103 protein-coding genes, 10 pseudogenes and 1 riboswitch (2 of these 114 only partly in view) are annotated in these 115,343 nt (G+C 33.8%); of the genes and pseudogenes, 87 read left to right on the top strand and 26 right to left on the bottom strand.

The features are described from left to right. Together MNO09_RS14200 and MNO09_RS14205 are read left to right on the top strand one after the other, a co-directional pair. Positions 1-663, top strand: partial view of a sensor histidine kinase gene (locus MNO09_RS14200; protein WP_000839529.1) — the 3' end only. Its footprint begins 714 nt before the window's first position; the window shows 663 of its 1,377 coding nt (coding positions 715-1,377); its start codon lies off the left edge, out of view; it ends in the stop codon at positions 661-663. Positions 664-864: 201 nt separating this feature from the next. Continuing rightward, positions 865-1,335, top strand: a complete 471-nt coding sequence (locus MNO09_RS14205; protein WP_000821004.1) for a DinB family protein — start codon at positions 865-867, stop codon at positions 1,333-1,335. A 116-nt stretch (positions 1,336-1,451) separates the two neighbouring features. Here MNO09_RS14205 and MNO09_RS14210 read toward each other — a convergent pair whose 3' ends face one another. Together MNO09_RS14210 and MNO09_RS14215 are read right to left on the bottom strand one after the other, a co-directional pair. Then, positions 1,452-2,711 carry an MFS transporter gene (locus MNO09_RS14210; RefSeq protein ID WP_000353370.1) on the bottom strand — a complete coding sequence of 420 codons (1,260 nt, stop codon included), beginning with the start codon at positions 2,709-2,711 and terminating at the stop codon, positions 1,452-1,454. Between the two features lie 69 nt (positions 2,712-2,780). Further along, positions 2,781-3,404 (bottom strand): ArsR/SmtB family transcription factor, encoded by a 624-nt coding sequence (locus tag MNO09_RS14215; protein WP_241950178.1) that lies wholly within the window; start codon positions 3,402-3,404, stop codon positions 2,781-2,783. A gap of 185 nt (positions 3,405-3,589) precedes the next feature. On the opposite strand from MNO09_RS14215, the gene MNO09_RS14220 reads away from it, so the two are divergent. After that, on the top strand, positions 3,590-4,654 hold the full coding sequence (locus MNO09_RS14220) for an ABC transporter permease (protein ID WP_000477784.1): 1,065 nt from the start codon (positions 3,590-3,592) through the stop codon (positions 4,652-4,654). Then, entirely contained in the window at positions 4,654-5,325 is a 672-nt protein-coding gene (locus MNO09_RS14225; protein WP_000202602.1) for an ABC transporter ATP-binding protein, read from the top strand. Before MNO09_RS14220 ends, MNO09_RS14225 begins: the two co-directional genes overlap by 1 nt. Positions 5,326-5,389: 64 nt before the next feature. On the opposite strand, the gene MNO09_RS14230 is transcribed toward MNO09_RS14225, so the two are convergent. Continuing rightward, positions 5,390-6,508, bottom strand: coding sequence for an LPXTG cell wall anchor domain-containing protein (locus MNO09_RS14230; protein WP_000851025.1), 1,119 nt, complete (start codon positions 6,506-6,508; stop codon positions 5,390-5,392). A gap of 150 nt (positions 6,509-6,658) precedes the next feature. Next, complete coding sequence (locus MNO09_RS14235) at positions 6,659-7,252, bottom strand: ATP-binding protein (RefSeq protein WP_170956730.1); 594 nt, start codon at positions 7,250-7,252, stop codon at positions 6,659-6,661. 202 nt (positions 7,253-7,454) lie between these two features. On the opposite strand from MNO09_RS14235, the gene MNO09_RS14240 reads away from it, so the two are divergent. From MNO09_RS14240 to cuyA, 14 genes are all read left to right on the top strand, one after another. Beyond that, positions 7,455-8,375 carry a class I SAM-dependent methyltransferase gene (locus MNO09_RS14240; RefSeq protein ID WP_078183082.1) on the top strand — a complete coding sequence of 307 codons (921 nt, stop codon included), beginning with the start codon at positions 7,455-7,457 and terminating at the stop codon, positions 8,373-8,375. Positions 8,376-8,521: 146 nt separating this feature from the next. Beyond that, the gene (locus MNO09_RS14245) at positions 8,522-9,316 is read left to right on the top strand and encodes a MerR family transcriptional regulator (protein WP_000288012.1); all 795 of its coding nucleotides are present in this window, start codon (positions 8,522-8,524) and stop codon (positions 9,314-9,316) included. Positions 9,317-9,425: 109 nt separating this feature from the next. Continuing rightward, positions 9,426-10,259 (top strand): CPBP family intramembrane glutamic endopeptidase, encoded by an 834-nt coding sequence (locus MNO09_RS14250; RefSeq protein ID WP_001078406.1) that lies wholly within the window; start codon positions 9,426-9,428, stop codon positions 10,257-10,259. 501 nt (positions 10,260-10,760) lie between these two features. Then, positions 10,761-11,750 carry a beta-ketoacyl-ACP synthase III gene (locus MNO09_RS14255; RefSeq protein WP_000833207.1) on the top strand — a complete coding sequence of 330 codons (990 nt, stop codon included), beginning with the start codon at positions 10,761-10,763 and terminating at the stop codon, positions 11,748-11,750. Then, positions 11,740-12,903 (top strand): ATP-grasp domain-containing protein, encoded by a 1,164-nt coding sequence (locus MNO09_RS14260; protein WP_140399224.1) that lies wholly within the window; start codon positions 11,740-11,742, stop codon positions 12,901-12,903. The genes MNO09_RS14255 and MNO09_RS14260 overlap by 11 nt, the downstream gene beginning before the upstream one ends. Next, on the top strand, positions 12,900-13,886 hold the full coding sequence (locus tag MNO09_RS14265; RefSeq protein ID WP_088107088.1) for an NAD-dependent epimerase/dehydratase family protein: 987 nt from the start codon (positions 12,900-12,902) through the stop codon (positions 13,884-13,886). Before MNO09_RS14260 ends, MNO09_RS14265 begins: the two co-directional genes overlap by 4 nt. Beyond that, positions 13,883-14,734: an MBL fold metallo-hydrolase gene (locus tag MNO09_RS14270; protein ID WP_000695250.1), complete on the top strand. Its 852-nt coding sequence runs from the start codon at positions 13,883-13,885 to the stop codon at positions 14,732-14,734. Before MNO09_RS14265 ends, MNO09_RS14270 begins: the two co-directional genes overlap by 4 nt. Beyond that, positions 14,727-16,064, top strand: a complete 1,338-nt coding sequence (locus MNO09_RS14275) for a F390 synthetase-related protein (RefSeq protein WP_001038135.1) — start codon at positions 14,727-14,729, stop codon at positions 16,062-16,064. The genes MNO09_RS14270 and MNO09_RS14275 overlap by 8 nt, the downstream gene beginning before the upstream one ends. Next, a complete protein-coding gene (locus tag MNO09_RS14280) occupies positions 16,061-17,206 on the top strand; it encodes a hypothetical protein (protein WP_000615357.1) in 1,146 nt (381 codons plus the stop codon). The genes MNO09_RS14275 and MNO09_RS14280 overlap by 4 nt, the downstream gene beginning before the upstream one ends. A 337-nt stretch (positions 17,207-17,543) precedes the next feature. Next, on the top strand, positions 17,544-17,744 hold the full coding sequence (locus MNO09_RS14285; protein WP_000903049.1) for a helix-turn-helix transcriptional regulator: 201 nt from the start codon (positions 17,544-17,546) through the stop codon (positions 17,742-17,744). Positions 17,745-17,749: 5 nt separating this feature from the next. Next, positions 17,750-18,043 carry a hypothetical protein gene (locus MNO09_RS14290; protein WP_000925448.1) on the top strand — a complete coding sequence of 98 codons (294 nt, stop codon included), beginning with the start codon at positions 17,750-17,752 and terminating at the stop codon, positions 18,041-18,043. A gap of 412 nt (positions 18,044-18,455) precedes the next feature. Further along, positions 18,456-19,997: a serine hydrolase domain-containing protein gene (locus MNO09_RS14295; protein ID WP_088107089.1), complete on the top strand. Its 1,542-nt coding sequence runs from the start codon at positions 18,456-18,458 to the stop codon at positions 19,995-19,997. A gap of 198 nt (positions 19,998-20,195) precedes the next feature. Continuing rightward, a complete protein-coding gene (locus MNO09_RS14300; RefSeq protein WP_088107090.1) occupies positions 20,196-21,428 on the top strand; it encodes a DUF4073 domain-containing protein in 1,233 nt (410 codons plus the stop codon). 311 nt (positions 21,429-21,739) lie between these two features. Further along, positions 21,740-22,735 (top strand): D-cysteate sulfo-lyase, encoded by a 996-nt coding sequence (cuyA, locus tag MNO09_RS14305; protein ID WP_001046599.1) that lies wholly within the window; start codon positions 21,740-21,742, stop codon positions 22,733-22,735. A 166-nt stretch (positions 22,736-22,901) separates the two neighbouring features. Here the strand turns inward: cuyA and MNO09_RS14310 are convergent, their stop codons facing one another. Beyond that, positions 22,902-23,192 (bottom strand): hypothetical protein, encoded by a 291-nt coding sequence (locus MNO09_RS14310; RefSeq protein WP_001176312.1) that lies wholly within the window; start codon positions 23,190-23,192, stop codon positions 22,902-22,904. Positions 23,193-23,293: 101 nt separating this feature from the next. Here MNO09_RS14310 and MNO09_RS14315 point away from each other — a divergent pair, with 101 nt between their 5' ends. From MNO09_RS14315 to MNO09_RS14325, 3 genes are all read left to right on the top strand, one after another. Next, on the top strand, positions 23,294-23,716 hold the full coding sequence (locus tag MNO09_RS14315; protein ID WP_001214240.1) for a YhfM domain-containing protein: 423 nt from the start codon (positions 23,294-23,296) through the stop codon (positions 23,714-23,716). Between the two features lie 911 nt (positions 23,717-24,627). Continuing rightward, positions 24,628-26,073, top strand: a complete 1,446-nt coding sequence (locus MNO09_RS14320) for a L,D-transpeptidase family protein (RefSeq protein ID WP_001064110.1) — start codon at positions 24,628-24,630, stop codon at positions 26,071-26,073. Positions 26,074-26,391: 318 nt separating this feature from the next. Beyond that, positions 26,392-26,607 (top strand): hypothetical protein, encoded by a 216-nt coding sequence (locus tag MNO09_RS14325; protein WP_001104091.1) that lies wholly within the window; start codon positions 26,392-26,394, stop codon positions 26,605-26,607. 176 nt (positions 26,608-26,783) lie between these two features. On the opposite strand, the gene MNO09_RS14330 is transcribed toward MNO09_RS14325, so the two are convergent. Continuing rightward, positions 26,784-28,157, bottom strand: coding sequence for a sensor histidine kinase (locus MNO09_RS14330; RefSeq protein WP_002096469.1), 1,374 nt, complete (start codon positions 28,155-28,157; stop codon positions 26,784-26,786). Beyond that, entirely contained in the window at positions 28,154-28,828 is a 675-nt protein-coding gene (locus MNO09_RS14335; protein ID WP_001264526.1) for a response regulator transcription factor, read from the bottom strand. The genes MNO09_RS14330 and MNO09_RS14335 overlap by 4 nt, the downstream gene beginning before the upstream one ends. Positions 28,829-29,004: 176 nt before the next feature. On the opposite strand from MNO09_RS14335, the gene MNO09_RS14340 reads away from it, so the two are divergent. Beyond that, positions 29,005-29,475 carry a hypothetical protein gene (locus MNO09_RS14340; RefSeq protein WP_001233665.1) on the top strand — a complete coding sequence of 157 codons (471 nt, stop codon included), beginning with the start codon at positions 29,005-29,007 and terminating at the stop codon, positions 29,473-29,475. A gap of 20 nt (positions 29,476-29,495) precedes the next feature. Next, a complete protein-coding gene (locus MNO09_RS14345; RefSeq protein ID WP_000912142.1) occupies positions 29,496-29,819 on the top strand; it encodes a PepSY domain-containing protein in 324 nt (107 codons plus the stop codon). A 265-nt stretch (positions 29,820-30,084) separates the two neighbouring features. Here MNO09_RS14345 and MNO09_RS14350 read toward each other — a convergent pair whose 3' ends face one another. After that, a complete protein-coding gene (locus MNO09_RS14350) occupies positions 30,085-30,417 on the bottom strand; it encodes a DUF1904 family protein (protein ID WP_001120973.1) in 333 nt (110 codons plus the stop codon). Positions 30,418-31,097: 680 nt separating this feature from the next. Between MNO09_RS14350 and MNO09_RS14355 the strand changes: the two are divergent. The 8 genes and pseudogenes from MNO09_RS14355 to MNO09_RS14385 all read left to right on the top strand — a co-directional run. Further along, positions 31,098-31,636: pseudogene (locus MNO09_RS14355) on the top strand (GrpB family protein). Between the two features lie 318 nt (positions 31,637-31,954). Then, complete coding sequence (locus MNO09_RS14360; RefSeq protein ID WP_000023748.1) at positions 31,955-32,440, top strand: hypothetical protein; 486 nt, start codon at positions 31,955-31,957, stop codon at positions 32,438-32,440. 120 nt (positions 32,441-32,560) lie between these two features. Then, the gene (locus MNO09_RS14365; protein WP_088107091.1) at positions 32,561-32,797 is read left to right on the top strand and encodes a hypothetical protein; all 237 of its coding nucleotides are present in this window, start codon (positions 32,561-32,563) and stop codon (positions 32,795-32,797) included. Between the two features lie 520 nt (positions 32,798-33,317). Further along, complete coding sequence (locus tag MNO09_RS14370) at positions 33,318-33,503, top strand: hypothetical protein (RefSeq protein WP_000665244.1); 186 nt, start codon at positions 33,318-33,320, stop codon at positions 33,501-33,503. A gap of 879 nt (positions 33,504-34,382) precedes the next feature. Beyond that, positions 34,383-34,466 (top strand): annotated as a pseudogene (locus tag MNO09_RS31025) (Holliday junction resolvase RecU); the annotation flags it as partial. 355 nt (positions 34,467-34,821) lie between these two features. Continuing rightward, positions 34,822-35,256, top strand: a complete 435-nt coding sequence (locus MNO09_RS14375) for a hypothetical protein (protein ID WP_002096472.1) — start codon at positions 34,822-34,824, stop codon at positions 35,254-35,256. Between the two features lie 238 nt (positions 35,257-35,494). Next, the gene (locus tag MNO09_RS14380; RefSeq protein ID WP_000438682.1) at positions 35,495-36,196 is read left to right on the top strand and encodes a YrrS family protein; all 702 of its coding nucleotides are present in this window, start codon (positions 35,495-35,497) and stop codon (positions 36,194-36,196) included. Between the two features lie 144 nt (positions 36,197-36,340). After that, positions 36,341-36,948 (top strand): annotated as a pseudogene (locus MNO09_RS14385) (transposase); the annotation flags it as partial. Between the two features lie 187 nt (positions 36,949-37,135). Here MNO09_RS14385 and MNO09_RS14390 read toward each other — a convergent pair. After that, positions 37,136-37,591 (bottom strand): annotated as a pseudogene (locus tag MNO09_RS14390) (discoidin domain-containing protein); the annotation flags it as partial. Between the two features lie 367 nt (positions 37,592-37,958). On the opposite strand from MNO09_RS14390, the gene MNO09_RS14395 reads away from it, so the two are divergent. Continuing rightward, positions 37,959-38,663, top strand: coding sequence for an SAM-dependent methyltransferase (locus MNO09_RS14395; protein WP_088107093.1), 705 nt, complete (start codon positions 37,959-37,961; stop codon positions 38,661-38,663). Between the two features lie 522 nt (positions 38,664-39,185). Next, positions 39,186-39,845: a protein kinase family protein gene (locus MNO09_RS14400; protein WP_000026519.1), complete on the top strand. Its 660-nt coding sequence runs from the start codon at positions 39,186-39,188 to the stop codon at positions 39,843-39,845. 451 nt (positions 39,846-40,296) lie between these two features. Here the strand turns inward: MNO09_RS14400 and MNO09_RS14405 are convergent, their stop codons facing one another. Beyond that, positions 40,297-40,674 carry a hypothetical protein gene (locus MNO09_RS14405; protein WP_088107094.1) on the bottom strand — a complete coding sequence of 126 codons (378 nt, stop codon included), beginning with the start codon at positions 40,672-40,674 and terminating at the stop codon, positions 40,297-40,299. A gap of 372 nt (positions 40,675-41,046) precedes the next feature. Here MNO09_RS14405 and MNO09_RS14410 point away from each other — a divergent pair, with 372 nt between their 5' ends. The 3 genes from MNO09_RS14410 to MNO09_RS14420 all read left to right on the top strand — a co-directional run bounded on the left by MNO09_RS14410 (position 41,047) and on the right by MNO09_RS14420 (position 42,750). Then, positions 41,047-41,208, top strand: coding sequence for a hypothetical protein (locus tag MNO09_RS14410; protein WP_000441003.1), 162 nt, complete (start codon positions 41,047-41,049; stop codon positions 41,206-41,208). Positions 41,209-41,504: 296 nt separating this feature from the next. Beyond that, on the top strand, positions 41,505-41,891 hold the full coding sequence (locus MNO09_RS14415) for a DUF1259 domain-containing protein (RefSeq protein ID WP_002096475.1): 387 nt from the start codon (positions 41,505-41,507) through the stop codon (positions 41,889-41,891). Positions 41,892-42,177: 286 nt separating this feature from the next. Further along, a complete protein-coding gene (locus MNO09_RS14420) occupies positions 42,178-42,750 on the top strand; it encodes a YwbE family protein (RefSeq protein WP_000914304.1) in 573 nt (190 codons plus the stop codon). Between the two features lie 275 nt (positions 42,751-43,025). Here MNO09_RS14420 and MNO09_RS14425 read toward each other — a convergent pair whose 3' ends face one another. Continuing rightward, positions 43,026-43,619: a hypothetical protein gene (locus tag MNO09_RS14425; protein ID WP_000285410.1), complete on the bottom strand. Its 594-nt coding sequence runs from the start codon at positions 43,617-43,619 to the stop codon at positions 43,026-43,028. Positions 43,620-44,090: 471 nt separating this feature from the next. Between MNO09_RS14425 and MNO09_RS14430 the strand changes: the two genes are divergently transcribed. The 9 genes from MNO09_RS14430 (at position 44,091) to MNO09_RS14470 (ending at position 58,640) form a co-directional block, all read left to right on the top strand. After that, the gene (locus tag MNO09_RS14430) at positions 44,091-45,569 is read left to right on the top strand and encodes a DHA2 family efflux MFS transporter permease subunit (RefSeq protein WP_000005092.1); all 1,479 of its coding nucleotides are present in this window, start codon (positions 44,091-44,093) and stop codon (positions 45,567-45,569) included. Between the two features lie 505 nt (positions 45,570-46,074). Next, positions 46,075-49,272 carry a bifunctional P-450/NADPH--P450 reductase gene (gene cypD / locus MNO09_RS14435; protein WP_000412207.1) on the top strand — a complete coding sequence of 1,066 codons (3,198 nt, stop codon included), beginning with the start codon at positions 46,075-46,077 and terminating at the stop codon, positions 49,270-49,272. A 706-nt stretch (positions 49,273-49,978) separates the two neighbouring features. Continuing rightward, complete coding sequence (gene bla / locus MNO09_RS14440; RefSeq protein WP_060486487.1) at positions 49,979-50,929, top strand: class A beta-lactamase; 951 nt, start codon at positions 49,979-49,981, stop codon at positions 50,927-50,929. Between the two features lie 191 nt (positions 50,930-51,120). Continuing rightward, positions 51,121-51,807 carry a response regulator transcription factor gene (locus tag MNO09_RS14445; protein ID WP_000444078.1) on the top strand — a complete coding sequence of 229 codons (687 nt, stop codon included), beginning with the start codon at positions 51,121-51,123 and terminating at the stop codon, positions 51,805-51,807. Continuing rightward, positions 51,804-52,880 carry a HAMP domain-containing sensor histidine kinase gene (locus MNO09_RS14450; protein WP_000800287.1) on the top strand — a complete coding sequence of 359 codons (1,077 nt, stop codon included), beginning with the start codon at positions 51,804-51,806 and terminating at the stop codon, positions 52,878-52,880. The genes MNO09_RS14445 and MNO09_RS14450 overlap by 4 nt, the downstream gene beginning before the upstream one ends. A 255-nt stretch (positions 52,881-53,135) precedes the next feature. After that, entirely contained in the window at positions 53,136-53,897 is a 762-nt protein-coding gene (locus MNO09_RS14455; protein WP_000595164.1) for an ABC transporter ATP-binding protein, read from the top strand. A 16-nt stretch (positions 53,898-53,913) separates the two neighbouring features. Continuing rightward, positions 53,914-55,743 (top strand): FtsX-like permease family protein, encoded by a 1,830-nt coding sequence (locus MNO09_RS14460; RefSeq protein WP_000897826.1) that lies wholly within the window; start codon positions 53,914-53,916, stop codon positions 55,741-55,743. Between the two features lie 573 nt (positions 55,744-56,316). Then, positions 56,317-56,718 carry a BlaI/MecI/CopY family transcriptional regulator gene (locus MNO09_RS14465; RefSeq protein ID WP_000661426.1) on the top strand — a complete coding sequence of 134 codons (402 nt, stop codon included), beginning with the start codon at positions 56,317-56,319 and terminating at the stop codon, positions 56,716-56,718. Then, positions 56,718-58,640, top strand: coding sequence for a M56 family metallopeptidase (locus MNO09_RS14470; RefSeq protein ID WP_000570335.1), 1,923 nt, complete (start codon positions 56,718-56,720; stop codon positions 58,638-58,640). The genes MNO09_RS14465 and MNO09_RS14470 overlap by 1 nt, the downstream gene beginning before the upstream one ends. A gap of 594 nt (positions 58,641-59,234) precedes the next feature. On the opposite strand, the gene MNO09_RS14475 is transcribed toward MNO09_RS14470, so the two are convergent. Beyond that, a complete protein-coding gene (locus MNO09_RS14475; protein ID WP_140399251.1) occupies positions 59,235-59,591 on the bottom strand; it encodes a hypothetical protein in 357 nt (118 codons plus the stop codon). 69 nt (positions 59,592-59,660) lie between these two features. Then, entirely contained in the window at positions 59,661-60,053 is a 393-nt protein-coding gene (locus MNO09_RS14480) for a VOC family protein (protein WP_001145279.1), read from the bottom strand. A 111-nt stretch (positions 60,054-60,164) separates the two neighbouring features. Between MNO09_RS14480 and MNO09_RS14485 the strand changes: the two genes are divergently transcribed. Both MNO09_RS14485 and MNO09_RS14490 read left to right on the top strand, forming a co-directional pair. After that, complete coding sequence (locus tag MNO09_RS14485) at positions 60,165-62,474, top strand: AAA domain-containing protein (RefSeq protein WP_002096477.1); 2,310 nt, start codon at positions 60,165-60,167, stop codon at positions 62,472-62,474. A 75-nt stretch (positions 62,475-62,549) separates the two neighbouring features. Continuing rightward, positions 62,550-62,651, top strand: a riboswitch (SAM riboswitch). Positions 62,652-62,739: 88 nt separating this feature from the next. Further along, positions 62,740-63,945, top strand: coding sequence for a M20 family metallopeptidase (locus MNO09_RS14490; RefSeq protein ID WP_000501373.1), 1,206 nt, complete (start codon positions 62,740-62,742; stop codon positions 63,943-63,945). Between the two features lie 135 nt (positions 63,946-64,080). On the opposite strand, the gene MNO09_RS14495 is transcribed toward MNO09_RS14490, so the two are convergent. Next, complete coding sequence (locus tag MNO09_RS14495) at positions 64,081-64,521, bottom strand: Lrp/AsnC family transcriptional regulator (protein WP_001181720.1); 441 nt, start codon at positions 64,519-64,521, stop codon at positions 64,081-64,083. Between the two features lie 320 nt (positions 64,522-64,841). Between MNO09_RS14495 and MNO09_RS14500 the strand changes: the two genes are divergently transcribed. The 12 genes and pseudogenes from MNO09_RS14500 to MNO09_RS14555 all read left to right on the top strand — a co-directional run bounded on the left by MNO09_RS14500 (position 64,842) and on the right by MNO09_RS14555 (position 76,456). Further along, positions 64,842-65,606, top strand: coding sequence for an SDR family oxidoreductase (locus MNO09_RS14500; protein WP_117616473.1), 765 nt, complete (start codon positions 64,842-64,844; stop codon positions 65,604-65,606). Between the two features lie 334 nt (positions 65,607-65,940). Next, entirely contained in the window at positions 65,941-66,507 is a 567-nt protein-coding gene (locus tag MNO09_RS14505) for a TetR/AcrR family transcriptional regulator (RefSeq protein ID WP_001072319.1), read from the top strand. A 57-nt stretch (positions 66,508-66,564) separates the two neighbouring features. Further along, the gene (locus tag MNO09_RS14510) at positions 66,565-68,421 is read left to right on the top strand and encodes an alpha/beta fold hydrolase (RefSeq protein ID WP_088107335.1); all 1,857 of its coding nucleotides are present in this window, start codon (positions 66,565-66,567) and stop codon (positions 68,419-68,421) included. Between the two features lie 622 nt (positions 68,422-69,043). Beyond that, positions 69,044-70,312 carry a helix-turn-helix domain-containing protein gene (locus MNO09_RS14515; protein WP_001020458.1) on the top strand — a complete coding sequence of 423 codons (1,269 nt, stop codon included), beginning with the start codon at positions 69,044-69,046 and terminating at the stop codon, positions 70,310-70,312. Between the two features lie 271 nt (positions 70,313-70,583). Beyond that, the gene (locus tag MNO09_RS14520; RefSeq protein ID WP_000694268.1) at positions 70,584-70,739 is read left to right on the top strand and encodes a hypothetical protein; all 156 of its coding nucleotides are present in this window, start codon (positions 70,584-70,586) and stop codon (positions 70,737-70,739) included. 341 nt (positions 70,740-71,080) lie between these two features. After that, positions 71,081-71,713 (top strand): hypothetical protein, encoded by a 633-nt coding sequence (locus MNO09_RS14525; protein WP_000894484.1) that lies wholly within the window; start codon positions 71,081-71,083, stop codon positions 71,711-71,713. Between the two features lie 139 nt (positions 71,714-71,852). Further along, positions 71,853-71,978 (top strand): annotated as a pseudogene (locus tag MNO09_RS14530) (class II lanthipeptide, LchA2/BrtA2 family); the annotation flags it as partial. Between the two features lie 37 nt (positions 71,979-72,015). Further along, positions 72,016-72,942: an ABC transporter ATP-binding protein gene (locus tag MNO09_RS14535; protein ID WP_002096481.1), complete on the top strand. Its 927-nt coding sequence runs from the start codon at positions 72,016-72,018 to the stop codon at positions 72,940-72,942. Beyond that, positions 72,939-73,682, top strand: a complete 744-nt coding sequence (locus MNO09_RS14540) for an ABC transporter permease (protein WP_001246721.1) — start codon at positions 72,939-72,941, stop codon at positions 73,680-73,682. Before MNO09_RS14535 ends, MNO09_RS14540 begins: the two co-directional genes overlap by 4 nt. Positions 73,683-73,697: 15 nt before the next feature. Continuing rightward, positions 73,698-74,435 carry an ABC transporter permease gene (locus tag MNO09_RS14545; RefSeq protein WP_000609080.1) on the top strand — a complete coding sequence of 246 codons (738 nt, stop codon included), beginning with the start codon at positions 73,698-73,700 and terminating at the stop codon, positions 74,433-74,435. Positions 74,436-75,032: 597 nt separating this feature from the next. Beyond that, positions 75,033-75,479 carry a MarR family winged helix-turn-helix transcriptional regulator gene (locus tag MNO09_RS14550; RefSeq protein WP_000817661.1) on the top strand — a complete coding sequence of 149 codons (447 nt, stop codon included), beginning with the start codon at positions 75,033-75,035 and terminating at the stop codon, positions 75,477-75,479. 32 nt (positions 75,480-75,511) lie between these two features. Next, positions 75,512-76,456: an acetyl-CoA carboxylase carboxyltransferase subunit alpha gene (locus MNO09_RS14555; RefSeq protein WP_000052085.1), complete on the top strand. Its 945-nt coding sequence runs from the start codon at positions 75,512-75,514 to the stop codon at positions 76,454-76,456. 568 nt (positions 76,457-77,024) lie between these two features. Here the strand turns inward: MNO09_RS14555 and MNO09_RS14560 are convergent. Both MNO09_RS14560 and MNO09_RS31030 read right to left on the bottom strand, forming a co-directional pair. Further along, positions 77,025-77,327 (bottom strand): hypothetical protein, encoded by a 303-nt coding sequence (locus MNO09_RS14560; protein WP_000717613.1) that lies wholly within the window; start codon positions 77,325-77,327, stop codon positions 77,025-77,027. A gap of 155 nt (positions 77,328-77,482) precedes the next feature. Then, positions 77,483-77,680 carry a hypothetical protein gene (locus MNO09_RS31030; RefSeq protein WP_002096482.1) on the bottom strand — a complete coding sequence of 66 codons (198 nt, stop codon included), beginning with the start codon at positions 77,678-77,680 and terminating at the stop codon, positions 77,483-77,485. 564 nt (positions 77,681-78,244) lie between these two features. On the opposite strand from MNO09_RS31030, the gene MNO09_RS14565 reads away from it, so the two are divergent. The 11 genes from MNO09_RS14565 (at position 78,245) to mntA (ending at position 87,111) form a co-directional block, all read left to right on the top strand. Next, on the top strand, positions 78,245-78,754 hold the full coding sequence (locus tag MNO09_RS14565) for a DinB family protein (protein WP_001076294.1): 510 nt from the start codon (positions 78,245-78,247) through the stop codon (positions 78,752-78,754). Positions 78,755-79,223: 469 nt separating this feature from the next. Next, entirely contained in the window at positions 79,224-79,529 is a 306-nt protein-coding gene (gene arsR, locus MNO09_RS14570; RefSeq protein ID WP_000046014.1) for an arsenical resistance operon transcriptional regulator ArsR, read from the top strand. 60 nt (positions 79,530-79,589) lie between these two features. Beyond that, positions 79,590-80,027, top strand: coding sequence for an ArsI/CadI family heavy metal resistance metalloenzyme (locus MNO09_RS14575; RefSeq protein ID WP_001270993.1), 438 nt, complete (start codon positions 79,590-79,592; stop codon positions 80,025-80,027). Positions 80,028-80,045: 18 nt separating this feature from the next. Then, positions 80,046-81,086, top strand: coding sequence for an ACR3 family arsenite efflux transporter (arsB, locus tag MNO09_RS14580; RefSeq protein WP_000826555.1), 1,041 nt, complete (start codon positions 80,046-80,048; stop codon positions 81,084-81,086). Between the two features lie 25 nt (positions 81,087-81,111). Beyond that, entirely contained in the window at positions 81,112-81,516 is a 405-nt protein-coding gene (gene arsC, locus MNO09_RS14585; RefSeq protein WP_000428320.1) for an arsenate reductase (thioredoxin), read from the top strand. A gap of 136 nt (positions 81,517-81,652) precedes the next feature. Further along, positions 81,653-82,483 carry a GNAT family N-acetyltransferase gene (locus MNO09_RS14590; RefSeq protein ID WP_098828918.1) on the top strand — a complete coding sequence of 277 codons (831 nt, stop codon included), beginning with the start codon at positions 81,653-81,655 and terminating at the stop codon, positions 82,481-82,483. Positions 82,484-82,539: 56 nt separating this feature from the next. Then, a complete protein-coding gene (locus MNO09_RS14595) occupies positions 82,540-83,523 on the top strand; it encodes a phosphotransferase enzyme family protein (RefSeq protein ID WP_098828919.1) in 984 nt (327 codons plus the stop codon). A 55-nt stretch (positions 83,524-83,578) separates the two neighbouring features. After that, entirely contained in the window at positions 83,579-84,178 is a 600-nt protein-coding gene (locus MNO09_RS14600) for a DJ-1/PfpI family protein (protein ID WP_088107334.1), read from the top strand. Positions 84,179-84,545: 367 nt separating this feature from the next. Next, entirely contained in the window at positions 84,546-85,295 is a 750-nt protein-coding gene (locus tag MNO09_RS14605) for a metal ABC transporter ATP-binding protein (RefSeq protein WP_000343004.1), read from the top strand. Further along, positions 85,292-86,158 (top strand): metal ABC transporter permease, encoded by an 867-nt coding sequence (locus tag MNO09_RS14610; RefSeq protein WP_000706177.1) that lies wholly within the window; start codon positions 85,292-85,294, stop codon positions 86,156-86,158. Before MNO09_RS14605 ends, MNO09_RS14610 begins: the two co-directional genes overlap by 4 nt. A 17-nt stretch (positions 86,159-86,175) precedes the next feature. Beyond that, positions 86,176-87,111, top strand: a complete 936-nt coding sequence (mntA, locus tag MNO09_RS14615) for a manganese ABC transporter substrate-binding protein/adhesin MntA (RefSeq protein ID WP_000669575.1) — start codon at positions 86,176-86,178, stop codon at positions 87,109-87,111. 88 nt (positions 87,112-87,199) lie between these two features. Here the strand turns inward: mntA and MNO09_RS14620 are convergent, their stop codons facing one another. From MNO09_RS14620 to MNO09_RS14635, 4 genes are all read right to left on the bottom strand, one after another. Then, positions 87,200-87,814 carry a response regulator transcription factor gene (locus MNO09_RS14620; protein ID WP_088107333.1) on the bottom strand — a complete coding sequence of 205 codons (615 nt, stop codon included), beginning with the start codon at positions 87,812-87,814 and terminating at the stop codon, positions 87,200-87,202. After that, complete coding sequence (locus tag MNO09_RS14625; protein ID WP_000801104.1) at positions 87,783-89,372, bottom strand: ATP-binding protein; 1,590 nt, start codon at positions 89,370-89,372, stop codon at positions 87,783-87,785. The genes MNO09_RS14620 and MNO09_RS14625 overlap by 32 nt, the downstream gene beginning before the upstream one ends. A 78-nt stretch (positions 89,373-89,450) precedes the next feature. Continuing rightward, a complete protein-coding gene (locus MNO09_RS14630; RefSeq protein ID WP_000522535.1) occupies positions 89,451-91,421 on the bottom strand; it encodes an FtsX-like permease family protein in 1,971 nt (656 codons plus the stop codon). A gap of 23 nt (positions 91,422-91,444) precedes the next feature. Next, positions 91,445-92,200: an ABC transporter ATP-binding protein gene (locus MNO09_RS14635; RefSeq protein WP_078183324.1), complete on the bottom strand. Its 756-nt coding sequence runs from the start codon at positions 92,198-92,200 to the stop codon at positions 91,445-91,447. Positions 92,201-92,547: 347 nt separating this feature from the next. Between MNO09_RS14635 and MNO09_RS14640 the strand changes: the two genes are divergently transcribed. After that, positions 92,548-93,555, top strand: coding sequence for a CgeB family protein (locus tag MNO09_RS14640; protein WP_000654565.1), 1,008 nt, complete (start codon positions 92,548-92,550; stop codon positions 93,553-93,555). Then, positions 93,552-93,660: pseudogene (locus tag MNO09_RS14645) on the top strand (alpha/beta hydrolase); the annotation flags it as partial. The gene MNO09_RS14640 and the pseudogene MNO09_RS14645, both read left to right, overlap by 4 nt. A 289-nt stretch (positions 93,661-93,949) precedes the next feature. Here the strand turns inward: MNO09_RS14645 and MNO09_RS14650 are convergent. Then, the gene (locus MNO09_RS14650; RefSeq protein ID WP_000101439.1) at positions 93,950-95,305 is read right to left on the bottom strand and encodes an RNA-guided endonuclease TnpB family protein; all 1,356 of its coding nucleotides are present in this window, start codon (positions 95,303-95,305) and stop codon (positions 93,950-93,952) included. Positions 95,306-95,634: 329 nt separating this feature from the next. Here MNO09_RS14650 and MNO09_RS14655 point away from each other — a divergent pair. The 3 genes and pseudogenes from MNO09_RS14655 to MNO09_RS14665 form a co-directional block, all read left to right on the top strand. Next, positions 95,635-95,844, top strand: a pseudogene (locus MNO09_RS14655) (alpha/beta fold hydrolase); the annotation flags it as partial. A 195-nt stretch (positions 95,845-96,039) separates the two neighbouring features. Then, positions 96,040-96,951 (top strand): 1,4-dihydroxy-2-naphthoate polyprenyltransferase, encoded by a 912-nt coding sequence (gene menA / locus MNO09_RS14660; RefSeq protein ID WP_000536389.1) that lies wholly within the window; start codon positions 96,040-96,042, stop codon positions 96,949-96,951. A 226-nt stretch (positions 96,952-97,177) separates the two neighbouring features. Further along, positions 97,178-97,681, top strand: a pseudogene (locus MNO09_RS14665) (FMN-binding negative transcriptional regulator). Between the two features lie 180 nt (positions 97,682-97,861). On the opposite strand, the gene MNO09_RS14670 reads toward MNO09_RS14665, so the two are convergent. Next, positions 97,862-98,812: a nucleoside hydrolase gene (locus MNO09_RS14670; RefSeq protein ID WP_001170289.1), complete on the bottom strand. Its 951-nt coding sequence runs from the start codon at positions 98,810-98,812 to the stop codon at positions 97,862-97,864. Positions 98,813-99,040: 228 nt separating this feature from the next. Between MNO09_RS14670 and MNO09_RS14675 the strand changes: the two are divergent. The 5 genes and pseudogenes from MNO09_RS14675 to MNO09_RS14695 form a co-directional block, all read left to right on the top strand. After that, positions 99,041-99,989 (top strand): annotated as a pseudogene (locus tag MNO09_RS14675) (MFS transporter); the annotation flags it as partial. A gap of 421 nt (positions 99,990-100,410) precedes the next feature. Beyond that, a complete protein-coding gene (locus tag MNO09_RS14680) occupies positions 100,411-102,003 on the top strand; it encodes a spore germination protein (protein WP_033657649.1) in 1,593 nt (530 codons plus the stop codon). Beyond that, on the top strand, positions 102,000-103,187 hold the full coding sequence (locus tag MNO09_RS14685; protein WP_000052119.1) for a Ger(x)C family spore germination protein: 1,188 nt from the start codon (positions 102,000-102,002) through the stop codon (positions 103,185-103,187). The genes MNO09_RS14680 and MNO09_RS14685 overlap by 4 nt, the downstream gene beginning before the upstream one ends. A 27-nt stretch (positions 103,188-103,214) precedes the next feature. Beyond that, positions 103,215-104,303 carry a GerAB/ArcD/ProY family transporter gene (locus MNO09_RS14690; protein ID WP_033659202.1) on the top strand — a complete coding sequence of 363 codons (1,089 nt, stop codon included), beginning with the start codon at positions 103,215-103,217 and terminating at the stop codon, positions 104,301-104,303. Positions 104,304-104,745: 442 nt separating this feature from the next. Next, entirely contained in the window at positions 104,746-105,456 is a 711-nt protein-coding gene (locus tag MNO09_RS14695) for an alpha/beta hydrolase (protein WP_000758811.1), read from the top strand. Positions 105,457-105,559: 103 nt separating this feature from the next. Here MNO09_RS14695 and MNO09_RS14700 read toward each other — a convergent pair whose 3' ends face one another. Together MNO09_RS14700 and MNO09_RS14705 are read right to left on the bottom strand one after the other, a co-directional pair. Further along, positions 105,560-105,925 (bottom strand): YxeA family protein, encoded by a 366-nt coding sequence (locus tag MNO09_RS14700; RefSeq protein WP_000714942.1) that lies wholly within the window; start codon positions 105,923-105,925, stop codon positions 105,560-105,562. A gap of 394 nt (positions 105,926-106,319) precedes the next feature. Continuing rightward, positions 106,320-106,424 (bottom strand): annotated as a pseudogene (locus tag MNO09_RS14705) (acyl dehydratase); the annotation flags it as partial. A gap of 111 nt (positions 106,425-106,535) precedes the next feature. Here MNO09_RS14705 and MNO09_RS14710 point away from each other — a divergent pair. From MNO09_RS14710 to MNO09_RS14725, 4 genes are all read left to right on the top strand, one after another. After that, positions 106,536-106,922: a YflT domain-containing protein gene (locus tag MNO09_RS14710; RefSeq protein WP_000549435.1), complete on the top strand. Its 387-nt coding sequence runs from the start codon at positions 106,536-106,538 to the stop codon at positions 106,920-106,922. 85 nt (positions 106,923-107,007) lie between these two features. Beyond that, entirely contained in the window at positions 107,008-107,409 is a 402-nt protein-coding gene (locus MNO09_RS14715) for a hypothetical protein (RefSeq protein WP_000683229.1), read from the top strand. Between the two features lie 35 nt (positions 107,410-107,444). Continuing rightward, positions 107,445-108,470 carry a ParM/StbA family protein gene (locus MNO09_RS14720; protein WP_000839473.1) on the top strand — a complete coding sequence of 342 codons (1,026 nt, stop codon included), beginning with the start codon at positions 107,445-107,447 and terminating at the stop codon, positions 108,468-108,470. 297 nt (positions 108,471-108,767) lie between these two features. After that, positions 108,768-109,718 carry a magnesium transporter CorA family protein gene (locus tag MNO09_RS14725; protein WP_088107330.1) on the top strand — a complete coding sequence of 317 codons (951 nt, stop codon included), beginning with the start codon at positions 108,768-108,770 and terminating at the stop codon, positions 109,716-109,718. A gap of 663 nt (positions 109,719-110,381) precedes the next feature. On the opposite strand, the gene MNO09_RS14730 is transcribed toward MNO09_RS14725, so the two are convergent. Next, positions 110,382-111,194 (bottom strand): MerR family transcriptional regulator, encoded by an 813-nt coding sequence (locus MNO09_RS14730; protein WP_000440177.1) that lies wholly within the window; start codon positions 111,192-111,194, stop codon positions 110,382-110,384. A gap of 84 nt (positions 111,195-111,278) precedes the next feature. Between MNO09_RS14730 and MNO09_RS14735 the strand changes: the two genes are divergently transcribed. Both MNO09_RS14735 and MNO09_RS14740 read left to right on the top strand, forming a co-directional pair. After that, positions 111,279-112,451 carry an MDR family MFS transporter gene (locus MNO09_RS14735; protein ID WP_241950179.1) on the top strand — a complete coding sequence of 391 codons (1,173 nt, stop codon included), beginning with the start codon at positions 111,279-111,281 and terminating at the stop codon, positions 112,449-112,451. A 128-nt stretch (positions 112,452-112,579) separates the two neighbouring features. Then, positions 112,580-114,010: an IS4 family transposase gene (locus tag MNO09_RS14740; protein WP_000072035.1), complete on the top strand. Its 1,431-nt coding sequence runs from the start codon at positions 112,580-112,582 to the stop codon at positions 114,008-114,010. A 313-nt stretch (positions 114,011-114,323) separates the two neighbouring features. On the opposite strand, the gene MNO09_RS14745 is transcribed toward MNO09_RS14740, so the two are convergent. Continuing rightward, positions 114,324-114,656, bottom strand: coding sequence for a DUF1904 family protein (locus tag MNO09_RS14745; protein WP_001120967.1), 333 nt, complete (start codon positions 114,654-114,656; stop codon positions 114,324-114,326). Between the two features lie 677 nt (positions 114,657-115,333). Here MNO09_RS14745 and MNO09_RS14750 point away from each other — a divergent pair. Then, positions 115,334-115,343, top strand: partial view of an antibiotic biosynthesis monooxygenase family protein gene (locus MNO09_RS14750; protein WP_000599695.1) — the 5' end (the start) only. Its footprint extends 293 nt past the window's final position; the window shows 10 of its 303 coding nt (coding positions 1-10); it begins with the start codon at positions 115,334-115,336; its stop codon lies beyond the right edge, outside the window.

Genomic DNA, 115,343 nt, shown 5'->3' on the forward strand with positions numbered 1-115,343 from the left:
AGACAAGAATTTGTTTCTAACGTTTCTCACGAATTCCAATCGCCGCTTTCTTCTATTCAAGGGTTCTCAAAAACGTTACAGTCAGAAGAGATGAGTGGGGAAGAAAGAAACCATTACTTGCAAATTATTGAGGGCGAAAGTAAGCGAATGTCTAGTTTATGTAAACAGTTACTTACGCTCGCTTCTTTAGATAAAGAAGAAAAAGTATTACAAATAAAAGAATTCAATCTACAAAAGCAAATTAAAGACGTCATTTTTATGCTCGAATGGAAATGGCGTGAAAAAGATATTGCCGTTGAATTTGATGTGCCGGATATTACAATACAAGGCGATGAAAACTTACTTCATCAAGTATGGAGTAACATCTTTACGAATAGTATTAAGTTTTCAAACGACGGCGGAACGATTGAATTTGTTGTAGAAGAATTAGAATCAAGTGTGATGATCTATATATCAGACAACGGAATTGGTATGGAAAAAGAAGAAATGGATCGTATATTTGATCGTTTTTACAAAGTAGATACAGCAAGAGCAAGAAACGTAGAAGGTAGCGGTTTAGGATTATCGATTGTACAGAAGATTGTAGAACTGCATAACGGAAACGTTTCAGTGTATAGTACGAAAGGGGAAGGGACTACTGTTCAGGTGGAGCTTCCGAAATAGATGAAAGAGGCTGCTACGGAAGGGCCTCTTCTTTTTTGGTTTCTAGTATACGTGTAAAGTGAAAAAATGTGAGTCATTTTCATTACATAATCGGACGAGTTTGTGGAGTGAGCTCAGGAGGAAGTTTATTTAAACATGTAGAATCTCTACAGAGTTATAAGGATTGTATTAAAACTTGAACCGTGTAGGGAGGAAATTACTTTGAAACGAATTGACTTGTTATTAAACGTACTAGATTCAACATTCGATAAAGAGAGTTGGTATGCACCGTTTAAACATGCTATAGAAGGACTTACAGCCGAACAGGCTACGTGGAAACCATCTGGTGAGGCAACGAATACCATTTGGGAGAGCGTTAATCATCTCATTTATTACAAAGAGAGGCTTGCTGCAAACTTAGAAGGCCGTGAATGGAAACACAATCTGGACGGTAATGACACCTTTTATCTTACTGAGCAATCCAATGATGATGAGGAATGGAAGAAAGTTGTTGAACGTTCTGAAAATGCTCAGCGTAATTTAAGACATGTATTGAGTGCAATTTCTGAAAAAGAGCTTGAACAAAATTCACTTGAGGGGAAATTACTAGATATCATGCTTCATGATGCTTATCATACAGGCCAAATTATTCAATTAAGGAAAATGCAGGGGTCTTGGCCATCAAATCGTTAATTGAACGTTTTAGTTGGTGCTATTGTTATATTTTTAGTGAAGTATTTTACATCCAAAATTAAATAACTACATTTTAACCCCGTCCCAAATCTAGAACGGGGTTATGTTTGTTCCTGCTATAAAGCTGTACCTTTCCCGCGCTCTTCCCTAAAATGAACTCCAAAAGTATCCGCTGTAATTTCATCAGCTTTCGGCAATGCTCGTAATTTCGGATGAAGCAGCCATACGAGAGAAATAAATAAAATACCGATGCTAGCGAGCGCAAAAATGAATTGGCTACTAAATACATTTGCGGTGTATCCGCCAATTAAAGAACCGAACGGCATAGCAATTGTGCCCATACTTCGCATGACTGAGTTAATGCGTCCAAGATATTGATTTGGAATTGCAATTTGACTAATTGTCGCAAATAATATGTTGGTCGCACCGATTGGTATCCAAGCTAGGCCGAATAAGAGAATAGATAGCCATTGAAACGGTACAATCGTAGAGAGAAACCAAAAGATAGAGCCAGTCGCAAAGCTAATAATGGAGACACGGCCAACATTACGTTTGCCAATCCATGAACTGAATAATGCACCGATGAGACTACCTGCTGATATAGCAGCTAAGAAGAAGCCATATGATTTCACGCCTCCTAAAGAATCAGCGTAAGAAGGGAGTATCGCCATTGTCATACCGATTGAAAAATTAGCGACAACTGAACCGATTAAGAAGGCGCCCATTAATGAACGGAAGACGATCGAAAAGCCTTCTTTTAAATCAGAGAAATATTGTTTAGTTGAAAGTGATGTATTTGTTTCTGCTTGCTTTGGCATTTTCAATGAAAAGAATAATAGGGCAGTAATCGCGAATGTTAAGGAATCGACTACATATAAAGTAATGGCACCAAGTAGTGCTACTAATATTCCAGAAAGAGTCGTACAAATTAAGTCAATGCCTTGATACGCAAATGAAAAGAGAGAGTTTCCTTTTAATAATTGTGTTTTATGCAGTAGAAGTGGTAAAGCTTTCGATTGTGCGGGATAGGCGAATTGTTCGATAAAGGCTACGATGGGCATGATGATAAGTAGTAGTTGAACAGTTAATAGGTCGAAGTAGTGTGTAATAGGAATGATTAATATAAGGATACATTGCAGAACTTGTGTGATGAAGAGGGTGTTTTTGATTGACCATCTATCAACGAATGGACCGGTAAGAAATTGAAGTGTAGAAGGTAATAACGTAAGAAAACCAGCTAATCCAGAATAAAAAGGATTACCACTCAGCTTGTATACGAGCCACATCGCGGCTACATAATACAAACTATCTCCTATGTTTGTGAAAATTCTCCCTAAAAATAATAAGAGGAAATTCCGGTTTTTTAATATGTCCACTTTATCTACTCCTTTATAATAAATTTATTCGGTAAAATAAATTTGACCGTTTATGTAAAAAAAATCGTATTACGATTTTTCTTCTTTTTTCACAAAGCACTGCATTGCTCGTTCGTCGATTTGTAGTGCAGTAGTAGAAATGTAATAAGATTTACTATTTGGACCTTTATCCGCATCTTTTGCGATATCATTTAATTCAGCCATTAATTCATGAAACTTTTTCACCCACACTTGAAATTGTTCTGGCGTGGCATCAAACTCCCAACAAGATGAAACGTAATTCCACTCAGCTGGGTCTTCACTTACTTTTCGTAATGTAAAAGCTTCTTCTGGTGCAGCGAGAATGTGGTTTTTCGTTCTTTCTGTCATTTGTAAAAAGATTTGGCGACCTGATTCGCTCAACATTTCTAAATGAGGTAATAGGTCTGCGGCAGGGGTGAAGCCTCTAGCGACAGATTGATAAAACTTTTGAATGATGCCATTCTTTTCTTCTGTATAAACAATTTCTATAAAACCATTCTTTTCTAATTCTTTTAAATGATAATGAATTTTCGCCCTTGGAATGCCGAATTTCTCAGATAGTAGTTGCCCTGTATAAGGACGTTCGCATAGTCGCATCATCATTTCGACACGTAGTGGATCGCTTATTGCTTTTAGTTGGCTATAAGTAGTGAGTGTTAACATGGGCTTCAAGATGATCAACTCCTTAAATGAAATTACTCGGTCAAGATTATTTGACTGAATTGTATCAAGGATTCTAATTATTTTCAATACTTTCTGAAAATTAAATTTTCTCCTCTGTAATCTTCTGTTCATATTCCGTTCATATTTCTTTTTTATGATAAGTGCATAGAAAGTAAGAGGAAGGAGCGAGCGAAATGTTTTTAGCTCTGCGTGAATTAAAACAATCAAAATTAAGATATGGATTAATCGGACTTATTATGGTGTTATTATCATTTTTAGTTCTTGTTATTTCAGGATTAGCAAATGGATTATCATATGATAATGCTTCATCGATTCAAAATATGGAGGCAAATAAGTTCGTCTTAGCAGATGATGCGGAAAATAAATTACTTCGTTCACAAATTAAGCAAGATGATGTAAATAACGTAGTAAATCAAGTAGGCGAGAAAGAGGCCGTTCCGTTCCGTGTGAAAGTTTCAACGTATGAAAAGAAAGACAGTTCGAAAAAAGTGGATGTTGCTATTTTCTCAAGTGAACGCGATTCATTTTTAGAACCGAAAATTGTAAAAGGTGAGAAATTAGGTACAGCAAATAATGAAATGGTTGCTGATGAATCTATTAAAGAAAAAGGAATCGATATCGGGGACACAATTATTGATCCTGTTTCAAAGAAAGAATTTACAATCGTTGGATTTACGAAAGATCAAATGTTTAGCCATACACCAGTCGTTTATGTAAATGAAGACGTATGGGGAGCTATTTCACAACCAAACCAAAAAGATTATAGTGCGATTGCGCTGAATACAGATAAAGAAATTAAAAATGCACATGTTATCGACAAAAAAGAAGTACTACAAAGTATTCCCGGATTTAAAGAGGAGCAAGGAACATTAACGATGATAATTGCATTCTTACTTGTTATCGCTGCGTTACTAATCGGTGTATTCTTCTACGTCATTACATTGCAAAAAACACAGCAATTAGGCGTATTAAAAGCAATCGGTACGAAGAATTCTTATTTAGCAAATAGTTTAGTCGTGCAGGCTTTATTCTTATCAGTCGTTGCGATGGTAATCAGTATTGTTCTTGTGCAAGGATTAGAACAAATTTTACCAGCAGGTATGCCGTTCTTATTAACAACACCGATGATTGCACAATATGGAGCAATCTTTATCGTAATTAGTATTTTAGGAACACTTATTTCGTTATACCAAGTATTAAAAGTTGATGCATTAGAAGCAATTGGAGGCGGGATGTAATGACTTCATTATTGAAATTAGATAAAGTAAGTAAAGTGTACGGAGAAGGGAATACGGAAGTAACAGCCCTTCATCCGATGTCGCTTGATGTGAAAGCTGGAGAGTTTATTGGAATCGTTGGTCCTTCTGGATCAGGGAAAAGTACATTATTATCAATCGCGGGTGCTTTATTATCACCGTCAAAAGGGGATATTTACATTCGTGAGCAAAATATTACGAAGTTATCGGAAAAGGAAATGACAGACATTCGCTTGAAAAAAATCGGCTTCATTTTCCAGTTCGCAAATCTTGTTCCATATTTAAATGTTAAAGAACAATTGCTTTACATTGCAAAGCTTAAAAAAGAAAACAAACAAGACTCAGAAAAGCGTGCGGATCATTTATTAGCGGCATTTGGATTAGGAGAAAGAAAAAGTCATTATCCAAATCAACTATCTGGCGGGGAAAAACAAAGGGTAGCAATCGCTCGCGCGTTCATGAACAACCCAGATTTAATATTAGCGGATGAACCAACTGCAAGCTTAGACTCAAAACGCGCACGTGAAGTTGTAGAAATGATGAAACGTGAAGTGAAAGAAAGTCAAAAAGCAGCAATTATGATTACGCATGATGAAAGAATGCTTGATGTATGTGATCGTATATTGACGCTTAGAGATGGGAAGTTAATATAAAGAAAAAGGACAATCGCACATAAATGTGCGATTGTCCTTTTTATAAAATATAGTTATAAGGGCCTTATTTTGAGAATAACGCTTTAATTTTATTTCGTGTTACTAATAAAACGCCGCCTAATACAGATAACATACCTAAAGCCATATTATTTGATTGCTCACTACCAGCGTTAGGAAGTTCTCTAGTGTTATTGTTTGTGTTTGTAGTACCAGTCTTTGTTTCAGTTTGTTTCGATTGAGATACTTCATTAATTTTGTTATCTACATTTTGCTTCGTTGTATGTACCTCAGCTAATTTGTCATCAATTTTTTTCTCAGTATGTTTAAAGTCGTTAATTTTAATATCTAAGTCTTGTTTTTTCTTTGTTAAATCGTCTGAAACAGTTTGTTTCGCTTGTTTCATTTCGTTAATTTTATTTAGTAAATCTTGTCTAGTTTCTTGTAATTCAGCTAGTTTGTTTTTTACATCTTGTTTAGCTAGTTCTAAGTTAGCGGAAAGACTATCTAAATTACCTTTAATTTTCTTAAGTTCCTCTAACGTGTTCCCAGTATTCGGCTTATTTTCTTTTAGTTCAGCAAGTTTGTCCTCAGCAGTTTGTTTTGCTTTCTTTAACTCAGCTAATTTTTCATCTACCTGTTTTTTAACTTCCTTAAGTTCATTAACCTTTTGATCGATATTTTCTTTATGTTGTTTAATTTCATTCACTTTTTCATCGACAGTTTGTTTATGTTCTTTAATCTCATTAACCTTATTATCGATATTTTGCTTATGTTCTTTCACTTCAGCAACTTTATCTTCTACTTGTTTTTTATGCTCTTTAATTTCAGCGATTTTATCTTCGGCGATTTGCTTGTCTTGCTGAAGTTTTGCATCTAACTCTTGTTTACGTTGTTTCATTTCGTTAATTTTTTCATCAGCAACTTGTTTACGCTCATGTAGTTCATTAACCTTCGTATCAACATTTTCCTTAACTTGGTTAAGTTCATTCAACTTTTGATCCACGTTTTCTTTGTGTTGCTGCAATTTCGCATCTAACTCTTGTCTATGTTGCTTAATTTCAGCTAATCGATCTCCCGTACTTTGCTGAGGAGTAGCATCAGTTACTTCTGCATGAGCAGAGTTTGCGCCAGCAATCATTGCTAAAGCTAGTGTAGACGCAGCAATTGTTTGTTTTGTTTTCATATTTTTGTACCTCTTTTCTTTCATATGCATGAGCTGTTTTGTGTAAAATTGAGCATATAGAAGTAGATTATCTTATCATTATATACCATGTTAAGTGGTTAGAGGAAGGATTTGCATAATAATCTATGATTATGTAATTTTTAAATTCTTTTATTTTGGAGTAGGGGGCAAATCTTTAGCTAGATGAATAATTTCTTCTATAGTAGAGTTTACATCCTTACTATTACGAATGACAAACAAATAATTAGCCTCGTTTTCTATCGGATCCACCACATCTTCATGTTGCGATTCAGCCTGTTGTCGATCGAGTACTTCTTTAAAACTAGAATAACCACCTCTAAAAATATTGGTACTTCGCGTGCTTCGAGCTATTCTTTCGTAAAGTACTTCATCAGGAATGTCAAAATGAACGAGTATGCGTACATATTTATTTTGTGGAAATAATTCGTTTAGTAAATATAATCTTCCGTTTTTACTGCGATTGGAGTTGCAAATAATAAGGTGTAGATTTGTATATTCTTGCGCATAATCAACAATGAATTTCGAAAGACCGTGCTTAAATGTATTAGTGCCTTCATCCGGCTGTAATTTTTCGTAATGTGTGTTGATAAATTCAGCTTGGTTATCTTGATCCATAACGAAAGAGTTGGGTAACTCTTTTTCTAGTTCTTTAGCAAATGTAGTTTTTCCGCTGTGTGTTTTTCCTACGGTAATAATGACTAATCGTTTCATATTGGCCTCCATATGTATTGTTATAATTTGGAATATTCTGTGTGAATCGACAATTTTCCTGCCAGAGAATATACAAATTGTTGGTTTGATAGCAGGATAGAAACTTGACAAAAAAACTTATTTATGCTATAATTTACCAACTTAAAAATAAAGTGTATAATAGGGTTCTCCTGGCCAGGGGAACCCTATTTTTGTTGTAAAAATGAAGGAGTGTATGTGCGTGAAAAAAGGTGAAGCGAGTGTAACGTCGCTAGTATCAGCTTTCGGAAGAGCGTATCATAGTGAATTTGATCATCCTAAAATCTTTGATGATTATGTAGCTAAAGATTTTATTTCACAAAAAGAACGTAACGATATTGAAACGAATATGGTTCAAGGAATACAGTTTTTTAATACAGACATTGCAGAGAAGTTTCAAGACAATCCACAAGAAATATTAAAATGGATTACACAAGTTCAATTATCACCAACACCTTTGGCACGCGCGGCATATTGTGAAAGAGTATTACTACATGAGATTACATTAGGAGCAAAACAATACGTCATACTCGGTGCGGGCTTAGACACGTTCAGTTTCAGACATCGAGAATTAGAGAATGAAATAGAAATATTTGAAGTGGATCATCCTTCTACGCAAAGGTTTAAGAAGGAGAGAATAAAAGAAGCAGAACTTGAAATTCCAAACAACCTTCATTTTATTTCGATGGATTTCACGAAAGGATTTTCCAGTGAACAGTTACGGAATGAAGGATTTGAAAATAAAAAGACTTTCTTTAGCCTATTAGGTGTTACGTACTATTTAACGAAAGAGGAGCTTTCTAGTTTAATAGAATACTTATTCGAGATGGTTCCAGAGGGGAGCTCTATCGTATTCGATTATCCGGATGAAAACTTATTTACAGAAAAGGGACTGTCCAATCGAGTGGAAAATATGGTAAAAATGGCTGCAGTAGGCGAAGAACCGATGAAATCGTGTTTTTCTTATACCGAAATGGAAGCACTATTAGAGAAGGCAGGCTTACTCATTTATGAGCATTTATCGCCAAAAGACATAAATAAATTATATTTTGAAGGACGAAATGATTATTTAGAAGCTTTTGAGACGGTGCATTATGTGCATGCGGTGAAGAAGTAGGAATTAGTAGGCATGGGGAGAAATCTCTGTGTCTTTTTTTGTGGAAAAAGGAGATGGGGAGTATTAATTGGAAGGGAAATTCGATAATTTACAGAATATGCAATATGAATGTAAAAGTTTAAGTAGCGATGTTAAAGGAGAACGTAATGTACACAATTGGACAGGTTGCAAAATTTTTAGATGTATCTAGAGATACTTTGAAGTTTTATGAGGAAAAAGGTTTGGTCAAGCCGAAGCAAAATATTGAGAATGGGTATAGAAAATATAATCATTTTGATATATATGATATAACAACGGTCAATTTCTATAGGGAAATGGATATCGAAATAAAAAAAATTCAGGAATTAAGAAAAAGTAAGAGTATAGAGGGAATAAAATCATTGTTAGAAGAGAAAGAACAAGAAGTTTTAGAGGAGATAGAATATAAAAAACTTCTTTTAAAAAATCTTCAAATTGTAAAAGAAGATTGCGAAAAAACAACGCAATTCTTAGGGGAATACGTAGTAAAAGAAATGAAGCCGTTAGAAGTAAACGGAGAAATAGAGCATTTTACTGCGTATGATGAATATGAATCTTTGAAAAAGAATACGGATAGTTTAAAAAAAGCAGTTACTTTAACATCTTTACGAAGAGTTATAAATTTCAACGAAGAAGGTATTATAGAAGATAAATTTATAATTGTAAGAAAGATAGAGGACTTTGATAAAGAATTAGAAGGGGAAATTCTATCGCATCCAAAATGTATTTATACAGTTATTGAAGATGGAAGATGGGCAACTGGTGGGAAAAGTATTGATCATAATGTGGAATCCAGTTTAAGAAAAGCAGCAATAGAACAAGGACATGAACTTTTGGGGCTAGTGTATATAAATATATTACTTACCACATATGAAGAGGGACTTGAGCGTATATTTTTAGAAATTTATGCGCCTGTAAAATAATGCTGACATGTATTGACCTGTGAGTAACCCCCAGGTTTAAGCTGAGAGTATCTGTAAATATAAATACTATTATGTTTACGAAATACTTAGTTTGAAATGGGGATTGCGCATGAATAGGGAAAAGAAACTAAAAAAACCAGTAGCGAGTTTTATTGTACTAACCAATATCATTTTTCTGCCACTTTTTTTGCTTGTAGGAGCTATAAGTATGCTAGGATTCCCAGCATGGGTTTTTGATGTAATGTTTTGTATATCGTCTTGGTCCTCAACTTTTGCTTTTGCCGTGTTATTTAAAAAAATCTATCCAGGGCAGAGCTTTATACAGTTTGTAAAAGACAAGTTCAAGAATAAACTTAAAGTTTCTATAATTCTTATTGTGAGTATGATTCAAACTTTCATATTTTTAATGATTTTGTTTGTCGTGTCTAAAAATAGTGAAGTAGATTCTATTTTTACTGTCACTTCATGGGGAATGCTAATCTATTTCTTTGCTAAAAACTTTCTTGCGGGGCCATTGGGAGAAGAACTAGGATGGAGAGGCTTTGCACAAATTGAGCTTCAAAAGAGGCATTCACCACTAAAAGCTTCGCTAATTATAGGATTTTGGTGGGGGATGTGGCATCTACCTATTTGGTTTACTACAGGATTTGTAGGCATGGACCTAATTAAATATATTCTATTTTTTATGATCTCTATCATATCTATGAAAATCGTTATGACTGCATTTTATAATTTAAATCAGAATTTAATTATCCCAATCATCATCCATCAATTTTTTAATTTCTTTATTGGTATTATAAAAGGAAACTTAATCGATCTAATTATGTATAACGCGATTTTTTATTTAGTAGTTGCAGTTTTTCTGATTGTTATAAATCCAAAGAGAGTTCTGTATGGAGCGGAAGATATAAATAGCAGGAATGGAAAGTATTATAGGGCATAGTGATGCATTTATGAAAGACAAGGAAAGCAAATTTAGTGATGGTAGATATGTTTGTTTTGTGCAGTATTACTTAAAGCTCCGCCAATTTAATTATATAAATTATTTTTTTATGGAAACAAAAAGGGAAAAGAAGATGTTGAAATGAGTTGTATGTACACTCCATATGTGTATATTTGCTGCTCAATAAACTACCATCTCACGTAAGTTTATACCACATTTTCACTTTTATTTACAAAAAATACTATTAAATATTTTCGGATAATTGTTATAATATAATTAAATTGATATAAAAGTTTTTTTCTAGAGTATGTATTTGAAGAATTCTCATGCAAAAAGAGCAAGTTCTCAAGTAGAGAGCTTGCTCTTTTTTGAAGAGAAATATGATTAGAAGTACATAAGGGGATAGCAGAATGTTATAAAAAGACTTTCTGTATGTATCCACAACAATGTTTAGATGTAAAGGATTTTTAAATTTATAAAAAGATTAAGAGGCGATAGAGAATGAAAAGATATATTAGTATAAAAGGAATTGGAACATATCTTCCGAAAAGAAAGGTAGAATCTTTTGAAATAGATCGCATGCTACATGTGCCAGAAGGCTGGACATTAAAAAAAGCTGGGGTAAAAACAAGATATTTTGTTGATGGAGAAACGTCTTCTTATATGGGTGCAGAAGCTGCAAAAAAAGCTGTAGAAGATGCGAAGTTAACTTGGGATGATATCGATTGTATTATTTGCGGAAGCGGAACGATTCAACAGGCGATCCCTTCTACTGCATCACTTATTCAAGAACAGCTCGGGCTACAGCATTCTGGTATTCCATGTTTTGATATCAATTCAACATGTTTAAGTTTCATAACAGCACTTGATACAATTTCGTACGCAATGGAATGCGGGAGATACAAAAATGTTGTTATCATTTCTTCTGAAATTTCTTCTGTTGGATTAAATTGGGGGCAAAATGAAAGCAGTATTTTATTCGGTGACGGTGCGGCAGCTGTAGTAATAACAAAAGGCGATTATACATCTTCTATTATTGCTTCCCATATGGAAACATATAGCTCTGGTGCGCATTTATCAGAAATTCGTGGCGGTGGAACGATGATTCATCCTCGCGAGTATAGTGAGGAACGAAAAGAAGACTTCTTGTTCGATATGAATGGAAGAGCCATTTTTAAACTATCTTCTAAGTATTTGTTGAAGTTTATTGACAAGCTACTTATGGATACTGGTTATACTCTAGCCGATATTGATTTAATTGTTCCTCACCAAGCAAGTGGACCAGCTATGAGACTCATTCGTAAAAAATTAGGGGTTGATGAAGAGCGCTTTATGACCATTTTTGAAGACTACGGTAATATGATTTCCGCATCTATTCCAGTCGCTCTTTTCGAAGCGATTAAGCAAAAGAAAGTGCAACGTGGAAATAAAATACTATTATTAGGTACTTCTGCGGGACTTTCTATCGGGGGCATCCTTCTTGAGTACTAAGAAAACAGTATTAATTACAGGGGCACGTGCACCAGCAACTCTGCATGTATGCAGACTGTTTCATAACGCTGGACATACCGTTATTATTGCAGATAGTATTCCTTATCCATTAAGTAAAGTTTCAAAGAGTACGGATTACTTTTATGAAATTCCTTCTCCAAAATGGAAAACAAATGAAAGTATCCGTGCGCTACTATCCATTATTCAACGTCATAATGTGGATTTACTTATTCCTACTTGTGAAGAAGTATTTTATATATCTAAATATAGAGAAGAATTAAGCGCATTTTGCCATGTATTAGTAGATGATTTTCAAAAACTTTCATTACTGCATAATAAGTGGGAATTTATTCAGTTCGTAGCGAATTTAGGGTGGCAAGTACCTGCAACATATAGAATAGATGATGAAGAAGCGATAAGTTCAATGATGCACAAAACACCAGCTCATACTCCTTTTGTACGAAAACCGATTTTTTCCCGATTTTCTGATAAAGTGGAATTTATTACAAAAGAGGATGCTCTAAAAGAAAGCATGATAGATAAGTCGAATTATATTATGCAAGAGTTTATACGAGGGACGCAGCATTGTTCCTACAGTATTGCACAATCTGGGGAAGTGTTAGCTCACTCTACGTATAAAACGGAATTTACGGCAGGCTTAGGTGCTACCATTGCGTTTCAGCATATGAATCATCCTAAAATTGATCAGTTTGTGAGACATATTGTAAAAGAGCTAAATTTCTCAGGACAAATTGCTTTTGATTTTATCGTTACAGAGGATGGAGATGCGATTCCGATTGAATGTAATCCACGTACTACAAGTGGATTACATTTATTCGATGAGGAAATATTGCCGGCCTTCTTTCATGAAAAGGTAAACAATACACTCATTCCAAGACCAAACTCTGAGTGTGCAATTCGGTTAGCGATGCTTCTTTATGGATTTCCGAATTTAAAAAGTAAACAAAAACGTAAGCGATGGTTAAAAGTTCTATGCTCTTATCCAGATATCGTTTATCGTCACAATGATTGGAAACCATTTTTTTATCAGTTTTTTAGCATGTATAAATTGTGGCGTGAAAGTTATAAACAGGAACGGACTATTTTAGAGCAAACAACATATGACATATCGTGGGATGGTGAAGATTTATGAAAATGCTAGTAACTGGTGGAACGGGCTTTCTAGGACAAAAACTCGCCTTTCGACTGAAAAATATGGGCTATGAAGTAACGGCAACGGGAAGAAATAAAACAATTGGTAAGGTATTAGAACAAAATGGAATTGAGTTTGTTTACTGTCCTCTTGAAGACAGGGATCGTGTGCTACAAGTTTGTAAAGGTAAAGATTACATCTTTCATAGCGGCGCACTTTCTTCTCCTTGGGGTAAATATGAAGATTTTTATAATGCAAATGTGTTAGGAACGAAACATATTATCGAGGGATGTCAAAAGTACGGTATAAAACGCCTGATCCACGTATCAACACCAAGTATTTATTTCTATTATGATGAACGACAAAATGTAGTAGAAAACGCGAAACTTCCTGATACATTTGTAAATCATTATGCAACAACGAAGCACATGGCTGAACAAGCTATTGATCAAGCATTCATGCATGGTTTACCAGTTATCACGATACGCCCGCGTGCTTTATTCGGACCAGGAGATAATGCGATTCTTCCGCGTCTTATTAAAGTATGTGAAAAGGGTGCTTTACCGAGAATTGGTACTGAAGATGTTCTTGTTGATATCACGTATGTTGAGAATGTAGTAGATGCTTTACTTCTTTGTATGCATTCCCCAAAACATACATTAGGGCAAAAGTACAATATAACAAATGACGAGCGTGTAAATTTATATGAGGTCATAGAAAATGTAATGAAGCGTCTTGATAAGGAAGTAAAATATAAAAAAATTTCCTACAAAACCGCTTTTTCACTAGCTGCTATACTAGAAGGAATCTCAAAAACTATTTTATTTGGAAAAGAACCTATTCTCACAAAATATACTGTTAGTGTTCTTTCAAAAAGCCAGACATTAAATATTGATAAAGCTAAAGAAGAACTAGGGTATGCTCCAAAGATCAGTATAGAAGAAGGAATTACAAAATTTGTAGACTGGTGGAAAATACAATGAAAATCAAATCTTTAAAGCTATATGATACAGGATATTGCACACATCCAGAAAAAATCGCATATTCCAAGGGCAGTTGGAAACAAATATGCTTTCCAGCTACAGTAGGGTTACTCCAGCATCCAGTATTAGGATATATTTTATTTGATACTGGATATGCGGGACATTTTAAAGAGGCGACAAAAAAATTCCCTTACTCTGTATATGCAAAACTTACGCCTGTTCATTTCACGGAAGAGCAATCTATTAAAGAGCAACTTCTTCTTGATGGTATTCAGCCAGAAGAAATTAAATATATTATTCTATCTCATTTTCATGGCGATCATACAGCTGGTTTACCCGACTTTCCAAAAGCGAAAATATTAACCTTCGCAAAAGCTTATGAGGATATTAAAAAGAGAAGTAAATTTGGTGCTCTATTAAAAGGGTGTCTAAAAGATACACTGCCGATGGATTTAGAGGAAAGAATGTCATTCATTGATCAAACTCCATCCCTTAACTTACCTTCTACATATGGAAAGTTTGAAGAGGGGTATGATGTATTTGATGATGGCTCATTATTTGCTGTTGACTTAACAGGACATGCAACGGGACAATTCGGTTTATTCGTCCATTTACAGAGTGAAAAAATTGTCTTTCTTTGTGCAGACGCAGTGTGGCTAAGTAAAACGTATCAAAACCTTGTATTTCCTAGTAAGATTGCCAACCTTTTAACTAGCGATCCAAAATCTTACCGAAAGAATATTGAGAAGTTACACCATTTATCACAAACATCACCTGAGATTGAAATTGTACCAACTCATTGTGAACATACATGGGATAAAATTAAAGCAGGGGTGTACTATGAATAAACTACGAATTCTCAAGCAATACTTGAAAACAAAATATGGCTCGAGATTTTCAAGTCGTAAACAGTTGGAACAGTTTCATAAACAACAAATAGAAAAACATCTTTTGTTCACGATAGAGGCGTCTCCTTTTTATCGCCAATTATATACGCCTTTTTTAAATGAAATTCAAAAGGGGAATTTGTCTGCGCTCCCTATTATTGATAAAGAAGTAATGATGGAACATTTTGATACATTAAATACAGCCCATATTTCAAAGGAAGAAGCGTTTCATGTAGCATTTGAAGCAGAAAAGACCCGGAATTTCTCCCCAACCATTCGTAATATAACTGTTGGTTTATCATCAGGAACTAGTGGGAATCGTGGGGTTTTTCTCGTTTCTGAGGAAGAACAAACGTTGTGGGCTGGATCGATTATTGGAAAGGTGCTTCCTTCTAGCATTTTACATAAACACACGATTGCTTTTTTCTTACGTGCAAATAGCAATTTATACGAAGCGACAAAAAATAAGCGAATCTCATTTCATTTTTTTGATTTACTAGATTCGTTTCAGCAGCATATTACGCGATTAAATGAAATACAGCCCTCTATTTTAATTGCACCTCCGTCTATGTTACGGAAAATCGCTGACTGGCAGCAAGAAGGACTGATTACGATTTGTCCCAAAAAAATTATCTCTGTAGCAGAAGTGCTTGAAGATATTGATAGAGAGTTTATTTGTGCAACTTTCAAGCAGACAGTACACCAAGTTTACCAATGTACAGAAGGTTTTCTTGCTACCACCTGCAAGGAGGGGACATTACACATTAATGAAGATCTCGTTCATATTGAAAAAGAATACTTAGATCAAGAGAAAGGGATATTCGTTCCCATTATTACTGATTTCATGAGGAAAACACAGCCGATTATACGCTATCGTCTCAATGACATATTAATTGAGAAAAAAACGCCGTGCAGCTGTGGTTCACCTTTCTTAGCATTAGAACGAATTGATGGTCGATGTGACGATATATTTATTGGAATAAGTGAATTGGATAATAAAGAAATATCTATTTTTCCAGATTTCATTAGAAGAGCAATTTTGTTTGCATCTAGTGACATTCAAGAATTTAAAGTAATACAGCATAGCGTAGACAAAATTGAAATTAAACTTAAAGCACTCCCTGAAAATCTGGAATTATGTAAATCAAATGTAATGAAAGAGTTACATATACTATGGTCTACTAAAAAGTGTGCGATACCACAGTTCTTCTTTTCACATTACGATATTCAAGTATATGATAAAAAATTAAAAAGAATAGAAAGTCTTGTAAGGCGTGGTGAACATAAATGATTCAGTTACATGATGTTCATTCCTTGTATAGTATTGATTGGGAATCAAAAAAAGATGGGGCATATGTGCGAGATAGTTTCCTGCCTCTTTTTCAAAAGGGGGTTACAGCATGTATTGAAAATGTTAACACGGAGCTCTTTCTATTAGAAATCGATGATCTCATCTTGCCAGTTACTCTTAATAACGCAGAGTTCGAAAATTCATATGTATGTTCTCCTTATACACATTACGTATCTTATGCGTTAGAAGAGCTATGGGAGTTGAAAAAACCATGGCTAGAGAAGCTATTAACCTATCCGATTCATCTTATGGGAAGTTGGCTACGACGAACGAATATTAATAAAGTAATTGTCGTAAATAATTGGATGCTTTCAACAAATCTTTATCACTCTATCAACGAACGACAAATCGAACAAATTACAAATCTATTTGTTGAGAAATTTCCAGAGCATACAATTTTATTTCGCTCTTTAAATAATGCATTATATCCTGTAACGACAGAAGCACTATCTACAGTAGGTTACAAGAAAATTATGTCTCGTTCTATATACTTATTTGATCCGAAACACTATAAAAAAATGAATCGAAAAAAACGAAAAGACTTATTAAACGATAAAAGCTTATTAGAGAAAAGCAATTATGAAATCATTACGAATGAAGAATTAACAAAGGAGGATATTTTACAAATTTCCCATTTATACAACCAACTATATATCGAAAAATATTCCGCCCATAACCCAATGTTTACACCCGCTTATTTATGGAATGCTCTTCAGCATCGTTTATTTGAGATAAAGGCCATAAAAAAAGGGGATACAATTGATGGTGTCATTGCTTATTTCATTAGGGATGGAGTTATGACAACGCCGATCCTTGGCTATAATACAAACTCTGACCAGCAACAAGGTTTATACCGTATACTTTCCCTCCTTATTACAATGGATTCTATCGAAAAAGAATTAATTTGTCATTGTAGTGCTGGGGCTGGAGAGTTCAAACGAAATCGTGGTGCAACACAGCAAATTGAATACAGTTATGTATATAACGATCATCTACCACCTAGCCAACAAAAGGTATGGAAAGTATTAATGTGGATATTAAATACATACATAGAACCGATGGCAAAAAAACATCGCTTTTAAACAAAAAAACTTTTATGATTGCTTGTTACTAGGAACTCTTTATTTAAGTGTAGCTGCAATACCCACGTTATGGAATTTATATAGTATATTTTTAATGATTTATTTTATATTTATCGTTTGGATGAAAGAGAGAAGTGCTTGAAGAGTAGTTCTCTTTTTTATTAAGTTTTTGAAACATCGCATTATATACATACGGTAAAGAAGTAGAAGATTAGTAGGCATGGGGAGAAATCTTTATGTCCTTTTTTATGAGGATTTTTAATTTTAAAAATAAATTGTAAAAAATAATTTACAATTTGTAAAAAATAAATTACAATTATCTCAAGAGGTGTTACTATTGTTGCATAATAAAATTGTAGTTTGTCGAGCAGAAAAAGGTTGGACCCAAGAAGAACTGGCAACAAGAGTGGGAGTTAGTCGTCAAACTATCGCTACTCTTGAAAAGAATAAATATAACCCTTCTCTAATTCTTGCCTTTAAAATCGCAAATGTATTTGAAAAGCCGTTAACCGACGTATTTGATTATCTAGAGGAGTGATACATATGTTGTTGTTAAAAATTTTATTATTTGGTTTAATAGTGATAAGTAAGATGTATGTAATAAAATTTCAATCAAGTGATGAAGCAAATGACGAAAGAGGAAGAGAAATTCTATATAAAACAAATAATGTTTTGTACAATATTCTATATTTAGGTATCCTTGCCATTATTGTTTTACAATTAATTGATATTATTCCTTTGAAATTTCTACCTGATTTGTTATTGTATTTTGCACTTTCATTAAGTGTGTTAGGCAGTATTTTTATATTTATCAACAGAAACAGTAAAAATTACTAATACGAGTTAAGTGTTTAATCTTGTTCTGTTAGTTAATTGAACAAAATTTTTTTTAGTAAGCTACATAAAATAATCAATCTTTTTCATAAAAATTTAAGGAAGCCAAAAGAACCCCGCACATTTTAATCAAAATGTGTGGGGTTCTTCTTTTTATAAAATAAATATTTGTAGTGTGGAATATATCCAATTGATTAACCAAACTAGTATTTTAGGGGCATTAACTGAAACCATAAATATAACCTCATGTCTATCTTGTTGATGAATTTCATTGTCCTCGGATAAAGGACAATAGTAGATCTTTGATTTTTATTACAATTTTGTAAGGTTAAGTAATAAAAATCGATAGAATGGGATATTAGAATGGAGTACTCTGATTGACGGATAGAATATTCTGAAAAAAGGGGTAGAGCAAATGAAGAATAGACAAAAAGCATCGATAATATGCAAAAGTATTTTATGTTTAATGATTTGTATATTCATTACGAATGAAGCATGGTTTACAAATGTGGTGAGGGCAGAATCGGGCACGTTGACTGATAGGAGTATAGAGGATTTCAAAAAAAAGCTGGATGAACAGGTACCAAAATGGCAGGGGAATTATGAGGTACCAGGGGTTGCAATAGGGGTTGTACATGAGGGGCGTATTGCTTATACACTAAACTACGGTTATGTAGATAAAAAGACAAAAAAAGCGGTGAGTGATGATACTTTGTTTCAAGCTGGTTCCATATCTAAAAGCCTTACAGCGTGGGGAATCCTACATCTTGTAGATGAAGGTCGTTTATCACTAGATGATCCCGTTGGAAAATATCTGACTAAATGGAAATTACCTAATTCAGAGTTTAATAATAATGAAGTCACGATAAGAAGATTGCTAAGCCATACAGCAGGGCTGTCTGCACATAAAGGATACCTCGGGGTTACACCAGGGAAACATCTTGACTCTATCGAGGAGTCTCTGTCTGGAAAAGGATGGCTTAATGAACCAGTGGAGGTTACTAATAAACCAGGTTCAGAAACAATTTATTCTGGTGGCGGATATACAATTTTACAACTTGTAATTGAAGAGGTTACCGGAATACCGTTTGATCGTTATATGGAAGAACAAATTATGAAACCTTTAGGAATGAAATCTAGTTCATTCTTACAACGTTCTGAAAATCATAACCTTTCGAAAGCTTATGGATATTTTGGAGAGGAGCTCCCTAGTTACCAATTTACCGAACAGGCTGCTGCAGGTCTCAAGACAAATGTTACGGATATGATGACATTGATACTTGCAAGTATGGATACAAATAATAAAGGGAATGGTGTCATCAAAAGTGGACGTGTTGAGGAAATGCAAAAGCCGGTATTAAGGGAGAATGGTTTAGGTATATTTGAAAAAAAATTATCTAATCAATGGAAATTACTTTATCATTCTGGTGACAATCGAGGCTGGCATTCTTTTTATGGTTTCATTCCTAATACAAAGGATGGATTGGTAATCCTCACGAATAGTGAAGGTGGTATAGACTTACGACAGGATATTTACCACGCATGGATTGAACATGAAACTGGAAAATTACCTGAAAGTTACTTCTCTCTAGCTGAGCAGAGAAAAAACAACTCTATTACATCAATTGTTATTGGAGCCACACTTGGTTTATATTTGCTGCTATTTGTAATTAGATTGTACAACGGTAGAAGAACTTTCATTTTTAAGCAAGAGAAGAAATCCCACATCGGATTAGTAGTTAGGACATTTTTACTTATTATTACTGCTATTCTCGTTTTTTGTGCTGCATACTTGTGGAGGGTTTTCAGCTTGAATTCCGGTAATACATTAAATTTTATTCTAATAATGGTATGGATTATAACATTATTAATTAGTGGATTTTTCCCGAAAATTAGAAGTAATAAAAAACAACGTATGAAACGAAAAGATTTAACATCAAAATTTACATGTATGTAATGTTAAAGGCTAGAAAGCTAGATTGGCGCGAATTTCGAATTGTGGAGTGCAATGAAAAGACAAAACCCCTTAAAAAACTCTTAATTTTTTACCCAATCAACCTTTACAATCCCTCCTTATAATGTGAATTGGACAAGCACCTAAGAGAAAGCAGAATATGTCAGTTTGTACATTTTATTTATTAGGGGGAGAATTTGTATGAAAAAGACAGTTGCTTCGTTAGCGGTTATGACGGCATTATTACCGACGTTTTCAGTACATGCGGAAGGGAAAGAGCAAGGCCGAAAATTAGCTACAACTTTTAATGTTATTAGTGATATTCAAGGGGATTTAGGGGATTTTGATCACGTATTAAAAGATATGAACAAAGTGACACCACTTTCTAGAGCGCTTATTATGAATGGGGATATAACGTCAACGGGACAACAGTCACAATATGATGATGTGAAGCGTGTGTTAAATAAAAATAAATATCCAGAGAATGTATGGTCAACTGTTGGGAATCATGAGTTTTATGCTGGTAAATGGACAGCTGCTGGGAAACTTTCTCAAAGTACATGGCCAAATGGTGTAACGGAAGAAACGCTATTCAACCGCTACTTACAATTTAGCGGGCAAGAAAAGGTATATCATAAAAAAGAATTAGACGGTTATCCGCTTTTATTTTTAGGAACTGAAAAATATATGAAATACCACGATTCAAAAATGTGGGATGAAGTATATATGAGTGATGAGCAATTAGGATGGTTAAAACAAAATTTAGAAGAGTACAGTCAAAAAGATAAAAATAAGCCGATTTTTATTTTCTCTCATCACGTGTTACCTGATACAGTATCTGGATCAAGACAATCACCGTATTTAAATGACTATTTAAACGTGGATAAATTGTACGATATATTAAAAGACTATCCGCAAGTTGTTTTCTTTACGAGTCATACGCATTGGGATTTAAACTTACCAGACTGGGCTGGTAAAAAGAAAATTGCAGGCGGAGATAAAAAAGGCTTTACAGTTGTGAATACGGGTGGTATTGAAACAGGCTGGATGTCAGCTGGACCAAATGGCGGAGAGAAAACTGCTCCAGATGGATATTCATTTAAACAAGGATTACAAGTGAAAGCATATGGTAACGATGTAATGGTAACAGCTTACGATTACAAACGTGATAAGGATATAAAAAAATTATTAATTAGTGATTCGAAAGTTGCACAAATGGCACCGAATGTAACCGCTGATGATAGTAAAAACGTAATCGTCGGTGCAACGGAATATATGGAGTACTCTGTAGAGGGAACTAGTGAGTGGAATACGTATAATCCAGGAAACCCACCAAAATTTGATGGGGACAAAATTGTACACGTACGTCATAAGGGCGAAATGAATTTAGAGCCAGGATTAACACAGCTTCTTCGATTTTCGGCAAATAAGTGATTAGTAAGGGCCTACTTTTTAATGAGTGGGCTCTTTTGTGTTGTCGTTTTTTGTCGGTAAGTCGATATATTTCAAGTTATGAACGATATATTTAAAAAAATCGTTCATATAAACTTCATGTATCGAAATAAAATGAAAGTTATTAATGTAATTTCACGTACCGTATTGGAGTTAAAATTATTAATACAATTCCATTCACAAAAACCGAATTCCAATACATTTTTCCACCAGAAAGGTGACTTCATCATTTTTACATGTAATAATAGTATCGTTACATACATTGTGAAAGAAGTACAAAAGGAGCGTTATTTATGAATTTAGCTAAATTCCCGAGAAAAAAATATACAGAGTCATATACACCAATTGAAAAATTAAACAATTTTTCTGAAGCACTTGGTGGGCCGACTATTTATTTTAAACGAGATGATTTACTTGGTTTAACAGCTGGTGGTAATAAGACGAGAAAGTTAGAGTTTCTAGTTGCGGATGCACAGGCAAAAGGTGCAAATACGTTAATTACAGCTGGTGGTATTCAGTCAAACCATTGCCGTCTAACACTTGCAGCTGCGGTAAAAGAAAAAATGAAATGTATTCTTGTATTAGAAGAAGGGCTTGAGCCAGAAGAGAAGCCAGACTTTAACGGAAACTATTTCTTATATCATTTACTAGGTGCTGAAAATGTAATTGTTGTACCAAACGGGGCAGATCTTATGGAAGAGATGCATAAAGTAGCGAAAGAAGTTAGTGAAAAAGGTAATACACCATATGTCATACCAGTTGGTGGATCAAATCCTACTGGTGCAATGGGATACGTTGCTTGTGCGCAAGAAATTATGGCACAATCATTTGACCAAGGAATTGATTTCAGTACAGTTGTTTGCGTAAGCGGTAGCGCTGGTATGCACGCTGGTTTAATTACTGGTTTTGCTGGAACACAAAGTCACATACCTGTAATTGGAATCAACGTAAGTAGAGGAAAAGCAGAACAAGAAGAGAAAGTAGCAAAACTTGTAGAGGAAACGTCAGCTCACGTTGGTATTCCGAACTTTATCCCGCGCGAAGCTGTTACATGCTTTGATGAATATGTAGGACCAGGTTACGCGTTACCAACGCCAGAAATGGTGGAAGCAGTTCAATTACTTGCGAAAACAGAAGGTATTTTACTGGATCCAGTGTATACAGGCAAAGCGGTAGCGGGATTAATCGACTTAATTAAAAAAGGTACATTTAATAAAGAAGACAACATTTTATTCGTACATTCAGGTGGTTCACCAGCTTTATATGCGAATACGTCTTTATTTGCGTAAGTGTGAAAAAGCATTGGGTATCCAATGCTTTTTGTTATATACTGGAAATGTCCGGAGGTGAGAAGGGGGGATATGAATTCAAATTAAAATGGATTATATACACGGTACTCGGCATTTCGATTCTATTAATTTTATTTGTGGCTTATGGAGTTTATTTATATTTCACTTAAGTGAAATGGTAACCGAACCAAAGGAAGAATAAAATAATTACTGTGTTAAATAGAGTAAAACATAAACCGATAATCGCTAAAATTTTCCTTTCATTTCGACTACAAAAAGATATAACCGCTAATAGAATTGCTATAACAGCGGAAGCTAGTATGAAGTAGGCGAAAGGCACGACATATTCTACTCCAATTCTGTCTAAAATGGGTGTGAAGAGAAAGAGATTAATAGTAACGAATATACTTACAATGAGAAACGTATAACTTTTCCAAGTATATGTTTTTAACTGCATGGAACGGCACTCCTTCCCCTTTATTGTTTATATTTCTAAGTTTAATGTAATTACCTTTATTTTATAATATTAGTATTTTTATTGAAATGAGGTAGATAAATATGAGGGGTAAACATTTGTCTTTCGTTTTTATTGTCATCTGTATATTTATAGTAACTGGCTGTTCAAATATACTAGGAAATGAAGATCAAACAATCGAAGCGCAAAAACATATTGGTGATAATGAATATGAAGATTTTAAGGTGGTGACAGATAATAACGAAGTGTTGCAAGTAAAGAAAATATTAGATGATACTACTTTTGAAAATAAAAAAGTGGAGATGTCTCGTCCAGCTGATTATCACTTTGTTTTTCAATTTAAAAATCCAAAAATAGAGGCGAAAGCTGTTTTGTATCAAATTTGGGTAAGCACTAATAAGGGGAAAATGGAAATCAAGGCGGGGGATAATCGGTACGCTCAATTAGAAGGGAAACATGCAGCCACTTTGTTTCAGATTGTTACAGGGGAGAAACTAGTTGAATAAGCGTATATAGTGTTATAGGAATTCAGCTCGTATTTTTCAATTTGGAGATAATTAGTTTTCAACAAAAATAGCTATTTTTTTATATTGGAATAAACATTGAGAATCGGATAAAATGTAAATTGGATATTGACTTGATGAGCATGAGGTTCTACGCTTATAAGCGGATTAATGAACCTTAAGGTGTGCATTAATCCGCCATTAAATAATAATACTAGGAAATATATTGTTTTTACAAAGATTCGATGTTATGTTTAATTTTCTCAATATAATATTTTCCTTATATAGGAGTGGCTATTTGAAGAAATTAATATTATTAGTTTTATTGGCTACATACTGTCTCGCTATTGCAGGATGTTCTAATAATAGGATTACACCAAAGAATGAGTCTAAAAATTCAACACCTGAAAAGATTAATCGTATTAATAAAGCGTGGTACAAACATATATAATAGTTTTAAAGAAACTTGAAATTGTTGATGATAAGGTCATAATGTGAAATTCGTTAGGCCGATAGTAGAGGTTGTGAAACCTGGTGAAATGTGGGAAGCATAGTTTGCATTTGAATTTATAAAAAATGCGACATTAAAATATTCACAAATAAAAGGCATTCTATGTTGCCTTCCTCTAACTTGAAACTTCTCAAAATTATTTCACTAGGTTAAAATATTTATAGAGATTATCACCTTTCAACATTAGGGAAATGCGAGGGGGCCGTAATAACTCGATTGATGTGGTCCTTTTTTCACTTTATCTACCATCTTTATATATCTTTCTATTAAAAAATCTAACTTTAAACGATTAAAGTTAGATAAAACTGGTCAAAAACAATGAAATTTCAGGAAAAATAAGGTACACTATTCAATGGTTTTGGTTTAAAATCGATTGACGTTAATGTATACGGGGGAAAGATTGATGAACAACAATACAGTAAATGAATCTGTGGAAGAAGTTGAGAAAAAACGGGTAAGATCGAGAAAACGTTTTACAAATTGGAAGCTAATCGCTGCGGGTGGCGGTGTAATTGCACTTCTTATTGGAGGAATGAGTTATTATCAGGCAACTCACTTCAATTCGAATGTTACGATTAATGATACAAAGGTCGGTGGTTTGAGCGCTGATCAGGCAATACAGAAATTAAAAACATCTGGATTAGCAAATAAAGTCTATATTGATCAACAACAAATTTTAGATGAACAAGATACAAAAACGGAGCTAACGGAAAAAGATTTGCCACAAGTTAAGAAACTATTAAAAAGCCAGTGGACATTTTTCCCTTCCGCAAAGGAAAAAGATTATTCATTGCTACCGAAAGAAGCGGATCAGTATCGTAGTGAAACGATGAAAAAACTTGTAGAAGAAAAGCTTGTTTCTATGAATGAAAAATTAAAAGCGCCTCAAGATGCTATGGCGAAGCTCGAACAAGGAAAAGTTGTAATTTCGAAGAGTGTTGATGGAAAACAGTATGACGTTACGAATCTACTAAAAGATTACGACAAGCAGAAGCATAAAAGCGAAATTCATCTAAAGTCTGCATACATACAGCCTATTAAAGAAGACGATCCGATTATCAAAAAAGAAGAGAAAGCATTACAAAATCTTCTTGGGCAGTCTGTTGATTATAAAGTGCAGGATGAAGTGTACTCATTAAAAGCGAAAGATCTAATTCAAAATGCGTCTATGTCAAAGGACATGAAAGTGACAATCGATGCGAGCGAAATTCAGAATAAGATTTCTGAAATTAATAAGGCTAAATCTACATTACATAAAGACTTCGCTTTTAAAACACATTCTGGTTCGGTTATATCAGTAAAAGGACAAGGATACGGCTGGGCACTAGATGTGGAAAAAGAAACAAAACAAGTTCAACAAGCCTTTGAGAAAGGCGAAAAATCGCTTTCTGCTTCTAATATTCACGGGAATGGTTGGGAGAAGGAAGGAATCGGCTATAAAACAACATCGAATAATGGCATCGGTGACACATATGCAGAAGTTTCAATTGCAGATCAACAAATTTGGATTTATAAAGATGGGAAATTAGTCGTCACAACAAATGTAGTAACGGGTAAACATAGCACGAGTGAAGATACATCACCAGGTGTGTGGTACGTTCTATATAAACGAACACCATACACGCTGAAAGGAAGCGCAGTAGGTAAAGCTGATTATGCAGTTAAAGTAGATTACTGGGTTCCATTCACAAATAGTGGTCAAGGATTCCATGATGCAGGCTGGCGAAAAGACTGGGGAAATAATGCTTATTTAACAGGGGGATCAGGTGGGTGTGTAAACCTTCTGCCTAACGTTGCAAAAACTGTATATGATAGTTTGAACACGTATGATCCAGTTATTGTGTACTAGAAAATAGGTACGTATCAAGAAATAAGGCAGGAAATTTTACTTGATGGTATATGAAAAAACACCTCTTGAATTCGCATGCGAATTCAAGAGGTGTTTTTTGTTTGAAAACAAGAGTTCATTGCTTATAAGAAACAAAGTAGGAAGAGGTTGAAGTGAAGAAACAGGTATTCAAACAGTCAATAAAATTGACATTGAATATCATTTTCACTTATTATGGAATCATTGCATTTAATTAGACATGACTTTTTTATTAATATAATAGATTTCTAATAAGGTGTCCCATTTAATAATTTAAACGTAGGAAAGGGTAATATAAAAATGAACTGGAAAAAAGGCGGATTATGGATTATTATTTTTTTCATTGTAAAAGGTACGATTTCTACATTGTTAATCGTTACAGGTGCTAAATATTTTGATTTATCATTTATGCAACTTTTCGTACTAATACTGGTCTTATTACTGATTTCTCTCATAAGCCGAAAATTGCTGCATAGACATAAACAAAACAAAAAGCAAAAAGAGCTAAATATATAATAAAACCCCAGAGACCTTTGGATTTCTGGGGTTTTATTTCGATATTTTTCCATATGCATATCAACTGAACAGAACAGGTTGTCAAAAATGATAAAATCGATGCTGATTAAAATGCATCGGTTACTTTTATATAAGGAATGAAGAATCTTCATTCTGGAGCTACAAATATTCATAAATTATGCTTGTTTTTCAATTGGTAGTTTAAAGGTAAAAGTACTGCCTTCTCCTAATTTACTTTCAACCGTAATTTCTCCTCCGTGTAGTTCGACAATCCATTTTACCATCGACAATCCTAAACCTGTGTTTCCGATGTTTGAAGATGTTCTTGCTGCGTCAACTCGATAGAAGCGGTCCCATATTCTCGTAATATGTTGCTCGCTGATGCCTATGCCATTATCGGAGACTTTACCTATTATGTTGGTTTCATCACGGAACAGTTGCATATGCACAGTGCCGTTCGCTTTGCTATAAGCAATCGCATTCGTTAGTAAATTCATTAATAAACGCATCATCAATGTTTGATCTGCTTTCATAAACAGGTCTTCCTCTATATGAGTTGTGATATCAATCGAAGCTTCTTGAACCATTAATGAAAGCTCTTCTACAACGATTTCCGTTAATTCACTCATATTGATACATTCAAATTGGAAAGTATTATGATTTTCTTGGTCAGCTCTTGCTAATAATAAGAGTTGTGAGATTAGCGCGGACATTTTACGTGATTGCTTTAAAATTACTTCTAAAGATTCTTCCATTTCTTTCGGATTATTCCTCAGTGATAAAGCGTATTCGCATTGCGAAATAATAACAGATGTTGGTGTTCTTAATTCATGAGATGCATCAGATGTAAATTGTTTTTCACTTTCGAATGATGTCTCCAATCGCTCAAACATTTTGTCAAAGGTTTGTGCTAAATGATACATTTCGTCTTTCGGTGAACCTTGTAAATTAATTCTCTTCGAAAGGTCTTTACCATCACCAATTTTACTGGCTGAATCACTCATTTGTTGCACAGGTCGAAACGCTCTTTGTGTAATAAAATATCCCCCCACTGCGGCAATGAGAATAAGTAATGGGAATGAGATGAGTGTTATCACAATAAGCGTATTCATCGTTGATGATAATTGGTTCATAGTCATTATTCCACGAATCCAGACTTGCTCATCGCCGCCTGCATTATGGAGAAAATCATATACAATCCATTCTTTATTACCGTCTTTAATAGTTTGTATTTCATCGGATTTAAGCGATATCTTTTTATTAAAGCTTGTTGGACTATGTCCTGCCAGCGGCTCACCTTGTTTACTATAAATGATGATATTTACTCCATCTTCAAAGGTTTCAAAATCATCGTCCATCTTTAATTGACCATGCTTATACTCGATATCTTCAATACTTTCTTTTACTGTGCTCTTCAATTGATCTTTCATATTAAAAAGCAAAACTTTATCTGAAGAAGTTAAAATAAAAGCTAACACGAGTGCCATAATAATTACAATTAGCCCCGTATACCACAGGGTCACTCTCATTTTTATTGATAGTCTTTTCATGATTCTACTCGCAATACGTAACCAGTTCCTCGTACTGTATGAATTAACTTCGTTTCAAACTGGCTATCAATTTTTTTACGAAGATAGCGGACGTAAACATCAATAATATTCGAGCCACCTTCATAGTCGTAATTCCACACATGTTGCTCAATTTTATCTCGTGTCAACACAACTTCTTTATTACGAATCATATATTCTAAAATAGCAAATTCTTTACTGGAAAGAGTGATAACCTGGTCTCCTCTTGTTACTTTATGCATATTGCAATCTACCACTAGGTCAGCGATTTCAAATACATTAGATGTATTTCCTGTTTTTCTTCGCATTAACACTCGAATTCTTGCTAATAGTTCATCAAAAGCAAACGGCTTTACTAAATAATCATCCGCACCTAAGTCGAGTCCTGTTACGCGATCATCAATTGTATCTTTAGCTGTAAGAAGCAAGACAGGAGTTGTATTATTATCCGCGCGTAACCTTTGTAATACTTGTAAACCATCTATTCCAGGAATCATAATGTCAAGCACAATCAAATCGTAGGTAGCCATGTTTATATAATCCAAGGCATCTTCGCCATTCCCACATGCATCGACACTATAATGTTCTGCATTTAATCGTTTTACTAATATATTTTGTAAGTCTTGTTCATCTTCGACAATAAGAACTCGCATTAACATTCTCCTTTTCTTCTTATTAATATGTATCAGTATAATTCCAAAACATTAAAGAAAGATTAGAAACTATTTAATTATATCATTTTATTTTTTTGTACATTAATCTTCCTTTAATGTTTGTTCAGTAATATAAAGGCAAGGATAAGGTGCACATGTAAAGGGAGGAAAACAGAATGAGAAAGTGGATGTTGATTGGAGCAATGTCTTGTTTATTCTTAACAGCTTGTTCTACTCAAGCTGATAACAATACAGAAGTACAACAACTGAAAGTGGAAAATGATACATTGCAAAAAGAAAGTGCTCAACTACAACAAGAACCAAACAAAACAGGGCCTGCTACGAATGACACGAAGCAAATACAAGATTTCAAAAACGAAGTCACATCTATCGTTGAAAAGGCAAATAACACGAAACCAGTTGGAGCAAAAGAAGAAAACTTAAATACGTACTTAGCAGCAAAAAAAGAAATTGATCAATTAGATGACAAGATAGATCTATCTGATAATCAGCTAGAAGCAGATTATCACGCTGGAACGATAACTGTTGAACAATATGAAACGCAAGAAAGAGAACACGATATATTGGAAGATCAATTAGAGCAAGCAGAAAATGCACTTGAAACAAGATTTGGAATAGATGATTAATCATGAAGGAGTGGATGAAAATGTTAAAACATAAAAAGAAAATAATGATAAGTGTAATTGCTATTTTAGTAAGTGGTATTGCTATTGTTGGTGGATATTATGGTATGGGTTACAATTATGCTAAAAAGAATGAAAACTACACAGAGAAACAAGTTCGTGAAATTTCTTTAGCTCATACAAATGGAGAAATTATTAATGTGAAAAAAGAATTCGAATTAGAAGATGACAACTTAGCACAATCTAAATTTGAATATGAAGTGGAAATTAAGACACCTGATAATCTGTTAAATAGTTTAAAAGTTAGTGCTAGAACAGGTACAATAGAAATCAATAATGAGGATTAAAAAAATATCGCATATTTGAAAAAACTCCTAACAAAATTTGTTAGGAGTTTTTTCATGGTTATATTCTACTATTTTAAAAGAGGGATCGCTACAACACCATCAAGCTAATATTTTGATGTCCCCAAAAACAAAAAGTTTATCTCTTCACAGTTAGTTGTCTATGAGAATTGAGTTCATTTTTGTGTGTTTGGATATTCGCTTTTCTTAGCATGATGGCAATGTGGTTCTACCCCTTATAAATGTTACAAAAATCTTTCGAATAGCTCTAACTTGCACAATGCTTCCCGTTAATATAATACGCTGATTCTGTGAAAACCGTAAATACAACCTCTACTTCTGGAAGTCCAAAATCCATTACATATGTAGTAATGGCCTTGGCAAATCGATCACGAATTTCCTGTCCACGCTCGAACCATTTCACTTCAATAAGAGGAAACGCTTCTATTTCTTCTCCATTGAATACAAACGTAGAACTTGGTAGTTCCAACGTAAAATTATCCGTACCACACTCACAAATCTCTGCGAGCTCTTCTACTAATGGCTTGCTTATGCTTTTTAATTGTTCAGTAGTAATTCCACGAAATACAACATGCGGCATATGAATCCCTCCGTTAGATAGCTTTATATATGCTCACATCATAACACAATTTATTTTACTGCACTAACATCTATTGGTATATTTCAATGACATTCTTAAGAATGATCATATGTTATTGAAGCAATACATGTATTGTAACTATTTAAAACATTTGAGAGCTCGGTAATTGGGTAAATAAAAAAAGCCTTATCATTCTCCCTGTAAGGAGGCATGAGGGGGAGGCCTCTGTTAGGAAAGGGATAGTGCGCTTATATATTTTAAAAAGAAAAGACACACTAAGGTGCCTTCCTCCGACTTGATAACCACTTTAATTTTAATAACATTGGATTCCCATCCGAATACTATTTTACCATGTTAAGTAATGTTGGTCATTGAGAAAGTCAAATACGTAGTGTTCATATATAGTGACATCTAGGAGCATGCAAGATTTAATACAGTTTTTTATTTATCCAACAACAAAAAAGAACCTTAAAACCGTGCCAGGATAGGAATGTATAAAAAAATGCATAGGTCGATAGAAAAAGAAAGGAGGTTCCCTTGTAAGGGGAAGATTCCTCCTTGTCCTTGCTACTGATAATGATGCGTTATGTTAACCTCGGATGAATACTATATACATCTAAAAATCTGAACAAATCGGTTCTCTCAAATGGTACAATTAGGAAGGAAGAGGTGGATGAATCATGACAAAAAGCGAAATAAAAATTGAAGATTATAACCCAGAATGGTCAATTATTTTTAAAGAGTTAAAGCATGTTATTGAAGCTGAATTAGATGACTTATTATTATCCATTGAACATGTTGGTAGCACCTCAGTCAATAATCTAAGTGCAAAACCCATTATAGATTTAGACCTTGTAATAGATAATCGTGATATGCTTCCAAAAGTCATTCAAAGGCTCGAAAAGTTAGGTTACTATCATGAAGGTGATTTAGGTATTGAAGGTCGCGAAGCTTTTGGAAGAAAAGATCACTTCACACCATGGCATGGAGAAAAAAAGTCTGGATAGACCACCACTTATATGTTTGTTGTAAAGAAAATAAAGAAATTATAAGACATTTAGCGTTCCGTGATTATCTTCGAAACCATCCAGAATCTGTTAGAGAATATGGACAATTAAAAAAGGAATTGTTAGAAACAACGAAAGATCGAGCAAGTTATACTGAAGGTAAAAGTGACTTTGTAAACAAGATTTTAGAAGAAGCAATAGAATCATTTTGAACTAACAAACTAATTTATAATTACTTCCAATAACGATAATTATGTAAATAAGCTGTCCATATGGGGAGCTTATTTTATTTTTACGTGTAGCATAGATTATATTGAAAAATACTGACGATATCCTAGGGAGCATAAAAAAGCAACAAAATACTAAACAAAAGTATATGGAGCGAGATACCATATAATTATAATAGATATTTTAAAATTGTTAGAACACTCGAAAATTATCGTAAGAATCGTTATTTTTTCATAGTCTATTTACGCAATTTATGTTATGGTTCATATGTTAATTCCTTACAATTTTTTCGAGAGGGGTATATGTCAATTAAACGTAAAATTTTATCTTTTGTAGTAGTTCCAATGTTAATGTTAACTGGGGTTGGATGTGAGACTAAGGTTAAGAAAGATGAAGCAATGGAAGCTTCTGTTAAACAGAATAAAAAAGAAGACTTCAGTAAGAACCTAGCATATTTAATGAAAGATTTCTCCGAACAATCTAAAGAAATAGACGGGATTGTAAAAAGTAGCAAGTCAATGAAGAAAAAGTCAGAAGAGTTAAAAGAAGTATCTAAACCTTATTTAGAGTTAGTGGACAAAATAAGTAAGTTAGAGTATGAAGTAAAAGATCACCCAGTACAACATAATGTAGGTTTAGCGATGATTCATGTAAAAGATGGGGTGGAAATCATACAAGAAGGTTTAGATAAGGGTAAAGAATATGAAGTTGATGGTGGGATTGAAAGATTAGAGACTGCTTCTAAGTTAATAGATAAAGCAAACAAAGAATTGAAAAAATCTAAGTAACCTAATTTTATATGAAATAAAGGGTGGTACCACATGCCCATCAAGCTAACATTTTATAGTGCTCCTAGAACAAAACTAATATAGGTATCTCGGTATTTAAAAATGATTGGAGTGAAACATATGTATTGGAAAAAGGATAGAGATTTTCCACAAATGAAATTTCAATTGGGTGAAAAAGTATCGTTTAAATTCGGAAATCAGATTCTCATTGGAACAATTGACATTAGAGATTTTGGCGGTTCGATTGAACAAGACTATCATTCTTATGATATTCTTGTCAAAGAAGAAAACATGCTATACAAACACATTCCAGAGCGTGATGTTTTCAAACTTACACATTCGGAGAATTTTCACTAGGACAAGAGATACTATAAATGAAGAACGCGAAGTTAAAGTAATTGATGAGTTTTTAAATACGTATAGGGAGTCTCATCATGGGATAGCGGCGAGTTGAAAAGAGGTGGGACTTTTAAAACGTTTTGAATTTTTCCATCTCATTATACTAAAGTTTAGTGGTGAAATTAATATGAATCAATGGCTAAGTAATAATAAAAGAGCAGATCACTATTTTGGCGGTTGCATATTAAAGTTTTTGTCTACTGTCGTGTTTTTTTAAAAGAGGTGAAAGCTATTATCCCACTTATAAAACTAGGCAGTAGGCTCCAAAAGAAGAACCCCCATCGACCAGTAACTAGGGTGACAGTTAAGAAAAGAAGTAGTACTAAAATAACCATTATTAAAGATATTCTTTGATATGGATTCATATAAAGACGCCCCTTTATGGATAAATAGTATTGTATGTATATTTACAATTGAGTAACGTTGAAAGTTCATTATTTATAATGAAAATTTCATTTTAATACAAAAGGGAATGGATATGAAAGAAACAGAACAACTCGAACAACTTAAAAAGAACATTTTGAGCTTGTCAATGTCTATGATTGATGCGCCATTACGTGGATTAAGCGGATCACAGATATGGACAGTTAATAAAACTCTGGAAAATATATTAGGGAAAACAGATATCACGATAGAAAAGTTAATGGATGAAACAAAAGAATAAGGATGGTTTAAACCAAACAATAAATAAGAGCAGCTAGCAAAAGCTAACTGCTCGGTTCTCCAAGGGGGAACAAGGAGAAAATCTAATGTCATATACAGTATTGACGGAATATTGAGTTTTATTCTATTAAAATCCAAAAAACGAATTTAATAATTACGATGCGATTAAAGATACTTAAAACACACTATTAATATTAAGTACAAAAGTAAGAACAATGTAAGTGTGATTGTAATTATACTTCTAATCGTTGTTTTTGCAGTAGTTGGCGTATTCATTCCTATAAGGCCACCAATGAATGTCCAAGCTGTTAATATTAGTAAAAAAATTATTGGGTCGGTAGAACTCCAATTCATCGCTGTATTAATAGATTCATTTTCAAAGTATAGGATAAGTAAACCAACACAAATAAATGAAAAAATAAAAGACCATAAGTTTATAGTATGCTTCATGATTGCTCCTTTATTAACATGATGTTTTTTACTAAATTTTAGCAAAGAGTAAATGGAATTAAAACAAAATAATCCTTTTATGAAGAAAGGACCTGTTGTCTCCAACAGGCCCTTTCCTAAAATGGCAAAGAGTAACTCTTACCTTACTCTTCCGCTATATAATATACAAAACAAGTATAGATGTACAGAACAAGAAATTCCAGTATGGTTATTTTAATATATAAAATTAATGTGTTATAACAGAATTAAACATCAGGAATTAAATTACAAATGTTGGTTTATTAATGAATTTCAATGATAGAATCGAAAGTGATAAATAATAAAGTAATATTATAATAATAAAATATGAAATATTGCATATTTTATTGAAGTAGAAATTTACAAGTAGGAAGCGAGGAATAACAATGGGACTAGGAAACCGTGGGATGGGATGGCATTTGAAATGCTAATGTATCAAAGAGGGGGCGTGGTGCTTATCGACAAGTGTCTGACTCCTGTGAAGGTGTTATTTTCGAATTTCCCCAAAAAAGTACGCTATTCTATGCAAATGACGTCCTACGTGAAAACACCGCATATCATTTTAAGAAAAGGTATTTAGAAAACGAAAAATCAACTCATCCGGCTGACCCGCTATTTCCCCTGTACAAGGATTCTCCCACCACAGAACGATAAAATTATCGAAGAGAATTATGAGCCTTACTTGACGAAACAAATGATAGGAAATTCATGATGAGATATACATATTCATTATTGAAATTAGTAATAATAAAATGTATTATTGAAAAGCACTATTTATAATTCAAGTAATCAAGGCTATGTATCCATAATAATTTGAACATTCGGAAATTATAATATTATCTAAAAATGAGGTGAGATTAATAGAAACAGTACATATTAAATGGTATGGATTGTATAGTTTAAATGATTTTTATAATAGAGAAGAAGCTTTTAAGAAGGGAATATTTGCAATCTCTAGAGTATATGCTAAGAATGAAACATTGATCTATATAGGAAAAACCAAAAGAAGCTTTATACAAAAGATAAGGGAACTTAATAAGGATTGGATTTTTGATGAAAGCGAATTAAAGATTACATTAGGAATAATAGAGTTTCCTAGTGGTGAAAGTTACTCTGAAAAAAAGGTAAAAGAGATAAAATCCCTTTTGATTTTACGACATACCCCAGTAGAAAACAACACATCTTTATTGTACAATAGAGGGCAGTTTAATTTGAAAATTATAAATAAGGGAAGGAGAGGCTTAATTGTTAAAAAGATTTCTACAGGAGATCTAATGTGGACGTAATTGGAATCACCTTTGAATAAAATTGAAGGTTTCTTACGAACAGAAGCTTATCAATTTTTAATGTATTAAAATATTTTTGAATAACATATGTCAGATGCTTGAAACAACACAAATTTTATTATGATATGAAATCTTGTATGGGAATTGTGATTTATTTCCATCGTTTAATAAAAATATTAAGAATTATAAGGATAATGCATAAAGATTAGAAGAGAAAATAAACTCGGGGGTTTAAAAAATGGAACAAGTAAGCAGGTTTCAAGAAAAACAACAAAATCGTCGTAAAAAGGTGGTTTTTAATATTGCATTTACTTTGGTATTAGTGACAGTTGGTATAGTGACATACCAGTTGTTTTCCCCTTCTGATACATCAAAGAAAGCAATTGCCCAAGAAAAGAAAGCAACAAAGATAGAAGAGAAGAAACGTAAAGAGAAAGAAGCAGCGCAGTTAGAAGAGAAGAAACGTGAAGAGAAAGAAGCAGTGCAGTTAGAAGAGAAGAATCGTGAGGAGAAAGAAGTAGCACTGTTAGAAGAGAAGAATCGTGAAGAGAGAGAAGCAGCACTGTTAGAAGAGAAACAAAAAGCAGAAAAATCGGCAAAAATGAACGGAAATGAAAATAAAGAGGGAGAAAAAACAGCATCTCAAGAAAAGGGTTCTCAAACTAATCCTTCTTGGAAGCCAATTGGTACAGTGCAAGGAGCAAAACCTGAAATGAAATTTAAAGAAGGAACAGTAGATTGGAGTGAGATGAAAAAAGCAATTTCTTATGCTGTTGATGTTCCAGAGAGCCAATTGATTTTCGATTTTATTGGGAATAATGGTGATAATAAAGCCTACGGTAATGTACGAGATAAGCAAAGTAATAAAAAATATAAGGTTGATATTGATTGGGTAGAGAATCAGGGGTGGAAACCAGCATCTGTTCAAGTGGTGAAATAAATAATAGAAATGTAATTATGTGTTTAAAAGTTTACTTTTTTAAAAACTCAAAAAAGAGTCCGTATCAATCAGGACTCTTTTTGTTATGTTGACAGCATTAATTACTTGGACTCATTTTTTAGATCCTGATGCGGACAAACTTTGATGACTGATAAAGTGCCAACTTGTGTGATTGTTCATCGACTAACAAAAGCACAACAACAAAAACGATTACAAAATCAAACTGTAAGAGAAAAAAAGAAAGGAATGAAGTATTCTCCTCGTAGTAAACGACTCAGTGGTATCAATGTATATATGACAAACACCTCTACAGATATTGTCCTGATGGGACAAGTACATGATTGGTATTCTTTACATTGGCAAATCGAAATTTTATTTAAAACGTGGAAATCATTCTTTCACATTCATCATTGTAAAAAGATAAAACGAGAGCGATTGGAATGCCATTTGTAGGGGCAACTGATTGCCATTCTAATTTGTTCCTCTATTATGTTTAAAATGCGCCAATTGCTCCTCACGAAGAAAAAAAAGAGCTTAGTGACTGTAAATCCATATATATGATTAAAGACTATTTTCTTCTTCTATTCCAAACTATACAAAAAAACACCCAAGAGCTATCAAAGGTATTACTTCGCCTGTTCAATCTCTTACAGCAAAACGGGCGGAAATCTCATCGATATGAGAAAAAAACGGTCTTTGATATATTAGGTGTTGTTTACAATTGTACCATGTCTGATAATCAAGCCGCTTAATTCAAAAAAGTAAAACCCTAACAAGTTTCAAATTTAGACTAATCTAAGTAATTCAATTTTATCAATCTGTGTGTTTTTACATATTGGAAAAATAAGGAGGTTATCAAAGGCTGAACGAAACTTTCAGCGGATGATAACCTTCTGAAATAGCGTGTCAATGATTTAAATAGATATCCTCACAAATATATTATTGAGCCACTCCAAATACATTGATTTCAGCCGCACTTGTCCATGGATTATTGTTTACCTCGCTTAATGCACGTAGTCTAATATAACGACCTGTCTTGTTTGCAAAGCTGACTTCTTTCAAATTAGTATTATTGGCAAAAGCACCTATAGATACAGCTGTTCCCCAATTCGCTCCATCACTACTGACGTAAAGCTCATAGTCCTTAATCGTTCCGTTGATTTGGCCATCTTGCCTTGGCAGATAGCTAAATTTGGAGAGGTTATAGGTTGCACCTAAATCAATTTGAATCTCGTGCGGCATTGGAGCTACGGGGCTCCAGTTTGTATGCCAAAATGTGTCTTTGTTTCCATCAAAGGCATACGTACCTAAATTGTACCAATTATAGCTATCTACATATTTTAGTGTCCAGTTTGTTTGCGGAATTAAACTAGCTTCTTTTGTTGTGACTGCTACCCCTTTTTCAATGGTATGTGGAATATTTTATTGATAGCCAAACTAGATTCATACATGGAATCAATCGACGGATACATCTGTATAAGGCTAACAGAATACCTTTAATTATAATTACAGGAATTTGAAAAAATGTTATTTTTCAATCGAATTAATATTTTCTCAAGATTAGCCCATAAAAGGGGAGTACCACATCGCTACCAAGCTAAGAAAATATAACTACCCTCAGAATGAAAATTTTATCCATTGTTGAATACTAATAAGATGGTTATGTTAACTGAAGGCACTAGATTTATATCGCGAAATTTATATGAAAAAGATAAAATGGAAGGGTGGTTGAAATATTTGGATAAAAAAGAGGCGAGATACGATGAATATAATTGAAAAAAATTTAAAGTTAGATATTAATCGTATTGTATTTATTGGGAGAACATTTGAGGAATACATTAAAATGTTTGATTTATCTCCTGAAAATTTAGAGAATATGAAAGTTTTAGATTGTGCAGGCGGAGCATGTTCTTTTACTGCACATGCCAATAAATTAGGTATTGATTCTACGTCTTGTGATATTGCTTATTATCATGAGGTAATTGACTTGGAACAAAAAGGATTAGAAGACATTGAACATACTATAGAACATATGGAAAAAGCATCAGGAAACTATGTATGGGAGTATTTTTCGTCTATTGATGCATTAAAAGAAGAAAGAAGCCGTGCTTTAAAAGATTGTGTTCAGGATATGAGAGAAAATCCTCAACATTATCAGGCTGTTACTTTGCCTGTTTTACCATTTGAAAATAAACAATTTGATATGACAGTTTGTGCACATTTGCTGTTCATGTATTCTGATCGTTTAGATTATCAATTCCACTTAAATAGTTTAAAAGAGTTGATACGTGTAACAAAAGATGAAATTCGTATTTTTCCTTTAACAGATTTATATGGAAAGAAATATGATCAATTATCTCAATTGATGAACGACTTAAAAGAACATGTTCGTTCGATTGAAGAAGTAAAAGTATCTTATGAGTTTCAGAAGAACGCTAATCACATGTTAGTAATTAAGCTGAAGTAATAATGTAAAAAGAAATCTCTTTACATTTTCTTAGTTTTTTTACTACTACTAATAATGCGTTATGTAGACAATACTTGTATAGATAGGGTATATAGCCCATACCCATCAAGTTAAAGGCTCATACCACCCCCAGAACGATAATTTTGTGTTTTGTACAGCACCGAGGCGCAGGAGGATCATTCTGTTTTGTCGATCCAGATGAAAAGTTTAGTTATACTTATACGATGAACAAACATAGATTTGGCATGGCCAATGAACGAAGAGAACTTGCACTAATAAAAGCTCTTATACGGTTGCCTTTGAAAAAATGAAAATACGTAAATGGTTGGAAAAAATTTGTGTTTTGTAAGGTTTTTAGTTATGAATAGTGGAATAAATATTAAGTATTCAACAGTTCAAATAAAACGAGTCATCTTTTTATTTTAAGAAAAAAGATGACTCGTTTTATGCTAAAATTCACTTAGTGTATATTTTCGTTAAAATGTGGGTGGTACCCCTTTTAGCAAAACCGGAGTGGAAATGATGAGTATAAACAGTTTTGTGGGATTGATAAAGGACGAATTATTAAAAGAGGTAAGCATTAGAAGTGAGGATGAATTCGAGCCTGTAGTAGTTAAAGATATTCCTAGACTTTGGAAGTGTTTAGGGATGGGTAATTATGCCGCAGTATTTATGCATAAAGAATACAAAGATTGGGTAGTGAAAGTTTACGCGCGAGAAGGAGAAGGAATTGAAAAAGAGTCAGAAGTATACCGAAGAATCGGAAACCATCCTTCTTATTCGAAGCTTATATATAAAGGAGAAAATTTCATAGTATTGAAACGTTTAAAAGAAATTACCTTATACGATGCTATTCATAAAGGGATTAAAATTCCTAAGCAGGTGATCCTTGATATCAATGAAGCTTTAGAGTATGCAAGGGATCAAGGATTAACTCCTTGTGATGTTCACGGAAAAAACGTGATGATGGAAAAGGGAAGGGGATATGTAGTCGATGTATCTGATTTCTTAAAAACAAAAGAAGATAGTAAGTGGAGAGACATAGAAAAGGCATATTTTACATTTTATTTGCCTTTCATTTATAAATTTCCTTTCCCTGTTAAAGTACCGTATTTTATGTTAAACATTGTTAGACGTTCGTATAGAAAATATAAGAAGCTTAAAAAGAAATTCAAATTGTAAAAGGACCACATACTTATCTTTAGGTTAGGTAAGTGAACTAGTAAACAAAAGGACCTTACATTTTAGATATGTCTAATATGTAAGGTCCTAATTTTATAACTTCATGAAGTAATCAGTAAGCTTTACATTTCCTTTTATCGTGTAGCTGGCTTAGTTGCTCTGCACGGTCGAAATTTGCTTAGCGTATGTTTTCGTTAAAATGTGGACGGGCCCTCTATAAAGAAAAGACACCTTAAGGTGCCTTCCTCCGACTTGAACCATCATATGTATTGGACTCCCATCCAAATATTATTTTACCATGTTAAGTTATATGGTTTATTGAGAAAAAAGAAAAAGCCCTATATAAGGGTACTCCCGTCAGCATTTCGGAAAAAAATTACGCTAAGCAAAAAATATAATAAACTGCCTATATGGGCAGCTCATTTACATCATTCTCGTTAACGGAAGTTAATTATATTTTTCTACGTATTAAATAAAAAGATAAGGCCCCCATAATAACAGGTGCAACGAAATCAAAGAAGTGCGAAAAATTAAAAGGAAAAAGTAAAAGAAATGGTATAAGTGTATAGATAACTGCTAGTCCTATAAATATAGGAATTCCAAATTGAAATTCTCTACATCGTTTGATTTTCCTGTATAACACATCCCCAATTAGACAGGCTATAAGAACGGGTATACTTCCATAAGTGACGATCGTTTTAATGAACCCTAATACAACGTTCGGGTGAATAAAGCTAGGATGAAAAATATATGAAATCAAGAACCATCCAAAAATAAAAGCAAACAGACTTGCAGCATAACTAATTACAAATTTTATCAACGTAACCATCCTCACAGTTTTCTAATATTAACTCCATTGTATGACATAACGTCCTATTAACAGTAGTCAATGATGCATATAATTTTCGTTTTTGGGGGATTTGCTTTTCTTAACTTGATAGCGATGGGATGAGTCCTGAATTGCGGGGAAATTCCATACTTCTATTAACTCGTTAGTTGAAGAAAAATTTGTTCCACAACTCTTAAGTTATTATAATATGAAAAAATGAAATTCTCCTTCTGCAATTCATTCAAATTGGCCAATCTCCACATCGTTTGAATTCCCTGATAGTGCTAAACTTAAGCAAAAAAATTAACCATCCTATGCAAGAAAGTTGAGGTAGCTAAAAGCATATGTTTTATTGAAGGGATATGATTGACTATGGAACGGCCGAATTGGGGAATTGGAGGATTAGTATTTGTTGGCTGCATGTTTCTTGGCGGAGGAGTGGGATCTATATTAGGCGATACGCATGCTGGATGGCTAATAGGGATGGGGGCTGGGTTTATTGGGATGGCTTTAACGAGACTGATCAGAAAGTAATATAACGGGATTCTGCTCCCAGTAAATAAGGAAATATGTATGTAATTCATGGCATAATAGCTTTGTAAATTATAGTTAGAACCTTCTCTTTTCTAAATTTCTCCATACATAGATATGATTCTCAAGTCGGAGGATGGCACCTTAGGGTGTTTTTTTGTGCTCTCTAAAAATGCCTTACCATATAATAGACTTCGTTAGATTTCGATAATATTTTTTGTAATAGAATAGATTTATTACCGTTTCAGACCTAAGTATTTATTCATAACCTAACAGTAAAAGGGGGGATGATTCAAGGTATGGCGTGTAATGATGAATTAATTTGTCAACAGTTTGCGAGAATTATAGGTGGCCAAGAAGGGTTCGCCGGTGGAAAATGCGTGGCTACAATAAATCGGGATGAAATACAAGCAACTATCTTAGGAAAACGTTTTAGAGTAACAACTTCCTTCTCATTCGAATCACGAGATAATAAAACTGGACGAGCATTATGTTTAGGCCGGGTGGCGCTATTGCAAAGAGAAGTCAATGGGTTTGTTGCTACAATTATTAAACAAGGAATAATCGTTTCGTCTATACACAATGAGTGGTTATGTGATGAGCCGAATTTAATTTACGTTAATATCCAAGACGTTGATGATCCGCTAAGCTTCGCAAGGAAAGTTAGAAAAGCGTTATGTAATTAACCAATCTATTTAGTTAAATGAGCGATATAAAAGGATCTTTAATTGAAAGATCCTTTCATACATAAGATGAAGGTTTATCCTTGTATTTCATTAATTAAGTTCACATGATTAGCAAACGAACGTAATTCCTGTGCACGAATCGATATAATAATTTCCGCTTTTATTGTAGTGTCAGTCTTTTAGTAGAAATTAAATATTTACGACAAATTTTGACGAGGAAATACATATATTTTTGTTATGCTATGAAAGTTATTAATTTGTGATGTATATATAGGAGGATTTTTTAATGTTAAAGAAATTGTTATTATGTGTACTTATGAGCTTGTGTGTAATGGCTTTAAGTGCTTGTAAAGGTGATGAAGAAAAATTAAAAGTAGCAGAGGATGAGCAAAAAATAGATGAAGATAAAAAAGTAGTGGAGGAAGAAAAACGTAAGCAAGAAGAGCAACAAAGAGTAGAAGAAGAGAAGCGTAAACAAGAAGAGCAACAAAGAGCAGAGGAAGAGAAGCGTAAGCAAGAAGAGCAACAAAGAGTAGAGGAAGAAAAACGTAAACAAGAAGAACAGCAAAGAGTAGAAGAAGAGAAGCGTAAACAACAAGAGCAGAAGACTCAGCAACAACAGTCTATACAACAAGAGAGAACACAAAAACAAGAAAAAACAACACAAGCAACAGGTGGGAAACCAACAAGATCACAAATTTCAGTTGGTTCACATGTAGTTATTCAATTAGATAATGACTATAGCAAAACTGTAAGTGGTGTTGTGAAAGACATTTTAACACATAGTGAAACACATACATACGGCATTAAAGTTCGATTACAAGATGGACAAATTGGCCGTGTTCAAAGTGTTAACTAGTGAAAAAAGGTTTGACTACTTTTCAAATAAATAAACGCTACAAAAAACCGGTTCTTTCGTAAAGGAGCCGGTTTTTTGTAGCGTTTTGGTTAGCGGACGAAATTTGCGTTTTGTTGATGTCACCACACCTCTATCAAGTTATCACATACAAGGTAATAGATGTATTTATAATTTGAAAGGAGAGGAAATGAACTCGGAGGGAGTATGGGAAGCGTACAATAAATACATTGAGGGGGCATGTTTGAGCTATGGACCTATCCTCCCGTTCTAATTAACTAAAAGAAGAACTTCCCCATACCGATTAGACTACTAAGCATTCCGATTCCATTCATGGTGCCTTTTCCTACTGTTAGTAAGTTTCCAAGCATTCCTGGCTGCCCGTTATTCCCCCATCCCATAGGACTTACCTGTCCTCCCCATCCTGGAGGGTTTCCTAAAATACCCCAGTTATTATTGGTATTAAAATTAAAAGCTTTAGCTGGTGGCGATAGTAAAGCGGCAAGATGACCTTGTGCGAACATCCCTGTATGATTGAATGGTTGAGCCCAGGGGAAGGGAGGTTTTTGAAAATTACCTACATAGCCTTGTAATGGAGTCCAGTTAGCGGGATGTCCTTGTGGCATCATCCCTGCATAATGGATTGGCTGACCTAAAGAGAAGGGAGGAGTTTGAGGATTGAAACCCGTATAATTGGCTGGTGAATCCCAACCAAATGGATAGCCTCGACAACTCCAATTCTCAGGGATCTTCAAATCATTCATTCCCTCAGCTTTAGCTATTTGGGGCTGTAAATATAATGATGACATTGCAATTTGGTTATTATATTGCTCTCCGTTTCCCTCTGAATTCAAATACCAATATTGGTACATAAGTTTATTCCCCTCACTTTAAAAATGTAATGTTAGACTTAGCCTATGTAATATTCCTTTTTATGGATGGTTACATAACTAGATTTACAAGCCTGTATTGAAAGGAATGGGTGTGTGATCATATTTATCCCGCTATTTGTGGGCCATAAGACACCACCCCCTCAAAATTCAGTGAAAGCGGCTGTCTGTAAAAGTCCGACTGATTAAAGTGTCACTTTATTTTAGAAGGGGATTTTCAGTTGCTCCTTTTGTTTAATTCAGCCTAATTTAATTTCGGTTAACAAACGTGTTTATAAAGGTTTAATCAGTAAAAAATTTTTAACATGTTATGTCGAGCAAGTAGAATTAATAAAAAGAGAATATCCATTCGAAGAGTTTGGCAAAATACTGAAAGGATAATGTATTCTTGAGCAGATATGCAAAAGATTTGAACTAATTAATGGAATTTATAATGAAGGGGCAAATGAATATATGAGTGAAACATTACATAAAAGAAAGCCACCATATTTAATGCTTGTGATCCTTTTTATTGGAGCATTTGTTTCTTTTCTAAATAACTCGCTTTTAAATGTTGCCTTGCCATCAATAATGAAGGATTTAGACATTAAAGATTATTCAACGATTCAGTGGCTTTCTACAGGATATATGCTTGTAAGTGGTATATTAATTCCGGCATCAGCATTTTTAATAACCCGCTTCTCCAATAGGAGCTTATTTATTATATCTATGTTGATTTTTATACTTGGTACGGCCTTAGCGGCTTTAGCACCGAATTTTAGTTTATTACTTACTGGTCGGATGGTTCAAGCAGCGGGTTCTTCAGTCATGGGGCCTTTGTTAATGAATATTATGCTAGTAAGCTTTCCAAGAGAAAAAAGGGGAACAGCGATGGGGATTTTTGGATTAGTTATGATTACAGCTCCAGCAATTGGACCGACACTATCAGGTTATATTGTAGAGTATTATGACTGGCGTTTGCTTTTTGAAATGATTTTACCGTTAGCAATCATTAGCTTACTGTTAGGGATTTGGAAGTCGGAGAATGTCATGAAACAAAACAAAAATGCAAAACTTGATTATCTCTCATTACTATTATCTTCTGTCGGTTTTGGCGGTTTGTTATATGGATTCAGTTCTGCAAGTTCCGATGGTTGGACGAATAAAGTGGTCTTAACAGCCTTAATCATAGGCGCTATTGCCCTAATTGCTTTCATTATACGTCAATTAAAAATGAATGAACCATTATTGGATTTACGTGTTTATAAGTACCCAATGTTTGCACTTGCGTCTGTAATTGCGATTGTTAACGCAGTGGCCATGTTCTCGGGTATGATTTTAACCCCAGCTTATGTACAAAACGTCCGCGGTATTTCACCGCTGAGCTCTGGGCTGATGATGCTTCCAGGTGCGGTAATAATGGGGATTATGTCACCAATTACAGGTAAACTATTTGATAAATATGGCCCTCGCATTCTTGGTATAGTAGGACTTTCCATTACAGCCGTTTCAACTTATATGCTAGCAAATCTGCAACTCGACTCTAGTCACACGCATATTATTCTTATTTACACACTGCGGATGTTTGGGATGGCGATGGTGATGATGCCACTTATGACAAATGGTCTTAATCAATTGCCAACGCGCTTAAATCCGCACGGTACAGCTGTTAATAATACAGCTCAACAAGTATCCGGTTCAATCGGTACTGCTATCCTTGTTACGATTATGAATTCGGTAACAAAAACAAAAGCTGAAAGTCTAATGGCTGATGTAGATCCAACAACCTTCACAGAAGCTACGAAGGCAATGTTAACTCAGAAGGCTTTATTATCTGGAATTCAATATTCATTTTATGTAGCGCTTGGCATGAATATTGTTGCACTACTATTAGTTTTTTTCGTTAAACGTGTAGATACAAGCGCGGAAGCTGTCGAGAGGTTAAATCGGTAGAGTAAAATAAAACTTTAGATCATGATTCCTATAAGTTTTTACTGTTTAGTTAGACTATGAAGAAATGCAAATTTCTGCTGCTAAGGCGCTGGTATTTAAATCTGGAAAAGAATCAGTGAAATAATTATATATAGTAAAAGGGATCTGATATTCATATCAGATCCTTTTTCATTAGCAACACAGTATACTTACTTATCGTATTTGTTTGAATTGACATTAGAAACTACTGGTTTTCCCAATACTACAACCTTTAGCTCTTAATTTCTGATAAACATTATAATAATACGCTTCATTTTTATTTAGTATTTTTTCTGCAAGCTATAAATGTAATAGCAACAAACAATTTAGATTACCAACTTTATAAGCAATATCATAATCGTGAATAGTTAGGGAAAAGATAAAATAAGGTAATCAATTACATATCTTTATCCCAGGCGATTCATTGCTATCTTCTTTTTATTGAATGGGATGTTTTATTTCATGTTTTTTTGAAAGGGTGTTTTTAATGGAAAAAAAAATATCTGCCATTCCTCAACCGAAAACATATGGACCGCTGGGTAATCTCCCATTAATCGATAAAGATAAACCGACCTTATCGTTTATCAAGCTGGCGGAAGAGTATGGTCCCATTTTTCGAATTCAAACTTTAAGTGATGCTATCATTGTCGTTTCTGGACATGAACTGGTAGCAGAAGTCTGTGACGAAACACGGTTCGATAAAAGTATAGAGGGTGCTTTAGCAAAAGTTCGTGCCTTTGCTGGAGATGGATTATTTACAAGCGAGACTCAAGAGCCTAACTGGAAAAAAGCTCATAATATTTTAATGCCTACATTCAGCCAACGGGCAATGAAAGATTACCATGCCATGATGGTCGATATTGCCGTACAACTCGTTCAAAAATGGGCACGACTTAATCCGAATGAAAATGTGGATGTTCCTGAGGATATGACTCGCCTTACATTGGATACAATTGGTCTATGTGGTTTTAATTATCGATTTAATAGCTTTTATCGTGAGAGCTCTCATCCTTTTATTACTAGCATGAGCCGTGCTCTAGATGAGGCGATGCACCAATTACAGCGGCTGGATATAGAAGATAAACTCATGTGGAGAACGAAACGTCAATTTCAGCATGATATTCAATCTATGTTTTCTTTAGTAGATAATATTATTGCTGAACGTAAAAGTAGTGGAAATCAGGAAGAAAATGATTTACTTTCCCGTATGTTAAATGTGCAGGATCCGGAAACTGGTGAAAAATTAGATGATGAAAATATTCGTTTCCAAATTATCACTTTTTTAATAGCAGGGCATGAAACAACAAGTGGATTATTATCTTTTGCAATCTATTTTTTATTAAAGAATCCAGATAAATTGAAAAAAGCCTATGAAGAAGTAGATCGGGTTTTAACAGATCCTACTCCAACATACCAACAAGTTATGAAACTTAAGTATATCCGGATGATTTTAAATGAATCGCTACGTCTATGGCCTACCGCTCCAGCGTTCAGTCTCTATGCAAAAGAAGATACAGTGATTGGTGGGAAATATTCAATTAAGAAAGGAGAAGATCGTATTTCTGTTCTTATTCCACAGCTACATAGGGATAAAGATGCGTGGGGAGACAATGTGGAAGAATTCCAACCTGAACGATTTGAAGAGCTGGATAAGGTTCCTCATCATGCTTATAAACCATTTGGAAATGGTCAACGAGCATGTATCGGTATGCAGTTTGCACTTCATGAAGCCACACTCGTAATGGGAATGCTTCTTCAACATTTCGAATTCATTGATTATCAAGACTATCAGCTGGACGTAAAACAAACATTAACGCTAAAGCCTGGTGATTTTAAAATTAGGATTCTACCCCGAAATCAAACTATTAGCCATACTACTGTTCTTGCGCCTATAGAGGAGAAACTGAAAAACCATGAAACCAAGCAGCAAGTTCAGAAGACTTCTTCTATTATTGGAGCCGATAATCTTTCGCTTCTTGTTCTGTATGGCTCGGATACTGGGGTAGCAGAAGGTATTGCAAGAGAACTAGCAGATACAGCTAGTTTAGAAGGTGTTCAAACGGAAGTGGTAGCTCTTAACGATCGAATTGGAAGTCTGCCAAAAGAAGGGGCGGTTCTTATTGTAACTTCTTCTTATAATGGAAAACCACCAAGTAATGCAGGGCAGTTTGTGCAATGGTTGGAGGAATTAAAACCGGATGAGCTAAAAGGTGTTCAATACGCAGTTTTTGGTTGTGGAGATCATAATTGGGCTAGTACTTATCAGCGGATTCCAAGATACATTGATGAGCAAATGGCTCAAAAAGGAGCAACAAGATTTTCTACACGTGGAGAAGCGGATGCAAGTGGTGATTTCGAGGAACAGCTCGAGCAATGGAAACAAAGTATGTGGTCTGATGCGATGAAGGCATTTGGATTGGAACTTAACAAAAACATTGAGAAAGAACGCAGTACATTAAGTTTACAATTTGTTAGTCGTCTTGGAGGATCGCCTCTTGCGCGAACATATGAAGCAGTTTATGCATCTATATTGGAGAATCGTGAACTTCAATCATCTAGCAGTGAAAGAAGCACGCGACATATTGAGATATCCTTGCCAGAAGGCGCTACGTATCAAGAAGGTGACCACCTTGGGGTGCTGCCAATTAATAGTGAGAAAAATGTCAACCGAATTTTAAAACGCTTTGGATTAAATGGGAAGGATCAAGTCATACTGAGTGCAAGTGGACGAAGTGTAAATCACATACCTTTAGACAGTCCTGTTAGTTTATTTGACCTTCTTAGTTATAGTGTAGAAGTTCAAGAAGCAGCCACTCGAGCACAAATACGAGAAATGGTGACATTCACAGCATGCCCTCCTCATAAAAAGGAATTGGAATCATTATTGGAAGAGGGAGTTTATCATGAACAAATATTAAAGAAACGTATGTCAATGTTGGATCTTCTTGAAAAGTATGAGGCTTGTGAACTCCGATTTGAACGCTTTTTAGAACTTCTTCCTGCGCTCAAACCGCGTTACTATTCTATTTCAAGCTCTCCACTCGTTGCACAGGATCGTCTGAGCATTACGGTTGGTGTTGTTAATGCACCTGCATGGAGTGGGGTAGGGACATATGAAGGAGTCGCTTCTAATTATTTAGCTCAGCGTCATAGTAAAGATGAGATTATCTGTTTCATTCGAACACCACAATCAAACTTTCAATTACCTGAAAATCCAGAAACACCAATTATCATGGTTGGACCAGGTACTGGAATTGCACCATTCCGTGGATTCTTGCAAGCGCGTCGTGTTCAAAAGCAAAAAGGTATTAACTTAGGACAAGCACATCTATATTTTGGTTGTCGTCATCCTGAAAAGGATTATCTCTATCGTACAGAACTAGAAAATGATGAAAGAGATGGATTAATCTCTTTACACACAGCTTTTTCTCGCTTAGAAGGATATCCTAAAACATATGTACAGCATTTAATAAAACAAGATAGAATCAATTTAATTACGTTATTAGATAATGGAGCTCATCTTTATATATGTGGCGATGGAAGTAAAATGGCTCCGGATGTAGAAGATACACTTTGTCAAGCATATCAAGAAATTCATGAAGTCAGTGAACAAGAAGCAAGGAATTGGCTGGATCGTGTGCAAGATGAAGGGCGATATGGAAAAGATGTTTGGGCTGGTATATGAATTTTTCTTAATTAGATAAGTAATATGTAACGAATGAACTTCTTTCGAATAAGTGTTAATTAAAAATAAAAAAATCCCGTATTTTTATTGAATACGGGATTTTTTTATTTTTAATAAGCGGGACTGATACCGTAGAAAAAGAAAAAATCTCATATGAAATCAAAGCTATATAATCTTAGCTTGATGGGCAAGGTGTTAACCAATTTCTTGACGAAATTTGAAATTTAAAATAAACTTTTGCACACTGGCTGAACAGTTTTTAGCATAGTGTCAAATCGCTGGAGGAATGTATCAAATTAGGTATACCTTCTATGAAATTAAATAGGGTGATAATTATTACAAGTGGATTAGGTTTCTTGTGAATTTTAAATTAAAGGTCTTATCCAAAGTTGAGAAAAATCCACATACCCAAAATATTTCATCTTAATATTCGTTAAATCTGATGAAAAAGGAATTTGACGTGTATCATAGTATAAGGGAATCGTAATAGAGGATTCTATCAGTTCTTTTTCAAGATTCTTATTTATGGAACAAAATTGTTACTTAGGTTGTCTATTAAGTATACGTATAAAACAGGTGTTCATGATAGTTCGCTCATTTTATGAAAAGTGAGACGCAAGAAGAGTGATATCCGATACACGCTTTAATTGTATCGGTATGTAAACACCTAGAAAAACCATATATTCTTGAAAGAGGTTGAAAATGTATGATAGTCTTAAACAAGTTTTTTAACATGTTACATTACAAAAAGATAGTACCTGTAGTATTTCTTTCATGTGCAACGCTTATAGGCTGTTCTGATAGTAATACTCAATCTGAATCACCTAAACAAACGAAACAAACAAATCAAATCAAACAAGAAACTACTGGTAATGATTCTTTTGCTAAACTTGAAAAAGAATTTGATGCTAAACTCGGTATTTATGCATTGGACACTGATACGAATCAAACCGTTACTTATCAATCAGATGAACGGTTTGCATACGCATCTACCCACAAAGCTTTAGCTGTGGGAGTACTTTTACAAAAGAAATCAATAGAAGATCTAAATCAAAGAGTTTTGTATACTCGTGAAGATCTTGTTAATTACAATCCAATTACAGAAAAGTATGTTGATACAGGTATGACTCTGAAAGAGCTTGCAGATGCTTCCCTTCGATATAGTGATAATACTGCACAAAATCTTATTCTTAAACAATTAGGTGGACCTAGTGAATTCAAAAAATCACTGAGAGAAATAGGGGATACCGTTACAAATCCTGAACGTTTTGAACCAGAGTTAAACGAAGTGCATCCAGGAGACGCCCATGATACTAGTACCCCAAAGGCATTAGCTACTAGTCTTCAGGCTTTTACGCTAGGAGATGTACTTTCAACTGAGAAACGGGATTTATTAATAGATTGGATGAAAAGGAATACTACGGGGGACAACTTAATTCGTGCTGGAGTTCCAGGAGGATGGGAAGTAGCTGATAAGACTGGCTCGGGATCTTATGGAACCAGAAATGATATCGCAATTATTTGGCCACCAAATAAAAAGCCAATTGTTCTTGCGATACTTTCTAATCATGATAAAGAGGATGCTAAATACGATGATAAGCTTATTGCAGAAGCAACCAAAATAGTGTTAGATGCCTTAAAAGCTAAAAATAAATAATAATAGTAATTAGTTATTGAAATTTTCCTGTTTTTCCGTCACAATACTGTGACGGTCTTTTTGTGTATTTTACAAAGAATCGTCTTAAGTAAAGAAAAAAGATAGAAACAATCTCTATTAAGTTTATTAATTAAGTAACAACAAATATATGCTTTATTGGATACTTATTGCATTTAATGTGGAGGAATAAAATGGAGTCAAAAATTCTTATTGTTGATGATGATAAAGAAATTAGAAATCTTATCTCTGTATACCTGGAAAATGAAGGCCTAAAAACTCAAAAGGCGGAAGATGCTATACAAGCTTTACAACTGTTAGAAGAAAAGGAATTTGATTTAATTATTTTAGATATTATGATGCCGAATATGGATGGCATTGAAGCATGTATGAAAATTAGGGAAGATCGTAATATGCCTATCATTATGCTATCTGCAAAATCTGAGGATATAGACAAAATTCAAGGTCTAGCCTCTGGCGCAGACGATTATTTATCAAAGCCGTTTAACCCATTAGAATTAATCGCTAGAGTGAAATCCCAATTAAGAAGATTTAAAAAATACAATACGCCAATAGAACATAATAAAAGCATTCTAGAAATTGGTGACTTAACCGTAAATACAGATACATGTCAAGTATGGGTAAGAGGAAAAGAAACAAGGTTAACTCCAAAAGAGTTTGCTATTCTCGAATTACTTTTCCGCAACAAAGGGATTGTCCTGAGTGTTGCAAAAATATATGAAGCAGTTTGGAAAGAGGTTTTTTATAAATCAGATAATACCGTCATGGTGCATATTACAAAAATAAGAGACAAAATTGAAGAGGACTCTAAACATCCTATTTATATTAAAACTGTTTGGGGAATTGGATATAAAATATGAAGAATGTTAGTTTTAGAAATAAGATCATTATAAAACTTCTTGGTGCTGTTGCAGTTAGTTTTTTTATTTCATTTGGTTTAACAATCCTCATTTTGGCATACGTCATAGATCCATTATTTATAAAACACGAAGAATTTGGTATGTTTGAATTCAATTTGGCATTGTTGTTCTTATTCGCGTTCGCAATCTTTAACTTTATAATAATTTTTTTGATATTGGTTCGAAAGAAAATAGCATATTTGAAGCTCATTTCGGATAATGTAAATGATATTGCAAATGGAAAACTGGGTTTGACAATTGGGATTAAGGGGAAGGACGAATTGACCCAACTTGCTCAAAATATCAACTATATGTCCAAGGAATTGGAAAATACATTTGAACAAGAAAGACGATTGGAACGTACAAAAAATGAACTTATCACCAATGTATCTCATGACTTACGCACACCGTTAACATCTATTATTGGCTATATAGATTTATTAAAAAGAGGGCAATACAACAGTAAAACACAATTACAGGAATACCTTGAAACCACTTATTCAAAGTCACAGAGACTGAAATATTTAATTGATGAGCTGTTTGAATATACTCGTTTATCAGGCATAGATGCTAAGTTAAATCTTAATGAATTTGATTTATCAGGTTTGTTGGAGCAAATAGTTGGAGAATACATTCCTATATTTGAAAAGGAAAGCTTAATCGTTCAAAAATCAATTACACAAGAAACAATACCTATCTTCATAGATGTAGAAAAAATGGTACGTGTATATGAAAATCTGTTTATGAATGCGATAAAGTACAGCATGAAACCATCCGAATTATCCGTATGTCTTGAAGTAATGGATAACAAAGCAATTTTGAAAGTGTCAAATAAAGTCGAGAAACCGCCTGTTAGTGATCCAAATAAATTGTTTGAAAGGTTTTTCAGGGGGGACAAGGCAAGAAAAGATGACCAGGGAAATGGTCTGGGGCTTGCTATCTCAAAAAGAATTGTTGAACTTCATCATGGTAATATACATGCAGAATTTAAAGACGGCTGGATGTCCTTTATTGTTGAACATCCAATTAAATAGAATGGCTTATGGAATTATAGATTCCATAAGCTTTTTTTTATAAAAACTTAAGAAATCTTAAGGATTTTATGGGGTGTTTCCTAATTTTCATAGTTTATCATGGGTGTATTCAAAGTGATGGGGTGAGTGAAGAAGATAAAATGAAAGTTTTCATAGTAGCATAAGGGTGGAGGCAACATGACTATTTTGTTAGTAGCAAATAAAAATAGTAGCTTATTGTAATGAAATAGAAAAAACAAACGTAGGAGGATATATATGATAAAACCAGTTGTAGATGTAAAAAACATTCAAAAATTGTACGGTAAAAAAGGTGATAATCAATCACACGCTTTAAAAGGTGTATCATTCTCGATTCAAGAGGGAGAGTTTGTTGGTATTATGGGGCCTTCTGGTTCTGGTAAAACAACATTATTAAATGTAATTTCAACGTTAGATACAGCAACGGGCGGTATTGTTGAAATTGCAGGTACGGATATTACGAAAATGAAGCCAGGTGAGCTTTCTGATTTCCGTTCGCAAAAATTAGGATTCATTTTCCAGGACTTTAACTTATTAGAGAATTTATCTATATATGAAAATATTGCACTACCACTTTCCCTTCAAGGTGTTTCATCTCGTAATATTGGAAAGAAAGTAGAAAAAGTAGCTGATATGTTAGGCATTACAGCAATACTTCAAAAGTATCCTTCTGAAGTATCTGGTGGACAAAAGCAGCGTTCTGCAGCAGCACGTGCGTTAGTGCATGAACCTGCTATTATTTTAGGGGACGAGCCAACTGGAGCTCTAGATTCCAAAAATGCAACGAGTTTACTTGATGCCATGACAAGCCTAAATAAAGAGCAAGGTGTATCCATAATGATGGTTACGCATGATCCTTACAGCGCAAGTTACTGCCAGCGTATTTTATTCATTCAAGATGGTGAGTTATATAAAGAACTTCATCGCGGTGGTACCCGTGAAGAATTCTATAAAGAAATTTTAGACGTGCTTGCAAACTTGGGCACACAAAAAGCGTAAGGAAGGAAGTTCAATCATGTTATTTAAGCTTTCTATGTCAGGCCTAAAAAGTAAGTTGCAAGATTACATTGTTTTACTTGTTGGTCTTATTGTCTCTATTTCAACTTTTTATATGTTTCAAACGCTAGCATCCAATAAAACGTTCCTTGAATCTAACTCTTCTATTAGGGATATTGTGTCTGTATTTAAAATTGGTTCCTTTTTGTTAGCGGTTATCACATTTTTCTATATTTTATATGCAAACTCTTTCTTATCAGCTCTTCGTCAAAAAGAATTTGGTATGTATATGATGTTAGGGGCAAAAAAGCATAAAGTTACCTTACTTATGTTTATCGAAACAATTATATTAGGTGCCACATCTCTTTTGATTGGAATTACAATTGGTGTTGGACTTGCAGAAGGTATCGGTCAGCTATTAATGAAACAACTCGAGTTTGCTGGCGAAGGTTATAAAGCACTTTATCTGCCATCTATAGCTATTACTTGCGTCTTCTTCTTTGCACTATTTGTATTATCGGCAATTATGAATAGTATTAAATTATCTCGTATTTCTGTACTGCAACTTGTACATGCAGATGAACAAACAGAACGTGTTGCCATAAAAGGAAAAATGACCGTTGTAATTGCATTCCTTGGTATTCTTTTATTAGGTATTGGTTATGCATCACTGATTTATATGTCATATGCAAATTCGCTAATTGTTTTGGGGTTAATGGCCGTTGGATTAATCTCAGCAACCGTTGGTACTTACCTAATATTTGGATCACTTCTCCCAGTTATGATTAACAAGCTAAAGAGTAATAAAAAACGTAGTGAAAAAGGCCTCAATGCTTTTACTTTTGCACAATTAAATTTCCGCATTAATGGTCTAACAAATGTGCTTGCAACAGTAGCAATCTTAGTGGCTCTTGGTGCTGGTGGAATTGCTTGTGGTATGGCATTTAAAAACAACATCCTAAAAATGACAGATCAAATAAGAATTTACGATTCAGTCATTCATAATCCAACAGCGGAAGAAAAGACAATTTTGGGTGGTATCTTATTTCAAGAAAAACTTGAATATCATTACAAAGTGGATGATAAGTATGTTTATTATCTAAAAGAAGATTTAGAGAAAAATCGCCCTTTTATACAAGGTTTGAAAAAAGAGAAAGTTTCAGAGGGATTACCAATTGGTGCCTTTTCAATAAAATGGGTTAAAGGAGAGACGGACACAAAACAATGGATCCAGGCTTTCAGAACGATTCAGCCAGAATATGTGAATCCTGATTATGAAATAAAAATTGTAGACCAAATAATATACGATGGTATGAAGGGTAAAGAAAGTACTGTGTTCATTGGGAAAACAGATGATTTTGGAGCATACATAAAAGAATGGAAAAAACTTGATGAATTACAGATAGCGAAATATAAAAATGTGAACGCAGAAGAATTGCATAGTAAGTATCAAACATATAATATGAGTCATGGTTTTGCCAGCGGAATAATGTTTATGGGTTTCTTCGTTGGAATTGCATTCTTAGCAATGATGGCAAGTTGTTTAATGTTTAAAGTTCTGTCGGGAGCATCAAAAGATGTAACACGTTATCAAATGCTTCATAAAATTGGTGTCCGCCGAGAATTATTAACAAAATCAATTTATAAAGAGTTATTCTTCATATTCTTATTCCCAGCAATTGTGGGGATTACTCATATATTAGTTGGTATGAACATGTTTAGCCCTCTTTTAATCGATCCGTACTCTCGCATTTGGTTACCAATTGTTATTTTTGTAGTGATTTACTCGATTTACTACTTGATTACAGTTCAATTATATAAAAGAATTGTACTTCCGAAAGAGAAGTAATAAGTATATAATTTTTAACTATAGATCGTTCGATATTTTCGACTTAATAATTTAAGAATTGGATCAGAAATACTTAAAAAGACCTAAAACTAATTGTTAATGTTTTGGGTCTTTTATATTTAAAAATCTTATTTTAGAATTTCTAGTCTAAATAGTTTGGAGTTTCATGTCCTTGTACAACAAAAAAGGGGAGTAAAAAGACATGAAAGTAGGAACTTATTTTATAGTGTAAAATGCTGAATTATCCACAGATACATTGCATTTAGTACCCATTTTCTTGTCTCGATATATAGACAAGAAAATGGATAATTTTTAAAAATGGAATATAATAATTAAGTGTGAAATTAAAATTCAATTTTATATTAGTAACAAAAAATATTTATGAAGCATCTACTTTTTTGTCTCATTAGGAGGACATGAAGTTCTATACTTATGTTAATTTTTTTCGTCCTTATGTTGATGGGCATAGGAAAGGATTTCAAAATATAAAATAAGATTGACAATGCAAGATTACAAGTGTAATATTCAGTTACGGATTACAAATGTAATCCAATGGAGGTGTAATTTAAACTAATGAAAGAATTACCTAAAATTTCAGAAGCTGAGTTAGAAGTAATGAAAGTACTGTGGTCAAAATCTCCACAAACCGCAAATGAAGTGATTGAAGAGTTAGAGAAGAAAATGGATTGGAAACCCAAAACGATTCGAACACTAATTAATCGATTAGTTCACAAAGAAGCAGTTGCTTACCATCAAGATAAAGGGCGTATGTACGCTTATTATCCTTTGGTTTCGCAAGATAGTTATTTACAAGTAGAAACAAAATCTTTGCTTAAACGTTTCTATGGTGCAGCATTTAAACCTTTACTTGTAAATTTCTTAAAAGAAGAAAAGCTGTCTTCAGAAGATATTAACGAACTTAAACGTATTCTGGATGAGAAAACTGAGGAAAATCAGAGGAAGGATAGATTATAGTGATAGAAAAATTTATAAATATCTATCTACCTGCTTTTTTTGATTGGATGATTGAGACTTCCATTATGGCTAGTATATTAGTGGGCCTAATCTTGTGTATCAAGGTCTTGTTTAGAAATAAGTTAACGCCACGTTGGCAATATATGCTATGGATCATATTAATTATAAGACTTGTATTACCTTGGTCGCCAGATAGTTCCTATAGTATCTATTCTGTTCTTACTTACAAGAATGATGATGCATTCATTTCTAGGGGAAATCCTGTAGCTAAGTTTCTTACAAAAGAGAGTACGCAAGAATTAAAAGGTATAGACGATACAAAGGTTCTCACAAAAGAAGATACTTATACCTCAAGTTCAACAAAAACTGTTCAGACAAATAAGACACAAACAGGCATGAATGAAAAGCAAGATGGTGAGCCAATTCCGTTCTATACAATTTGTATATACATTTGGCTTACTGGTGTTATCTTTTTAAGTGTTGCTACTTTTATAATGAACAGGCGTTTATTACTTTACATAAAAAAACAACCTGTTATTACAGACGAGAAGATTGTCCAGCTTTTTGAAAAGTGTAAGCAATCTATGTCTATTCAACGGAATATCCCTCTATTTGTATCTGGAAAGGTTTCCAGTCCAACAGTGTTTGGATTTATTCGTCCCAAGTTGCTATTGTCAACTGTACATATGAAAATATTAGATGAGCAACAGTTACGATATATTTTTCATCATGAATTAGCTCACATCAAGCGAAGAGATGTTGGTGTGAACTGGCTTATGCATGGCTTACTAATTTTAAATTGGTTTAATCCCATTCTATGGTATGCCTACTCATGTATGCGGGAAGATCAAGAACTAGCATGCGATGCATTAGCTCTTACATGTATAGATGCAGAGGAGCGAATTGCGTATGGACATACTATTATTAGTCTATTGGAACACTACTCAAGTTATTATCAAGTACCAAGTATAGCAAATTTTAGTAAAAACAAGAGAGCGTTAAAAAGGAGAATTCTAATGATTAAAAAATTCCAAAAAAAATCATATCGTTGGTCTGCGATAGGGGCTGTGGCAGTGATTGCAGTATCATCTGTATCCTTACTAAATGCCCGTGCTGATAAGCCGACTAACCCTGAGAAACAACAAATAGAAGTGAAAAATAATATGAAAGAATTAAAAACACAAACCGATATTCCTATACAGAAAATTGTAGAAAAAATGATTGGTACAAAAGAACGGGCAGATGCAGAATTTTTTGTTTCAGAGGGAGAGTATAATACTTTACTTAAAGAAGTTGGTTTGGCACGAAATCTGTTTACAAAAGAAGAATTTGAACGATTTATTGATTTAGAAACAGAAGCATATACTTTGGGTAAAAAAGTAAAGTTAGTAGGAAGTCCTGAAAAGTTAGATTCAGAAGAACAAAAAAAATATCAGAAAAACAGTGAAGAAATTGGACCATTTAGACAGAAAATTACTTCGGAATTTAGATTAACTAAAAAGGAAGCACAGAAATATGTTGATTTTCCAATTAATGCCCCAAGTTATGTGGTAAAAGGGTTTAAATTAACTGGAGAAGGTGTTACAACACCGAAGACTACTGGAAAAATGAATCCCGATTTTATTTATGAATATCAAAATCAAAGTAAAGATAATGTATATATTGTGCACCAATCTGCAGTTACTGATGAGGGAAAAGAATTCTCGAATAAAAGAGCGGAGTATAATGAAAAGGTAACAAATTATGAATTAGAAGGTACAAAAATAACCTTAGTTGAAAGTCTTGATACAGAGGAAACCTATAAAGTAATGCAAATGATTGTTCCTGCAAAAGGAAAGAATAGCGCTTATCAAGTCTTAATTCTTGCAGGTGATTTAAGTAAAGAAGAAACAGAGAAAATCATGCTGTCCTTTTTAAAATAAAAATAGAGTCTCAGGATTTCGTCCCTGAGGCTCTATTTTTTTAACATAAACGAAACCATTAAGTGAGAAGAGAAATTGGTATAGTCTATATAATGAGAAAGTAAGATGAAATGTACTTTTGTTAGCTTGATCGAGGTGGAGAAAGATTATATGAAAAATAACAATTTAAAACATAAATTGAATCAAGGTAGATATATTATATGGAGAACAGGAGGGAATTAAGCTGGAAAAGCAGGGGAAATTCTACGGCAGTCTCTTTTCTGCTTTGAGGTTGAAAATCATTTTGGGAAATATGACCTCAAAATAATTCATCTCCTTTTTTGAAACTTAATATAATTATTCGTATTCGAATTTAATAGTGTGGCTTATTTATCTGCCCATGTTTATCCAATAAAATTGATAAAGTTCTATTATACCTGTCTATACATGTTGCAAAATATGAAAGAAAATATAATTTTATAACATGTATGGCGAATTTTGTTTGACTTATGTTGTTTTTAAAGGAGTGTAACAGAAAAAGCAAGAAAAGACCTGATAACAGGTCCGTTTTTGTCTTTGTTTTGGCATATAATCAATTATGTTGTTTCCCACGCATTAATATGAGCCAAGATGAAAGAAATAGGGAAATACCCTAATTTTTTTATTTCTATAATAAAATAAGATTATTAAGTCGAATGTGACAATAATAATTAGAAGTAATAAGTGTATAAGTGCATCAGCTTTACCGTGTAATAAAGAATTTATAAAGAAATCCCATTCTGTTTCATAGGGAGGCTCTGCCCAATTTCGTTGCAGTCCTAACACAATTCCATTTATGAAAAAGATAATACTTAATAGAATTCTTCCAACAAATAAGGCAGCTACTTTTAAATTCCAATGCTTTATCTTGATTACGTAAAGGATTGGAAAGAGTATAAGTATCCAAAAAACGATAATAAAAACTGTATTCATCAGTTTCTACTCCTTATGTTGATAATAAAGTTATTATCCCGCTAATTGTAGGCTGACTAAAGTCTCACTTTATCTCTCCGTTTCAAAAAACTCAATCCATTCTCCATCAGGACCAGCGAAGAATATGTAACGTGTTCCATCTGGTAATGTTTCAATTTCTTCTCCTAATAGAAAGGTTACGCCGTGTTTCTGTATTCTTTCAATTTCATCTTCTAATGAATCTACTTTAAAACAAATATGATGTACTTTTCCTTCTGCCGGAAGAGAAGAGTTATAACCTTCAATAAGTTCGAGTATCGTTTCCTTCGATTCTTCCACACCTAAAAAAGCGAGTTTTAAGTCTGGATTCGGGTGACCCATACGTTTAATGAGTTGTAAGCCAACTACTTCTTCATAAAATGAAATAGATGTTTCTAAGTTTGCGACCATAAGACCGACGTGTTCAATTCTTCTAACTGGCATGTAAATCCCTTCTTTCTGAAAATTATATACAATATGTTATTGAAAATTAAGAAAATAAGCAAGATAAAAACCTTACAAATTTTAGCTTGTTATATGGTATAGTGAGAAAGTATGTTTGGGGAGAAGGAAGGAGATTATACGATGAATACACCTACTCAAACTCCTTCATTATCGGCAACGATGAAAGAGTGGCATTATGCATTAGCGTATGAAATTAAACATTGGAAAACGATAGGTGGTAGTAAAATTTCTATTATGAACGGTCGTTTTTTATATACAGATTATGAAAGTACAGTATACGTATTTCAGCTTATTTCGGAAGTAAGCTTACCTGAAGGTTCACCAATTCGAATTGAGTTTGATGGTGAGGAAGCGACAGGAGAAGTATTATCTGTACATGGATTAGAAATAGAACTGAAATTAAATGATTATATACAAGGTGAAATACGAGAAGCTGTTTTATACAGTGAACCGTGGCAATTGTTAGAGCAACTACAAGAGCGATTAAAAGAGGCACATAAAGATAAGTTAAAACGTAATCGTATAAAGCGTCTTGTTGATGGGACGAGCAGTCCGAAACATATTGAGAAGATGAAAAATCCGAAAAATGAATTGGCGTATCGTTCGTTTTACAATCCGACAACGTACGTGTGGGGACCACCTGGAACAGGGAAGTCTTACAATTTATCACGTATTATTTCGGCTCATTATCAAAAAGGAAAATCGGTACTTGTATTAGCTCATAGTAATGCGGCAGTAGACGTATTAATGAGCGAAGTAACGAAGCAAATTGAGAAGAAAAAGAAATGGACACCTGGCGAAATTGTTCGTTACGGTTATAGTCAACATGAACATATACGAAATCATGAAACATTACTTACGTCGAAGCTAGTTGAAACGACGAACGGATCATGGGGGGAAGAAAGACTCTATTTAGAAGAAACACGACAAGATCTTCGTGAAAAGATTTTATCATATAAAGCGACTTCTGCTGATAAGAAGCGTATACAAGAGATTGAAAGTGATCTTCGAAAGCAAAAAGCGAAAATTAAAGAAGTAGAAAAAGAATACATTGAAAATGCGAAAGTAATCGGCGCAACTTTATCGAAATGTGCCATTGATTCACTTATTTATGAGCGTACATTTGATTTAGTTGTCGTAGATGAAGTGAGTATGGCATATGTTCCGCAAATTGCATTAGCTGCTTCACTTGGAAAACGTATTGTCGTTTGTGGAGACTTTTTACAGTTACCTCCAATTGCGATGGCGAACCATGAACTCGTTCGAAAATGGCTTGGGGAAGATATGTTTTACCATGCTGGGATTGTTGATTCTGTCAATAAATCAGAAGCACATCCGAACCTATTTATGCTGCAGGAACAAAGACGTATGCATGCGGATATATCGAAGTTTACAAATTCGTTTATTTATAAAAATAGAGTATATGATCATCCGTCTGTTTCAGACCGTAAAGAACTTGCGCAGCTACAACCGTTCGCAAATGAGGCAAGTGTTTTATTTGATACGAGTTTAATGGGAGCCTTTTCGTTAAAAGACGCTGCTTCTGGTTCTCGATTTAACATTATGTCTGGTTTAGTAGCGATGCAAATGATGTTAATCGGACTGTTAGATGGTGTTCAATCGATCGGTGTTGTTACACCTTACAGGGCACAATCCCGCTTTTTATCAACGTGTATTAGAGAAATGTTGCAGAGAACGAAATATCAAAACATACCAGTTTTAGCGGCAACAGTTCATAAATTCCAAGGTTCTGAAAGAGATATGATGATATTTGATACAGTGGATAGTTATCCGCAAGAACGTCCTGGCGTGTTATTCTTTGATCACAAAAACCATCGCCTCGTCAATGTAGCCGTAACGAGAGCGAGAGGGAAGTTCATTCAATTATCAGATTGCCATTATATGCGTAAAAACCTTTCGAGAAAACAAGCGTTATCACAATTAACAGCTCATATAGAACGGCACGGAGATGTGTATGATCGCACGACATCAAGACAATTGTGGGAACGAAAAATTTCGAAACGTTTACGCTGGTTTATGGAAATGAATCTTGAAGAGCCGAAAGGGTTATTGAAAGATATTTTAGCCGCAAAACGAAAAATTATTATTTCGCTTCCAAGTACAAAGCAAGTGGATAAACGAGTATGGCAAGCGTTAATGCGCACAAATGCGCAAATAACAGTGTATAGTGATGGACCAGTTCCGTTAAAAAATGTAAAGTTACAAAGACAAAATAAAGCATTCCCGTTTATCGTAATCGATGATGAAATCTTTTGGGCAGGAGCACCGCTCACATCTCAAATGATGTTTGAAGGTAGTATGGAATTTCCGTACGTATGTGCAAGATTACAAGCACCGGAAACAATTGGTGTGTTAAAAGGATTTTTAGATATTCGGTAAATTCGGATAGGAATTCCTTGACTTTTAATCGGAATGAACTTAGAATGAATGTAATTTAATATAATCTTATGAAAATTCTTATCACGAGAGGTTGAGGGACTGGCCCTATGACACCTCGGCAGCGGATTCTTTATGAATACTGTGCCAATTCCAGCAAGGTAACTTGAAAGATAAGAAAGAAGCTCATTTTGACTGTATATACAGAAGCCTCTTTCTATCTTTTAGAAAGAGGCTTTTTTACGTGAAAATATAAGGGGGAAGAAAAATGGGAGCGACTGGAGTAACGTCACAAAGAAAAACAATTGAAGAGAGTATTGAAAGAAATAAGGAAAAGTACATAGAAACAAGTCACGATATTCATGCGAATCCGGAGATTGGTAACCAAGAGTTTTATGCATCAAGAACGTTGAGTTTATTATTAGGAAGCGCAGGATTTCAGTTACAACACAATATAGCTGGACATGAAACAGGTTTTATCGCGCGAAAAAGTTCAGGAAAACAAGGGCCAGTTATCGCATTTTTAGCTGAGTATGACGCTTTACCAGGACTCGGTCATGCATGTGGTCACAATTTAATTGGCACAATTAGTGTTGCGGCTGCGATTGCATTATCAGAAACGCTTGAAGAAATTGGCGGGGAAGTTGTCGTGTTTGGTACTCCAGCTGAAGAAGGAGGACCAAATGGTAGTGCGAAAGCGAGTTATGTAAAAGCGGGGTTATTTAAAGATATTGATGCGGCACTTATGATTCATCCGAGCGGAAAAACAGCGCCAACGAGCCCTTCACTAGCAGTCGATCCACTTGATTTTCATTTTTACGGAAAAACAGCTCATGCCGCAGCTTCACCGGAAGAAGGAATTAACGCATTAGATGCGATTATTCAGCTGTATAACAGCATTAATGCACTTCGCCAGCAACTTCCGTCAGATGTGAAAATTCATGGCGTTATTACAGAAGGCGGAAAAGCACCTAACATTATTCCTGACTACGCCGCAGCAAGGTTCTTCATCCGCGCAGCAACGCGAAAAAGATGTGCAGAAGTAACAGAAAAAGTAAAAAATATCGCACAAGGAGCAGCATTAGCAACAGGTACGAAAGTGAAAATTCATCAATTCCAAAATGAAATCGATGAACTACTCGTAACAAAAACATTTAATGACGTCGTAGCCGAAGAATTAGAATTACAAGGTGAAGACGTAAATCGGAAAGAAAGATTTGGCATCGGCTCAACAGACGCAGGAAACGTAAGCCAAGTCGTACCGACCATTCATCCGTACATTAAAATCGGTCCAGACGATTTAATTGCGCATACGAATGAATTTAGAGAAGCAGCACGTTCAGAATTAGGAGATAAAGCATTAATTACATCCGCAAAAGCACTAGCAAATACAGCGTATCGATTAATTACAGTAGAAGGGTTGTTAGAGAAGGTGAAGGAGGAGTTTAGAGAGGCGCAGAGAAATCAGGGATAGGTGAGAAGGAGACGTATCTCTGGATTTTCTAGTAGGAAATTGAATGAAAAAAGAACCAGCCTATGGCTGGTTCTTTTTATATTATATAAAAATTTTTCCACATACACTCGGTATCTTTATCTTAGTACCCTCTTATCAGAACGACAATTTCTCCTCAAACTCACTCTTTAAAACAATTAAAGGAGACGATAATCCAAATTGCATTAAGGAGTCTAAAAATGTAGCGAGAGAATCCATCGAATCGCTCATGACCTTCATCATATAATTAAACTCCCCGCTAATTCGATATAAATCAGTTACTTCGGGAGCGGCATTACAAAATTGGATGAAATCAGAGCATTGACTCGTTTTAAACATGATGAATGCTTGAATGTTCTTATTAATTTTAGAAGGCTCAAATTTCGTTCGGTATGCAGCTATAACGCCTTGATCTTCAAGTTTGTTAATGCGTTCTTTTACAGCAGGCTGCGTCATGGATATAATACGTCCTATTTCTGAAACAGAAATTCTCGCATTTTCATATAACAAGTTCATAATTTTATGATCGATTTCATCTAGTTTTACTGTGTTTTGCATTGTGTAGCCTCCTTTCTTTATTTTCTAAAGTGAATCGTAAATTATTACTATAATATCATAAGTGAAGGAACTAAATTACCTATAAATCTATATTTAAAATTATTAGTATTTGCTTAAAAATATAAGTATAGGATTTATCCCGCATTAACGGGCAGTAAAACTCCCGCCTCAAAATTCAGCTGGAGCAAAGTGGTTAGGTGAGAGATTAACTGCCCGTAAAAGCCCGATTGGTGAGGGCTGATAATCAGTGGGGGATGAAGAAAACCCCCACTGATTAAAGTTTCACTTTATTAAACGGAAATTTAGAAAGGGTGGAAAAAATGAAGAATCTTGATGGGAAAGTAGCGTTAGTAACAGGGGCGAGTCGCGGTATTGGTCGTGCGATTGCGATGAGATTGGCAAACGACGGTGCATTAGTTGCAATTCACTATGGCCGAAATAAAGCAGCTGCAGATGAAACAATTAGTGAGATTGAATCTAATGGAGGAAAGGCATTCTTAATTGAAGCGGATTTCAATTCAATTGATGGTATCAAAAAGATAGTAGAACAATTGAAGAATGAATTACAAATAAGAGTTGGTACATCAGAGATTGATATTTTAGTAAACAATGCAGGGATAGGTACACAAGGAACAATTGAAAATACGACAGAAGAAGTTTTTGATGAAATTATGTCTGTAAATATTAAAGCACCGTTCTTCTTAATTCAGCAAACATTACCGTTATTACGAGCGGAGGGGCGAGTTATTAACATTTCATCAGCTGAAGTAAGACTTGGTTTTGCAGGGTCCATTGCATATGGTTTAAGTAAAGGGGCACTAAATACGATGACACTTCCTCTAGCTAAACATCTTGGAGAAAGAGGTATAACAGTGAATACAATTATGCCTGGATATACGAAGACAGATATAAATGCGAAATTGCTAGATAATCCGGAAATACGAAATTTTGCTACGAATTCATCTGTGTTCGGACGAATAGGGCAAGTTGAAGATATTGCAGATGTAGTAGCATTCCTTGCTTCTTCTGATAGCCGCTGGGTAACGGGGCAAATTTTAGATGTTTCTGGTGGGTTTTGTTTATAGGGGCACTACTTCATACCCATCAAGCTAATATTTTCATATCCCCCTAAATTAAAATTTTCTTTCTCTACAGATAGCTATTTTGAGAAGCCGCTCATTTTTTCGTTTTGGGGGCATTTCTTTTTCTTAAGTTGATGGGTATATATGGGACCCCTATTAGACGATAGTGAATTAACAATTTCGGGGTTAAGTTCAACTTTATTCAAAATAAGATTTTTTTGCAGTAAAATCAATGTTAGTGGAACTTTTTTAATCAAACTTTTTTCTAAATTAATATAAATACTTGCAATATTTAAATTAGTACTATATAGTTCTAGTTATGACAAAGTTAAAATTAATGAATCAAAAACGTGTGATTGAAGTAGCTGCAACATTATTTTTAGAAAAAGGGTTTGCTTATACAAGTATGGATGAATTAGTGCGTGTAAGCAAAGTTTCAAAATCTAATGTGTATTATCACTTTTCTAATAAGGAAGTATTATTAGAAGGGGTCGTTGATTATTGGATTGAAATGTATCAATCTGCAATTGATGACGTACTTTCTCAGAACCAATTTTTAGTGGAAGATCGTATCCAACTGTTTTTAAAGCAATTATCACAAGGAGTTCAGTCGAGAGAGTATAAGGGGAGCTGTCCATTTATTACTCTTTATATTCAAAGTCCTAAACAGGCCACGCAAATAAAAGAAAAAATAGGTCTTTTTTTTACAGGATTACAAAAGAAAGTTTCTCTATTACTTAAACAAGGGGTAGAGAATGGAGAATTCAGAAATACGATTAATATTGATGAGGTTGCATCCCTTTTTATTACAAATCTTGAAGGAGCGTTATTTATTTCAGAAACATTGAAGGATGCAACTGTAATCACGAAAACAGCAGATCATTTTTTTAAATTGCTTCGATAAAAGAAGCATTTTTTTTACATCAAATTAGTACTGAATAGTACTAAAAGGAGATCTTATATGAGAACAGTATTTTTAATTGGTGGAACAGGCTTTATTGGAAAGCAATTAGTGAAAGAATTAGCCAAAGAGGATGTTAAAATTCTTCTTTTAGTGAGGTCGAAAAGTAAAGCAATACGCATTTTTCAAGAAAGAGGCATCTTAAAAAAGGCAGTTATGCACTTTATTGAAGGTGATTTGACGAAAATAGATTTAGGTCTAAGTGCTGAAGATAAGGAGAGGGTATTGAAAACGGATGTGATTATTCACGCAGGAGGCCCCATGGATATTCAAGCGACAAGTAAAGAGGCAGCTTCCGTATTTTTAAATGGCGCCAAACATATTAGTGAATTAGCTAAAAGCATTCATCAATTGAAGGGCTTGCAACAATTTATTCATGTTGTAGGTTATATGAGTCCCTTTGATGATAAAAATAGCAAGATTACAATTGATGTGTTTAAAGAAGGAAACAATTATTTGAAAATGAAAAATCCATATGAGAGAACAAAATTTTTAGCAGATCTTTATATCCGTCACCAGGCATCAGCAGTAGGTTATCCGCTTTCTGTAATTAATCCGCCAACTGTAGTCGGTAGTAGTAAAACTGGGAGTACAGAGCAGATAGCAGGATTAGGTTTGCTTGTGATGAGTATGCGAAGAGGGCTCATGCCAGTGATTCCTGGAGGTAAGGGATATAGGTTACCACTTATTTCAAACGATGAGCTTGCGAAGTTTATTGTGCAGGTTTTCAGATTGGAACAACCGACTATTCAAACATATACACTTGTTGAAGACAAACAGCACGATCAGAACATTGCTGAATTATTAAGTATTATGTCGGAAAGTATGAATATGAGGGCACCAAAAATCTCTGTCCCAATGCCACTTATGAAAGCAATTATGAATAGTGGGGTAAGTAAAATAACAAAAATTCCTTCTGATGGACTGAATTTTATTACAAAACGAAAATTTTCAAATGTTTCAGCGAAAAAAATTATGGGAGGAGATTGGTTTAAGAAGACGAGTGTAATGAAATTTTTCCCTGCCGTAGTAGCTGATCTGGATTATCGAATGATGCATCAAAATGGCCAGCATAATCATTTATTTAAACGAACATTATGTGATAACATTACCCTTTACCAATTACAAGGAGAGGGTAAACCGTTTATTTTATTACATGGTTTATTGAGTGATGGAGAGGATTTATTTCCTTTAGCACAAGAGCTTCATGAAAAAACTGGTCAACCTGTATGGATCTTGGATCTTCCAGGTTTGGGACGTTCTCCTTTTAAACGAGAGAAAAATCTTCTAGATATCTATTTGAATGTAGTGAAAAAGTTATTAGAGAAAGCTACGAATGGTGCACATCTAATTGGTCATTCATTCGGTGCGTTTATTCTTCTGGAAGCATTGGTACAAGAGTACATAGATAAGAAGTATTCAATCACTTTACTTCAGCCGCCTATTGCTAAAAAAAATCCTAAATCGCTAAATGTTCCCCAATTTATGAACAAATGGACATTAAAATTGGCAACTACTAATTTGATAGGGCGTTATTTATTAAGTAATGGTTTGTTTGAAAGTATGGAGAGCATCCCTGAACATTATATCGAAAAAATAAGTAACAGTTTTACTTCTCCTAGAATATTAAATACTACAGTTCAGCTTAACAGTTTACTACTGAAAAACGATCAAGGTGATTTCAATGAAGTAACAAAGTATAATCTTCACATTATTTGGGGGGATTATGACAGAGGTTATTCTGCTCCATCGCATCTTGGTAAGGTTGATTTTGTTCCATATGGCCATCATTTTCCTCTTAGCCATCCGAGTGAAACGGCAACATTAGTAATAAAAAATAGTAATACTATCGGATGAGAGTGTGAGATAAATAAAAAGTTTGTAGTAAGATCGTTGTGTCTTTGAAATAAAATCTTACTGTGTGGGAGCCCGCCCCATCACCATCAAGCTAAGGTTTTGAAGTACCCCCTAAATGAAAATTTTCTTTCTCTATAGTTATTTATTTTGAGAAGTCAGCTCATTTTTTAATTTTAGGGGGTATTTTGTTTTATTAGGTTGATAGCGATGGGACTGTACCCCGTTAATAACAATTAGTAAAATTTAATTAAAAAATTGTGAATTTTTTATAGTTTTTTCTGTATTGTTTTACATGTTTCGTGATTTGAGATAGTTTCTGCAACATATAAGGTTCTTTAATTATTTTATCGTTTTTAGACAGAAGACTTTTATTTTAAAGATCTGAAGGTATAAAAGATAAATTTTGTTAGGCGTAAGTATGAGTAAATTGGTATAATGTAGTAATATAAGTAGAAGGTGGAAAATCCGGTATTAGTAAATCGGGCATCCAAATAAGTATTAATAACATTTCCCTCTCTGAACATAAAACTATACACATACTATGATAGATAATATAGGCGTTATTCTTATTATATTGCCCTAAAATAATCAAACCAGGTTATTCGAAGAAAGGAGTGGAAATATGAATATTGGTGAACGTATTCGACAAATCCGTATACATAAAGAATTTACGCAAGGGGAATTAGTATCAGAAATATGCTCTATAACGTATTTAAGCAGAATTGAAAATGGACAAATTAAACCTTCTGTTTCTTTTTTAGAAAAGGTCGCTAAAAAGATGGAAGTTGATTACAATTTTCTTGTAGATGAAGATTATGGGGATATAGAACCTATGCTCCTTGGAATATGTAATAAGTATAAAAATGATAAAATTATAAGTGAAAAAGATTTATCTTCTTTAGAACTGTATGTTCGTGATATAGACTCTATTCTTTTATTATTAAAGGCTTATGGTGTTTTAATATACTATCATTCCCGAAATAATAACTTAGTATATGTAGAAGCAATTGTAAATCAGGCTGTGCAAGTTATTCCAAATCAAATAGACCTCCAGTATACCGAAGATTATATATATTATTTAATGGCTCGAGGTTATTATTTTTATAATAAACAAGATTATATGGCTGCACATGAAATCTACGTGAAGATAGAGAGTTTACTTGATCTAGAAGAAACTACTCAACACGCCAGTGTATATTATAATCTGTGTCTTGTAAATAAAGCGCTGTATAAAGATAAAAGCATTAGTCGTTTGTATGCGCAGAAAGCTTACAAAATATTTTTGAGATTTAATATAAAGAATAAAGTAATAGATACTTTGTTAATGCTCGCAATACTATATGATTTAGATGGATTATATGACAGGGCTCTTGAATGCTTACAGCAGGCAGAAAGTAGGTTGGAAGATAAAGGAGATTCTATGTATTCACCTATAATCTCGTATAATTATGGGAAAATTTATCAAGGTTTAAAAGACTATACTAATGCTATTAAGTACTATGAAGAATGTTTGCAATTAAGTGAGTTTCTCGAACAAAAACATCAAAAGGTATACGCATTACGAAGCTTAATAGAGATTCATATAGAATTTAAAGATTGGAAAACTGTTAATAAATTTATGGATGAAGCGTTTGATTTATTATCAATTTTTGATGTACCTTACGCTAATGTTCAACTATATGGATTGAAGGGGAAGATATCTAGATTAAGAGGAGATGATTATGGATATGAAAAACAGATGCAAAAAGCAATTGAAATTGGTTTAGAAAAGAAACAATATCCTTTAGTAAGTGAACTGGCTCATGAACTAGGAGACTATTTTTTTGATAATCGCGCTTATAAAATGTCAGCAAAATATCTAAAAATATCAATTGAAAATTCGACGAATTAAAACAAACTAAAAATACATAGATAGAGGGAGATTAATCAAGGATCTTGGTAATGATATCCGCAATATCCCCTCTATGTGATTCTGCAGTAATAGTAGGTATTGGATTAATATAATTTAACATAAGATAAATCACAAATAAAATTGGTTAAATAGGTAACTTGTTTTTATAAAAAAAGGAATTATAAATCAAAATTTTTTACTAATTCCGTGTAACAAAGGACATCCATTAGTATTTAAATTAACAAAGCAACTACTACTGGAGGTTGGAATTATGAAAATCAAAAAAATTTATGTCATTCTTACTACAGCTATTATGTTATCCGGTATTTCTTTATTTGAAAATATAACTAGTACAGATACTACACAAAATGTAGCTGCACAAACTAGTATAGAAGACATCTCAATCAACCAGGTGCTGATTAATTAATCCCCCATATTCAAGATTTCCTTCAAATACATACCCTTATTAAATAATCCATAGATAAAAAACAGGCGGAAAGTAAGTTCCACCTGTTTTTTTTATTATATTAACTTTGCTTTAAACGAAACTAAGTAGTTAATTTTATTTTCAACAATAGCAATATTTTTATTTGTACAAGGTTAAATCCTATAGAAACTTTCCTGAATTACAAAACATGTAAAATAATATAGAAAAAAACAACAATAATTTTAAATATTTTTAAATGAATTTTACTTATTGTTATTAACATAAATTAACACGTATATTTTAGATACAGAAAGTCAAACAGCAAGGAGGTGGTTAATCTGATGCTAGAGACAAAAAGTTCTATAGATATGATAAACAATATAAATTATCATTTGGATCTTGGTGGGAAAAATAATCAACGTTTAAAAAACTTTTCAAATGAACAAGACGTATTGCCATATCATGTTTACAAACAGCAATTGAATAAACAAGCATCCCAAAAAGAATCGATTAGTCTAGCTCAACCGTTTATTCATATTAATACTTTAGCACAAATTCTATATGAAGCATTTCACAATCAAATATTTACAGCTTTGGCACCTATTCTATTTGTTTTTCAACCGAATATTGTAACTGGTATATCTACCCCAGGTGCTTATGCAATAGATTTTTATAATGATTATTTTATTCATTTAAAAGGCATCAATGTTCAAGAATTTAAGGCTGGAATAGGTGAAGAAAAAGGACCTATAGCTATTGGATATATAATAAACCAAAGCGAAAGCATTCAGCATTCAAAAGAATTTATGTATCCAAAGTTACAGGACCAAACTACAGAGTGTATGTTAGCCTTACAAAAGCAATTGCACATACATGGAGAGTTAGAAGAGCAAATTCAGCTATCATTTGATTTCAAGAAAATAATGATGCCTTTAATCGTCTTACAATGGATTAAACAGACAGCTTTATATTAAAGGAATAAAAAAGGTTTAGATGTTATAGAAGGCAACATAAATTACCTTCTATAACATCTAAACCTGTCACCAATCTTTGTTAATGAAATTTGAAGTACTCTAATATTTGTTTCCTGAACATTCTAAAAAGATGGTTACTATGTCTAAAAATGAAAAATTAGCTAAATTACGTAATCAAGAATTTGATACAAAAAAATTAATTGGTGCAATCGATGAAGATGAATTGAAAAAAATAGCGGGTGCCGGAGATGTGTCTCCAGAGTCGTGTAATTGATTTAAAATTCTAACGTCAGGTGGTTGATATGATGAATAATCAAGTTTTAAACATTAAAGGTTTGCATAAAAAATATAAAGACAAACATGTTTTAAAAGGGATTGATTTAACTATAAAAAAGGGTGAAATATTTGGATTATTAGGCCCGAATGGCGCTGGTAAATCTACATTTTTTAAAATCATTTTAGGATTGATAGAGGCTGATGAGGGAACTGTAGAAGTATTGGGAATGGATATACAAAAGAATAGAATAGAAATCTTATCTAAAACAGGTTCATTAATTGAAGCTCCAACCTTTTACGAGCATTTATCCGGATACGAAAACTTGTTAATTGCTTCTAAAATGAAAAATGTTCATGATAAAGAACATATAAAAGAACTTTTGAATTTATTTAAACTATATGAGGATCGAAATCGTGCTTTTAAAAAATATTCTCTTGGTATGAAACAACGTTTAGGATTAGCTGCTGCTTTCATAAATAACCCTGAATTATTAATATTAGATGAACCTACTAATGGCTTAGATCCACAGGGAGTTTATGAAGTGAAAGAATTAATGAAAAAAGCTCCAAAAATGTTTAATTCTACCATAATCCTTTCAAGTCATATTTTAAGTGAAGTGGAACAAATGGCTGATCATATCGGGATTATTCATCATGGAGAAATAAAGTACCAAGGTTTATTATCTTCTTTACAAAATAAACAATCATTAAATATTGTTGAAATTAGTGTTAATAATATGACTCTTACTGATAAATTACTTGAACAATCCAATTATACATTCAATGTAAATAATAACATCTTTAGTATTGAATATAACGATGAAAAATCACTGAATGATATTCAACAACTATTAGTAACGAATCAGATTTTTATTCAATCTTTCCAAACCAAAAAGCAAAATTTAGAGGAAGCATATTTAGATATTGTTGAACAAGGTGCTGTAAGTGTATGAGAAATGTATTAGCCACTGAGTATATAAAATATAGAAAAAGTCATTTTTGGTTTTTGGTTATCTTAGGACCTATTATACTTGCATTAGGTGAATTTGCTGGACTAAATTACTATAGTAATTCTCATACTATTAAATTAGAAACTATATTCGGTATAAACTTGCAAATTTTAAAATACATATTAAACTTTTTTATGGTGTTTATTATAGCTAGTGTAAACAATGTTGAATATAAAAATTCTACGTGGAAAAGAACATTTACGTATCCAGTACAGAAATTTAGTGTGTATATAAATAAGTTCCTTGTTGTTATGGTTGCTCTTATTATTACAACCGTAATACATATGATTTGTACAGTGTTATTACTTCCAGGTTTAGGTGTTTCTTTAGATGCGGTTTCCATGCAGCATGTGTTTGTTTTTACGTTATATCCATTTCTTATTAGCATCCCATTTTGCGCTTTGGCGTTCATTATATCCATCAATGTATCGAATCAATCAGTGATCGTTGCACTAGCTCTAGCTTCGTATCTTTTCGGCGATATATTAAGCTCAACTAAGCTTTGGTGGTTTCCTATTTCATATCAAATCTTATATTTCCCAATCAATTATGTGAATAATCTAGATGTTTTTAATACGTTATGGTCATACGATAAATGGTACATGCTAGCAGGAATTCCTATTACTATTCTTATTTTAGGAATTGGATACATCTTATTTATTAAAATGGATAATAAAAACTAACAAAGGAGATCTCAAATGATAAATTTAATTTATTCTGATTGGATAAAAATAAGAAAACACCCACAACAAATTACATTTTTCATCTTAGCACTTTGTCCGATTATATATTCAATGATTATGTATACTAAATTCGTGGTAGGAGAGTATAATCACGGTTTGGATAATTCATGGATGGGCGTATGGATGTTTATATCTTTTTTCTATGTTGGTTTTTTTCTCCCTGTCATTTCAGGGATGGTAACAGCCTTCTTGTGTCAGTTTGAAAACAAAACCAATTGGAAAATAATGCATCTATCTCCAAATACTAATTTTAAAATTGTTTTATCTAAATTTGTATCTAGTGTGTTATTATTTTCTGCAATACACTTAATAGTTTTAATGAGCTTGTATGTATCAGGAATGTATTTTGATTTTACAGATCCATTTCCTTTAGAATTTATGATTAAAGTATTTTTAATTTCTGTTGTTGCGACATTTCCTCTTATAATAGTGCAACTCCTATTATTCTTATTTATAAAAACATCTATCACTTTTACATTTGTTAATATAATCCTATCTTTAATCGGTTTATTTCTTTTTTCAGAAGCAAAGTGGGGATTTGGATATTTATGGTCTTTACCATTCAAGTCTACAGAATTAGTTGATCAAGATATATTATCTATTACTATATTATTGGTATCAATAGTTGCATTTACCATAGGTATGATTTTAATTACAGTACGTTATGTAAAATTATTGAGAAAGACAGTATAGAAAGAGAAATCGCCCTTAGAGGGACCTGATAGTATCACAGTTAGGTAAACAACAAAAAAAGAGTCCATCTGGTATGATGGACTCTTTTTTTGTTATTTACCTGGAGATTTTTTATGGCGAAAAAAGGCCAATCTTTTCAAATATATACAGAAGAATTGACACTCCTACCTCTAAAGGGGCAAGCTGGCTAACGCCAGTGGACTTCTTGCTACCAAAGGCGATGCTCGTGCTGACATGTAAGATTGCCATCACTCTCACAAAAGACCATATAGGGGTAGAGTCACATACCCATCAAGCTAAGATTTTAAAGTACCCCCTAAATGGAAATTTTGTATTTTTATAGTATCGAAGCTTATTTTTCTCTTTTTGGGTAGTTTTATTTTCTTAGCTTGATTGCGATGAGCGGTACCTCATAAAGGCCCCTGATACATAATTGATGTTCTGCCATTTGTAGAAAACAATCCACTTATACCATTTTAACAAGAAGAAATATCTCGTCCATGTTGTAATATTGGCTTACGTTAAGCTTGTGAAAAAAACATATTCATGTATAATACAATTGATGTATGATACATTAGTTGTAGGAGGGTGGCCTTTTTGAAAAGAGAAGATGCCTTAAAACTAAGAACAGATATTAAGAAAATGATTATAATAACTGGGGTTTTTGAATCTCAAAATTTGCCCAATGGACCATTTGAAAAACCTTTACCAACTTCTCAAATGATGGCGTTAGAGGAACTAGAGGTGGAAAAACTAACTGTTTGGCAACTATCCAATAAACTTAGATTAGAGACTTCAACTGTAAGTAGATTGGTAGATAAGTTAGTAAAAAAGGGGCTTATTTATCGTGAAGTAAATGAAAAAAATAGAAGAGAACTTTTTCTGCACCTCACAGAAAAAGGTCACATAACTGTTAATTGCTTAAGAGAGCAATCCATTGCATTTTATCAAAGTATTCTCAATAATTTATCAGAATCAGAACAAAAAATAGTTGTGGATGGTTTTGAATTATTTATTGATTCTATTTCTAAGCCTTTTGATTAGAGTGAGGTAAATCATAACATTTGGAGGATAAAATGAGTTTGCATTTTGAACGTCCTATTATTGAATTAAAAGAGAAATTTGATGAATTAAAGAAAATAATGAAAGAAAATAATGTAGATTTATCGTCAGAAATTCATGAATTAGAAAAACGTTTAAATAAAATGCAAGATAAAATTTATTCTAATATTACACCTTTTCAACGAGTTCAAATTGCAAGGCTACGTAACCGACCCACGACGTTGGACTATATACCTTTATTGTTTACAAACTTTCTCGAACTTCATGGTGATCGATTATATGGTGATGATAAAGCAATGATAGGTGGTATTGCAAAATTTAAAGGAATGCCCGTTACGGTTATTGGTCATCAAAGAGGTAGAAATACAAAGGAAAGTATAGAAAGAAATTTTGGAATGGCACATCCAGAAGGTTATAGAAAAGCGCTAAGGCTTATGAAACAAGCTGATAAATTTAATCGTCCTATTATTACATTTATTGATACAATAGGCGCCTATCCAGGGATAGGGTCTGAAGAACGTGGAATTTCTGAAGCGATAGCTCGAAATCTATTTGAAATGACTACACTTAAAGTGCCAATTGTTTGTATTGTAATTGGAGAGGCATCAAGTGGTGGAGCTCTTGGCATTAGTGTCGGTAACCATATCCATATGTTAGAGTATTCATGGTACTCGGTAATTTCGCCAGAAGGAGCAGCATCTATCCTATGGAAGGACGCTAAGTATGCTCCAGAAGCTGCTGAACATATGAAAATTTCAGCAAAAGATTTAAAACATTTAGGAATTATTGATGAAATCATTCCTGAAATTAAAGGTGGAGCACAAAATGATATAAAATCACAGGCAAAAATGATTGAATCTGTAATCGAATCATCTCTAAAAAAATTGATACTATTATCCTCGGAAGAGCTTATACAACAGCGGTATGAAAAGTATAGACAAATAGAGAATTATAAATGAAAATATTTAAAGTCCGTATTACATTTCGGAGGATTCTCGCAAAAAAAATTTAAATATTTTGTAAGTAACCTCTTAAACTGGGATATGCTGATACTATTACTCTACAAAAGATGTGTGATCGGTATGGAAAAGGAAAATTTGTTCAAATGGAAGCATTATCACATACCCATCAACTTAAGAAATTGATTGTTCCCCAAAACGAAAAAATGAGCTGAATTCTCATAAATAACTGTAAAGATGCGGGAATTTTGTTATGGGGAGTATCTCAAAAGCTTAGGTTGATGGCAATGGGGTACCGCCAACAAGACGCGAATTTTGCACGCTAAGCAAAAAAACAATAAGCTGTCCACATGGACAGCTTATTTACATAATTCTCGTTATTGGAAGTAAAGTAAACCCCTCTTATTGGGGTACGAACACTGTTCTTGTTATAATTAATTTTTTTCAGAACGTCTATAATCCTCTTTTAAAAAATATATGTAAATATAATAAAAAACGAATGATTAATAGAAATATTCTACGCCACTCGTTTTTTATTGGACTTCTTTTTACTGTACTTTTATTTTCTTTATGGGTTATTAGAAAAATAATTGTCTATATAAGTCTTTATTTTTTCAAAATCCTTTTCCATAAATAAGATTGCTGGTACTTCAATTATTGGAAGATTATTTTCATTATCAAAAGGTGGACACGGTTTGGGAACTACCAAATAGTCAACTGAGTTTTTATCCCTAATATAATTAATTGAAACATCATAATACTTAGAAAAATATTCCTTCAAATCATCCTGATTCCTTAAAAATGGTAGAGAAAATATTGAACCATAATTTATACCAGCGTCGACAATTAATACAAAGCATATTTTTTTCATGATACACTCTCCTCGTATAATAAGTTTTAAGTTAATAACTGTTCCTTGAAAATTAAATAGTTTTTATCTTCAAGAGCTAGATCCAAAAAATGATGTATGGGTAAAATTTAGTCTTGGATACTGGGGGATTTCCCTACCTTATTCAAAGAAAGGCATTACATGCTATTCCGAATGCAATAAAACAAATAAAATACTAAGACAACAACAGTAATAATACTCGATGCTGTTTTGAAAGTTTTGTTTTCATACGTTTTATTTAACAAGAAGAAGAACAAAACGACCCAGACCCCGTTGGAAAAGAATGATGTTAGTGCATTGAAAACAACTCGAAACGCAAACATAGAGTCGTCCATTAGTTTTTTACCTCTCTTTTTCCTTATTATACCATTTATAAAAAGTGATGTATCGTGTTTTTCTTGTATATTCTATACATGTGAGGTTAACATAACTTCCTATTATCGGTAGCAAGTTTTTCATAGAATCCTTGTTTTTACTAAATTTTTTGTCTCTATGTCTATCTATCTCTTATACAAGATTTTATACATCATTGATATAGCGGGGATTCTAGGGATCTTTGCTATTCTTTTTTGCATAAAATCTTGTATGAAAAAGTAGTTAAACTAGTGTGTTTTACTCCGGTTCATTTCAAAATATAATTGAAAATTCATCTTTAAATTAAAAAAAGAAGGTGTTACCTTTATATATTAATAACTTCGAAATATTGTATAACAGATAATTTTTATTCATGATTGATTAGCATTGCTTATTGTGCTAACGAATCATGATAGTGTGGCGACCGACCAACTAAATAGTTGCTTCTTCTCAATTATTAGAAGGGAAGTTCTATCATTTCGCGAATTTATTAGACATAGACGAGCGCTATAATTTTCTATATGTACATAAAGAGGTGACTACGCATGAATCAAAGACCGTCAGAAGAAGAATACGCCGGGAACTCTGGCGAATATATCCGTTTGGTGCCGGACGGTAACATCATCGATATTCTGTTCGCCCAGGAAAAGCAAATGACCGAGCTCCTGGCATCGTTGACCGAAAGCCAGGCCACATATCGGTATGCGGAAGGAAAATGGACGCTGAAAGAAGTCGTGGGCCACATTGCAGATGCGGAACGTGTCATGACCTACCGCCTGCTCCGGTTCGCAAGAGGGGACCAGACGCCTCTGACTGGTTTCGATCAGGAATTGTTCATGCATCCTTTTGGAAGCTGGACAACCGAGCAATTGGCCGAAGACTACCGGGCCGTACGGCAATCAACGATCACATTGCTGCGCGGGCTACCGGCGGAGGCGTGGACCCGCAAGGGCACAGCCAACGACCTAAGCATTACGGTGCGCGCCCTCGCGTACGGTATCGCAGGACACGAACTTCATCACATGGGGGTCATCCGAAATCGGTACTTGAGTTAATCGTCGGGTGAGGCCTTTGGAATGGAACTAACACCTCTCATACAACCTTATATACCGTTCTTATTGGGGTCCCGCCCCACAACCATCAACTTAAGGATTTAGTCTATTTTTGAAATTAAAAGCACATTACTATTCTCTTATGTTAATGAGAAAGGGTGACGTGCTTTTTATGAATATGCACCAAAAACAAGAGTTATCTTTATTTGCCGAAGCGTTATATCGATTTTTTTCATTTGGGGGTATTTGTTTTTCTTAGCTTGATGGTGATGGGGCGCTACTCTAAAATGGTCAAATTAAAATTTAAAACAGTTATAGAGACTCCATTCCCCGGACATATTGTAACAAAGATAGGATGCGAGGAAGTTTTTTAAATAAATCAAAAAAACTTGATGAAGTAGTTGCATATAGAACTCAACAGCGTATATACTATAAACATCAAAAAAAATTGATGAAGGGAGAGTGAACTAAAATGGCACAAGATTTTCAGCTCTATGAGAAAAAATTCAAAGCATTAGCGGATCAGAAGCGTTTAGAGATTATGTATGAACTTTGCCAGCGAGGCCAGACTTGTGTATGTGATTTAACAGAGATTTTTGAAATGACGCAATCTAAATTGTCCTATCATTTAAAGATTTTATTAGATGCAGGTTTAATTGTAAAAGAAACAAAAGGTACGTGGAGTTATTATGATTTAAATGATGCGGAAGTAAATAATTTATTATCAGAAGAATTATGCTGTATCTTTAGAAAAACAGGCAAAGGTAGCTGTTGTTAAAATTTTGTAATATTAATCAAAAAAAATTGATTAATAACATATAAAGAGGAGGAATAAGCTATGAGATATGTTCATGTTGGTATAAATGTTACGGATTTAGAGAAGTCTATCGAATTCTACGAAAAGGTATTTGGTGTGTCACCAGTTAAGGTGAAAGTAGATTATGCAAAATTTTTATTAGAGACGCCAGGACTTAACTTCACGCTAAACGTACGAGATGAAGTGAAGGGAAATCAGGTAAATCATTTCGGTTTCCAAGTGGATACAGCTGAAGAAATTACGTTACATAAAGAAAGATTAGAAAAAGAAGGTTTCTTTGCGCGTGATGAAATGGATACGACTTGTTGCTATGCAGTTCAAGATAAGTTTTGGGTAACGGATCCTGATGGGAACGAGTGGGAATTCTTTTATACAAAAGCACAGAGTGATGTTCATAAAATTGAAGATCCATCTTGTTGCACCACTTCTAACGTAGTAGAACAAAATTCTTGTTGTTAATAGGAGATGGAAAATAAAATGAAACGTTTATCTTTTCTAGATCGATATTTAACACTATGGATTTTTCTAGCTATGGCTGTTGGGATTGGTTTAGGGTTTGTGTTTCCTAGTGTAGTAGACGGACTGAATACATTACAAGTTGGAACAACGTCTATCCCGCTTGCTGTTGGTTTAATTGTCATGATGTATCCACCATTAGCAAAGGTTCGTTACGAGGAAATGGGCCGCGTATTTAAAGATGTAAAAGTATTGGTTTTATCTTTAGTACAAAACTGGATTATTGGACCTGTACTTATGTTTGTTTTAGCAATTATTTTTCTTCCAGATAAGCCAGAATACATGGTCGGGCTCATTATGATTGGTTTAGCACGTTGTATTGCAATGGTAATTGTTTGGAACGACCTTGCAGATGGGGATAAAGAGTATGCTGCAGGTTTAGTGGCTTTTAACTCAGTATTTCAAATGTTATTCTTCGCCGTTTATGCATACGTGTTTGTAACAGTCATTCCAGAATGGTTAGGAATTGAAGGGGCTATTGTCGACATTACAATGGTAGAAGTAGCGAAATCCGTATTTATCTATTTGGGGATTCCTTTTATAGCAGGTATGTTAACACGGTTTGTACTTGTTAAGTTAAAAGGAAGACAATGGTATGAAAAAGTATTTATACCGAAGATTAGTCCACTTACATTGCTGGCACTACTATTTACAATCATCATTATGTTCTCTTTAAAAGGGGAAATGATTGTTAGCGTACCATTAGATGTAGTAAGAATAGCAATTCCATTACTCATTTATTTTATTGTCATGTTTTTTGTTTCTTTCTTTATGGGAAGAAAAATTGGTGCAAACTATCCGGTGACTACAACGTTAGCATTTACAGCAGGTAGTAATAACTTTGAGTTAGCAATTGCTGTAGCAGTTGGTGTGTTTGGTATTCATTCGGGTGCAGCATTTGCAGCTGTTATTGGTCCGTTAGTCGAAGTACCTGTCATGATTGCACTTGTAAATGTCGCTTTTTGGTTTAAGCGTAAATATTTTAATGATCAACCAGTATAATTTAAAAACAAAGGCGGAAAACAACATGGAAAACAAAAAGACAATTTATTTCTTATGCACAGGAAATTCATGCCGAAGCCAAATAGCAGAAGCATGGGGCAAACAATATGTAGGGGATAAGTGGAATGTATATTCTGCAGGTATTGAAGCACACGGAGTAAATCCAAATGCTATTAAAGCGATGAAAGAAGTAAATATCGACATAACAAACCAAACATCGGATATAATTGATGCAAACATTTTAAATAACGCTGACTTAGTCGTTACCCTTTGTAGTCATGCAGATTCTGTTTGTCCGTCGACACCTCCGCACGTAAATCGTGTTCACTGGGGATTCGATGATCCAGCAGGAAAAGAGTGGTCTGAATTTCAACGTGTTCGCGATGAAATTGGAGAACGTATAAAGCGATTTTCTGATACAGGGGAGTAAAATAAAGAGTCAATCTTCTATCGTATAGGAGATTGGCTCTTTTTTATTGATTTAAAGCAACTATTAAAATGAATAGAGAATATTCTGTCATGATGGTAAAGTTAGAATAGAGCAGTTTCAGGGAGGGGCGTAACATATGATTTCTGAATTAAACAAGACTGATTTTTATAAATGTAACCGTTTAGTAAATGAAAAAGGTCAATTAGAAATAAAAGCTGTAATTGCAGGGTTGAATCCTGGTCGTATATTTGTAGATAACATCTATTCTCCTAATTCAGGACTTATTTGGTTAGGGAATAACGATGGCTTCTTTTTTATAGGAAGTGCAGAAAATGAAAAGTTTAATAATGAAATGAAAAGTTTTATTGATGATGTGATACGACCTGAGGCGAGAAAGGTAGGACTAAGTTGCTTTGAAGCAATCGGTAATCATTCAAAGTGGAATAAAACAATCGAAAGAATATTTCAGCATCGTAAATTAAAGAGTTGGAATCAAAGAGTGTATACGCTAAAGGAAGAGGATTATGAGGGTAATCGTGAACCTAAAATTGAACAAGGGTATACAGTGCTAAAAATGAGTAAAGCTCTTTATGAAAATCAAGGGAACGTATTTAAGAATATTGAATTTTTACAATCAAAAATTTTAGAGTTTTGGTCCTCAGCTGATGAATTTTTTAACGAGGGAATAGGCTATTGTATAGTTTTTGACAACATGATCGTAAGTGTTTGTTTTTCAGGGTTCGTTTTTGAAAATATACACTGTATAGATATTGAAACGATAGAAGATCACCAAGGGAGAAAATTAGCTCAAACGATAGCTCATAGTGTCGTAAAAGAATGTTTGGAGAATAATATTATTCCATATTGGGACTGCATGGAAATAAATAAGCCTTCTGTGGCCGTTGTAGAAAATGTAGGTTTTACAAATGTGTTTAATTATGTAGGTTATTATTTTCCTTTTGAGTAAATGAAGTGTATGTTAAAAAACTATCATCGAGGGTTTTCACATGAAAGGAAAATAGGATGAAACAAATAATAAAAGACATATTAATAAACTACTTTAAAGAAATTCATTCACTAATAGTGGAAGAAGAACTACATAAAAACAGTTGGCATACAGATTTGCATTATAAAATCATCGTAAATGGAAATCGATATTCCGCACGGTTTATAAATAGCGATCGAACAAGCAATCCGGCCTTTGGGATGTTATCAAATGAACAATTGAAAGAGCAAGTACGGTTTACGTATTATTTACGAGAGCATGGAATTCCGTTTATGCAGATTCAGGAGAATATGGCGGGGGATTGCTTTTCATTACTCACTTGGAATGAGGAACAGTACCGGTTTGTATTGTCTACTTGGATGGAAGGGGAACATATTACTCATTGTACAGAAACGATAGCAGAAGTCTTTGGAAAGGAAGCAAGAAAGATACATGATATTTCTAGTACATTTCAAAGCCCAACTTTTCAAAAGAAATCTCATTTAGATGGATATGGTGAGTTTATAAAGCTGTTAGAAAATAAAGGTGGTACATGCAAGCAATTGCAGAGATATATGGATTTAGCTAAGTATCATATAGAATGTGCACATACGAGTGATTTGGAGTTTATTGTACAAACTGATTTAAATCCTTTAAATGTCATATGGAACTCCAATCAATGTGTAAAAGGGATTGTAGATTTTGAATCGATTGGATATGTTGATCGTATTGAGGGTTTAGCCTTTTTATTAAAGTGGTATTCTCGAACGGAAGGAATAGAGTCACATGTAGTATGTTCTAAAATTGCTAGAGCATTTTTAGAAGGTTATGGAGCTAATAACATTTTAACTTCAAATGAATATAAAAGACTTTCTTCATTGCTATGGTTATCCGGTAGTCTAAATTGGAACTTTGTTAAAAAGACGATAGGTCTATTAGGTGACGAGAGAAAAGTAGAGGAACATTTGAGAGCTTATAAAATAAGGGGAGAAAGACTGTCGTCATTGTTAATTTGTAGATAACATTTATTCTCTTAATTTTGGATGCGAAAAAGAAATCATATGAGGTGTTCAAAAAATGAAAATACAACTTGTATTGTTTGACGGCTTCGGAGAACTTGTCTCCTTTGCACCTTTTGAAGTACTGAAAAGAGCAATAGAAGAAGGGGCGCCATTTACGGTTGAACTCGTATCAAGTGAACCGAAACAAGAAGTTACTACCTCGTTTGGAGTTACGGTGAAACTACATGATTTTTTACGAATGGATAATCGCCCAGATTTGCTAATTGTACCTGGTGGTGGCTGGAATCATAAAGCTGAACATGGGGCACGAAAGCAAGCAGAGCTTGGAACACTGACAGAAACGATTAGAGAGATGCATAATGAAGGAACGATTGTTGCGGGAGTTTGTACAGGAGGTATGTTACTAGCAGCCTCAGGTATATTGAATGGTAAAAAGGCGACGATGCACCATTTGGCACAAGATGAAGTCAGTAAATACGGAGCTGAACTTCTTCATTATAGAATTGTAGATCAAGGCGATATTATCACTGCAAGAGGAGTCACTTCAGGAATTGATTTAGGACTTTGGATTACAGAAAGGTTCGCAAGCTCCCAAATTGCAGCTGCAGTTGAATATAGAATGGAATACGAGCGGCGAGGTGTTATTTGGAAGTGATTTAATTATATTTTTTGCTGTAGAGCGTATTAAATAGTATAAAAGAGAAAGAGCTAACTCATACGAGTAGGTTCTTTCTCTTTTATACTATATTGCTTATTTTTCACAGTAATATCTTTTTTTAAAAATCATAAAATAGATAATATATTTTGTTCCACATTTATAATTATTTTCATTATATATTTATAAATTAGTAAAATTTAGTTTACAAATTTGCATCTAGCTTATATAATTTGACTCATATAAAAAAGTTTCCCTTAGGAAACTTAAGTGCGGATTTTCATCCGCTGTATATTTTTTTGTTTAAAAGTTGCCTTCGCGCAAAATAATTATATATACGAAAAAAAGAAAGGGGAATGCATAAAAAATGGATGAGGCTATAATTGTTAAAGATTTGTTTGTATCTTATCAAGGGAATCAAGTAGTTCAAAATGTTTCCTTCGATATTGAAAAAGGGAAGCTCGTTGGAATTATTGGTCCAAATGGTGCGGGGAAATCTACTTTAATGAAAGCTGTTTTAGATCTAATTCCAAGTGATAAGGGATATGTTCAAGTTCTTGGGGAGGATATTCGAAGTGCTAGAAAGCATGTTGCTTATGTACCACAAAGAAGTGATATCGATTGGGATTTCCCGATTACAGTTTTAGATGTGGTGCTAATTGGAACGTATCCATCTTTAGGGATGATGAAAAGACCGAAGAAAGAGCATCGAGATTGGGCATTTGAATGTTTAAAAAAGGTCGGCATGGAAGAGTTTAAAAATCGCCAAATTGGTGAGCTTTCAGGTGGACAACAACAACGTGTCTTTTTAGCGAGAGCATTAGCACAAAAGGCGGAGATATTCTTCTTAGATGAACCGTTTGTTGGAATTGATGTAACAAGTGAAGAGACAATTATTAAAATTCTTAGAGAATTACGTAAAGAAGGAAAAACAATTGTTGTTGTACATCATGACCTAAGTAAAGCAGAGTCCTATTTTGATAAATTACTATTATTGAATAAGAGCTTAATTCATTACGGAGAAGTAAGGCAAGTATTAGAACCAACTGTTATGTCAAAAGCGTATGTAAATCACGGCATATTGTTTAATAATGTAGCGGAGGTACATTCATCATGAAGATTGTAGAATTTATAGATGCATTAATGCAGTACGGTTTTCTGCAGAAAGCGTTATTAACTTCCGTTATGGTAGGCGTTATTTGCGGCGTAATTGGATGTTTTATTATTTTACGAGGTATGGCTTTAATGGGAGATGCCATTTCACATGCTGTTCTTCCAGGCGTAGCCCTTTCTTATATGATTGGTATGAACTATTTTATAGGGGCGGTTTTAACAGGTGTTATTACTGCAGTTGGAATCGGATTTGTAAGTCAAAATAGTCGAATTAAACATGATATGGCGATAGGGATTATGTTTACATCTGTTTTCGCTGTAGGGATTATTTTAATTACCTTTATGAAGAGTAGTTCTGATTTGTATCATATTTTATTCGGAAATGTCCTATCAGTTCGTTCTTCTGATATGTGGATGACACTTATTATCGGAGTGGTCATTATTGGGCTTGTGATGCTGTTTTACAAAGAATTACTTGTATCTACTTTTGATCCAACGATGGCGCAAAGTTACGGATTACCGAACAAATGGATTCATTATGGCTTAATGATTCTACTTACAATGGTTACAGTAGCATCGCTTCAAACTGTAGGAATTATTTTAGTTGTCGCTATGCTTATTACACCGGCGGCTACGGCGTATTTATTAACAAACCGTTTATGGGTCATGATTTATTTAGCTGCAGGTATCGGAGCGCTTTCATCTGTAGTAGGGCTATATTTTAGTTTCTCTTATAATCTAGCTTCAGGTGCAACGATTGTTCTTGTTGCAACATTCTTGTTTGCATTGGCATTCTTTTTCTCACCGTCACAAGGTTTATTTTGGAGAGCTATCAAAATTAGAAAAAATAGAGCAGAGTTGTCATAATTGATTGGAGGATAATGATGAAATTTAAAAATATTTTATTATCGGTAATTTGTATGTTCGTATTTGCATTAACAGCGTGTTCGAGTAACACAAATGGGAAAGAAGAGAAAAGTGGGAAATTAAAAGTTGTAACTACATACTCCATTATATATGATATGGTGAAGCAAATTGGTGGAGATAAAGTTGAGATTCATAGTCTTGTTCCAATTGGAGCTAACCCGCATGAATATGATCCACTACCAAAAGATGTTATGAAAATGACAGATGCAGATATGGTTTTTTACAATGGTTTAAACCTTGAAGAGGGCGGAGCATGGTTTAAAAAACTATTAAAAACGGCAAATAAATCAGAGAAAGATGCACCTGTTTATAAAGTAAGTGAAGGTGTAGAAGCTATTTATTTAGAAACAAAAGGATTGGAAAAAGAACCAGACCCACATGCTTGGATGAATATTAAAAATGGTATTGTATACGCTGAAAATGTGAAGAAAGCATTAATTAAAGAAGATCCTAAAAATAAAGAGTTCTATACTAAAAATGCCGATAAGTATGTAGCAGAACTTCAAAAATTACATGATGAGACAGTAAACAGAATTCATCAAATCCCTGAAGAAAAACGTTTCTTAATCTCTAGTGAAGGTGCTTTTAAATACTTTGGAAAAGCATATGATATGAAGACGGGATACATTTGGGAAATTAACTCAGAAAATCAAGGTACTCCAGATCAAATTAGAGATGTTGTAAGTTTAATTCAAACAAACAAAGTTCCGGCTTTATTTGTTGAAACAAGTGTAGATCGACGTAGTATGGAAACTGTTTCAAAAGAAACAAACGTACCGATTGCAGGTACAATTTTTACAGACTCACTAGGTAAAACAGGTGAGGATGGAGATACTTACTTGAAAATGATGAAATGGAATACAGATACCATTATTAATGGGTTACAGAAATAAAATCTAGCTAGTGTAACTATTGAGATTTTATACGATAAGAAAGAGCCAATTCATGTGAATTGGCTCTTCTTTCATGTATCATGTTTTATTAATAATTAGGCTGAATATAACCTAATTTTATTCCCTTCGTAACAGCTTCTAAAGAAGAGGAAACATTTAATTTATCAAATACGTGTTGAATGTGATTAGAGATTGTACGTTCGCTAGCGTATAACATAGAAGCAATTTCTTTGCGCTTATAGCCATCACATAGTAATTGTAAAATTTGTTTTTCACTATGAGTTAATTCTTCAATTATTTCTGTAGAGGTTGGAAAATGAAATGCGCCTTTATTAATGTCACTTAATATTTGCACCAATACTTCAGGTGAAATATTTTTATTAATAAAACCACTTACACCTAATTTTTGAGCTTCATACTGGTAAACAGGTAAATCATAACCGGTTAATATAACTATTTTTGTATTACATTTACTATCCAAAATCATTTTAGCTACTTCCAAACCATCTTCACTACTGATATTGCTCAAATTAATATCTAGTAAGATAATATCTGGTTTAAACTGATTGATAATTGTAATGACATTTTCGATATTTTGTAATGAGTGAAAGGCATCTATTTCAGGATAATCTTCTAAGGCTATTTCTAAGCTTTTTGCAAACAAAGTGTGATCATCTATTAATAAAATGTTTATAGGAATCATCTCCTTTCATCGGAATAAAAATAGTAATGCATAAACCAGAAGGATTACTATTTGAAATGGTCATTTCACCATTCAATAAAAGTAGCTGTTCTTTAATTGAATTCAATCCTTTATGACCATTTAGTATATCTGCTTCGGTAGTTGCTAAACCTTTACCATCATCTTTCACAATAAGTTTAATTTCATCATTTTCTTGTGTTAAATGTAAATATATCTGTGAACAATTTGAATGTTTGAATGCATTTGTTACTAGTTCTTTTAAAATTCGATATATAACAAGGTGATAGGGTTCTACTAAAAATAAGTCGTCATTACACGTAAAGGATATATTAACATGTTTCATTTCATATTTTTTTTGTATCATTTTGAGTAAGTTACGATAATTTTCTTTTAGTGTAAGTGTTTTTAATAGAGTTGGATGATACTCCTGCATTTCAATGCGTATTGTATGACTTAAGTTGTCCAGTGTCGCTACGATCATGTCATGAATTTCTTTTTTGTTAGATTTGTTCATCATATTTTTAACAGCTAATATGTCTTGTAGTATTTCATCGTGTAAATAATTAGAAAATCCACTTTTTAATTGTTCTTCTTTCATTATTTGTACTAAGTTATGAACATAAGAACTATCTGGTAAAGTTTTTAATTCTTTTGTATTCAAATTTGAGATAGTGTTTTTTGTGTCTTGAAATAATAATGTGAAATAAAGCTGAACGAACCAAATAATTGTATGTATAAAAATGAAATAAGTTATCATATGAAATTGAAATAGTACCCCAAGTACACTCATAAAAATAAAAATGCATAAAAACATAAAAGTGATCGCGCCTTTTTTTAAGGGGAAATACTGTTTCATAGACATATGATTTTTAAAAGCTATTGCATGAATACTAAATAGGGGGAACAAAATTATTATGTACCATCCTAAATTATTTACATATTCGGGGCTCTTTCCAAATAACGTAACATATACGATAAAAGGAACGATAAGAATTGCAGTAGATTTAAGTAAATGCTTTTTTTCACTTTTACAAACAAATTGTATTCGTTTGTAATGTTGCAGGAACAGAAAAATAATACAACTAACACTAATAAGCCATTGAAATGAAAATAGAACGGAAAATATTCTATCGTTTATTAAGTATGCGCCTAATGTTAGTAAACAAATAACTCGTAAAATCCAATCCTTTTCTTTTTTATAACTATAAATAGAATCTTGGAAAAAGAATAGGAGTATAAATTGCACGATCTTATATAGAATCAAGACACTAAGCAGTGTACTGAACGTACGGAAAATCTGTTCATCATTCAGTGTAAGTAAAAACTGCCAAGAAGTAAAAAGTAGTAAACTCGAAAACTGTGATAATAGAGTATTGTTTTTTAAATTGATAAAACTAATATATGATCCATAAATGGACATGATCGTTATAAACAGTAAAGGGAGTAATTTTGCTGTTCCTATAATATTGTTCATTGAAAATTCATAGCATAAAAAAATAATCATACAAAGTTGGTTAATTAAAATTAAAATTTGTTTTTGCTCATAGTAGTTTTTCATAAATTCACTTACCTTTGTTAGATTACATACAGATAAAGCTGATGTTTTTTATTTATCATCAGCTTTATTTTTAAGTGTCTATTTTTTATTGTTAAATATAATTTTATAACATGCTCTTTTTGTTAACAAATAATAAACGATATATACAACAGTAAAAATGATTACGGCGAAAAGAATTGGTAATATAAACGCACTACTTTTTCCTAATAGGTCATCCATTAACGCGGTTTTATAGGCAACTAATGCAAAAATGCTATGTGCTAATCCTAATATGTATGGAATGCTAAACAAGCTGAAAATCTCTTTACTTATTATTCTTTTTATCTTCTTTTTGTTATAGCCCATTCTATTTAAGATAATAAATTCATTTTTATTTGACATCATACTTGAAAGGTTATGAAAATAGAGAATACTGCCTGTTGCAATAAAGAAAATGATAGTAACGAAACTAATGAGTAAGAACGTTGAACTATTTTGCTGAATAATATAATCATTTTTTTGGTAACTGCTTGTAAAATACATATTATTTTTAAATAGTGGGGCTACATGTTCATAAACTGCTTTATTATTCCTCATATCTTTTCCATTAAAACTCACTATCGTTTTTTGTGGTAGCTCTAAAGTTTTTATTTCTTTATACAGTTGATCCGAGATAATAAGTGTTCCTACACTATTTGCAAATCCAATGGGATTAAGTAATGTAGTGTCTTTCACTTTAACGTCTATACTAGTTGTAGGAGTTACGTTTAAAGTATATATTTTCCCTTTATCTAGGTCTTCTTTTTCAGGACGATATTTTACTAGTATACTTTCATCTTTAGCTAAATGATTAAATTCTACATTTTTATCTTGAACATGTATTAACTCTCTGTAATCAGACTCAGAGATAAGATCAAATCCGTTCTCCTTTTTTATACTATATTCTTTTGGTAAACTGTCAGAATTAGATTTCACGTTAATAATGGTTGTTTCGGTATAGTTTATACTTTCTTTACCGATAGTTTTTTGTACAGTTTGTAGTGCTTTATTGGCTACTTCTTTATTTTCTAATGGAAATTCAATAGCTGAAGGTACGATACGTTCTGTAGCGGCAACCGGATAGTAAAGTGTCAGTAGAGTAGAACTGAAAATAGCTAAAGTTCCAGCGGTTAATAATGTTAACAAAATTAATGTTTTTGCTTTTGAACGGATTTTAAATATAAAGTTTGGGATGACAATAATATTGGATTCTTTATAAAACCATATTTTATTTTTCTTTAGCTTTTGAATCGTATATGGTAAAAAAGAATGAATAAAGAAGATTGTCCCTAATATTACACTGAACATTGTCACGAGAGCGATTGGTGAAAAGCCAATTGTTTTCCACAATGATTTTGTGCCTCGTGTAATATCGATAGCTAAGAAATAGCCAATTAAAATTAAGAATAATCCTAGTAGTGAAAAAGCTGTATTAATTTTTAACTTATTTTCTTCCTTTTGTTCCATACGTACTAAAGTTAGTAAAGAACTTTTTCGAAGGATAATCCAGTTTGATAAAGATAAAACAAAGAGAACAGCAAAAATAAAAACAAAGGTGAATAGCACGGCATCAAGATTAATAAATGGTACTTTAGAAGTATTTATTTGTAATTTTAGTATTTTAATTATTGCTTCCACAATTCCTTTATGAGCAATAGAACCAAAAATAATTCCTACAAGTAAGGCAACAAAGCAAATGACAATATTTTCAAAAGTTAACAGTGTTAGCATCGTTGATTTTCTATATCCTAAAAGGGAGTAAATGCCGAGCTCGTTCATTCTTTTTTTCATAAAAAATGTATTAGAGTATGACATATAGAATAGTACAAATGCCATAACAAAGATCGCCACCGTTTTTGACATTGTTTCTACTCTACCGTCAGACGAAATTTTTTCCATAACAATGTCGTTCATGGAAAAAGAGATAAAGGAGAAAAATACCATCAGTACAAAAGCTACTGAAATAAAATAGAATGAATAGAAGGAGAAGTTATTTTTTAAATTCTTTTTTGCGATTGTAAATAAGCCCACAGTTCAATCTTCCTTTCATATTTCTAGTTATATCGATGTTCATCAATTTTAGAGATTTCTTTTAATATTTCTTCAAAAAATTCTTTTCTATTTTGCTTATTTTTCTTTAATTCTTTTATAATGTTCCCGTCTTTGAATATTAAAATTCTACTAGAAAAACTAGCTGCATAGGCATCGTGAGTTACCATTAAAATTGTAGTTTGAAGCTCCTCGTTTACCTCTTTTAATTTTTGAAGTAGTTCTGTTGCAGAATTTGAATCTAATGCGCCTGTTGGCTCATCTGCAAATAAAATACTAGGTTGCTTCGCAAGGGCTCTTGCAGCTGCAACTCTTTGTTTTTGTCCACCCGACAGTTGACTAGGATACTTGTTTAATTGCTCAAATATACCAAAACGCCGTGCTAAACTTTCTATTGTTGATTCAATTTCCTTTGGTGATTTTTTTAACAGAGTAAGGGGAACCGCAATATTTTCCTTTACTGTTAAGCTATTAAGTAAAAAATACTCCTGAAAAATAAAACCTAAATAATCTTTCCTAAAATCAGCAGATTTATTATTGTTAAGCGTTTGGATATTGACCCCGTTTATAAAAACATCGCCATCTGTAGGTGTATCGATAGTGGATAAAATATTTAATAAAGTCGTTTTTCCAGATCCAGAGGCCCCCATGATACCTACAAATTCGCCCGCTTTAATATCAAATGAAACTTTATTAAGTCCAGGTAATTGGTTTTTGTTATAAATCTTTGTTACATCCCTTGCAGATACTAATGCATTCATTTGATTTACTCCTTTTCGTCTATTTATATATAAAGTGTATCTTTTGATATATATAGAAGCATGAGTAAAAAGCGCAACTTTGTATTACGAAATGGTGTAACTGATAATAAGTGGAGAAAAATAATTTTGTTTTGTCTTTTATGAAGTTGTATAAGTAATAAAAAATAATAGATACATCATGATAAGGATATGAATAAAAGAAGTATGGTCATTAGCCTGTGAAAAGAGGGAAGTGCAACATAATGGACATAAACGTTGCTTATACATGTAAAGTAAGATGTCATAAAAATGAATAAAGACTGCTAATTTTCCTGCACTTTGATTATGTAGAAATAGGGGGGGATGACATGAAAGACAATACGCCTAAGAAAATCTTATTTATTCAATCAGGCATTCCTTTTTATTATCCAATGATTGAAGAAGCAATTTTGAATAGTTTACAAAAGGTAAACAGTAATACAATTATGGTGAACCCAGAACGAGCGATAGAAACCGCATTAAAAATGAAACCGGATTTTATTTTGGTACTCAGTGGTTTAAGCGAGGGATTTATTAGTGTCATGCCAGTACTAAAGAGTGCCGGTTTTACTACTGGACTTTGGCTGACAGATGATCCGTATTATACGGATGTAACACAACATCTTGTGCCGTATTATGATTACATATTTACGCAAGATTTAAATTGTATCAAATTTTATAGAGGGTTAGGATGTAACAATGTATTTCATCTTCCGTTAGCAGCAAATCAAGATGTGTTTAAACCTTCTCATAAAGGGGATACATATAAGTATGATCTTAGTTTTATAGGTACAGCATTTGAAAATAGACTTACCTTTGTTGATTCTATTTCAGAGTATTTAGCAGAAAAAAACATAAAAATTGTGGGGTTCGGTTGGGAGAAATTAAAGAATTATGAGAGATTAAAGGATAAAATACAACTCTTGCCACTTGCGAAGTATGAAGATGCGTTACAATTTTACGTATCGACTAAAATTAATATAAATTTACACCGTTCACCAAATGATCAGGAATTGAATTGTAATGCTGCAAATATTCAAGCCTATTCAGTAAATAATAGGACATTTGAAATTAATGCCGTAGGTTCTTTTCAACTAACTGATATACGCCCAGATGTAGCAAAGCATTACATACCAGGCGTTGAAATAGAAACGTTTAATAGTGCACCGGAGTTTATACAAAAAGCGGAGTATTATTTGGAACATGTACAAGAGAGAAAACAAATAGCAAAAAATGGGCTGAATAGAACTTTGAAGAATCACACATATGATAGACGTATATTACAATTATTAAACTATATTAATTTCATAGGCGTGAAGATGCAGTCTAATCATTAATAGAACATGCGGTTTATGATTTAATGAGAGAAGAAGATAATTAAAGTGAAATGGCATGCTACTGACGATACCGATAGAAGTGTAATTAAGTTTCAATATACGGTGTGTCAACTACCCCCACTGAGATGAAACGTTTCAGTAGGGGCTTGAGTTCGAACGCTAGGTCTTTTCGTCTATCGCTAGACAGTCTGACGCTCTAACATTCATGCCACCTTACGGTAACACCCCAAGTATGTTTTTGGTTGGTACTGGCAACGAACGATTGTTTTCCCACTTGCACCACCCTTTCGAAAAAGAGCAGTTCTTCCTTCTGGAAGAAGCCACCACTCAGATGAATCCGGCGTGTGCTACAAGCCCCGACAAGTCGAGTACACATGGATGGTTGACGCACCCACTAAGCTATGCGCGAAGCAACAGCCTTACGTTTTTGAACTTCTAATAGAATCGGCGTTTTCACTTTGAGGTTGTCATCCAATTGTACAACTCTTGATTTTTGCAATGTATTCAATGCACCATTAATATCAGCATGGATACATGTTCCTGCCTTACTTTGGTACAGGCCACGAGTCATTCGTTTGCCACTAAAAAGATAATGCATCTTATCATCCTTAGACCAAACTGGAACCGGATCTTTATCCAGAAAACTAGCTTTTGAAGTATAGCTTTCTTCTTGTTTAAAAAATCGGATGCCTTCTTTTATACATTTATTTTCAATTGCTGCAATCAGTTTATAAAATGGGATTTGAACAAACTTTTGATTATTCTTTTTCCCCATATCAGATTTTTGTTTCCAACCAGCGTTATACCCTACGACAACCGTATCTATGCCAAATGCTTTCACTTTTTTAAACAACAGGCCTACCGTTTGTGAAATGTAACCATTTATTTGTCGTTCTCGTTTATGCCAAAGTGCAGCCATTTTATTCGTTACAACTCGTTTTGAAATTCCGTTTTCAACATTTTTCTGTTGTAGATTACGTATCATTTTATTGAAGTATTGGTTTATGGATTTTAATTTTTTCCCTTCAATTAAGAAAGTATCACCTGTATTTGTTGCGCAACTTACTAATCTATCTACACCTAAATCGCAACTCAAAGCGTTACTCGTAGTCGTGGATTGTTTCTTCATTTGAGAAACGTGCAGTTCATATGTGTAATGCACCTCAAAGAACCGACCTTTTTGCTTCGGTACAATCTCAATGTAGGAGATTTTTTTATTTCTTACGTTTTTAGGCATACGTATTTTAATGGAACCGAATTTTTTTCTGAATGCAACATTCATCGGAATCATCCAATACCCTTTCTCATCCACTTTAGGAACTTGATAGATTTCAATGATTCGTTTGTCAGTGGAACGAGAATAATTTGGAAACTTCGGACGCCCTGTGAACTTCTCAGGATTTTTCTTCCACTGTTTCAACGCTTTAAAAAAGCTCTTCACTTCTGTAAATAAGGCTCTACGAATCGCTTGGACAGAGTTTGATTGCATGCCCCAGTAATTCATATCGGCTTGCATGGCAGTGTCCACTTCTTTTACAGTAGCCATCTTGTTATGATCCAAGTAACTTTGTTTAATCATGTACAATCCAACATTTCGCAACGCTTTAGAACTATGTGACATGCGTTGCAGTAAGCGGAATTCTTTAGCCGTAAGGCAAGCTCGTCCGATATTCTGTTTCTGCGTGAATCGTTGCATGTTTTCTCGTTTCTTTTGTTTACGTAATACTTTCACTGCTTTCTTTCTAGCCATTGTTTTCACCACCGTTCTTAGAATGTTCATTACTTTTGATAATTCAATATTTGGAACGAAATGTAAAAAAAGTCTTCATCGTAATTCCTTTTGGTGCAAGTAACCGGATGATTATTATTATCCAATTTCGTTGTCTTACGATATATTCCCTCCTTATCTAAGAGCAGATTGTATCGTAAGACAAAAAGAAACAAATATTGGTCCCGGGAACATTGTTATGAACGAAACAAAAGAGTTCAGCCTACCTTCTGACGGCAATTCATCTCCACCTGAATTGTTGGGTTTCACCCGTAACACAAATCAGATGGAGTCTTCTTGCCGAAAAAGATAAAACGTTGCAATCTCATAAAATTAAAAGCGATATTTTATTGGTGTATTGCGATCTTCCAGATAATTATTTGAAAATAAGAGAATTACAAATTACGGAATTTAGAAAGCATATTGATATTACGACGAAGCTGTATACAGATACAGGGCACCTAATGCATTGGGATAGACCAGAAGAGATTGCCGAGGATGTTTTAAATTGGTTCATATAAAGAAGGTCCGTTGTTCGAATTTGAGCAACGGATTTTCTTTTGAAAAACTTAATTCAAGAGTGAAAGAAGGACAAGCAAGAGCATTAAAGTTCTATCGCCAATTCTTTTTTTGATATAATAGATGCGTGGCAGAACATAGATAGAAAGATACTGCTAGTAATTTATACTTAAAATGTAGGGAGCTTGAACAGAGTTATGGGGACAGAAAAAGAAATTAGTTCCGCTAAATTAATATGGAAGATGACGCGCCCGCATACATTAACGGCGACGTTTTCTCCTGTAATTTTAGGAACAGTAGCATCACTGTATGTTACAGACATTCATTGGCTTTTATTTATTGCGATGATGGTTGCATGTTTAGCATTGCAAATAGCAACGAACTTATTTAATGAGTACTATGATTTCAAACGTGGATTAGATACCGCTGATTCTGTTGGCATCGGTGGTGGAATTGTCCGTCATGGATTGAAACCAAAAAATGTGTTAACAGTTGCGCTTTTATTGTATGTAGTAGCAGCAATTATTGGAGTTTATATTTGTATGAATAGCAGCTGGTGGTTAGTCGTTATCGGTTTAATTGGGATGGCGGTTGGCTACTTATATACAGGTGGTCCATTACCAATTGCGTACACTCCGTTTGGAGAATTAGTTTCTGGATTGTTAATGGGGACATGTTTTGTACTCATTGCTTTCTTTATTCAAACGAATACGATAACGATTGAAAGTGTATTGATTTCCATTCCAATTGGAATTTTAGTCGGTGCAATTAACATGTCTAATAACATCCGAGATATCGAAGAAGATATTAAAGGTGGAAGAAAGACATTAGTAATCCTCCTCGGGAGAGAAAAAGCAATAGTAACACTAGCTGTAGCCTTTTTCATTGCTTATTTATGGATCGCGGTGATTGTATTGATGGGTTATATAAGCCCTTGGGCATTAGTTATGTTCCTAGGTTTGAGAAAGCCAATCTCTGCTATTCAAAGTTTCAAAAAAGGAGCAAAAGATCCCGGGTATATGCGCATCGCAATGAAATCAACAGCGATGACAAATACGATTTTCGGCTTCTTATTATCAGCAGGATTATTAATTAGCTACTTGTTTTAAATAAAAAATCTTGTAAAATAACTTAACCCTAATTTCTCAATTTTAATGTAGAGAGATTGGGGTTTTTATTTTTGATTTCTTTAATGTTGTAAATTTGAGTTGTACTATAACACTAGAGATCACTTAATTATCTCCTTTAAATAACTTTGTTAAAAGGGGGTATATTCCAAAATATTTTAAGATCAGAGATTTTGATGAGGTTTTTTAAAAAAACTCTTTTGGTACGATTGTCATAACAGAACAAGGGAAACCAATTGCCATTCATTTGCCTTTGGGGTTAAATAAAAAAGGTGATGATTACTATATTATTGGGCATATGACCTATGGAAATAATCGGTTGGAAATATTCGGGGATCATGGAGATGTACTTGTTGTGTTTCAAGGACCACACGCTTATATTTCCTCTTTTCGGTATAGAAAGGAAGAAGTTCCAACATGGAATTATCAGGCCATTCATGTATAGGGTACAGCAAGCATTTTAGAGATAGATAAATTAATAGAAGAACTAGCAATGATGCTAAAAAAGTATGAAGAAAATCGTGAAAATATAGTTTTATGGGATGAACTTTCTCCTTAGTTATTAGAACGAGAAGTAAAAGGAATTGTTGGATTTAAAATTAAAGTGCAAGAAGTTCAAGCTGCATATAATTTAAGCCAGAATCGTAAGGAGAAAGATTATTCTAATATCGTTGATAAATTGCAAGCGAAAAAAAATCCTGATTCTCAGTAAATGGCAAAGGTGATGACAAAGAGGGTTAAAATTATAAATCAGTGCTATAGGACACTTTATGATTTTTTAAGATATAGTTACTTTAATTGAATGAGAAATATAAAAAGTAGATTTCCTGTACGTTAAGTGAAGTGGCATTTCATTCACATAATCCGTATTATCTGAAGTTAATAAAGTCTATTACACTCTCTTCTTTAAGAACGTTTCCATAATATCCTTCTTGAATCTTTCATAATCAAACTGAAAAGCTACATTATGCGTTTTATAGCCTGGATTAGTAACAAAACGAAAGTCTGCAATACTTTGACCAAATCCTTCTCCTTGATCAGGAATTACTTTAATGGGTACTCTTGAAAGACCAACAGCCTCTTGATTCAGCAAATACCACACTGTTACAAAATCATGCATAGGGCTTCCACTTATACCAGGATTAGACTTGGAATAGAAATTATAATAATAGTCTAACATAGGTTTGAGGATGAGCCCTGCAAGATCCTGTGTATTTCGATGAAATGCATCGATTTGTTGGACCATTTCGGGTGTAACAATCGCATGTTGAGTCACATTTAAAGGGATAATTGTCAAGTTCTGTGCATGCTGCAGAATTAAGTTTGCTGCATAAGGGTCGGCGTAAAAGTTAGCTTCAGCTACAGCAGTTACGTTACCTGGATAGAAAAAAGCTCCCCCCATGCAAATGCATTCTCTTACGTTTCGCATTATTTCTAAATTCAATACAAAAGTCGTAGCTAGCGAAGAAAGTCTTCCTAAATTGATAATTGTAAGATCTTCCAAATTTGATTCTATAACTTGATAAATATCATTTAAAGGATAAACTGGATATGAAATTTCAGGTGGAATAATAGGCCCTAATCCAACTTTTCCATGTACCTCAGGGAAATACTGAATCAAGATACCTGTCAATGGTACAGAAGCACCAAGGAATACAGGTATCTCTTCTTTTCCCGCAATGTATTTCAAATAGTTAATATTTCTTATTACATTTTCTCTTGATACATTTCCATAATCGGCTACAATTCCTACAAGTTGAATATCTTTACGAAAAAAGGTGTACAGTATAGCAAACGCATCGTCAATCCCCAAATCTGTAAACAGGAGAACCTTTTTTTGCATAACTTTTCCTCCAAAATTTATATAATCCTACTTTCACTAATGATGAAGTAATCAGGCTAAGCTTGTGTATATATATTTTATGTATTCTGAAAGAGTACATTCTATTCACTTGAAATAGTCTTGCTCATCTAAATTTGATATTATGTTCAAACGTAAGCTTCCGTTCTTAAGTTGATAGTCATCTGGTACTATCCCAATATACGTAGCGAAATAGGATTTAAATGCTAGATAGTTATTTATTTAGCTCCATTTGTATTAATCGTCATTATTCTTGCACTGAAATATTTAATGAACGTTGCAGATACGACAAAAGCAAGATTGGATATTTGTAAGTGTCATTTTATCAACGATTGATTTTGGTTGTATTTTATTTGAATTTAGTAGTGCAGGAAGTAAGGGATGGGATCATCCGATTGTTATTACAACAATTATTACCGGGGTACTTGTTACACTTTATTTTGCTTACGCCAAATAAAGTGTAACGATCCACTATTAAATTTATCCGTATTTAAGTATAAAATTTTTACTCTTACATCAATGATAAACGTACTCATCACGATGATTATGTATGCTGATTTAATTCTTTTACCGATATACTTACAAAACGGAAGAGGCTTTACCGCATTTGAATCAGGTTTATTTCTATTATCTGGAGCTGTTATTAATGCATTCTTATCACCTATTACAGGTAAAATGTATGATAAATACGGAGCAAAACCACTCTTTATTACAGGGTTAATATATTATTTCGATGTGGGGTGTAATTGATTTAACTGAATCCACAACGTATATGTATGTAATGGTGCGCACTATTATTTTACGAATTGGGTTAAGCTTTATTTCGATGCCATTAAATACAGCAGGACTAAATGCTTTACCTAGAGAATTAGGTTCACATGGTTCAGCGGTAAATAATACGATTCGTCAATTAGCCGGTGCTATTGGAACAGCAGTTGTTATTACTATATATACGACTCAAGCAACTTCACATGCTGCAGAGTTATCTTTGGAAAAAGGAAACATTACAGCTATTCAACTAGCGAAATTATCTTCTATTTTCGGCTCAAGTGATGCGTAACTATTTATGTTATTCTTATCTTTCGTAGCATTAATCTTTGCATGTTTTATGCCTAAAAAAGTGGCAACTCAAAAATTTGAAAGTGAAGCACATAATTAGAATAGATTATAGAGTTGTTTAGAAAGTATATGATGAGAGAAAAAGCAAGTGATCTAATATGGAGGTCATTTGCTTTTTCTTTTTATTTGTTTAGGAATTTAACTTTATCTTGTAGAGATATCAAAGGAGAAATGAAAAATTACACCTACAACAATTAAAAGATTGATTATGCATGTAGAGCTCTTATTATTTGTCCTAATCTCATTTTAGAATAAATAACTTATAGAAAAAATTGAATAATTTTCATGTGGAGGGAGATTTTAAGAAGGATGTCGAGGGTATATTTTCCTGTTGTTTTTTAGATAAATGATTACTTAGCCAGAAACTACTTAGTGGAACGGTTTGTAAAGATTTTCTGTCAAGAAATCACTAACACTTAGCTCCAAGTATAAAACATAAACCATTCGATAAATGGGGTAGTGTGATGAAAAAACTTAGTAGAAAACATTTGAGAAAAGATATTCAGGAACTTGAGAATGCAAGTATGCAGATACACTCTAATCAAGATCGTGAGCTTGATCAGAGTGTATCTGCGAATGAAGAAGTTTTGAAACAAGTTTTTGACAATTGTTCCGATATTGTTTTTCGTCCAATATTTATAAATAGCCAAATTAAAATTCTTTTTATTTATATAGACGGATTGGTAAACACCGGTATTGTGGAACAAGTTGTTTTGAAACCAATGATGTTCGAGGGGATGCCTAGTGGACTAAAGGTTATGGATTCAGTAGGAGAAATTATACAAAATCAGCTTATTGCAGTTTCTCAAGTAAAGACGATTTCTAAAGTTCGTGAGGTTATAGAAGCAGTATTGAAAGCGAATATAGTCATTTTGACAGAAGGAGAGAGTCAAGCTCTGGTCGCTGACTTAAAAGGGTTTGAAAAACGGAGTATTGAAGAGCCAGCTGCCGAGATTTCTGTTCGTGGCCCTCGGGACGGGTTTACGGAAACTTTAAGGGTCAATACGAGCCTTATTCGCCGAAGAATTCGGAGCCAAAAACTAAAAATGGAACCTTATTCGATTGGGGAATTGTCACAGACAGATGTGGTGATTACCTATATTGAAGGAATTGCTCCCGATTCGGTTTTAGATGAAGTTCGCCAAAGGCTACAGCGAATTCAAATTGATGGGGTGTTAGAGTCAGCTTTTATTGAAGAGTTTATTGAGGACCAACCTTTTTCTCCTTTTCCACAAATTCAAAATACTGAGCGACCAGATGCGGTGTGTGCAAGTTTATTAGAAGGGAAAGTGGCAATTTTAGTGGATAACACACCTTTCGTTTTAATCGTTCCTATGACATTTTGGACTGGTCTCCAGGCAGCAGAGGATTATTATGAACGATTCATCTACACAACTTTTGTTAGATGGATACGTTTAATATTAATCAATATTTCATTATTTCTTCCTTCTCTCTATGTCGCTATTACAACCTTTCATCCGAAACTAATCCCAACAAATTTGCTTATTAGTATTGCAGCTGCAAGAGAAGGTATTCCTTTCCCAGCTGTTATAGAAGCGCTGATGATGGAATTTTTATTTGAAGGTTTGAGGGAAGCGGGCGTTCGGTTACCAAAACCAGTTGGATCAGCAGTTAGCATTGTAGGGGCACTTGTTATCGGACAAGCTGCGGTGCAAGCAGGTATTATTTCAGCACCATTGGTTATTGTTGTGGCGACAACTGGAATTGCTTCGTTTGCGTTCCCGCGCTATAACTTAGGAACAGCTTACCGGATGCTGCGCTTTCCGATGCTACTATTGGCAGGGATGCTTGGGCTGTATGGTATTGCTATAAGTACCCTTACGATTTTAATTCATTTAACAAACATACGTTCATTCGGCGTTCCGTACTTAAGTCCGGTTGCGCCTCAGACTCCGCGTGATTTAAAGGATGTTTTGCTTCGAACACCTCGTTGGAACATGACACATCGTCCTATAATGGTATCTGGTAAGGAGAAAGTCCGTTTTCCAGATGGACAACAACCAGGTGCAAAACGGGGAGGAGAAACAGAATGAGCCTACACAAGGCACTTTGTATGATACTAGTAGTTTCTTTATGTTTCTTGACGGGATGCTGGGATCGTACAGAGTTAAATGATCTGGCAATAGAATTAGGATGGGGACTTGATCAAGCGAAGAATAATAAGGTTGAAATTAGCGCCCAGTTTATTATCCCTTCAAAAATGGGAATGGGACAGAGCGGAAGAAGCAATGCAGGAAAATCAGTTTTTCTTGAATCAGGAACTGGAAAGGATACACATGAAGCTGTACAAATGATGCAAACAAAAATGTCGAGGGAAATCTTTCGAGGGCATCAGCGTGTAATACTAATTGGAGAAAAATTGGCTAAAAATGGTCTCGCTCCAGTTTTGGATGCATATAGTCGCGATCCTGATATTCGATTACGAGCAGATGCGTTAGTAGTAAAGGGAAATACTGCAAAAGAGTTTCTGAAAGCATCTATCCCTTTAGAGGCTATCCCGGCACTTGGGGCACTTAAAGAGCATATGCAAATAGAGGCATTGGGAGATACATCGTTATTAAATTTTCTTATTGCTGGTACGAGTGATGGAATCACCCCAATCTTGCCAGTTATTAAACTAAATATGTCTCATAAAAAAGGTGACGACGAGGTCAAAGGGTTTCAAATTGTAGGAGCTGCTATATTTAACAACAATCTTAAATTGGTAGGATACTTAAATATGCAGGAATGGTTAGCTACTCTTTGGATAGTGAATCGTTTAAGTAAACAGACGATTACAGCAACCGCCTCTAAAGGGAATGGTAGTGCGAGTTTATATATGACAAAAATCAAAAGAAAAATTATACCCACTATACAAGGGGCCACAATTAAGTGTGACGTTGTTTTTTCAGGTGAAGGAACGATTCAGGAGAACAATACGAATTTAGATCTTTCGCAGCCCAAAAATCTTACTTTTTTAGAACGTGTAATGGAAAAACAATCTGAAAAACAAGCTCTCCAAACTATTAAAAAGGTTCAAAAACAATACGGAACCGATATCTTTGGATTTGGAGAAGCCATTCATCAAAAATATCCATCCGAATGGAAAGGGCTAAAAAAGAATTGGAGTAAGCAGTTTCGAAAAGTGCAGGTTTCTGTTCATGCAAAGCTTACTATTCGGCGAGTAGGACTGACTGGACAGCCGTTGCAGTTAAAGAAAAATGAAATAAAAAAATAAGGAGGAATATAGTGTGTGAGAAATTCGATGAAAATCTCTGGCAGACAAATCTTTTGGATGATGTTCACATTTGAAGTGGGCCAATCACTCCTTCTAGTTATTCCAGCGACGATTCGCACTGCCAAACAAGATGCTTGGATCTCGCTCTTGATTGCAGGGTGTGCAGGGATTGCTCTTACTTTTTTGGCAACTACACTTGGCTCGCTTTATCCGAAGCAAACCCTAATTGAATTTAGTCAAACCATTCTTGGTAAATGGCTAGGAAAACTACTGATGATTCCTTACTTCTTTGGATGGTACATGATAATTTGGATAACGGTCCGTGAATTTGGTGAGTTCATTAGTATCGCTTTGTTTCATAATACACCTTTGTGGATTATTGTTTTTACTGCTATGTTATTGCTCATTTTTATCATTTATCAAGGTGGGGTGGAAGGTATTGGGCGCTTAAGTGAAATCATTGGTCCAATGGTACTTTTAATGATAACGTTTGTAATCATTTTGAATGTTGGTAATATGAATTTGGATTATATGCTTCCTATTTATCATGATTCTGGATGGTTTCCCATCCTTAAAGGTTCCTATACTCCTGTAGCCGCGTTTTTTGGAGAGTCTGTTATGATGACAATGTTCGTTTTCTTTATGGACAAACCCGAACAAGCGCCATCACGGGCGATGTGGGGAGTAGGACTGGCTGTTTTTATGGTAACGATTGGAACATTAGCGGTCATTTTAACATTTGGTCCGAATTTGCCTTCAAGTTTTTTGTATCCGGTTTACGATTTGAGCCGGTACATATCCGTCATGGAATTCATTCAAAATGTAGATATTCTGATTGTTATTATTTGGTTTTTTAGTATTTTTGTGAAATTGGCGTTATACATGTTCATAGCTTGTTATGGAACAGCACAAATTTTTCATTTGAAGGATTGGCGAAAAGTAGCTTTGATTCTTGCTCCTATTTCGTTCATCATAGCTGTGTCGGTTAAAAATATCCAGACATTTACTCATTATTACTACATACTTTTCGTAATTCCCATTGCATTTCCTATCTATGAACTAGGAATTCCCTTACTGTTATTGGTGGTTGGCAAAATTCGAAGGAAATATGCATAAACCCAATCGGTAATATGTTCGAATGAAGGTATGCTTCGTTTTTTGACTAAAATAAAAGGAGAAATAGCCTGCTCACAAGCGTAGGCTATTTCGTTATTTATGCATTGAAAGAACATGCGAATCATATAGAGTTTCTAAGACTTTCTATTGAAAAAAGGGAGTGTTTATGAAAAATCCAGTTTCATAGTATGTTTTATGTTTGGAGTAATTCATTCCCTATTGATCGTATTTAGTAGGATGCGTTAGAAAAACGGTCTTGGAAACCTTCTAGTATGACAATCAGAATTATATGGGCTGTATTTGTTACGTACTTATCCTAGAAAATATAGTATAAATTAAAGACGTAAATGAAAACTTGAGCATAATAAAAATGCTCGAGTTTTTATGTTGATTAATGATAATCTAAAATATAGAATATACACATCTTAGGGAGGTCATACATATGAAGAAATGGATAAAAATTATTTTGTACTCTTTATTAGGTATTTTACTTATGGGAAGCATTACTTTTTTTACTTGGTCCCAATTTACTTACAAACCAACGAAAGAGGCTTTGTCGTTAGTAGATGATAAAAAAGATGAAGATAATATAGTATTTGGACAGAAGGATGCTAAGGTAGGGATTATTTTTTATCAAGGAGCTAAAGTAGAAGCTGAGGCTTATAGTTACTTAGGAGAAGCTCTTGCAAAAGATGGGCATTTTGTAGTAATGCCTAAGTTACCATTAAACTTAGCGATACTTGGAATAAATGTAGTAGACAGTGTAATTGAACAGTATCCTGAAGTTCAAAAATGGTATGTTGCGGGGCATTCAATGGGCGGAGCTATGATTTCTAAGTATGCCTTTCAGAATGAAGATAAGGTAGACGGGATCATTTTCTTAGGCTCGTATCCTGCAGATGATTTCTCTACAAAATCGATTCCAATGTTATCTATTTATGGAGAAGTAGATGCTTTAGCAACTGTAGAAAAAATAGAGAACAATAAAAAGTTAATGTCAAAGAATACAACTATGCACATGATAAAAGGCGGAAACCATGCTCATTTTGGCATGTATGGTGAGCAAAAAGGTGATAATGCGAGCTTAATTACATCAAAAGCACAACGAGATGAAACAGTGAAAGTAATTGAACAATGGTTAGTGAAACAATGATAAGGAATTTAATAAATTTACTGAAAGAATTCTTCTTCCTTAAGATAGCCCAATGGTAGGTGGGAGAGGTGATCAAGAGCCAGCTCATACGAGTAGGCTCTTTTTATTTATCTGCTATCTCCAATTGTCCCTTTACTTTCCCTGGTATATCTTTTTCTGAAATAACGTCGTAAGAATACACATACTTTCCTTTTACATGAATTTTCAAGTAAGTTTTTCTTATAAAATCATTAGGAGTGCTAGTTCCTACTGTATATTCCTTCTCATTCCTTGATTCATCAACACCTTTTAGGGAGTACATAGCTCGTCCTTTATGATGATAATCTGGAACACCATATCCTTTCGCAATGGCATATACATTTTTTTCTTCAGCAATCGGATTAAATCTATCCAAATCCCCGCGTAATATGAAAGGTAATAAATATATCGGTAGGCCTAATCCTATTATGCAAAGTACAAATTTCTTCATGATTGTTTCTCCTCTTATTGTATTTACATTTTTGAGTATAGAAAAAAATTCTTATAAATATAGAGGGGAATTTCTTAAGGTTTTCTTAATAAAGTTTAACCGTGTGAAAAAAGATTAACTTGAGTATTAAGCTTACGGAATGAATAGCCAAATAACCTGTTTTCTTTATTTTTTGATGGTAGGTTATTTGGTTTTATATTGGTATGAGTGAATTGAGAAATAAGTGAGATTTAGGAACTAGAATAAATGTATCTTACAGTAATAAGAGAATTATCTAAATAAATTATAGTGAGAACAATTAAAGAAAGCATCTAGTGGGGTGCTTTTTCTTTTGGAATAGAGAATCCAATGGGGCAGTTACATGTAATGCAGCGCTGTGCTTCTATGTCATTGGAAAACCCAATGATAAAAAAGAGGCTTGCCTTCCAAACAAATTGTTATTTGTAACACTGTTATCAAAGCAAAGTTCTCATGACATCTCTTTGATATTCAAAAATATTAATAACCTATTGCATGAAGTTTTTTGAAAATTTAGGTTTAACATCTTTAAAATAGGTGTATTACATATTACATAACAACTAAATAAAAAATCTAAAGGAGGAAAAATACAATGCATAAGAATGAAAGAAAACCGGTGGTTCATGAATATCAAAATGAACAGGAAGTAGTTATGAAAGTAAAAGAGCTAGAATTGCAAGGGATTCGCCAAGATGACATTTATGTCTTGGCACATGAAAAACATCTAACAAAAAAGATTGCGGATGATACAAACATAAATACGATTGGAGTAAAAGAACAAGGAATGGGCACAAGTATTATCAACTTTTTCTCCAAAAAAGGGGACGAACTTCGAAATCAAATGGAGGAAATGGGGTTGTCGAAGGAGGAAGCTAACTTATATGAAGAAAAATTAGATCAAGGGAGAATTTTACTCCTAGTAACAGCTGAAACACCAACGGCGAGTGATAGGCAGCCACAAAATTATCATTCTCTCTAATAGATTGCAACATCTGATAAATAGATAAGTTAATTATTTTAGGTTGTAGCATGGAAGAAAATAAAAGTAGAGAAGGGTGAGAAAAATGAAACATACAATATTTAAATATGCTGTGATTGGGATTACGACCGGAGTTATGGTCTCTCTATTAAAAAAAGAAAATCGGAAAGCTATACAAACAAAAGGAAAAAGCGTAAAAGACAAACTACAAGAAGGAAGCATAAAGGAAACATTGGGGAAGGTAACTGAGACAAGTAAACAATTCTCTGTAACTGCAGCTAATGTTGCAAAACAAACATTACCACAACTGCTTACAGCCACACCAGTTGTCATTTCTACTATTAAAGATTTAACAGAAAATGAAAATGACAAAAAGAAAAAAGATGAAAAGAATTACGAAATCAATCAAAATAGTAAGGACATAGACGGTGAAAAAAAGAAAAATGAAAAGAAATATATGAAAGAAGGGAAAGAAGAGAGTGCTTAGATTTAATTCTAAAAAGAGAAAGTGAGGAAAAAAGTATGAAATCTCTGTATGCAATTGATGTAGGAATTGGCTTTACCAAACGGGCATATCGACAGGATGTAGATTCTGAGGTGACGATTAAGAGTGAAGCTTCCACACTAGCCCGTGTACCTAATCATGCTGAAAGTGAAGATTTAACAAAGGTAAGTTTTATAGACTTAGACTTTGCATACTACATGGGAAATGAAGCACATCAATCTGACGCTTCATTTCTTCCTCCATTTGACGAAGAAATAGAAAATTATTATGAAAGCGAACAGTTTAAACAACAAATATTTGGTTGCATTGCAAAGGATTATAAAGAAAATGTCGTGTTACCTTTAGTTGTTACCGGGCTTCCCGTTACTTGTTTTGGTAGTCAGCATGAGCAATTACAAAATGCATTAAAAAAAGAAACTTCCGTGCAAATTGATGGGAAATTTATTAATATTACGGTGGAAAATGCTTTGATTCTTCAGCAACCGGTCGCTTTACATGCCTATTTCTTAAAAGAGGGAATCATTCAGGAACAAGATCGTATCTTAATTATTGATGGTGGATTTCGTACATTAGAAATGACAGATATGAAACAGAATGTCATTTTAAATCATTATGAGACGGAACTAGGATGTAGCAAGCCTTTGAAAAATATTAAGAATATCCTGCAGAATCATGCGGGGGAAAGTAATCACTTGCATATTAACGACATGCCAAAAATATTAGAAAAAGGATATGGAGGTCGAGAAGAAAATCCTCAGACAAGTCAGGTTGATACTTTGATTCAAAAAGAGTTGGATACACACTTCCAAGACGTTATGCGTGTATTACAAGAACAATTTAAGTTAGACCAGTATGAAACTATTATTTGGACAGGAGGAATAGTAGATATCCACAAAAAACGAATTGAAAAAATGCAAGGTGAAATTTCTTCTTTCCGTATGGTAGACGCTTCGAAAGAGGCTGCACTTCATGGATACTATATGATTGGAAGTCAAGTATTTGACGACATCACCAATCAATCTGCATATGAATCCAAATTGTAATAACGACCGAAATGGAGTTCGTTGAATAGACGTGCCAAATTATGTGGTTTCTTTTCCACATATAAATAAGAAAAGATAAAAAGTGCTTGTATAGAGGAAATGTTTAAAATTGAGAATAAAAATAACTAATATATAGGGGGTCTTCCTTGTAACAGAAGAAGACCTCCTGTGCCATTTAGTTTTTGTAATTTAGAGGATCTAAAAACTTTTCCTCTAAGACATGAATACCTACATACAAATTTCATATTACGGATATTATTCGATCAAACATAAAACTATTCAGAAAGGAAGAATAATATGGAATGCATAAAAATGCCGAAATGGAATTGGTATCATGTGAAAACTAGTGAGCTTGAAAAACTTTCTTCTATAATCCCTCGTGATGTAACATCTTATTTCTCTCAATCTGTAAAGAAGATAAGTTCTCCTTGTGAAAATGGATTATATGTTTATACGTTATCACCAAGTCAAACTTGCGTATATGGTTCGTTTTTATATGATCAAAATAAAAAAGACGCCAAAATTCAAAAATTTCTTCATTATTTCGTAGCTCATGGAATACTGATAACGGTCCAAGAAAAAGAGGAAGAGGATTTTCAAGAATTAATACATAATTTCCCTATGGATATAAAAAATTTTAATAGTTCCGCTGAAGGACTATGTGCTATCTTATCAATATTTATATCTCACTATTTACGAAAGGTTGACTATTTTGAAAACAATTTCAGAAATGTGTTATGGGATTTTTATCATCATAATAACATAGCAGTTTTAGAAAGAATTTATCATATTCGTCATGAATTATTTATGAACACACATGTGTTTCGCTTAATACAAGAAGTGTTACAAGGCTTGGAGGAAGCTTGGTTAGAAAACCTAACAAACACCCTTTGTTATAAACAAACACACGTAAAATTAGAGCGTGGATTACAACTTGTTAAAGAGTACCAAGAAGAATTAGACACGATGATTCATTTACAAGAAGTTGTTTCTTCTCATCGTGGGAATGAAATTATGAAAGCTCTTACTGTATTAACTGCTGTAAGTACGCCTTTGACAGCCTTAGGAGCATTGTGGGGGATGAATTTTAAATACATGCCTGAACTAGAATGGAAATATAGCTATTTAATCGCTCTCCTATTTATTATTTTCACAACAGGGGGTATGTATTTGTATATGCGGGTCAAAGGATGGACAGGTGATTTATTACGAGTAAAGAAAAAGAAATCTTTTTTTAAATCTAATTAGTCCTGTTTTTAAAAATATGATAGATATTAACTAGAAATATGGTTAGTAATATTTATTAATAGGGGTAGTGCCACATCGCTATCAAGCTAAGAAAAGTAAATACCCCCAGAACGAAATTTTGTGCTAACTTGTAGCAAAAAAGCTCATTTTTTTGTTTTGGGGTAATTTGGAATTCTTAAGTTGATGGGCATGTGACGTTACCCCATGCCCATCAAGCTAATATTTTATAGTACCCCCAGAACCAAATTTTTATCTCTCTACAGTTATTTATGTGAATTCAACTCGATTTTTTGTTTTGTGGGATAATTAGTTTTTTAACTTGATGGCGATAGGGAAAATGCTTTTCGTGTAAGCGTCAAATATTCCCCACCTACTATTTTTATTGTATATTTTAGAGATACTTGATGTTTACTCTATTCGGGGTACCGCCACATCACCATCAAGCTAAGAAAAGCAAATACCCGAAAATGAGAAAATTGACGTCTCCAGATTAAAACGTACAATTTTCTCGTTTTGGGGGTATTTTAAAATTTCAACTTGATGATGGGGTATGCCCTACTAAACATAAAGTTCGATTCTCTTTTTATCACTTTTTTTAAAAGTACTCGCTGCAATTGTTTTTCCTATTTTTAATTTTTACTAAACAAAGATAACATTATAGCTTTAACTCTTTAAACACTTTGTTACCTGTATACTAATTTTAGTAAGATATTCCTCCTTATTATTAGTTCTTAATGGATTGTAGAAGTAATCTTCATAGGCATTTCCTTCAATAACATAGCCCTCTGATTTGATAAATTCCGTGATATTGTGGTATGCGGATTCAATATCTTTATAAGATCCTTGGTGATAATATATGACATAAATTCCTCCTGGTTTTGATTGACCTGTTTCTAAATCACTATAACAAAATAAGTGATCTACCTCCTCATATCTTTCTTGAATCAGGCTCTCTCTTGTTATCACAGATCCAATAGGAGCAGGAACAAACAAGCCTATTTGCTTGCTAAAATGTTTTACCCAATCGAAATCGGTCATGCTATTTTTCGAATTTACATCGCTTAAGAAAATAGATTTTTTCTGTGTCTTTTGGATATAAACCTTCCCAACTTCAACGTTTTTTCTTTCTTCTTCCATTGAAATAATACCCTTAAAGAAACGACGAATTTGAATTAATTTCTCAATTTCTTCTTCCACCAGAACTGTCTGCTGTTTTGCCATTTCAACAAGTTTGTAAGTGTTGGGAGAATTAAGATATTCTTTTAGTTCCTCAATCGAAACTCCCACTTTCCGAAGAGATTGGAGTGTTGAGAATGTATTAATTTGATCGTAGGTATAATATCGATAACCATTGGGAAGTTTACCGGCAGGTTTAAAAAGATTGATTCTATCATAATAAAACAAGGTGTCTTTTTTCACCCCAAAATAACTAGCAAATTCTCCTGTACTTAAGGTTTTAAGGTTTTTTCTCTCCAAGTTAAAAACTCCTCTTGACTATAGACTAACTCCACACTTCATACTAGCATAAGCAAACGCATGTTAATACAGGAGGTTTTTATTATGGATTATTTTCACCCCCTCGTCTGGCAGCTGCTCGGTGGTACGACCTTCGCCCGCACAGCTAGCTTTATGACGATACCATTTTTAGCACTTTATTTACAAAATGATTTACATGCCTCACCAATTATGATTGGTGGGGCAGTCGGTATTTCACAATTGACTGCGACATTTGGTGGCTTCTTCGGTGGTTTCTTTACTGACCGGTTTGGCCGAAAAAAAATTATCATCATATCGATGTTCTGTTGGAGTATAGTCTTTTATGGCTTTGCATTCGCAAACTCTGTTTGGATATTCGTTCTATGCAATGCTCTCAACGGTATCTGTCGTGCATTTTTTGAACCAGCTTCACAAGCTTTGATGATTGACTATACTGACGAAGATAGGCGTCGTCGCCTATTTTCAATTCGATATACTGCCATCAATTTATCAGCTGTGATCGGCCTTTTGCTCGGTATTGTCATTTCAAAAGCATCATCAATAAGTTTTCCATTCCTTATTACTGCAACGATGTACTTATTGTATGCGATTTTCTTAGTCATCACTTTACGACGTATAGAGGAGCAGAATACGGTCAATGTTACGCAAGATATTGGCGACTTGATGCGTGTTCTTTTACAAGATAGCACACTTATGTTGCTCATTATTGCGAGTGTTATTTGCAATTTCGTATATATGCAAACAGAGGCAACAATGCCACAATTGCTTAATTTAACTATGGCAGACGGAGTAGCATTATATTCAGTTCTAATTGTGATTAATGCTGCAACAATCGTAATTCTTCAATTGCCACTCGGCATTTTAAGCGAAAAAGTAGCAATCAAAACAAGTCTTATTTTCGGGGGCGGACTATTAGCACTTGGTATGTTAATCTTCCACTTCGCTGATAATTGGACACTTTTTATTGTCGGTATGGTTGTGTTCTCACTTGGTGAAATTTTTGTTTTCCCAATGACGAGTGCTATAGTCGAAATGATTGCACCCGCGCATCAAAAAGCAACATATCTTGGTTTTATGCAATTTCAAAACTTAGGTGGCTTCTTAGGCCCAGTGCTTGGTGGCTGGTTGATTATCCATTTTGCACCACAATTGTATTTGGTGATGGTTAGCCTATGCTTAGTAGTTATTATTTGCTACATAGCAGCTTTACGTGGCAAATCATTTCGAATGTCTTAATACAAATAAAAACTGTGACTACATGAGGTACGGTCACATTACCATAAAGCTAAGGTTTCACACTATTCATTAAGCAAAAAAGACGTTATTCTTACTGTAGAATTATAGGAAAGGATGGCGTTTTTTGTATGTCTAATTCTGTATCTGACGACTTACAATTATTTGCACAGGAGATAAAGAGTCTTTTATCCCCAAATACCTTACAGAATCTAGCTAGAGATGTTGGATTTGTACAGCGAACAAGTAAGTATCAAGCACAAGAGTTAGTAGCTTTATGCGTATGGCTAAGCCAAAGTGTAGCAAAAACTTCCTTAACCCAGTTATGTAGTTGTTTAGAAGTATCAACAGAAGTACTCATCAGTCCTGAAGGACTAAATCAAAGATTTAACGCCGCAGCCGTCCAGTTTCTACAACAAGTTTTAGCCAAACTTCTAAACCAAAAGTTATCTTCAGCTAAGCTAATTTCTTCTCCATATACTTCTATTTTCAAGCGTATTCGTATCTTAGATTCAACTGCATTTCAACTCCCGGATGTATTTTCATCGGTTTATCCAGGTGCAGGAGGATGCAGCCATACAGCTGGGATAAAAATTCAGCTTGAGTATGATTTGTTAAGCGGACAGTTCCTACATATTCATACAGGTCCAGGTAAACAACATGATCGCACTTACGGCTCTCTGTGTGCCCCAACTGTGGCAGCGAATGATTTATGTATCCGAGATTTAGGTTATTTTCATTTAAAAGACCTTCAATATATACAAGATCAAGAGGCCTACTATATTTCTCGTATCAAGTCGAATACACGTATTTATCAAAAAAATCCTAACCCTGATTATTTTCAAGATGGAAGAATTAAGAAAGGTACAGAGTATATACAGTTAGATATGGAGACGGTAATGAACTCCCTTCAGCCAGGACAAACATGGGAAATAGCTAATGCTTATGTAGGAATGATTGATAAAGTGTCAGCTCGTGTAATTGTCCATCGATTAACAAAACAACAGCAACAAAAACGATTACAAGATCAAGCTGTAAGAGAAAAAAAGAAAGGAATGAAGTATTCTCCTCGTAGTAAACGACTCAGTGGTATCAATGTATATATGACAAACACTTCTACAGATATTGTCCCGATGGGACAGGTACATGACTGGTATTCTTTGCGTTGGCAAATCGAAATTTTATTTAAAACGTGGAAGTCATTCTTTCAAATCCATCATTGTAAAAAGATAAAATCAGAACGATTGGAGTGCCATTTATATGGCCAATTGATTGCCATTCTACTCTGTTCTTCTATCATGTTTCAAATGCGCCAATTGCTCCTCATGAAGAAAAAACGAGAGCTTAGTGAGTATAAAGCCATATATATGATTAAAGACTATTTTCTTCTTCTATTCCAAACTATACAAAAAAACACCCAAGAGCTATCAAAGGTGTTACTCCGCCTGTTCAATCTCCTACAGCAAAACGGGCGGAAATCTCATCGATATGAGAAAAAAACGGTCTTTGATATATTAGGTGTCGTTTACAATTGTACCATGTCTGATAATCAAGCCGCTTAATTCAAAAAAGTGAAACCCGTTAGGGTTTATTTCGTATGCAAATCTTTCAATCACCTACACTTGCCCTTTAGAAAAAGAAACAATCTCGCCTAAAATTGACTTTGCATAAGCTTAGCTTGATAGCGATGGGGTAGTGCCACAACACCATCAAGCTAATATTTTGATGTCCCCAAAAACAAAAAGTTTATCTCTTCACAGTTAGTTGTCTATGAGAATTGAGTTCATTATTTTGTTTTTGGATATTTACTTTTCTTAGCTTGATGGCAATGTGGTTCTACCTCTTATAAATGTTACAAAAATCTTTCAAATAGCTCTAACTTGCACAATGCTTCCCGTTAATATAATACGCTGATTCTGTGAAAACCGTAAATACAACCTCTACTTCTGGAAGTCCAAAATCCATTACATATGTAGTAATGGCCTTGGCAAATCGATCACGAATTTCCTGTCCACGCTCGAACCATTTCACTTCAATAAGAGGAAACGCTTCTATTTCTTCTCCATTGAATACAAACGTAGAACTTGGTAGTTCCAATGTAAAATTATCCGTACCACACTCACAGATCTCTGCGAGTTCTTCTACTAATGGCTTGCTTATGCGTTTTAATTGTTCAGTAGTAATTCCACGAAACACAACATGCGGCATGTGAATCCCTCCGTTAGATAGCTTTATATTTGCTCACATCATAACACAATTTATTTTGCTGTACTAACATCTATTGGTACATTTCAATGACATTCTTAAGAATAATCATATGTTATTGAAGCAATACATGTATTGTAACTATTTAAAATATTTGAGAGCTCGGTAATTGGGTAAATAAAAAAGCCTTATCATTCTCCCTGTAAGGAGGCATGAGGGGGGCCTCTATTAGGAAAGGGATGGTGCGCTTATATATTTTAAAAAGAAAAGACACCCTAAGATGCCTTCCTCCGACTTGATAACCACTTTAATTTTAATAACATTGGATTCCCATCCGAATACTATTTTACCACGTTAAGTAATGTTGGTCATTGAGAAAGTCAAATACGTAGCGTTCATATATAGTGACCCCTAGGAGTATGCAAGATTTAATACAGTTTTTTTGTTGATCCAACAACAAAAAAGAACCATAAAACCGTGCCAGGATAGGAATGTATAAAAAATGCATAGCTCGATAGAAAAAGAAAGGAGGTTCCCTTGTAAGGGGAAGATCCCTCCTTGTCCTTACTACTGATAATGAGACGTTATGTTAACTTTACATGTATATGTTATACATCAAAACTTCTCATACAGCGTTCCCCCCCACATGGTACAATTAGGAAAAGGAGGAGGACTTCAAAATGATTTTAG

It is taken from the genome of Bacillus sp. N5-665 (assembly GCF_022637375.2).
Lineage (GTDB): Bacteria > Bacillota > Bacilli > Bacillales > Bacillaceae_G > Bacillus_A > Bacillus_A wiedmannii.

Excerpts from the sequence above, each read along its gene's own strand:
- MNO09_RS14220 (WP_000477784.1), top strand. The coding sequence starts at position 3,590 with ATGTTTTTAGCTCTGCGTGAATTAAAACAATCAAAATTAAGATATGGA.
- MNO09_RS14225 (WP_000202602.1), top strand. The coding sequence starts at position 4,654 with ATGACTTCATTATTGAAATTAGATAAAGTAAGTAAAGTGTACGGAGAA.
- MNO09_RS14230 (WP_000851025.1), bottom strand. The coding sequence starts at position 6,508 with ATGAAAACAAAACAAACAATTGCTGCGTCTACACTAGCTTTAGCAATG.
- MNO09_RS14235 (WP_170956730.1), bottom strand. The coding sequence starts at position 7,252 with ATGGAGGCCAATATGAAACGATTAGTCATTATTACCGTAGGAAAAACA.
- MNO09_RS14240 (WP_078183082.1), top strand. The coding sequence starts at position 7,455 with ATGTGCGTGAAAAAAGGTGAAGCGAGTGTAACGTCGCTAGTATCAGCT.
- MNO09_RS14245 (WP_000288012.1), top strand. The coding sequence starts at position 8,522 with ATGTACACAATTGGACAGGTTGCAAAATTTTTAGATGTATCTAGAGAT.
- MNO09_RS14250 (WP_001078406.1), top strand. The coding sequence starts at position 9,426 with ATGAATAGGGAAAAGAAACTAAAAAAACCAGTAGCGAGTTTTATTGTA.
- MNO09_RS14255 (WP_000833207.1), top strand. The coding sequence starts at position 10,761 with ATGAAAAGATATATTAGTATAAAAGGAATTGGAACATATCTTCCGAAA.
- MNO09_RS14265 (WP_088107088.1), top strand. The coding sequence starts at position 12,900 with ATGAAAATGCTAGTAACTGGTGGAACGGGCTTTCTAGGACAAAAACTC.
- MNO09_RS14270 (WP_000695250.1), top strand. The coding sequence starts at position 13,883 with ATGAAAATCAAATCTTTAAAGCTATATGATACAGGATATTGCACACAT.
- MNO09_RS14275 (WP_001038135.1), top strand. The coding sequence starts at position 14,727 with ATGAATAAACTACGAATTCTCAAGCAATACTTGAAAACAAAATATGGC.
- MNO09_RS14280 (WP_000615357.1), top strand. The coding sequence starts at position 16,061 with ATGATTCAGTTACATGATGTTCATTCCTTGTATAGTATTGATTGGGAA.
- MNO09_RS14290 (WP_000925448.1), top strand. The coding sequence starts at position 17,750 with ATGTTGTTGTTAAAAATTTTATTATTTGGTTTAATAGTGATAAGTAAG.
- MNO09_RS14295 (WP_088107089.1), top strand. The coding sequence starts at position 18,456 with ATGAAGAATAGACAAAAAGCATCGATAATATGCAAAAGTATTTTATGT.
- MNO09_RS14300 (WP_088107090.1), top strand. The coding sequence starts at position 20,196 with ATGAAAAAGACAGTTGCTTCGTTAGCGGTTATGACGGCATTATTACCG.
- cuyA (WP_001046599.1), top strand. The coding sequence starts at position 21,740 with ATGAATTTAGCTAAATTCCCGAGAAAAAAATATACAGAGTCATATACA.
- MNO09_RS14310 (WP_001176312.1), bottom strand. The coding sequence starts at position 23,192 with ATGCAGTTAAAAACATATACTTGGAAAAGTTATACGTTTCTCATTGTA.
- MNO09_RS14315 (WP_001214240.1), top strand. The coding sequence starts at position 23,294 with ATGAGGGGTAAACATTTGTCTTTCGTTTTTATTGTCATCTGTATATTT.
- MNO09_RS14320 (WP_001064110.1), top strand. The coding sequence starts at position 24,628 with ATGAACAACAATACAGTAAATGAATCTGTGGAAGAAGTTGAGAAAAAA.
- MNO09_RS14325 (WP_001104091.1), top strand. The coding sequence starts at position 26,392 with ATGAACTGGAAAAAAGGCGGATTATGGATTATTATTTTTTTCATTGTA.
- MNO09_RS14330 (WP_002096469.1), bottom strand. The coding sequence starts at position 28,157 with ATGAAAAGACTATCAATAAAAATGAGAGTGACCCTGTGGTATACGGGG.
- MNO09_RS14335 (WP_001264526.1), bottom strand. The coding sequence starts at position 28,828 with ATGCGAGTTCTTATTGTCGAAGATGAACAAGACTTACAAAATATATTA.
- MNO09_RS14340 (WP_001233665.1), top strand. The coding sequence starts at position 29,005 with ATGAGAAAGTGGATGTTGATTGGAGCAATGTCTTGTTTATTCTTAACA.
- MNO09_RS14345 (WP_000912142.1), top strand. The coding sequence starts at position 29,496 with ATGTTAAAACATAAAAAGAAAATAATGATAAGTGTAATTGCTATTTTA.
- MNO09_RS14350 (WP_001120973.1), bottom strand. The coding sequence starts at position 30,417 with ATGCCGCATGTTGTATTTCGTGGAATTACTACTGAACAATTAAAAAGC.
- MNO09_RS14360 (WP_000023748.1), top strand. The coding sequence starts at position 31,955 with ATGTCAATTAAACGTAAAATTTTATCTTTTGTAGTAGTTCCAATGTTA.
- MNO09_RS14365 (WP_088107091.1), top strand. The coding sequence starts at position 32,561 with ATGTATTGGAAAAAGGATAGAGATTTTCCACAAATGAAATTTCAATTG.
- MNO09_RS14370 (WP_000665244.1), top strand. The coding sequence starts at position 33,318 with ATGAAAGAAACAGAACAACTCGAACAACTTAAAAAGAACATTTTGAGC.
- MNO09_RS14380 (WP_000438682.1), top strand. The coding sequence starts at position 35,495 with ATGGAACAAGTAAGCAGGTTTCAAGAAAAACAACAAAATCGTCGTAAA.
- MNO09_RS14395 (WP_088107093.1), top strand. The coding sequence starts at position 37,959 with ATGAATATAATTGAAAAAAATTTAAAGTTAGATATTAATCGTATTGTA.
- MNO09_RS14400 (WP_000026519.1), top strand. The coding sequence starts at position 39,186 with ATGAGTATAAACAGTTTTGTGGGATTGATAAAGGACGAATTATTAAAA.
- MNO09_RS14405 (WP_088107094.1), bottom strand. The coding sequence starts at position 40,674 with ATGGTTACGTTGATAAAATTTGTAATTAGTTATGCTGCAAGTCTGTTT.
- MNO09_RS14410 (WP_000441003.1), top strand. The coding sequence starts at position 41,047 with ATGGAACGGCCGAATTGGGGAATTGGAGGATTAGTATTTGTTGGCTGC.
- MNO09_RS14415 (WP_002096475.1), top strand. The coding sequence starts at position 41,505 with ATGGCGTGTAATGATGAATTAATTTGTCAACAGTTTGCGAGAATTATA.
- MNO09_RS14420 (WP_000914304.1), top strand. The coding sequence starts at position 42,178 with ATGTTAAAGAAATTGTTATTATGTGTACTTATGAGCTTGTGTGTAATG.
- MNO09_RS14425 (WP_000285410.1), bottom strand. The coding sequence starts at position 43,619 with ATGTACCAATATTGGTATTTGAATTCAGAGGGAAACGGAGAGCAATAT.
- MNO09_RS14430 (WP_000005092.1), top strand. The coding sequence starts at position 44,091 with ATGAGTGAAACATTACATAAAAGAAAGCCACCATATTTAATGCTTGTG.
- cypD (WP_000412207.1), top strand. The coding sequence starts at position 46,075 with ATGGAAAAAAAAATATCTGCCATTCCTCAACCGAAAACATATGGACCG.
- bla (WP_060486487.1), top strand. The coding sequence starts at position 49,979 with ATGATAGTCTTAAACAAGTTTTTTAACATGTTACATTACAAAAAGATA.
- MNO09_RS14445 (WP_000444078.1), top strand. The coding sequence starts at position 51,121 with ATGGAGTCAAAAATTCTTATTGTTGATGATGATAAAGAAATTAGAAAT.
- MNO09_RS14450 (WP_000800287.1), top strand. The coding sequence starts at position 51,804 with ATGAAGAATGTTAGTTTTAGAAATAAGATCATTATAAAACTTCTTGGT.
- MNO09_RS14455 (WP_000595164.1), top strand. The coding sequence starts at position 53,136 with ATGATAAAACCAGTTGTAGATGTAAAAAACATTCAAAAATTGTACGGT.
- MNO09_RS14460 (WP_000897826.1), top strand. The coding sequence starts at position 53,914 with ATGTTATTTAAGCTTTCTATGTCAGGCCTAAAAAGTAAGTTGCAAGAT.
- MNO09_RS14465 (WP_000661426.1), top strand. The coding sequence starts at position 56,317 with ATGAAAGAATTACCTAAAATTTCAGAAGCTGAGTTAGAAGTAATGAAA.
- MNO09_RS14475 (WP_140399251.1), bottom strand. The coding sequence starts at position 59,591 with ATGAATACAGTTTTTATTATCGTTTTTTGGATACTTATACTCTTTCCA.
- MNO09_RS14480 (WP_001145279.1), bottom strand. The coding sequence starts at position 60,053 with ATGCCAGTTAGAAGAATTGAACACGTCGGTCTTATGGTCGCAAACTTA.
- MNO09_RS14485 (WP_002096477.1), top strand. The coding sequence starts at position 60,165 with ATGTTTGGGGAGAAGGAAGGAGATTATACGATGAATACACCTACTCAA.
- MNO09_RS14490 (WP_000501373.1), top strand. The coding sequence starts at position 62,740 with ATGGGAGCGACTGGAGTAACGTCACAAAGAAAAACAATTGAAGAGAGT.
- MNO09_RS14495 (WP_001181720.1), bottom strand. The coding sequence starts at position 64,521 with ATGCAAAACACAGTAAAACTAGATGAAATCGATCATAAAATTATGAAC.
- MNO09_RS14500 (WP_117616473.1), top strand. The coding sequence starts at position 64,842 with ATGAAGAATCTTGATGGGAAAGTAGCGTTAGTAACAGGGGCGAGTCGC.
- MNO09_RS14505 (WP_001072319.1), top strand. The coding sequence starts at position 65,941 with ATGAATCAAAAACGTGTGATTGAAGTAGCTGCAACATTATTTTTAGAA.
- MNO09_RS14510 (WP_088107335.1), top strand. The coding sequence starts at position 66,565 with ATGAGAACAGTATTTTTAATTGGTGGAACAGGCTTTATTGGAAAGCAA.
- MNO09_RS14515 (WP_001020458.1), top strand. The coding sequence starts at position 69,044 with ATGAATATTGGTGAACGTATTCGACAAATCCGTATACATAAAGAATTT.
- MNO09_RS14520 (WP_000694268.1), top strand. The coding sequence starts at position 70,584 with ATGAAAATCAAAAAAATTTATGTCATTCTTACTACAGCTATTATGTTA.
- MNO09_RS14525 (WP_000894484.1), top strand. The coding sequence starts at position 71,081 with ATGCTAGAGACAAAAAGTTCTATAGATATGATAAACAATATAAATTAT.
- MNO09_RS14535 (WP_002096481.1), top strand. The coding sequence starts at position 72,016 with ATGATGAATAATCAAGTTTTAAACATTAAAGGTTTGCATAAAAAATAT.
- MNO09_RS14540 (WP_001246721.1), top strand. The coding sequence starts at position 72,939 with ATGAGAAATGTATTAGCCACTGAGTATATAAAATATAGAAAAAGTCAT.
- MNO09_RS14545 (WP_000609080.1), top strand. The coding sequence starts at position 73,698 with ATGATAAATTTAATTTATTCTGATTGGATAAAAATAAGAAAACACCCA.
- MNO09_RS14555 (WP_000052085.1), top strand. The coding sequence starts at position 75,512 with ATGAGTTTGCATTTTGAACGTCCTATTATTGAATTAAAAGAGAAATTT.
- MNO09_RS14560 (WP_000717613.1), bottom strand. The coding sequence starts at position 77,327 with ATGAAAAAAATATGCTTTGTATTAATTGTCGACGCTGGTATAAATTAT.
- MNO09_RS31030 (WP_002096482.1), bottom strand. The coding sequence starts at position 77,680 with ATGGACGACTCTATGTTTGCGTTTCGAGTTGTTTTCAATGCACTAACA.
- MNO09_RS14565 (WP_001076294.1), top strand. The coding sequence starts at position 78,245 with ATGAATCAAAGACCGTCAGAAGAAGAATACGCCGGGAACTCTGGCGAA.
- arsR (WP_000046014.1), top strand. The coding sequence starts at position 79,224 with ATGGCACAAGATTTTCAGCTCTATGAGAAAAAATTCAAAGCATTAGCG.
- MNO09_RS14575 (WP_001270993.1), top strand. The coding sequence starts at position 79,590 with ATGAGATATGTTCATGTTGGTATAAATGTTACGGATTTAGAGAAGTCT.
- arsB (WP_000826555.1), top strand. The coding sequence starts at position 80,046 with ATGAAACGTTTATCTTTTCTAGATCGATATTTAACACTATGGATTTTT.
- arsC (WP_000428320.1), top strand. The coding sequence starts at position 81,112 with ATGGAAAACAAAAAGACAATTTATTTCTTATGCACAGGAAATTCATGC.
- MNO09_RS14590 (WP_098828918.1), top strand. The coding sequence starts at position 81,653 with ATGATTTCTGAATTAAACAAGACTGATTTTTATAAATGTAACCGTTTA.
- MNO09_RS14595 (WP_098828919.1), top strand. The coding sequence starts at position 82,540 with ATGAAACAAATAATAAAAGACATATTAATAAACTACTTTAAAGAAATT.
- MNO09_RS14600 (WP_088107334.1), top strand. The coding sequence starts at position 83,579 with ATGAAAATACAACTTGTATTGTTTGACGGCTTCGGAGAACTTGTCTCC.
- MNO09_RS14605 (WP_000343004.1), top strand. The coding sequence starts at position 84,546 with ATGGATGAGGCTATAATTGTTAAAGATTTGTTTGTATCTTATCAAGGG.
- MNO09_RS14610 (WP_000706177.1), top strand. The coding sequence starts at position 85,292 with ATGAAGATTGTAGAATTTATAGATGCATTAATGCAGTACGGTTTTCTG.
- mntA (WP_000669575.1), top strand. The coding sequence starts at position 86,176 with ATGAAATTTAAAAATATTTTATTATCGGTAATTTGTATGTTCGTATTT.
- MNO09_RS14620 (WP_088107333.1), bottom strand. The coding sequence starts at position 87,814 with ATGATTCCTATAAACATTTTATTAATAGATGATCACACTTTGTTTGCA.
- MNO09_RS14625 (WP_000801104.1), bottom strand. The coding sequence starts at position 89,372 with ATGAAAAACTACTATGAGCAAAAACAAATTTTAATTTTAATTAACCAA.
- MNO09_RS14635 (WP_078183324.1), bottom strand. The coding sequence starts at position 92,200 with ATGAATGCATTAGTATCTGCAAGGGATGTAACAAAGATTTATAACAAA.
- MNO09_RS14640 (WP_000654565.1), top strand. The coding sequence starts at position 92,548 with ATGAAAGACAATACGCCTAAGAAAATCTTATTTATTCAATCAGGCATT.
- MNO09_RS14650 (WP_000101439.1), bottom strand. The coding sequence starts at position 95,305 with ATGGCTAGAAAGAAAGCAGTGAAAGTATTACGTAAACAAAAGAAACGA.
- menA (WP_000536389.1), top strand. The coding sequence starts at position 96,040 with ATGGGGACAGAAAAAGAAATTAGTTCCGCTAAATTAATATGGAAGATG.
- MNO09_RS14670 (WP_001170289.1), bottom strand. The coding sequence starts at position 98,812 with ATGCAAAAAAAGGTTCTCCTGTTTACAGATTTGGGGATTGACGATGCG.
- MNO09_RS14685 (WP_000052119.1), top strand. The coding sequence starts at position 102,000 with ATGAGCCTACACAAGGCACTTTGTATGATACTAGTAGTTTCTTTATGT.
- MNO09_RS14690 (WP_033659202.1), top strand. The coding sequence starts at position 103,215 with ATGAAAATCTCTGGCAGACAAATCTTTTGGATGATGTTCACATTTGAA.
- MNO09_RS14695 (WP_000758811.1), top strand. The coding sequence starts at position 104,746 with ATGAAGAAATGGATAAAAATTATTTTGTACTCTTTATTAGGTATTTTA.
- MNO09_RS14700 (WP_000714942.1), bottom strand. The coding sequence starts at position 105,925 with ATGAAGAAATTTGTACTTTGCATAATAGGATTAGGCCTACCGATATAT.
- MNO09_RS14710 (WP_000549435.1), top strand. The coding sequence starts at position 106,536 with ATGCATAAGAATGAAAGAAAACCGGTGGTTCATGAATATCAAAATGAA.
- MNO09_RS14715 (WP_000683229.1), top strand. The coding sequence starts at position 107,008 with ATGAAACATACAATATTTAAATATGCTGTGATTGGGATTACGACCGGA.
- MNO09_RS14720 (WP_000839473.1), top strand. The coding sequence starts at position 107,445 with ATGAAATCTCTGTATGCAATTGATGTAGGAATTGGCTTTACCAAACGG.
- MNO09_RS14725 (WP_088107330.1), top strand. The coding sequence starts at position 108,768 with ATGGAATGCATAAAAATGCCGAAATGGAATTGGTATCATGTGAAAACT.
- MNO09_RS14735 (WP_241950179.1), top strand. The coding sequence starts at position 111,279 with ATGGATTATTTTCACCCCCTCGTCTGGCAGCTGCTCGGTGGTACGACC.
- MNO09_RS14740 (WP_000072035.1), top strand. The coding sequence starts at position 112,580 with ATGTCTAATTCTGTATCTGACGACTTACAATTATTTGCACAGGAGATA.
- MNO09_RS14745 (WP_001120967.1), bottom strand. The coding sequence starts at position 114,656 with ATGCCGCATGTTGTGTTTCGTGGAATTACTACTGAACAATTAAAACGC.